Source organism: Bradyrhizobium sp. AZCC 1577 (assembly GCF_036924575.1).
Classification (GTDB): Bacteria; Pseudomonadota; Alphaproteobacteria; order Rhizobiales; family Xanthobacteraceae; genus Bradyrhizobium.
In genome coordinates this window covers 3990224-4099351 of the sequence record NZ_JAZHRQ010000001.1, presented here as the reverse complement: position 1 = coordinate 4099351, position 109128 = coordinate 3990224, and the positions used below count along the sequence as shown (strand labels likewise).

The 109128-nt window shown below is 62.4% G+C and carries 118 protein-coding genes and 1 pseudogene (1 of these 119 running past the window's edge); 29 read left to right on the top strand and 90 right to left on the bottom strand.

Annotated features, from left to right (window positions below; all coding sequences use genetic code 11):
• Positions 1 to 190 precede the first annotated feature (190 nt).
• The 6 genes and pseudogenes from V1278_RS19205 to V1278_RS19180 form a co-directional block, all read right to left on the bottom strand.
• On the bottom strand, positions 191 to 583 hold the full coding sequence (locus tag V1278_RS19205) for an MAPEG family protein (protein WP_334381892.1): 393 nt from the start codon (positions 581 to 583) through the stop codon (positions 191 to 193).
• 92 nt (positions 584 to 675) lie between these two features.
• Positions 676 to 1161 carry an SRPBCC family protein gene (locus V1278_RS19200; protein ID WP_334381891.1) on the bottom strand — a complete coding sequence of 162 codons (486 nt, stop codon included), beginning with the start codon at positions 1159 to 1161 and terminating at the stop codon, positions 676 to 678.
• Positions 1158 to 1475, bottom strand: coding sequence for an ArsR/SmtB family transcription factor (locus V1278_RS19195; protein WP_065746034.1), 318 nt, complete (start codon positions 1473 to 1475; stop codon positions 1158 to 1160). Before V1278_RS19195 ends, V1278_RS19200 begins: the two co-directional genes overlap by 4 nt.
• Before the next feature lie 105 nt (positions 1476 to 1580).
• A pseudogene (locus V1278_RS19190) lies at positions 1581 to 1998 on the bottom strand (VOC family protein).
• A 505-nt stretch (positions 1999 to 2503) separates the two neighbouring features.
• A complete protein-coding gene (locus V1278_RS19185; protein ID WP_334381890.1) occupies positions 2504 to 2848 on the bottom strand; it encodes a hypothetical protein in 345 nt (114 codons plus the stop codon).
• Positions 2849 to 3153: 305 nt separating this feature from the next.
• On the bottom strand, positions 3154 to 4110 hold the full coding sequence (locus tag V1278_RS19180; protein ID WP_334381889.1) for an alpha/beta hydrolase: 957 nt from the start codon (positions 4108 to 4110) through the stop codon (positions 3154 to 3156).
• A 1041-nt stretch (positions 4111 to 5151) separates the two neighbouring features.
• Here V1278_RS19180 and V1278_RS19175 point away from each other — a divergent pair.
• Entirely contained in the window at positions 5152 to 5526 is a 375-nt protein-coding gene (locus V1278_RS19175) for a hypothetical protein (protein ID WP_057843655.1), read from the top strand.
• A 14-nt stretch (positions 5527 to 5540) separates the two neighbouring features.
• On the opposite strand, the gene V1278_RS19170 is transcribed toward V1278_RS19175, so the two are convergent.
• The 3 genes from V1278_RS19170 to V1278_RS19160 form a co-directional block, all read right to left on the bottom strand.
• Positions 5541 to 5999: a hypothetical protein gene (locus tag V1278_RS19170; RefSeq protein WP_334363281.1), complete on the bottom strand. Its 459-nt coding sequence runs from the start codon at positions 5997 to 5999 to the stop codon at positions 5541 to 5543.
• Between the two features lie 135 nt (positions 6000 to 6134).
• On the bottom strand, positions 6135 to 6725 hold the full coding sequence (locus V1278_RS19165; RefSeq protein WP_334381888.1) for a hypothetical protein: 591 nt from the start codon (positions 6723 to 6725) through the stop codon (positions 6135 to 6137).
• A gap of 10 nt (positions 6726 to 6735) precedes the next feature.
• Positions 6736 to 6873 (bottom strand): hypothetical protein, encoded by a 138-nt coding sequence (locus tag V1278_RS19160; protein WP_334381887.1) that lies wholly within the window; start codon positions 6871 to 6873, stop codon positions 6736 to 6738.
• Positions 6874 to 7033: 160 nt separating this feature from the next.
• Between V1278_RS19160 and V1278_RS19155 the strand changes: the two genes are divergently transcribed.
• Positions 7034 to 7417, top strand: a complete 384-nt coding sequence (locus V1278_RS19155) for a VOC family protein (RefSeq protein ID WP_334363285.1) — start codon at positions 7034 to 7036, stop codon at positions 7415 to 7417.
• Positions 7418 to 7609: 192 nt separating this feature from the next.
• Here the strand turns inward: V1278_RS19155 and V1278_RS19150 are convergent, their stop codons facing one another.
• Entirely contained in the window at positions 7610 to 7930 is a 321-nt protein-coding gene (locus V1278_RS19150) for a hypothetical protein (RefSeq protein ID WP_334384213.1), read from the bottom strand.
• 363 nt (positions 7931 to 8293) lie between these two features.
• Between V1278_RS19150 and V1278_RS19145 the strand changes: the two genes are divergently transcribed.
• On the top strand, positions 8294 to 8644 hold the full coding sequence (locus tag V1278_RS19145) for a GrlR family regulatory protein (protein ID WP_334384212.1): 351 nt from the start codon (positions 8294 to 8296) through the stop codon (positions 8642 to 8644).
• Between the two features lie 15 nt (positions 8645 to 8659).
• Here V1278_RS19145 and V1278_RS19140 read toward each other — a convergent pair whose 3' ends face one another.
• From V1278_RS19140 to V1278_RS19090, 11 genes are all read right to left on the bottom strand, one after another.
• Positions 8660 to 11338 (bottom strand): PAS domain S-box protein, encoded by a 2679-nt coding sequence (locus tag V1278_RS19140; RefSeq protein ID WP_334381886.1) that lies wholly within the window; start codon positions 11336 to 11338, stop codon positions 8660 to 8662.
• A gap of 191 nt (positions 11339 to 11529) precedes the next feature.
• Positions 11530 to 12330 (bottom strand): NUDIX hydrolase, encoded by an 801-nt coding sequence (locus tag V1278_RS19135; RefSeq protein WP_334381885.1) that lies wholly within the window; start codon positions 12328 to 12330, stop codon positions 11530 to 11532.
• Between the two features lie 4 nt (positions 12331 to 12334).
• Entirely contained in the window at positions 12335 to 13288 is a 954-nt protein-coding gene (locus tag V1278_RS19130; protein ID WP_334381884.1) for a dihydrodipicolinate synthase family protein, read from the bottom strand.
• Between the two features lie 67 nt (positions 13289 to 13355).
• A complete protein-coding gene (locus V1278_RS19125; RefSeq protein ID WP_334363292.1) occupies positions 13356 to 13808 on the bottom strand; it encodes a GNAT family N-acetyltransferase in 453 nt (150 codons plus the stop codon).
• 21 nt (positions 13809 to 13829) lie between these two features.
• Positions 13830 to 14708 (bottom strand): SDR family oxidoreductase, encoded by an 879-nt coding sequence (locus V1278_RS19120; protein WP_334381883.1) that lies wholly within the window; start codon positions 14706 to 14708, stop codon positions 13830 to 13832.
• Positions 14709 to 14861: 153 nt separating this feature from the next.
• Positions 14862 to 15722 (bottom strand): MaoC/PaaZ C-terminal domain-containing protein, encoded by an 861-nt coding sequence (locus V1278_RS19115; protein ID WP_334363294.1) that lies wholly within the window; start codon positions 15720 to 15722, stop codon positions 14862 to 14864.
• 205 nt (positions 15723 to 15927) lie between these two features.
• Positions 15928 to 16317: a Zn-ribbon domain-containing OB-fold protein gene (locus V1278_RS19110; protein ID WP_334363295.1), complete on the bottom strand. Its 390-nt coding sequence runs from the start codon at positions 16315 to 16317 to the stop codon at positions 15928 to 15930.
• The gene (locus tag V1278_RS19105) at positions 16317 to 17465 is read right to left on the bottom strand and encodes a thiolase domain-containing protein (RefSeq protein ID WP_334381882.1); all 1149 of its coding nucleotides are present in this window, start codon (positions 17463 to 17465) and stop codon (positions 16317 to 16319) included. Before V1278_RS19105 ends, V1278_RS19110 begins: the two co-directional genes overlap by 1 nt.
• Before the next feature lie 323 nt (positions 17466 to 17788).
• The gene (locus V1278_RS19100; protein WP_334381881.1) at positions 17789 to 18115 is read right to left on the bottom strand and encodes a GcrA family cell cycle regulator; all 327 of its coding nucleotides are present in this window, start codon (positions 18113 to 18115) and stop codon (positions 17789 to 17791) included.
• A 90-nt stretch (positions 18116 to 18205) separates the two neighbouring features.
• On the bottom strand, positions 18206 to 19189 hold the full coding sequence (locus V1278_RS19095; protein WP_334381880.1) for a transporter: 984 nt from the start codon (positions 19187 to 19189) through the stop codon (positions 18206 to 18208).
• Between the two features lie 193 nt (positions 19190 to 19382).
• Complete coding sequence (locus V1278_RS19090) at positions 19383 to 22874, bottom strand: indolepyruvate ferredoxin oxidoreductase family protein (RefSeq protein ID WP_334381879.1); 3492 nt, start codon at positions 22872 to 22874, stop codon at positions 19383 to 19385.
• Positions 22875 to 23457: 583 nt separating this feature from the next.
• On the opposite strand from V1278_RS19090, the gene V1278_RS19085 reads away from it, so the two are divergent.
• Together V1278_RS19085 and V1278_RS19080 are read left to right on the top strand one after the other, a co-directional pair.
• Entirely contained in the window at positions 23458 to 23868 is a 411-nt protein-coding gene (locus V1278_RS19085) for a hypothetical protein (RefSeq protein ID WP_334381878.1), read from the top strand.
• Positions 23869 to 24069: 201 nt separating this feature from the next.
• Positions 24070 to 24810: a class I SAM-dependent methyltransferase gene (locus V1278_RS19080; RefSeq protein ID WP_334381877.1), complete on the top strand. Its 741-nt coding sequence runs from the start codon at positions 24070 to 24072 to the stop codon at positions 24808 to 24810.
• Positions 24811 to 24927: 117 nt separating this feature from the next.
• Here V1278_RS19080 and V1278_RS19075 read toward each other — a convergent pair whose 3' ends face one another.
• Together V1278_RS19075 and V1278_RS19070 are read right to left on the bottom strand one after the other, a co-directional pair.
• On the bottom strand, positions 24928 to 25740 hold the full coding sequence (locus tag V1278_RS19075) for an isocitrate lyase/PEP mutase family protein (RefSeq protein ID WP_334363303.1): 813 nt from the start codon (positions 25738 to 25740) through the stop codon (positions 24928 to 24930).
• Positions 25741 to 25806: 66 nt separating this feature from the next.
• Positions 25807 to 26115, bottom strand: a complete 309-nt coding sequence (locus V1278_RS19070; protein ID WP_334363304.1) for an NIPSNAP family protein — start codon at positions 26113 to 26115, stop codon at positions 25807 to 25809.
• A gap of 252 nt (positions 26116 to 26367) precedes the next feature.
• Here V1278_RS19070 and V1278_RS19065 point away from each other — a divergent pair, with 252 nt between their 5' ends.
• The 3 genes from V1278_RS19065 to V1278_RS19055 all read left to right on the top strand — a co-directional run bounded on the left by V1278_RS19065 (position 26368) and on the right by V1278_RS19055 (position 28563).
• A complete protein-coding gene (locus tag V1278_RS19065; protein ID WP_334363305.1) occupies positions 26368 to 27072 on the top strand; it encodes an ArsR/SmtB family transcription factor in 705 nt (234 codons plus the stop codon).
• 130 nt (positions 27073 to 27202) lie between these two features.
• Entirely contained in the window at positions 27203 to 28225 is a 1023-nt protein-coding gene (locus tag V1278_RS19060; protein WP_334381876.1) for an alpha/beta fold hydrolase, read from the top strand.
• An 83-nt stretch (positions 28226 to 28308) separates the two neighbouring features.
• The gene (locus V1278_RS19055; RefSeq protein WP_334363306.1) at positions 28309 to 28563 is read left to right on the top strand and encodes a GCG_CRPN prefix-to-repeats domain-containing protein; all 255 of its coding nucleotides are present in this window, start codon (positions 28309 to 28311) and stop codon (positions 28561 to 28563) included.
• 77 nt (positions 28564 to 28640) lie between these two features.
• Here V1278_RS19055 and V1278_RS19050 read toward each other — a convergent pair whose 3' ends face one another.
• Both V1278_RS19050 and V1278_RS19045 read right to left on the bottom strand, forming a co-directional pair.
• A complete protein-coding gene (locus V1278_RS19050; protein WP_334381875.1) occupies positions 28641 to 28970 on the bottom strand; it encodes a twin-arginine translocation signal domain-containing protein in 330 nt (109 codons plus the stop codon).
• Between the two features lie 225 nt (positions 28971 to 29195).
• A complete protein-coding gene (locus V1278_RS19045; protein WP_334381874.1) occupies positions 29196 to 29510 on the bottom strand; it encodes a hypothetical protein in 315 nt (104 codons plus the stop codon).
• 103 nt (positions 29511 to 29613) lie between these two features.
• Between V1278_RS19045 and V1278_RS19040 the strand changes: the two genes are divergently transcribed.
• Positions 29614 to 30861, top strand: a complete 1248-nt coding sequence (locus V1278_RS19040; protein ID WP_334381873.1) for a glycerophosphodiester phosphodiesterase family protein — start codon at positions 29614 to 29616, stop codon at positions 30859 to 30861.
• Positions 30862 to 31177: 316 nt separating this feature from the next.
• Here V1278_RS19040 and V1278_RS19035 read toward each other — a convergent pair whose 3' ends face one another.
• The 6 genes from V1278_RS19035 to V1278_RS19010 form a co-directional block, all read right to left on the bottom strand.
• Complete coding sequence (locus V1278_RS19035; RefSeq protein ID WP_334363310.1) at positions 31178 to 32167, bottom strand: Bug family tripartite tricarboxylate transporter substrate binding protein; 990 nt, start codon at positions 32165 to 32167, stop codon at positions 31178 to 31180.
• Between the two features lie 210 nt (positions 32168 to 32377).
• Positions 32378 to 32965, bottom strand: a complete 588-nt coding sequence (locus V1278_RS19030; RefSeq protein ID WP_334363311.1) for a GNAT family N-acetyltransferase — start codon at positions 32963 to 32965, stop codon at positions 32378 to 32380.
• 38 nt (positions 32966 to 33003) lie between these two features.
• Positions 33004 to 33723 carry a DUF899 family protein gene (locus tag V1278_RS19025; RefSeq protein WP_334381872.1) on the bottom strand — a complete coding sequence of 240 codons (720 nt, stop codon included), beginning with the start codon at positions 33721 to 33723 and terminating at the stop codon, positions 33004 to 33006.
• A gap of 143 nt (positions 33724 to 33866) precedes the next feature.
• Positions 33867 to 35390: a sensor histidine kinase gene (locus V1278_RS19020; protein WP_334381871.1), complete on the bottom strand. Its 1524-nt coding sequence runs from the start codon at positions 35388 to 35390 to the stop codon at positions 33867 to 33869.
• Positions 35387 to 36106, bottom strand: coding sequence for a response regulator (locus V1278_RS19015; RefSeq protein WP_334381870.1), 720 nt, complete (start codon positions 36104 to 36106; stop codon positions 35387 to 35389). Before V1278_RS19015 ends, V1278_RS19020 begins: the two co-directional genes overlap by 4 nt.
• Before the next feature lie 1516 nt (positions 36107 to 37622).
• Positions 37623 to 38081 carry a DUF3237 family protein gene (locus V1278_RS19010; RefSeq protein ID WP_334363314.1) on the bottom strand — a complete coding sequence of 153 codons (459 nt, stop codon included), beginning with the start codon at positions 38079 to 38081 and terminating at the stop codon, positions 37623 to 37625.
• Positions 38082 to 38411: 330 nt separating this feature from the next.
• Between V1278_RS19010 and V1278_RS37000 the strand changes: the two genes are divergently transcribed.
• Complete coding sequence (locus V1278_RS37000) at positions 38412 to 38750, top strand: winged helix-turn-helix transcriptional regulator (protein WP_442893758.1); 339 nt, start codon at positions 38412 to 38414, stop codon at positions 38748 to 38750.
• Between the two features lie 216 nt (positions 38751 to 38966).
• Here V1278_RS37000 and V1278_RS19005 read toward each other — a convergent pair whose 3' ends face one another.
• From V1278_RS19005 to V1278_RS18985, 5 genes are all read right to left on the bottom strand, one after another.
• Positions 38967 to 40514: an FAD-binding oxidoreductase gene (locus V1278_RS19005; protein WP_334384211.1), complete on the bottom strand. Its 1548-nt coding sequence runs from the start codon at positions 40512 to 40514 to the stop codon at positions 38967 to 38969.
• A 94-nt stretch (positions 40515 to 40608) separates the two neighbouring features.
• Positions 40609 to 41349, bottom strand: coding sequence for a protein-L-isoaspartate(D-aspartate) O-methyltransferase (locus tag V1278_RS19000; protein ID WP_334381869.1), 741 nt, complete (start codon positions 41347 to 41349; stop codon positions 40609 to 40611).
• 162 nt (positions 41350 to 41511) lie between these two features.
• Entirely contained in the window at positions 41512 to 42330 is an 819-nt protein-coding gene (locus V1278_RS18995) for a hypothetical protein (RefSeq protein WP_334381868.1), read from the bottom strand.
• 223 nt (positions 42331 to 42553) lie between these two features.
• Positions 42554 to 43801 (bottom strand): cell division protein FtsZ, encoded by a 1248-nt coding sequence (ftsZ, locus tag V1278_RS18990; protein ID WP_334381867.1) that lies wholly within the window; start codon positions 43799 to 43801, stop codon positions 42554 to 42556.
• Positions 43802 to 43849: 48 nt separating this feature from the next.
• Positions 43850 to 44356 (bottom strand): hypothetical protein, encoded by a 507-nt coding sequence (locus tag V1278_RS18985; protein ID WP_334381866.1) that lies wholly within the window; start codon positions 44354 to 44356, stop codon positions 43850 to 43852.
• Between the two features lie 241 nt (positions 44357 to 44597).
• Between V1278_RS18985 and V1278_RS18980 the strand changes: the two genes are divergently transcribed.
• From V1278_RS18980 to V1278_RS18965, 4 genes are all read left to right on the top strand, one after another.
• Positions 44598 to 44807, top strand: a complete 210-nt coding sequence (locus tag V1278_RS18980; protein ID WP_334363320.1) for a hypothetical protein — start codon at positions 44598 to 44600, stop codon at positions 44805 to 44807.
• Positions 44808 to 44919: 112 nt separating this feature from the next.
• Complete coding sequence (locus V1278_RS18975; protein ID WP_334363321.1) at positions 44920 to 45270, top strand: cupin domain-containing protein; 351 nt, start codon at positions 44920 to 44922, stop codon at positions 45268 to 45270.
• 164 nt (positions 45271 to 45434) lie between these two features.
• Positions 45435 to 45896, top strand: a complete 462-nt coding sequence (locus tag V1278_RS18970; protein WP_334363322.1) for a VOC family protein — start codon at positions 45435 to 45437, stop codon at positions 45894 to 45896.
• Between the two features lie 220 nt (positions 45897 to 46116).
• The gene (locus V1278_RS18965) at positions 46117 to 46704 is read left to right on the top strand and encodes a hypothetical protein (protein WP_334363324.1); all 588 of its coding nucleotides are present in this window, start codon (positions 46117 to 46119) and stop codon (positions 46702 to 46704) included.
• Positions 46705 to 46803: 99 nt separating this feature from the next.
• Here V1278_RS18965 and V1278_RS18960 read toward each other — a convergent pair whose 3' ends face one another.
• Complete coding sequence (locus tag V1278_RS18960) at positions 46804 to 48336, bottom strand: acyl-CoA carboxylase subunit beta (RefSeq protein WP_334381865.1); 1533 nt, start codon at positions 48334 to 48336, stop codon at positions 46804 to 46806.
• A 133-nt stretch (positions 48337 to 48469) separates the two neighbouring features.
• Here V1278_RS18960 and V1278_RS18955 point away from each other — a divergent pair, with 133 nt between their 5' ends.
• A complete protein-coding gene (locus V1278_RS18955; RefSeq protein ID WP_334381864.1) occupies positions 48470 to 48877 on the top strand; it encodes a DUF4260 domain-containing protein in 408 nt (135 codons plus the stop codon).
• A 22-nt stretch (positions 48878 to 48899) separates the two neighbouring features.
• Here V1278_RS18955 and V1278_RS18950 read toward each other — a convergent pair whose 3' ends face one another.
• Positions 48900 to 50270, bottom strand: a complete 1371-nt coding sequence (locus tag V1278_RS18950) for a serine hydrolase (RefSeq protein ID WP_334381863.1) — start codon at positions 50268 to 50270, stop codon at positions 48900 to 48902.
• 204 nt (positions 50271 to 50474) lie between these two features.
• Here V1278_RS18950 and V1278_RS18945 point away from each other — a divergent pair, with 204 nt between their 5' ends.
• Positions 50475 to 50960, top strand: a complete 486-nt coding sequence (locus V1278_RS18945) for a hypothetical protein (RefSeq protein ID WP_334363327.1) — start codon at positions 50475 to 50477, stop codon at positions 50958 to 50960.
• Between the two features lie 7 nt (positions 50961 to 50967).
• On the opposite strand, the gene V1278_RS18940 is transcribed toward V1278_RS18945, so the two are convergent.
• From V1278_RS18940 to V1278_RS18915, 6 genes are all read right to left on the bottom strand, one after another.
• The gene (locus V1278_RS18940; RefSeq protein WP_334381862.1) at positions 50968 to 51786 is read right to left on the bottom strand and encodes a penicillin-binding transpeptidase domain-containing protein; all 819 of its coding nucleotides are present in this window, start codon (positions 51784 to 51786) and stop codon (positions 50968 to 50970) included.
• A 132-nt stretch (positions 51787 to 51918) separates the two neighbouring features.
• On the bottom strand, positions 51919 to 52185 hold the full coding sequence (locus V1278_RS18935; protein ID WP_028349018.1) for an EscU/YscU/HrcU family type III secretion system export apparatus switch protein: 267 nt from the start codon (positions 52183 to 52185) through the stop codon (positions 51919 to 51921).
• Positions 52182 to 53765: a flagellar hook-length control protein FliK gene (fliK, locus tag V1278_RS18930; protein WP_334381861.1), complete on the bottom strand. Its 1584-nt coding sequence runs from the start codon at positions 53763 to 53765 to the stop codon at positions 52182 to 52184. Before fliK ends, V1278_RS18935 begins: the two co-directional genes overlap by 4 nt.
• A 71-nt stretch (positions 53766 to 53836) precedes the next feature.
• Positions 53837 to 54610: an ATP12 family chaperone protein gene (locus V1278_RS18925; protein WP_334381860.1), complete on the bottom strand. Its 774-nt coding sequence runs from the start codon at positions 54608 to 54610 to the stop codon at positions 53837 to 53839.
• A 159-nt stretch (positions 54611 to 54769) separates the two neighbouring features.
• Positions 54770 to 55909 carry an amidohydrolase family protein gene (locus V1278_RS18920; protein ID WP_334381859.1) on the bottom strand — a complete coding sequence of 380 codons (1140 nt, stop codon included), beginning with the start codon at positions 55907 to 55909 and terminating at the stop codon, positions 54770 to 54772.
• Between the two features lie 200 nt (positions 55910 to 56109).
• Positions 56110 to 57312 (bottom strand): RluA family pseudouridine synthase, encoded by a 1203-nt coding sequence (locus V1278_RS18915; RefSeq protein WP_334381858.1) that lies wholly within the window; start codon positions 57310 to 57312, stop codon positions 56110 to 56112.
• A 128-nt stretch (positions 57313 to 57440) separates the two neighbouring features.
• On the opposite strand from V1278_RS18915, the gene V1278_RS18910 reads away from it, so the two are divergent.
• The 5 genes from V1278_RS18910 to V1278_RS18890 all read left to right on the top strand — a co-directional run bounded on the left by V1278_RS18910 (position 57441) and on the right by V1278_RS18890 (position 60342).
• Entirely contained in the window at positions 57441 to 58385 is a 945-nt protein-coding gene (locus V1278_RS18910) for an alpha/beta hydrolase (RefSeq protein WP_334381857.1), read from the top strand.
• A 127-nt stretch (positions 58386 to 58512) separates the two neighbouring features.
• Positions 58513 to 58974 carry a hypothetical protein gene (locus V1278_RS18905; RefSeq protein WP_334381856.1) on the top strand — a complete coding sequence of 154 codons (462 nt, stop codon included), beginning with the start codon at positions 58513 to 58515 and terminating at the stop codon, positions 58972 to 58974.
• Positions 58971 to 59651 carry a winged helix-turn-helix transcriptional regulator gene (locus tag V1278_RS18900; RefSeq protein WP_334381855.1) on the top strand — a complete coding sequence of 227 codons (681 nt, stop codon included), beginning with the start codon at positions 58971 to 58973 and terminating at the stop codon, positions 59649 to 59651. Before V1278_RS18905 ends, V1278_RS18900 begins: the two co-directional genes overlap by 4 nt.
• An 11-nt stretch (positions 59652 to 59662) precedes the next feature.
• The gene (locus V1278_RS18895) at positions 59663 to 60058 is read left to right on the top strand and encodes a TfoX/Sxy family protein (protein WP_334381854.1); all 396 of its coding nucleotides are present in this window, start codon (positions 59663 to 59665) and stop codon (positions 60056 to 60058) included.
• On the top strand, positions 60055 to 60342 hold the full coding sequence (locus tag V1278_RS18890) for a hypothetical protein (RefSeq protein WP_028349025.1): 288 nt from the start codon (positions 60055 to 60057) through the stop codon (positions 60340 to 60342). Before V1278_RS18895 ends, V1278_RS18890 begins: the two co-directional genes overlap by 4 nt.
• A gap of 18 nt (positions 60343 to 60360) precedes the next feature.
• Here V1278_RS18890 and V1278_RS18885 read toward each other — a convergent pair whose 3' ends face one another.
• The 4 genes from V1278_RS18885 to V1278_RS18870 all read right to left on the bottom strand — a co-directional run bounded on the left by V1278_RS18885 (position 60361) and on the right by V1278_RS18870 (position 64262).
• Entirely contained in the window at positions 60361 to 61074 is a 714-nt protein-coding gene (locus V1278_RS18885) for a tetratricopeptide repeat protein (RefSeq protein ID WP_334381853.1), read from the bottom strand.
• A complete protein-coding gene (locus tag V1278_RS18880) occupies positions 61071 to 62408 on the bottom strand; it encodes a replication-associated recombination protein A (RefSeq protein WP_334381852.1) in 1338 nt (445 codons plus the stop codon). The genes V1278_RS18885 and V1278_RS18880 overlap by 4 nt, the downstream gene beginning before the upstream one ends.
• Positions 62405 to 63802 carry a DegQ family serine endoprotease gene (locus V1278_RS18875; protein ID WP_334381851.1) on the bottom strand — a complete coding sequence of 466 codons (1398 nt, stop codon included), beginning with the start codon at positions 63800 to 63802 and terminating at the stop codon, positions 62405 to 62407. Before V1278_RS18875 ends, V1278_RS18880 begins: the two co-directional genes overlap by 4 nt.
• A gap of 82 nt (positions 63803 to 63884) precedes the next feature.
• Positions 63885 to 64262 (bottom strand): winged helix-turn-helix transcriptional regulator, encoded by a 378-nt coding sequence (locus V1278_RS18870; protein ID WP_334363343.1) that lies wholly within the window; start codon positions 64260 to 64262, stop codon positions 63885 to 63887.
• A gap of 128 nt (positions 64263 to 64390) precedes the next feature.
• Between V1278_RS18870 and V1278_RS18865 the strand changes: the two genes are divergently transcribed.
• The 4 genes from V1278_RS18865 (at position 64391) to V1278_RS18850 (ending at position 68629) form a co-directional block, all read left to right on the top strand.
• Positions 64391 to 65461 (top strand): zinc-binding alcohol dehydrogenase family protein, encoded by a 1071-nt coding sequence (locus V1278_RS18865; RefSeq protein ID WP_334381850.1) that lies wholly within the window; start codon positions 64391 to 64393, stop codon positions 65459 to 65461.
• 127 nt (positions 65462 to 65588) lie between these two features.
• Complete coding sequence (locus V1278_RS18860) at positions 65589 to 66566, top strand: Bug family tripartite tricarboxylate transporter substrate binding protein (RefSeq protein ID WP_334363345.1); 978 nt, start codon at positions 65589 to 65591, stop codon at positions 66564 to 66566.
• 7 nt (positions 66567 to 66573) lie between these two features.
• Entirely contained in the window at positions 66574 to 68067 is a 1494-nt protein-coding gene (locus tag V1278_RS18855) for an amidase (RefSeq protein ID WP_334381849.1), read from the top strand.
• Between the two features lie 193 nt (positions 68068 to 68260).
• Entirely contained in the window at positions 68261 to 68629 is a 369-nt protein-coding gene (locus V1278_RS18850; protein ID WP_334363347.1) for a hypothetical protein, read from the top strand.
• Positions 68630 to 68690: 61 nt separating this feature from the next.
• Here the strand turns inward: V1278_RS18850 and V1278_RS18845 are convergent, their stop codons facing one another.
• From V1278_RS18845 to rpsL, 34 genes are all read right to left on the bottom strand, one after another.
• The gene (locus V1278_RS18845; RefSeq protein ID WP_334363348.1) at positions 68691 to 69041 is read right to left on the bottom strand and encodes a DUF1236 domain-containing protein; all 351 of its coding nucleotides are present in this window, start codon (positions 69039 to 69041) and stop codon (positions 68691 to 68693) included.
• Positions 69042 to 69136: 95 nt separating this feature from the next.
• On the bottom strand, positions 69137 to 69433 hold the full coding sequence (locus V1278_RS18840) for a DUF1330 domain-containing protein (protein ID WP_334381848.1): 297 nt from the start codon (positions 69431 to 69433) through the stop codon (positions 69137 to 69139).
• A gap of 28 nt (positions 69434 to 69461) precedes the next feature.
• Entirely contained in the window at positions 69462 to 69911 is a 450-nt protein-coding gene (gene greA, locus V1278_RS18835) for a transcription elongation factor GreA (RefSeq protein ID WP_334363351.1), read from the bottom strand.
• Positions 69912 to 70569: 658 nt separating this feature from the next.
• On the bottom strand, positions 70570 to 70986 hold the full coding sequence (rplQ, locus tag V1278_RS18830) for a 50S ribosomal protein L17 (RefSeq protein ID WP_028349036.1): 417 nt from the start codon (positions 70984 to 70986) through the stop codon (positions 70570 to 70572).
• Between the two features lie 127 nt (positions 70987 to 71113).
• Entirely contained in the window at positions 71114 to 72154 is a 1041-nt protein-coding gene (locus tag V1278_RS18825) for a DNA-directed RNA polymerase subunit alpha (protein WP_176722005.1), read from the bottom strand.
• Between the two features lie 110 nt (positions 72155 to 72264).
• A complete protein-coding gene (rpsK, locus tag V1278_RS18820) occupies positions 72265 to 72654 on the bottom strand; it encodes a 30S ribosomal protein S11 (RefSeq protein ID WP_006021048.1) in 390 nt (129 codons plus the stop codon).
• Between the two features lie 128 nt (positions 72655 to 72782).
• The gene (rpsM, locus tag V1278_RS18815; RefSeq protein WP_028349038.1) at positions 72783 to 73151 is read right to left on the bottom strand and encodes a 30S ribosomal protein S13; all 369 of its coding nucleotides are present in this window, start codon (positions 73149 to 73151) and stop codon (positions 72783 to 72785) included.
• A gap of 184 nt (positions 73152 to 73335) precedes the next feature.
• Positions 73336 to 74190, bottom strand: coding sequence for an adenylate kinase (locus V1278_RS18810; protein ID WP_334363354.1), 855 nt, complete (start codon positions 74188 to 74190; stop codon positions 73336 to 73338).
• 71 nt (positions 74191 to 74261) lie between these two features.
• Positions 74262 to 75593, bottom strand: coding sequence for a preprotein translocase subunit SecY (secY, locus tag V1278_RS18805; RefSeq protein WP_334363355.1), 1332 nt, complete (start codon positions 75591 to 75593; stop codon positions 74262 to 74264).
• Between the two features lie 135 nt (positions 75594 to 75728).
• Positions 75729 to 76214 carry a 50S ribosomal protein L15 gene (rplO, locus tag V1278_RS18800; RefSeq protein WP_028349041.1) on the bottom strand — a complete coding sequence of 162 codons (486 nt, stop codon included), beginning with the start codon at positions 76212 to 76214 and terminating at the stop codon, positions 75729 to 75731.
• Between the two features lie 16 nt (positions 76215 to 76230).
• Complete coding sequence (gene rpmD, locus V1278_RS18795; RefSeq protein WP_028349042.1) at positions 76231 to 76425, bottom strand: 50S ribosomal protein L30; 195 nt, start codon at positions 76423 to 76425, stop codon at positions 76231 to 76233.
• A gap of 37 nt (positions 76426 to 76462) precedes the next feature.
• Complete coding sequence (rpsE, locus tag V1278_RS18790) at positions 76463 to 77038, bottom strand: 30S ribosomal protein S5 (RefSeq protein WP_028349043.1); 576 nt, start codon at positions 77036 to 77038, stop codon at positions 76463 to 76465.
• A 62-nt stretch (positions 77039 to 77100) separates the two neighbouring features.
• Complete coding sequence (gene rplR / locus V1278_RS18785) at positions 77101 to 77460, bottom strand: 50S ribosomal protein L18 (RefSeq protein WP_057843589.1); 360 nt, start codon at positions 77458 to 77460, stop codon at positions 77101 to 77103.
• Between the two features lie 11 nt (positions 77461 to 77471).
• Entirely contained in the window at positions 77472 to 78005 is a 534-nt protein-coding gene (rplF, locus tag V1278_RS18780) for a 50S ribosomal protein L6 (RefSeq protein ID WP_028349045.1), read from the bottom strand.
• 16 nt (positions 78006 to 78021) lie between these two features.
• Positions 78022 to 78420 carry a 30S ribosomal protein S8 gene (rpsH, locus tag V1278_RS18775; RefSeq protein ID WP_028349046.1) on the bottom strand — a complete coding sequence of 133 codons (399 nt, stop codon included), beginning with the start codon at positions 78418 to 78420 and terminating at the stop codon, positions 78022 to 78024.
• A 14-nt stretch (positions 78421 to 78434) separates the two neighbouring features.
• Positions 78435 to 78740 carry a 30S ribosomal protein S14 gene (gene rpsN / locus V1278_RS18770; protein ID WP_028349047.1) on the bottom strand — a complete coding sequence of 102 codons (306 nt, stop codon included), beginning with the start codon at positions 78738 to 78740 and terminating at the stop codon, positions 78435 to 78437.
• Positions 78741 to 78783: 43 nt separating this feature from the next.
• A complete protein-coding gene (gene rplE, locus V1278_RS18765) occupies positions 78784 to 79341 on the bottom strand; it encodes a 50S ribosomal protein L5 (RefSeq protein ID WP_057843585.1) in 558 nt (185 codons plus the stop codon).
• Positions 79334 to 79648: a 50S ribosomal protein L24 gene (gene rplX / locus V1278_RS18760; protein ID WP_334363358.1), complete on the bottom strand. Its 315-nt coding sequence runs from the start codon at positions 79646 to 79648 to the stop codon at positions 79334 to 79336. Before rplX ends, rplE begins: the two co-directional genes overlap by 8 nt.
• The gene (rplN, locus tag V1278_RS18755) at positions 79648 to 80016 is read right to left on the bottom strand and encodes a 50S ribosomal protein L14 (RefSeq protein ID WP_011473865.1); all 369 of its coding nucleotides are present in this window, start codon (positions 80014 to 80016) and stop codon (positions 79648 to 79650) included. Before rplN ends, rplX begins: the two co-directional genes overlap by 1 nt.
• An 84-nt stretch (positions 80017 to 80100) precedes the next feature.
• On the bottom strand, positions 80101 to 80349 hold the full coding sequence (rpsQ, locus tag V1278_RS18750; protein ID WP_028349050.1) for a 30S ribosomal protein S17: 249 nt from the start codon (positions 80347 to 80349) through the stop codon (positions 80101 to 80103).
• Between the two features lie 11 nt (positions 80350 to 80360).
• On the bottom strand, positions 80361 to 80567 hold the full coding sequence (gene rpmC, locus V1278_RS18745; protein ID WP_028349051.1) for a 50S ribosomal protein L29: 207 nt from the start codon (positions 80565 to 80567) through the stop codon (positions 80361 to 80363).
• Between the two features lie 5 nt (positions 80568 to 80572).
• Positions 80573 to 80986: a 50S ribosomal protein L16 gene (gene rplP / locus V1278_RS18740; RefSeq protein WP_057843582.1), complete on the bottom strand. Its 414-nt coding sequence runs from the start codon at positions 80984 to 80986 to the stop codon at positions 80573 to 80575.
• Between the two features lie 30 nt (positions 80987 to 81016).
• Positions 81017 to 81721 (bottom strand): 30S ribosomal protein S3, encoded by a 705-nt coding sequence (rpsC, locus tag V1278_RS18735; protein WP_057843581.1) that lies wholly within the window; start codon positions 81719 to 81721, stop codon positions 81017 to 81019.
• Between the two features lie 19 nt (positions 81722 to 81740).
• Positions 81741 to 82127, bottom strand: coding sequence for a 50S ribosomal protein L22 (gene rplV / locus V1278_RS18730; protein WP_028349054.1), 387 nt, complete (start codon positions 82125 to 82127; stop codon positions 81741 to 81743).
• A gap of 10 nt (positions 82128 to 82137) precedes the next feature.
• Positions 82138 to 82416 (bottom strand): 30S ribosomal protein S19, encoded by a 279-nt coding sequence (gene rpsS, locus V1278_RS18725; protein WP_025588653.1) that lies wholly within the window; start codon positions 82414 to 82416, stop codon positions 82138 to 82140.
• A 12-nt stretch (positions 82417 to 82428) separates the two neighbouring features.
• On the bottom strand, positions 82429 to 83262 hold the full coding sequence (rplB, locus tag V1278_RS18720; protein ID WP_334363359.1) for a 50S ribosomal protein L2: 834 nt from the start codon (positions 83260 to 83262) through the stop codon (positions 82429 to 82431).
• Between the two features lie 12 nt (positions 83263 to 83274).
• Entirely contained in the window at positions 83275 to 83574 is a 300-nt protein-coding gene (locus V1278_RS18715) for a 50S ribosomal protein L23 (RefSeq protein ID WP_028349056.1), read from the bottom strand.
• A complete protein-coding gene (rplD, locus tag V1278_RS18710; RefSeq protein ID WP_213286279.1) occupies positions 83571 to 84191 on the bottom strand; it encodes a 50S ribosomal protein L4 in 621 nt (206 codons plus the stop codon). The genes V1278_RS18715 and rplD overlap by 4 nt, the downstream gene beginning before the upstream one ends.
• 1 nt (position 84192) lies before the next feature.
• Positions 84193 to 84915 (bottom strand): 50S ribosomal protein L3, encoded by a 723-nt coding sequence (rplC, locus tag V1278_RS18705; RefSeq protein ID WP_057843579.1) that lies wholly within the window; start codon positions 84913 to 84915, stop codon positions 84193 to 84195.
• 52 nt (positions 84916 to 84967) lie between these two features.
• The gene (gene rpsJ / locus V1278_RS18700) at positions 84968 to 85276 is read right to left on the bottom strand and encodes a 30S ribosomal protein S10 (RefSeq protein WP_002712302.1); all 309 of its coding nucleotides are present in this window, start codon (positions 85274 to 85276) and stop codon (positions 84968 to 84970) included.
• A 93-nt stretch (positions 85277 to 85369) separates the two neighbouring features.
• Entirely contained in the window at positions 85370 to 86560 is a 1191-nt protein-coding gene (tuf, locus tag V1278_RS18695; protein WP_161855313.1) for an elongation factor Tu, read from the bottom strand.
• 40 nt (positions 86561 to 86600) lie between these two features.
• On the bottom strand, positions 86601 to 88673 hold the full coding sequence (gene fusA / locus V1278_RS18690) for an elongation factor G (RefSeq protein ID WP_334363362.1): 2073 nt from the start codon (positions 88671 to 88673) through the stop codon (positions 86601 to 86603).
• Positions 88674 to 88702: 29 nt separating this feature from the next.
• On the bottom strand, positions 88703 to 89173 hold the full coding sequence (gene rpsG, locus V1278_RS18685) for a 30S ribosomal protein S7 (protein ID WP_028349061.1): 471 nt from the start codon (positions 89171 to 89173) through the stop codon (positions 88703 to 88705).
• A gap of 15 nt (positions 89174 to 89188) precedes the next feature.
• The gene (rpsL, locus tag V1278_RS18680) at positions 89189 to 89560 is read right to left on the bottom strand and encodes a 30S ribosomal protein S12 (RefSeq protein WP_027536823.1); all 372 of its coding nucleotides are present in this window, start codon (positions 89558 to 89560) and stop codon (positions 89189 to 89191) included.
• 680 nt (positions 89561 to 90240) lie between these two features.
• Here rpsL and V1278_RS18675 point away from each other — a divergent pair.
• Positions 90241 to 90480, top strand: a complete 240-nt coding sequence (locus V1278_RS18675) for a hypothetical protein (protein WP_334381847.1) — start codon at positions 90241 to 90243, stop codon at positions 90478 to 90480.
• A gap of 41 nt (positions 90481 to 90521) precedes the next feature.
• On the opposite strand, the gene V1278_RS18670 is transcribed toward V1278_RS18675, so the two are convergent.
• The 8 genes from V1278_RS18670 to rplJ all read right to left on the bottom strand — a co-directional run bounded on the left by V1278_RS18670 (position 90522) and on the right by rplJ (position 106859).
• Positions 90522 to 91313 carry an MOSC domain-containing protein gene (locus tag V1278_RS18670; RefSeq protein WP_334381846.1) on the bottom strand — a complete coding sequence of 264 codons (792 nt, stop codon included), beginning with the start codon at positions 91311 to 91313 and terminating at the stop codon, positions 90522 to 90524.
• Positions 91314 to 91354: 41 nt separating this feature from the next.
• Positions 91355 to 93379 carry an ABC transporter ATP-binding protein gene (locus V1278_RS18665; protein ID WP_334381845.1) on the bottom strand — a complete coding sequence of 675 codons (2025 nt, stop codon included), beginning with the start codon at positions 93377 to 93379 and terminating at the stop codon, positions 91355 to 91357.
• 156 nt (positions 93380 to 93535) lie between these two features.
• Positions 93536 to 95590 (bottom strand): FAD-dependent oxidoreductase, encoded by a 2055-nt coding sequence (locus V1278_RS18660; protein WP_334381844.1) that lies wholly within the window; start codon positions 95588 to 95590, stop codon positions 93536 to 93538.
• A 236-nt stretch (positions 95591 to 95826) separates the two neighbouring features.
• Positions 95827 to 96924 carry a helix-turn-helix transcriptional regulator gene (locus V1278_RS18655; RefSeq protein WP_334381843.1) on the bottom strand — a complete coding sequence of 366 codons (1098 nt, stop codon included), beginning with the start codon at positions 96922 to 96924 and terminating at the stop codon, positions 95827 to 95829.
• A 147-nt stretch (positions 96925 to 97071) separates the two neighbouring features.
• The gene (gene rpoC / locus V1278_RS18650) at positions 97072 to 101271 is read right to left on the bottom strand and encodes a DNA-directed RNA polymerase subunit beta' (RefSeq protein WP_334363369.1); all 4200 of its coding nucleotides are present in this window, start codon (positions 101269 to 101271) and stop codon (positions 97072 to 97074) included.
• Between the two features lie 152 nt (positions 101272 to 101423).
• Positions 101424 to 105542 carry a DNA-directed RNA polymerase subunit beta gene (gene rpoB / locus V1278_RS18645; protein WP_334363371.1) on the bottom strand — a complete coding sequence of 1373 codons (4119 nt, stop codon included), beginning with the start codon at positions 105540 to 105542 and terminating at the stop codon, positions 101424 to 101426.
• Positions 105543 to 105912: 370 nt separating this feature from the next.
• Positions 105913 to 106290 (bottom strand): 50S ribosomal protein L7/L12, encoded by a 378-nt coding sequence (rplL, locus tag V1278_RS18640; RefSeq protein WP_065748157.1) that lies wholly within the window; start codon positions 106288 to 106290, stop codon positions 105913 to 105915.
• A 50-nt stretch (positions 106291 to 106340) separates the two neighbouring features.
• Entirely contained in the window at positions 106341 to 106859 is a 519-nt protein-coding gene (gene rplJ, locus V1278_RS18635; RefSeq protein ID WP_334381842.1) for a 50S ribosomal protein L10, read from the bottom strand.
• A 612-nt stretch (positions 106860 to 107471) separates the two neighbouring features.
• On the opposite strand from rplJ, the gene V1278_RS18630 reads away from it, so the two are divergent.
• The 3 genes in view from V1278_RS18630 to sigJ are tightly spaced (at most 19 nt apart) and all read left to right on the top strand, a layout consistent with a single transcriptional unit that may run on beyond the window.
• A complete protein-coding gene (locus V1278_RS18630) occupies positions 107472 to 107849 on the top strand; it encodes a hypothetical protein (protein WP_334381841.1) in 378 nt (125 codons plus the stop codon).
• Between the two features lie 19 nt (positions 107850 to 107868).
• Positions 107869 to 108387: a hypothetical protein gene (locus V1278_RS18625; RefSeq protein WP_334381840.1), complete on the top strand. Its 519-nt coding sequence runs from the start codon at positions 107869 to 107871 to the stop codon at positions 108385 to 108387.
• Positions 108359 to 109128 carry the 5' portion of an RNA polymerase sigma factor SigJ gene (sigJ, locus tag V1278_RS18620; RefSeq protein ID WP_334363376.1) on the top strand. 118 nt of this gene lie beyond the right edge of the window, so 770 of the gene's 888 nt are visible here — the first part of the coding sequence; it begins with the start codon at positions 108359 to 108361; its stop codon lies beyond the right edge, outside the window. The genes V1278_RS18625 and sigJ overlap by 29 nt, the downstream gene beginning before the upstream one ends.

Sequence of the window (109128 nt, the reverse complement as noted above, 5' to 3'; positions counted from 1 at the left end):
TTCGCTTTTTCAGCTAGGGCGGCGTGTCGTAGGCTCCCACATCATAGCGCGATCGCGAAGGAGTAGTGCCCATCTTCATCGACCGTGGCGCGCCACTCGATACACGCTATCGCCGCCAACTTCGGCCGGGCCTTCGATTGACTTTGTCAAGTTGTCGAGTTGAGTGCACTGTCACCACCACCGACGCCGATCAACCGCTTGTCCCGCGCAGGACGATGCCGACAACGGCGCCGACGAACAGCAAGGCGCATGCGGTCGATTGGATGAAGAACCCGGGCAGACGCTTCTCCACAGCTTTGATGTAGCCAGTGAAGTACAATACACGTCCGCCAATCCAGACGAGTCCGAGCATCGCGGCCGCGATGTCGTTCAGATAAATCGCGCAAAGCCACAGCGGCAACAGGAAGGTCGGCATCCATTCGAGCGTGTTCATGTGCACGCGAAACACGCGCTCGAAGTCGGCATTACCGGTCGTTGCCGGAAGCTTCACGTTGAACTTTCCATGTGCCGCCGCGACGCGCGTGGCCAGGAAGAAATGGAACGCCACAGTGAGCAACGAGACGATCGCAGCGTAGTATGGCATAGCAAATCCTATGCTGAAGCTCCGCCCGGCGACCGCTCGCCGTCGTCGGGCCGATTCACGGTCCCCGCTCCGAGCCGGTTGACATGCGGCCGTCAGGCCTTGCGGGCCAACAGGTCGGCATACCGCCTGAGGTACAGCGGCCAACCCTGATCGCCGGCAACTCCGTCGCGCTCGCTTTCCCAGCCTTCGCCGTGGCGCTCCAGATTCCGGTGCTCGATCTCGACGCGGGTGCGGTCAGCCGTCTCGGCGGTGAAGCGCACTTCCCACTCGCTGGTCCTGTCCGGATCGGTCTCGACCTGCCATTGCGGGCTGATGTCCCAGCTCAGGAGCACCCGGTCGGGCGGCTCGTAGGCCAGCACGCGCGCCCAGCGGCACTCGCTGCCGTCGACGCCACGATCATAGAGGTAGCCGCCGACCCGAGGCTCGAACACCGTCTCGGCAATCGGGACAGCGAGCATGTTGTGCTCGGGCGGTTTGAAACTGCCGAAGTCCTCGGTGAAGACCTTGAATGCGCGCTCGATCGGCGCCTCGACCACGACGGACTGTTTCACGGACGCAACTGATATATGCGCGTTCATTGTGACTCCTCTGGTGGTTGCTCGACGGCGACCTTGTAGGCCGCCAGCGTTTTGCTCCAAAACCGGTCGAGCCAAGCACGCATCTGGCCAAGCCCGTGTGGATCGATGTGGTAGACGTTGCTCGCACCCTTCGGCTCGGAACGAACCAGGCGCGATTCGCGCAGTACCTTGAGGTGCTGGGAAACAGCCGACTGCGAGACCGAAACCTGCCGGGTAATCTCCGCGACTGAGCGTGGGTGCTCTGCGATTAGCTCGAATATCGCGCGGCGGGTCGGGTCGCCAAGGGAGGCTAACTGGGCATTATCAACAGTCATCGCTTATGATTAGTATAAACTGATTATATTGTCAATCGGAGCCGCTCGCAGCGTGCCGGGGCGCGACGCGCTGGAGCAAACCGCCTCTTGGCGCGGCGGCGTCGGCTAAGGACTGGTTTCGCAGCCGTGCATCGACTTGCGCTGGATCAGGTCCCAACGGTTGCCACAGAGATCCTCGAAAACCGCGACGACTCCGTAGGCATCATGCCGTGGCTCCTCAACGAACCGCACGCCGGCTGCGATCATGCGCGCATGATCGCGATCGAAATCATCCGTCTCCAGGAACAAGAAGACTCGCCCTCCGGTCTGGTCACCAATGCGCGCCACTTGAGCCGGACCGTCAGCCCGCGCCAATAGCAGGCCTGAGCCGGGACCGCCCGGTGGGGCGCACGACCACCCAACGCTTGCCGCCGCCGAGCGGCGTGTCCTCACACAGCTCGAAATCCAGGGCGCCGGTGAAGAAGGCGATCGCCTCGTCATAGTCCGCGACCACGAGGCTGACGAGGGAAAGATGCCGATTCATCGCTCATACCAAGCGAGTTCATCGACCGTGGCGCGCCACTTCGAGCCTGACGGGGCACGCCAAGCCCCGCCTGCCCGAACCTCGAAGACAAGCGACATGCCGCGATCAGGAACAGATCCAGATGATCGCAACCGCGATCGGAATACCCAAACCAAGTGCGCCGAAAATCGCCGGGACGAAATCGGACAGCAGGCGTACGCCAGATGATGACATGACGTTGCTCCTTGGAGCCCCGCGAGCCTCTGCTCGCCCCCAAGATGAACGGTCAATCGCGCCCTCGAACTACGGTCGGTGGCGACTCCTTATGGGAGGCAATGTTGGGGCGTTATGGTTAACAAGGGGTTAATTCGGATAAGCGCGCGCGAGTGCTGCACATCTCGTTCGATCGAAGTTCCGAAAAGCGCGTCGTGCCGTCATCATTAGCCTCGCGCGTCCCGGTTCGGCCCGCCCGCCTTCAGGAGTGGCGCCCATTCGACGCCACTCCCTTCAGCGGCGCAGGCGCCGATCAGAACGAGCAGCCATAGGCCGTGAGCGATGCCTTCGTCGCGTCCAGGGTCTGCTTGCAGGTCGCTTCCATGGTCGCTTTCGTCGACGGATTCTTGGCCATGTCGACCCACGCCTTGCGCGTCTGGTCGATCTGCGTCTTGTACATCGCGCGCTGTGCGTCGGGGACCTTGGAGACGACGCAGGCGTCATACTTGGTCAGGAAGTCGTCGCAGGAGGCGATGCCCGTGCTCTGCGCATGAGCGGTAGTGACGCCCGCGAGCAAGGCGACGCCCGCCGCGAGTGATAGCACCTGTCGATGGTTCGCGCGCGAACCTGCCGCGGCCTTGGATGTTGCTTGACGCATGATTTTTATTCCTCTGTAACAACTGAACAATCTGGATCGCCGGCAAACGCCCGCCGTCGCCCAGATCTCCCCGATCGACTCGCAAAGCATCGCGCGCCGACAACCGGTCGGCGGTGCGGACGTTGAGCAATCAAGCGTTGAGCAGTTCGAGGCGAGACCGGGCACCACCGTGCCGGCCACGAATAATTGTTCCGTCAATTTGGCGAGATTATGGGTGACGACACCGTGACGTTGTGATGACCGCTTGTCGGCGATGGACGGGCGCCATCATGTTGCCGTGCGATGCCGTTGCGCCGAAGGCGAGCTCACGCGGCCGAGGTATCGATCGAGCGGCGTATCACCTTCCGTACCTCGGCATTGGATAGAAACAGATCGTGGTTGATGATGCCCCAGCCTGAATCGGACGCATCGATGACGCGCACGCCGAGCTGCTCGATAGTGGCCTTCTCGGCGGCGCCGACCCGCGTCATCCCGCCTGCCAATCGTCCCGACAACGCAAGTGCGCGATCATTCGTCGAGGCGACGACGGTGATCTTGCGGGTGAGCGGTCCGATATTCTGGGTCGCCGAAGAGAACACATCCATATCGATGTCCGGTGAGGCGAACACCACGGCCCCGATCTTGCCGGCAACGCTGTCGCCATATCGCGCATAGAGCTGGCGCAGCCCTTCGAGGGTCAGCATGGTGCCCATGCTGTGCGCGACGATGTGAACGCGGCCGACGCTCGGGGCAGTCGCGAGGGAATGCAGCACGCGCTCGAAGGCATCGCGGGAGTACATCGCACTGTCGCGGTCATAGGCGTAATCGAACAGTCCCGCCTTGGACGGCCAGGAGAACACCATCGTCTGGCCGCGGAATCTGATGCCGTCGGCGAGGTGCGCGGCATCGAGCGCCGCCGTCTCGAACGTCTGCTTGAAACCGTGCACGTAAATCAGCACGTCCGAGCCGCCGCTGGCTTGCCCGAGAAGATCACCGACCTCTCCCGATACTGGCTCGACCGTATCGAGACGCCAATCGCCAAGTCCGGCTGCGGCGAGCGAGAAACGATTCTCGTCGGGCGGCACCAGCTTCGCCCGTGCCACGATCATCTTCGAAGCCCGCTCCGGCCCGAACCACGGTTTCGCACGCCCGCCGCTCACCGGCTTGCGCGTGGTTGCGATGAGCAATGTCGGCTCCACCGAGAGCGACGAAGCGTCGTAACGCGCGCCCGTCGCGCCGAGGCTGGCGCATCCGCCGAGCGCAAGCGCGCTGGCCGAAGACACAATTCCGCGCAGGAACGCGCGGCGCGACCTAAAAGTCTCGTTTTGCTGCAAATGTGGGATGATCACGTAGGACCTTTGGGAACATTGCCCCGTAGCACCGCCCCGCACGTCTCCTGAATTAGGATGGCGAGAAAAGGGCGGGCCGATCGCTGACACGGTTTGTTTTGGATGGTTCCGGTTCCGTCGCAATTCTGTGATCGCGAGCCGGCGCGACGAAACCATTCGGCTCCGCCGCGAAGCGCTCCGGAAACAAAGTGCCGCTAGGGTCCCACAATCAAACCAGGGGTTAGATCATGTTGGTATCGGTCCTGAACCTCATCTACCGCGAATTTCTCAAGCGCGCCCTTCTCGGCATGGCAATACAGGGAGGAAGGCTATGACCGAGGTCGTGGCGGCATTCCTCATCTTCGTCAGCATCGGCATATTCCTGGCCCACGCATTTGACGCCTATCGCCTGCGTTAGATCTGCGCCTGAACCCACTGATGCGATTGCTTGCGAGATCAGGCGACGTTCTCAAGGACGCAAAGGGCGCGCTCCTCCACGGGCCCATCCTTTGCGGCGATAACCACGTCGCGGTCGGGGGAATTTTCCGAATAGTTCCGCCGGCGGCCGAAATTCGTGGCGAGGACATCCTTGCGATTTGCCGCGATCCATTGCGACAGATGGTCTCGTGGATGCCGGATTGAATCCGATCAGGATGCGCGCCGGTCCGCTGCCGACATTCTCGATCGAATGGGCCCACAGCTTTGCGGAATGTAGCCGACGTCGCCCTTCTGCGATGGCTCGGGTCCGGCAGCCTCGCCATGGACAGCGCCAATGCAGCGTCCGCAGCGCGCGTGCAACACGGATGTCAGGGCCCGGCTGCCCCCTCCAGACCGTCGCAGGCTCAGTTGAATGGCTATTAAATCAACGGGTTAGACAGACGCTCGGGGATGATGCTAGAGAACACAGGCGCCCAGCGGGATTTTCGATTCCGAGGGTCGGGAGTTGTGGTTCTCGCAGCGGCGCTGGTTCAGCTTACGGCTATTCGGACATTTCATATGAGAAAGATCATCCTGACGCTGGCGATCCTGTATCCGGCGGCGGCGCTGGCTCAGGGAACGAGTACCCCGGCCGCCCCGGCCAATCCTCCCACCATCGGCGGAAAACCGCTGGTTGTGGTCGGGTCGAAGAATCCGACAGCGGGCAAGAAAGAAAAACCTTTGTCGGTCGCCCAAAAGTTGCAGGCCTGCCAGGACATCGACGATGCGACCAAGGAACGCCTGAATTGCTACGACGCCATTTATGCGCCACAGCCCAAACCAAAGGCGCCGGCGGCGAAGGGCGTCAATGACTGCCGCTTCGTCAAGGAGGAAGACGAACGGTTGACCTGCTATAATGGTTTTGCGGACAAGATTCCGAAGCTACCGCGCTAAATCAGGCGGGGCGCTTACCAGGTGTTCCAGCTCGGGCCACCGAAGAAGCCAAACTGTGACTGCTGCGCGACCCGCACTTGCGGCGGCTGCGCGAATTGCATCGGCGGCGCCTGACGGCTTCTTGCCACCTTGCGCTTGCGCTGGATCGGCGGCTCCGGCTTCTTCGCCTCCGCCGGGACGTATTGGGCAAACGCCTGAGCGGCGGTGTCGGCCGAGGCAGGGGCTGCGGCAGGCGCGGACGGCGCAACCGCTTGGGCGGTCACGGACGGCGGCGGAACAATGATCGGAAGGTTGGTGTCAAAGACCACCCGCTCCGGCAGCTTCTGGTCGGAACGAATGCGCACCACAGTTTTGTCGACCGAAGAAACGGCCTGGCTGGCCACGACCGCCTGTTCTGGGACAAACGCATCGATCGCCAACAACAGCGCGAGCAGCACTCCGCCGACAAACAGGAAATAACGCGCCACGGGCATTGGTCTTGCTCCCCCGCGCGAACGCGCGGTTTAATCGCCCAACGGGCCATATAGCGTTTAGTTCCTGCTCAACTTGCAAGGTTCAAAGGCGCAGGTCACATTTTGGAGATGAAACGTGAGTTCGGCCGCACAGGGTTAAACGCGGTTGGCTGTCACCAGTGAACATTTTGCCTTATTCGCGTTGACGTTGACGAACCCGACCAGCACGCGTGCGTATCGCTTCCGGCTCTTCATGTTCACGGTATCGGGAATGATCCGCCTGCGTGCGGTCAGATGGCTGCCGTCCCGGCGGATGAAATTGCAGGCGATCTCGATATCCCTCACCGCGTAGTCATTGGTATTGCGAAGCGTGAACGTCACCAGCGCTTTCGAGCCGAGCCCGCCCCTTCGCCATGACTGCGAGACGATTTTCAGGCCGTCGAGCGGCGAATTGGCAGGGGCAATCGTCTCTGGCAGCACGATGTCGAAAGGTACCGCCTGGTTGGGATTGGTAGAAACTGCTGACGGACCCGGACTCGGCGAGGTCGCCTGAGTCGCGGCCGGATCATCCGTGCGGGATATGCCTTGCGTGACGCCGGCAACTTCAGACGGCGTCGCTGCTGAATGGCTTTCGGCATCGCTCGCTTGCGGGAGCATCAACCATATGGCGCATCCAACGATAGCGATGGCCGGCAGCACGGCAAGCCGCGCTTCGAATTTTCCGAACGACCACCCGGCGATTCTCATACCCTCGCCCTCACCCGGCAGCGTCGGCAATTGCCGTGCCGCGCAAGAAAAAAGCCATACGGGCGTTTTCCCGTACGGCTTCTATCACGACCGCCGCTGTACGGATCCCGCCGCCGTCAACAATCATCCAGGGCAGCAATGGTTTCATGCCACCTCGACAATATTGCGGCGGCGGTGCAAGGCTTGCAGGATAAGGCTTGCAGGATAGAGTTGTGCATTGGCTGGCGGCTTCATTGCCGTCGCGGCGCAACCGACCTTCAGCGCCGCAACAACAATGCCGCAACAACAATAATGGGAGACCGATCGAGATGCCGACCGTTACCTGGGACCATGTGCATTTGCGCAGCCCCGATCCCGAAGCGACTGCCGCCTGGCTGGAAGACATTCTGGGCGGCGAGATCGTCCGCGCCCCGGGGCGGATCGACGTCAAACTGGGCGGCGCCAACGTGTTCATCGCACCCGTTACCGCCGGCGACGGCGTCAGTGCGCCGCCCGTGACGCCTTATCAGGGGCTCGACCATTTCGGCCTGACGGTGAAAGACATCGACGCGGTCGCCGCCGAGATCAAGGCCAAGGGCGTCGAGTTCACGAAGGAACCGACCACCATACGTCCAGGCGTTCGCATCTGCTTCATCCGTGGGCCGCAGGGCATCTCAATCGAACTGCTCGAACGCGACAAGAAATATGCCTGACGCGCCGGTGAGCATGTCTTTCTGAAATTGTCGTCACCCGGCACCGGGTCTCGCCTTCGGCGCGCCCGGTGACAGGCTCCAGCGGGTGACCCAGTATTCCAGGGGCACCAAACAAAACCGAGAGGCCGCAGCGTACTGGATACTCCGCCTTCGCGGAATATGACAGTCGTGGGTCGGGCCAGTGCTCGCGCGTTACGTCATCGATCCCGGCATGAAGCAGCGAATGCTCAATCCCTGATAGCCGCGGATCGGCCAGACCATGGTTCGCCCTGCCCGGTTCGGCTCGGTGATGACGGCATCTTCAGGTACGTCGTGCCACTCGCCGTCGATGCGAACGCGATAGTGCCCGCCTTTTGATTCCCAATCCACGTCGCTGACGGCGCTGCCGTCTGCGTCGGAACAACACGGTCCCTTTCCGCTCCTTAGACTGTCGAACCACTGCTTCAGCGGTGAGTTGGCATAACGGCCGTCAGGATCGCGGGCTTCGCTGGGAGCCGAGGCCAGCGGCAACATCAGCAACACGCTGCCGATGATCAGCGGCTCTCTGCAGCGGCCCACACGATGGCGGGCCGTAGTTTCACGGGAGTTTTTCTCTGTGCGTCGGCGCGCAACGTGGCCGCCGGAATTGATCCAGTTGATCACCTGTTTCTCTGCTCCTGCACCCACCGGCCGGTGCCGGAGAGCACTATGCATTTCACGGGCCAACTTGATTCGGTTCACCGCCCGTCACCCTCACGTCACGCCGGGACGGTACGCTCCGTGTTTGCTTCCTGTACAGGAATCGGCAGGCAACCTGACGCGTTGACGCTATGGGCCACGCTTTGGCATAAATGATAACCAGCTTCCGTGGGCGCGGACGCCGGCATCTGGGACGCCATGAAGAACGGGCTCTATTCGATCCACGTCACCCTGCTGGATGGGCGCACCGGCAAGGGCAGCGGCGTTATTCTGTTCCGGGACGGCCAGATTCTCGGCGGCGACGCCTATCTGTTTTATACCGGCACCTACACCGTGAAGGGCGACACTTTCAAGGGCGAGGTCCTGGTGCAGCGTCACACCACCCCGCGCGACAACGATAATCCGCTGTTCGGCGGCCCCGCCCCGGTCGGCATCGGCGTATCCGGAACCTTCACCGACACCCGCGGCAGCATGAATGGAACCGCGCTCGTCGGCAAAGCGAGCCAGATCTTCGGCGCCACATTGCACAAATTGGCTGATATCAACTAGCGGCCGGGCGCGCCCCTATTCCGCCGCCTGCTCCAGCGGCGCCGTGCGCGGCAGGATCATTTGAATGCGCGTGCCGCCGCCCGGCTCGGAATCAAGGTCGAGCCGGCCGCCGAGGCGGGTCGTCACGATGCTGTAGACGATGTGCAGGCCGAGCCCGGTGCCGCCCTGATCGCGCCGCGTGGTGAAGAACGGATCGAAGGCGCGGCGGCGGACATCGAGGCTCATGCCGATGCCGTTGTCTGAAAAGATGATCTCGACATTGTCCTTGCCGGACTCCCGCACCTGGATATCGACCGTGCCCGGCTTGCCGTCCGGGAAGGCATGCGCCACCGAATTGAGGAACAGGTTGGTAAGCACCTGTCCGTACGGCCCGGGATAGCTGTTCATCATCAGGTTGGGCTGGCACTCGACATTGAGCGTCAGATTGTGCTTGCGCAGGCCCGGCCGCAACGACATCACCACCTGCTCGGTGAGATCGCCGAGGTCGAAGGTGCGCTGGTCCGAGTAATTGCGATCAGCGGCGACCTGCTTGAACGACTGGATCAGCTCGGCGGCGCGGTTGAGATTGGCGACGAGCTGCGAAGACGCCGAGCGGCTTGTATCGAGAAAATCGTTCAGGCTGGAGCGGCGCAACTCGCCGCGGGCGACCTCCGCTGCAAAGTTCGACGTCTTTCGCTCCAACGCGGACGCCACCGTCAGGCTGATGCCGACGGGATTGTTGACCTCGTGGGCTACGCCGGCCACCAGCCGTCCCAACGCGGCGAGCTTTTCCGCCTCGATCAGCGAATTCTGCGTCTCGCGCAGGTTCCGTAGCGCTCCCTCCGCCGCATCCTTGGCCTTGCGCATCTCGGATTCGACGCGCTTGCGCTCCCCGATGTCGAGCGCAACCGTCACGATGTTCTCGATCTCGCCGGCCGCATCCAGGATCGGCAGCTTGTTGACCAGCCATTGCCGCATATGGCCGGACGCGTCCTTGTATTCTTCCTCGTAGAAGCCGAGTTCCTTGCCAACCGCCAGCACCCGCTTGTCGGGCTCGTCGGTCTTTTGCGCGCCGTAGCGCGACATCAACTCGGCGGTGGTGCGGCCGATCGCATACCCCGGCTCGACCCCGAAAATGCCGGCCATATAGCGGTTCATCAGGACGTAGCGGAGCTGCTTATCCTTGACGTTGATGACCGCAGGCACGGTGTCGATCACCATTTGCAGCAGGCGGCGGCCTTCGGCGATCGCATCCTCGGCCCGCTTCTGGTCGGTGATGTCGCGCACCGTTCCTTCGTAGCGGACGACAATGCCGGCCTCGTTGTGCACGGCGCTCGCGCTGTCGGACAGCCACAGCACCGAGCCGTTGCGCGTGCGAACCTGGTACTCGTATTCGCGCACCATGCCGTCGCGCTGCATGAGCCGCTCGTATTCCGCCCGCGCCTCGGGGTGGACGTAAACGGTATCCGCGATGTCGCCGATGCCGTTGATCAGACCCTGCGGCGTGGCATAGCCCATCATCCGCGCCAGCGCCGGGTTGGCGTTCAGCAGCGCGCCGCCGGGCGTCGTGACGTAAATTCCGTCGACCGAGGACTCGAATAGCTTACGGTAACTTTCCTCCGCAAGCCGCTGTTCGGCGAGCGCACGCACCGCCGCCTCGCGTGCGGTGTCGGCATCGACCAGCGTTTGCCGGAATACTTCGGCCGCGCGGGCGATGTCGCCGATCTCGTTGTCCACGTCAGTCGCCGGGATCGAGGCGTTCTTCTCGCCGCCGGCTACCGCGCGGATCGAGCCTGCGATCGCGGCAAGCGGACGCACGGTGCGCCGAACCACCAGCAGCGACGCAAACAGTCCGATCAGGACGCCGGCAGTGCCGAGAACGATGCTCTGCCATTTCGCCTCCGTCAGGGTCCTCGCAAATTCACGCGAGAGGACGCGCCCCCGCCGCTCGCTGACGTCGCGCAACAATTCGGTGACGCGCTGGATCAGGCGGCCCTCCGCACCGAGCACTTCCCTGTCTATGTCGGATATCTGCCGTTCGCGGATCGATATGTTGACAATCGCCAGCGCATAATCGTCGACGATCGCGCGCAGCTTTGAGTCCGCGATCGTCATCGAGCGCATGCTTTCCGCAGCCTGTTCGGCTGCCGAAGGGTTATGCGCAAGCAACGCCGAAGCGATCCGGCTCTGGGTCTGAGCCAGGGCCATCGCAAGGTTGGGATCGGATGCCTCGGCGATCGCAGTATCGAATTGCTCGCGCAAGGGCGGCAACGCGACGATCATCTCGGCGCGGCGGTTGATCAGCGCGGAAATCCGCTCGATGCCGGTGCGGTAGGTTGCCAGGCGCTCGGTGACGCCGTCAATCATGTCCTGCTGCTCCGGCGCGAGCTCAAGCCGCGTCTTCTTCAGGATCTCGCCGAGCGCGTTGGCGGCTTCGCCAACCTGAAGCGACTGGTTGCCGCGATCGGTGACGAAATCCCGCGCCGCCAGCCGCAATTCGTTCATGCGGCGATCGATATCCTCGGCCAGATCGCCGACGCTCTGCAGCCGCTGCAACTCGGCAAAGGTCGAATCGATGTGGCGGATGGCGATGACGCTGGCGGTCGAGGTGATGATGATCACCGCCAGCACCAGCATGAAACTGCCGAATGTCAGTTGGCCGATCGAAAGCGAGAACGATCGCGGCGGCGAATTCGGCGGCGTTTCAGCGGTCATGTGGGTCGGGGCCGGGCTCCAATCGGGCGCAATATACGATGTATTTCGGGCCGTAGGGAACATGCCGGAATCGGCCGGATTAGCCATCCGGACCCAAAAGAGGCGGGCCAGCCAAGGCGAATGGCTGTTAACCTTTCCCGATGGGGATGGCCGGCAGGACCGCCCGTGGATACCGAGGCGATTTGGGACCGTCAGCCGACCGAGCCGACCTCGAACACCTCGCCGTCATAGCCGGCCTCGGGGGGAATGCGGAGCTGCCGGCCGCCATTGTTCCGGGTCATCACGGGTGTCACGGTGACGACCGATTTGCCTCTGGAGTCGTCGAGCGCAGCCTTCACGCTGGCCTGCTTGCCGAGCTTGATCAGGTTGCGGGTGGTCGGGAACGGCAGCTTGAAGCGCCCGCTCTCACCGCCCTCCAGCGCCTCGCGCGGCGATACCCAGATCGAGTCGATGGATTCCCGGCCGTCATGGGCGCCGACCTGTTCCGGTGGCGCGGCGGCAAGGAAGAACCAGGTGTCGAAGCGCTTCGGCATGCCCTCCGGTGTGATCCAGTGCGCGTAAGGAACGAGTTTGTCGAGCGCCAGCACCATGCCGTTGTCGGACAGCACGTTAAGGAACGTGATCTTGCTGTCGCAGAGGTCGGCGCGATTGATAGCCTCGATCTCGCTGGCGCGTTTGGCATCGACCAACGCCGTCGCCCCCTTCGGCCGCGCCAGCAGGATGCCGCTTTCCTCAAACGTTTCGCGGATCGCGGCGATGCGGAAACTCAGCGTGGCTTCGTCGAGCCCCTCGCCTCCCGAATAGAGTTCGGGCCGCGCGATGATCTCCTTGTCACCCTTGTCGACACTGCCGCCGGGAAACACCAGCGCGCCGGAATTGAAATCGATCTCATAATGGCGAACCATCATGAAGACCTCGATTTCCTTGGCGTCTGCGCTGTCGCGCAGCAGCAGGATCGTGGATGCAGGACGCGGGGCGACGGCTTCGGCCATATGACTAGCCCGCCGCGCTGGACTGCGGTTGCAGATTGGCGCGGCGGTCGACGCGCGCCACCCGCGACAACAGATAATCGACTTCGGCCTTTGCCGTCGCCGTAATCGTCGCGCCGGGCTTGCGCTGCGCGCTGGAAGAGATGATGCCACGCTTCTGCAGCACGTATTTGCGCACCGACAGGCCCGCGCCTGGCTGCTGCTCGTAGCGGATCAGCGGCAGGTGCGCATCGAACAGATCGTGAGCGGCGTCGCGCTTGCCGGCTTTCGACAGCTTCACGACGTCGATCAACAGTTCCGGAAAAGCGTAGCCGGTCATGGCGCCGTCGGCGCCGCGCTCCATTTCGAAGTCGAGGAACAGACCGCCGTTGCCGACCAGGATCGACAGCGGCCGCAGCGAGCCGTCCTTCTGGAAATTACGCAGCGTCGTGATCTTCTCCAGGCCCGGCCAGTCCTCGTGCTTGAGCATCACGCAGGACGGCGAATCCATCACGATTTTGCGGATCACGGCGGACGTGAAGATGACGTTGAGCGTCAGCGGATAGTCCTGCAGCACCCAGGGGATCTCGTCGCCGATCGCTTCCTGCGCCTGCTTGAAATAGCCCGTGATCTGATCATCGGTGCGCAAATGCGGCGGCGGCGCGATCATCACGCCGGCAGCGCCAGCATCCATCGACGCTTTCGCCAGCGAGCGCATCGAGGCAAAACCGGGCGCCGAGACGCCGACGATGATCTGCATGTTTTTGGCGCGCTTGACGAAGCGGATCGCTACCTGCTCGGCCTCAGCAGCATCGAGCTTCGGTGCCTCGCCCAAGATGCCGAGCACGGTGACGCCGTCGCAGCCGACTTCGGCGTAGAAGTCGGTCAGGCGATCGATCGATTTCTCGTCGATGCGGCCGTCGTCGTGGAACGGCGTCGGCGCGATTGCGAACGTGCCTGCGGCCTGGGCGGTGAGCTTCATGATTACCTTCTTTGGCAGGGGCTGGACGGAATATTTCTGATCATGGATAGCACCACCGACCTGCCCCTCAAAGCGCCAGATTAAGCCTCGGAATGAGCCTGCCCGGGATCGAGCCCGATGGAACAAGCCCGTCATCGATCGCCCCCATGCAGCGGTAAAATTCGGCCGCATCGGGGTCGGCTTCGATGATGAGTGCGGTGGCGCCAGCCGCGCGGGCGATGGTTTTGGCCCAATCGAGCAGCTTTCGACCTGTTCCGGTCCGCAGCATGGTCGGCTCGATGAACAGCTTTTCGAGCTGCGCCGTATCGCCACTGCATTTCACTTCGGCAAGCCCTACGAGGCGGCCGTCGAGCTCGGCGACCTGCACCTGGGACGCCAGGATGCTCGTCGGCGTCAGCGTAAGCTCCTTGCGGCAGGCCGCCATGAAGGCGTCGTCATACCCCCAGACCGCCTTTGAGCGCAGGCACAGCTCGGTGAGAGCTGCACCTTCCTCCGGACGCGCGGGCCGCAACGCTAGCATGGCACCTCCATCACACCGAAATCAGAACCGTCGCGCGCCCATCTTGATCTGCTCTTCGGAGAAAAAGATCTCCTTGGCGTGGGTCACGATGTCCTCGGCCTTCCAGCCCGTGAACGGCGGCTTCCAGCCTTCCATTTCCATCATCCGCATCTCCCGCACCCCGCGCGGGCCGGAGACGCCGAGCACCTTGCCGGTCTGGTCGCCCGACAACTCGCTGACCATGTATAGCACGGCCGGCGCGATGCCGTCCGGGCCGAGCGCGGCGCCAGGGTTCTCTCTATAGCGCGGCAGATCTGCGGTCATGCGGGTCAACGCGCCCGGCGCCAGGGTCCAGACCCGGATGTTGTACTTGCGGCCCTCGATCGCCAGCACGTTTGACAGTCCCCAGATACCGCCCTTGGCGGCGCCATAGTTGGTCTGGCCGAAATTGCCGATCAGGCCCGAGGTTGAGGAGGTATTGACGATGACGCCGCCGCCATTCTCGCGCATCCATTTGAACACCGGCTGGGTGCAGCAGAAGGTGCCTTTGAGGTGCACCCTGATCACCTTGTCCCAATTGGCCTCCTTGGCCTTGGCGAAGGTTTCGTCGAGCAGGATGCCGGCATTGTTCACCAGGATATCGGCGCGGCCGAAATTCTTGATGGCGTCGTCGAACACCGATTGCCCGCCGGCCATGGTCGAGATGTCGGCGCCATTAGCGACGGCGCGGCCGCCCTCTTCCTTGATGGCGTTGACGACCTTCTTCGCCATGGAGACGTCGGCGCCGGAGCCGTCGCGGGGACCGCCGAGGTCGTTGACCACGACGGCCGCCCCCTCGCGCGCGAACAGTTTGGCATAGGCCTCACCGAGCCCGCCGCCTGCACCGGTGATGATGGCAACTTTGCCGTCGAGCAATCCCATGGTGTTTCTCCCGCCTTGTTTTCCGTTCTCGTGTCCCGGACGCGATGCAGCGTGAAAGGCTGCGTCGCAGAGCCGGGACCCATCGTGGCTCCGTCATGGGCCCCGGCTCAGCAGCGCATCACTACGTGCTGCGCTGCGTCCGGGGAACGAGATCTAACCCAGCACCGTCTTGCCGCTCTTGATCACCGTGACGCCGCGCGACTTCACCTTGGCTTCGAACGAGACGATGTTGCCGTCCTTCCACATCTCCATCGTTACGGTCTCGCCGGGATAGACCGGCGAGGAAAAGCGGGCAACGTGCTGCTTGAAGGCCGATGGATCGTAATCGGCGTAGGTCTGCAGCACGCCGCGGCAGGTGATGCCGTAGGTGCACATGCCGTGCAGGATCGGCCGCGGAAAGCCAGCCTTCTTCGCAAACTCGGGATCTGAGTGCAGCGGATTGCGGTCGCCGCAGAGCCGGTAGACCAGCGCCTGGTCCGGGCGCGTCGTGATATCGACGATCTTGTCGGGCGCGCGGTTCGGAACCTTGTGCGGCTCGGGCTGGCCTTCGGATGGGCCGCCAAAACCGCCGTCGCCGCGGGCGAAACGCGAAGCGACGAGCGTGGCCAGCTTGTCGCCGTTCTCGTCCTTCAACACGGTCTGGTGCCGGATGACGGCGCCCTTGTCCTTGCCCTTGTCGAAGACGTCGAGCACGGTCGAGTCGGCCGTGATCTTGGCCGCGCTCGGCAGCGGCTTGTGGAAGGTGATGTCGCGCTCGCCGTCGACCACCATGACACGGTTGAGGTTCATTTCGCCGGGGCTTGAGCCCCAGGCCGCCACCGAGGCGAAGGTCGGCACGACCTTCAGGGGACGCGGAGTTAAAGTGCCCTCGTTGACGAAGGCGAGTTCGCTCTCGTCCATCGGATCGGCGCCCATGCCGATGCCATAAGCGTAGAGCATCACCTCGCGATCGGTATAGGCGTATTTCTGGCCGAGATTTTTCAGGGCCATGAGCTGTTCGTAGTTGATCGGCATTTCGTTTCTTCTCCCCGAACCTCTTTTGCCGGCGCCCGTTACAGCGCCCTCTCCCCTTGCGGGAGAGGGCTACACCGGCGTCGAACACAAACTCGCTTGGGAGAGAGGTTGCCTCGGCAAATACATCTCTCTCGTGGAGAGACACCCCTCTTCCGGCAGCTTCGCTGCCATCTTCCCCCGCAAGGGGGGAAGGTACTTTCTAGGGCTAGGCCGCGGTGAAGAACGGCAGTGGAGCGCCGTCGGTTGGCTTCCACACCAGCTTCACCTTCTGGCCGATCTTCAGGCTCGTTAGATCGCAGTCGACGATGTTGGTCTGCAGCGACGGTCCTTCCTTCAGCGTCACATAAGCGATCGCATATGGACCAGTCGGCGACTTCCGCATCAGGCTGTAGGTGTAGACCGTCGCCTCGCCGGAAGCTTCCTCCCACACCGTCTTGTCCGAAAAACAGAACGGGCAGATCGAGCGTGGGAAGTAGTGCGCCTCGCCGCAAGCCGTGCAGCGCTTGATCATGAACTTGCCGGCCTTGGCGGCTTCCCAGAACGGGGCAGTTTCGGGATTGGTCACCGGCGCCGGATATTTCTTTGCTTCAGCCATCACACGCGCTCCAGAATGCAGGTTGAGGCGGCGTGACGCAAGCCGAGAAGACCGCCGGTGCCATGGGCGATCGCGAGGTCGCAATTCTTGACCTGCACCTTCGGGTGCGCTTCGCCGCGCAATTGGCGGACGGCCTCGAGGATTTTCGTCATGCCGCCGCGGTTGACCGGGTGATTGCTGCAGAGGCCGCCGCCGTCGGTGTTGAACGGCAGCTTGCCAACGCCCGAAATGAGATTGCCGTCGGCGACGAACTTGCCGCCCTCGCCTTTCTTGCAGAAGCCGAGGTCTTCGAGCTGCATCAGCACCGTGATGGTGAAGCTGTCGTAGATCGAGGCGTACTTGATATCCTTTGGCGTCACGCCCGCTTCCTCGAAGGCGCGCGGGCCGGACCAGACGCCGGCGGAATACGTAAGATCGAGATCCTTGCCGCCGCGCGGACCCTTCATCGCCTCGCCATGGCCGATCAGCCGCACAAGCGGCTTCTTCAGGCTCTTGGCGATCTCCGGCGTGGTCACGATCATCGCGCCGCCGCCATCGGTGACGACGCAGCAGTCCATGCGGTGCAGCGGGTCCGAAATCAGCGGCGAGTTGATGACGTCCTCGACGGTGACGACTTCCTTCAGCATGGCGTGCGGGTTGTACTGGGCGTGATGAGATGCCGCGACCTTGATCCAGGCGAGCTGCTCACTGGTGGTGCCGTAGTCGTGCATGTGGCGCATGGCACACATGCCATAGGCATTGTGGGTGGTGGCGCCATAGGCCGCCTCGAAATCAGCCTCCGCGCCCGCTGCGCGCGGCGGCATCGGGCCGGTGCGCGGCTTGCCCGCGAGCGTGACCAGCGCGATCGAGCATTTGCCCGCGGCAATCGCTTCAGCCGCATGGCCGAGATGGATCAAATAGGAACAGCCGCCGGTCTCGGTGGAATCGACGTGGCGCACCTTCAATCCGAGGTAATCGACCATCGGCCAGGCGCCGCCGGGAGCGTCACCGGCACAGAAATAGCCATCGATATCGGCTTTGGTGAGCCCGGCATCCTCGATCGCGCCCTTGGCGACCTCGGCGTGCAACTGTGCCGTTGATTTATCGGGTGCGTGCCGGGTGGGATGCTCGTAGATCCCGGCAATGTAGGCTTTGCCTTTGATGGTCAAATCGTTCTCCGTTGGCGTTTCTTCTTTCCGAAAGTTTTTCTGGCCTGTCGCCGCCCCCTTGGCAAGCGCGGAAATATTCCGCCGGGCGAGAGCGTAGCGACTAGACTCAAGTCGGGATGATTATCGGCGAAAATCTTATCAGGCCGGAACGCGCGCCCGCCGTTCGGCTCCACGTTTCACAGCGCCGCGTTCTCGCGGCGCGGCGCCCTCATTGATGAGAGGGCGCAGGGAATGCCGGGTGACGGCAGCGGGCTTGTGGATGGGTTTGGATGCGTGCCGCACGGCGGCGCCCGCTGATTTGCTGACGGGCCAATCAGCAAGCGTCAGCCGGTATTCCTGACCGCATCAACCAGCATCGCGTAAAGCTGGCGCTTCGTGAATTCCTTGGGCTGCGTTGCCGCCGGCTTGCGCGGGGACACGACCTTGTCCGCCGGGCGCGCACAGGCCGACAGCGCCACCTTTCGCTTCGGCACCGATACGATCCTGGGGTTCGCGGTTGGCGGCTTGCGACCGCGCTTCTGGCCCATGCGCTGCAACTTGGCGCTCACGGCATTGCGGCTAAGGCCTAACCGACTTGCGATCTGACCGGCGCTGTGGCCATCGGCCCAGAGCTTTTTGAGCAGTGCTACGTCTTTCGCATCCCAACCCATGGAGATGATTATACATCGACTGCGAGCGACAGGCTAGTCGTTGCTTACGTTGCTTGAACGACATGCGGCGAGATTTGTCCGGCTCTCCGCCTACAGGGCCTTGGTCCGCCTGAGCAGCCACCAGGTTAGTGCTCCCGCGGCGATCACCAGCAGAAGCGCGTACCAGGTGCCGCCGTCGCCGGTCTGGAACGGCATGTCCTTGGTGTTCATGCCGAAGAAGCCGGTGACCAGCGTCGAGGGCAGCATGCACGCAGTCAGGACCGACAGCGTGAAAAGGCGGCGGTTGGTGATCGCCGTCATGCGGCCGGCAATCTCGTCCTGCAGCAGCCGCGCGCGCTCATAGATCGCACTGAACTCGTAGTCGAGCGCGTCGAACTTCTGCGCGAGCTTGCGCATCGCCGACAGCAGGGTTTCGGATTCGACGTCCTCGCGCGTCTCCAGGCGATGAAACAGCGCCCGGATCTGCGAGAGCTGCCGCCGCGTGCGGATCGCCTGCAGGCGCACGCGGCCGAGCCGCAACCGCTCATCGTCGATCTCGTCGTGCAGGACATGATTCTCGACGATGTCGAGTTCGTCACCGAGGCCTGCCGAATAGCGTCCGATCACATCGGCGAACTGGTCGACGATCGCATCGAACAGCGACACCGGGGTGGGAAACTTGCGGCCGCCATCGATCGCACGCCGTGTCAGCTCGATCGCGCGCAGCGGCTTGCGCCGGGCGGTGATCATCAGCTTCGACGATATCGCAAAGTGCACCCGCAGGAGATCGTCGCCCTCCTGCATGAACTCCTGATGCAGGTCGGGCAAAACGCCGGCGATCTCTTCGTCAAATATATCGAGGCGGATATGCTCGTCGGCATCGAGCAGGGTCTCGCGCGCGACATCGGACAGCGCAGCACTCCTGGCGAGCCAGTCGTGGCAACGACGGTTGGACAGATTGAAATGCAGCCACAGCCAGCCGTGCGGATCGGCGAGTTCCGCATCGAGGTTGGCGATATCGAGCTTCGTTGCGGAGCCGTCGCCCGCGAAGCGATAGGCGGAGATGATGCCGATGTCGGCGAGGGCCTGGTCCATCCGCTAACCCGTTGCTGGTGTGAAGCAGGCAATGCGTCAACGCAGTGGCAAGCTGATGGCGACTACACCCCATCGAAGCTCTGGAGACAACCCCGTAGGGTAGGCAAAGCGAAGCGTGCCCACCATTTCGCACCGCGATCGTTGTGCGATGGTGGGCACGACGCTTCGCGTCTTTGCCCACCCTACGGCAGCGTTACTCCGCCGCCAATTGCCTTGGCGCGGGGGGCGGGCTGGCGAGATCGGCGGTGAGTTGGGCGTGGCGGGCTTTGGCGTCGTGCACCGCCTTCTCCTTGATCGGGCCGTAGCCGCGGATGCGGTCGGGCAAGGACAACAGCTCGACCGCGGTGTCGTGGGTGACCGGCGACAACAGGCCAAGCACGGTTTCGACATCCCTCTCGTAAGCCACGATCAGGTCGCGCTCGAGCTTGCGGTCGGCGCTGTAGCCGAAGATGTCGAGCGGCGTGCCGCGCAGGAAGCGCAGCCTTGCCAATGTTCGGAACACCGGCATCATCCATGCGCCGAAGGCGCGCTTCTTCGGCCGTCCCAGCGCATCCTTTCCTCCGCCGAGGATCGGCGGCGCCAGATTGAAATTGAACTTGAACTCGCCTTCGAACTGGTCGCGGAGCTGCTTTTCGAAGCGGCCATCGGTGAACAGCCGCGCGACTTCGTACTCGTCCTTGTAGGCGAGCAGCTTGGCGTAGTTGATCGCGACCGCCCGCGGCAAGGCCTCGCCATAGCCGCCGTCGATTGCCGCATCACGGACTCGCTTCACGAGAGCCCGATAACGCTCGGCGAGCGCGGTATTTTGGTAGTCGGCGAGGTGCGCGCTGCGATGGACGATGATCTCGTCCAGCGTCATCACCTCCAGCGTCTTCGCCACCACTGGCTCGTCCTGGCCCTTCATCATGGCGTCGAGCCGCGCCGGATCGGCCGCGGCGAGACGGCCGAGCTGGAAGGCCTGCGTGTTCATCTTGATCGAAACGCCGTTGACCTCGATCGCCTGCAGTATAGCCTTTGCCGACAGCGGCAGCAGGCCCTTCTGATAGGCATAGCCCAGCATCATGATGTTGGTGGCAATGGAGTCGCCAAGCAGCGCTTCGGCAGGCTTGGTGAAATCGTAGAACCACGAATCCTTGCGCAGCTCGGTCTCCAGCACGTGGTTGACCTTGCGGCTCTGGAAATTGAAATCGCGGTTGAGGATGAAGTCGGCAGTCGGGATCACGTGGGTATTGATGACGCCAACGGTACGGCTAGCTTCACAAAGCGTGATGGTATCCTTGGCAGCGGCGACCACCTCGTCGGCGGCCATCACGAGATCGGCGGTACCGGTGACGATCCGCGAACAGGTGACGTCGGCGGTGTGTTCGGAAAGCCGGACGTGGCTCAGCACCGCGCCGCCCTTCTGCGCCAGGCCGGACATGTCGAGGATCATGCTGGCCTTGCCCTCGATATGGGCGGCCATGCCGAGCAGCGCACCGATGGTCAAGACGCCGGTGCCGCCGACGCCGCCGACCGCGATGTTGTAGGGCCGTTCCAACGACGGGAGTGAGGCCGGCTCCGGCAAATCGTCGATATCACCAAGGCTGGCCGGCGCGCGGCGGCGCGGCTTGCCGCCGTCGATGGTGACGAAGGACGGGCAAAAGCCCTTCAGACAGGAGTAATCCTTGTTGCAGGTCGACTGGTTGATGGTGCGCTTGCGGCCCATCTCGGTTTCCAGCGGCTCGACCGAGATGCAGTTCGACTGCACCGAGCAATCGCCGCAGCCTTCGCACACGGCCGGATTGATCATGACGCGGCGCGCCGGGTCTTCCATCAGGCCGCGCTTGCGGCGGCGACGCTTTTCGGCGGCGCAGGTCTGCACGAACACGATCGCCGAAGTTCCCTTCAGCGTGCGACAGATCTTCATGACATCCTGAAGCTCGTCGCGATGCGCGGTCTTGACGCCGGGTGCTATCTCGGACGCCGGATAGGCGTCGGGATTTTCCGAGACGAGGTAGATGTTGCGGATGCCCTCTGAATGGAGCTGGAAGGTGATCTGCTGCGGCGACAATTCGCCGTCGACATGCTGGCCGCCGGTCATCGCGGTCGCGTCGTTATAAAGGATCTTGTAGGTGATGTTGGCGCCCGAGGCGATCGCCTGGCGGATCGCAAGGCTGCCGGAGTGGAAGTAGGTGCCGTCGCCGAGATTGGCGAACACGTGCTCTTCCTTGGTGAAGGGTGCGACGCCGACCCACGGCACGCCCTCGCCTCCCATATGGGTGTAGGTCTCGGTGTTGCGGTCCATCCACAGCGCCATGAAGTGACAGCCGATGCCGGCGAAGGCCCGGCTGCCTTCCGGCACCTTGGTCGAGGTGTTGTGCGGGCAGCCCGAGCAGAAATACGGCGTGCGGGTGACCGGCGCGACGGCCTGCATCTGGGTCGCCTGTCGGCCATTGAACCAGTCGGCCTTGGCGCGCAGCATCGCGGCGATTTCGGGGTTAAGATTAAGTCGAAGCAGGCGTTCGGTCAGCGAGCTCGCAAGAGACGCAACGCTGAGCTCAGCGGCGAAGGTGAGAAACCGCTTGTCGTGGTCGTCCATCTTGCCGACGATGCGCGGACGGACGTCGTCGCGCCAGTTGAACAGCTCCTGCTTGACCTGGTTCTCGACGATCTCGCGGCGCTCCTCGACGATGAAGATTTCCTCGAGGCCGATGGCGAAATTGCGGACGCCTTCGGGCTCCAGCGGCCAGGGCATGCCGATCTTGTAAAGCCGCAAGCCGATCTTGGCGGCGACCTCCTCGGTGATCCCGAGCTCGCGCAGCGCCTGACGGATGTCCTCGTAGCTCTTGCCGGATGCCATGATGCCATAGCGGGCATTCGGCGAATCCATGGTGATGCGGTTGATCTTGTTGGCGCGCGCAAACGCGATCGCGGCATAGCCCTTGTAGTCCTGCAGGCGCAGGTCCTGCGCATAGCGGTCGTCGGGCCAGCGCAGGTTGAGGCCGCCCGGCGGCATCTCGAAATCGGTCGGGATCGCGAACGGCGTCATCTCGTCGGTGAGGTCGATCTCGGCGGTGGTTTCCACCGTCTCGGTGATCACCTTCATGCCGACCCAGCAGCCGGAGTAGCGCGACATCGCGATACCCAACAGACCCATCTCGATCATTTCATGGATGCTGGAGGGATAGAGGTACGGCATCAGCGCGGAGATGAAGGCGTGGTCGGACTGATGCGGGACGGTAGAGGATTTGGCGCCGTGATCGTCGCCGGCGAGACACAGCACGCCGCCATGTTTAGCCGAGCCGGCCGTGTTGCCGTGGCGGAACACGTCGCCGCAGCGGTCGACGCCGGGGCCTTTGCCGTACCAGATGCCGACCACGCCGTCGTACGTGGCGCCGGGCGAGAGATTGAGCTGCTGCGAGCCCCAGATCGCGGTGGCCGCGAGATCCTCGTTCACGCCGGGCTGGAACTTGATGTTGTACTGTTCGAGATGTTTGCGGGCTGCGAAGAGCTGCTGGTCATAACCGCCCAAGGGGGAGCCGCGGTAACCGGAGATGAAGCCCGCGGTGTTGAGCCCTGCGGCGCGGTCGCGGCGAATTTGCGCCATCGGCAGGCGGACCAGCGCCTGGATGCCGGTCAGGAAGATGTGGCCGGACCCTTGCGTGTACTTCTGATCGAGACTGATCGGACCCTGGTTAATTCCCATTGCAGCCCTCTTTGGCGGTAAGCCTTGATCGTGACGACGCTTTTTTAGCTAAGCATCTGAACTCGTTAGAACCAGTCTATGTCGGTTTTTCCGGGCCGCGCACCACAAATCTCGGCAAGAAAGCCGCGCCCTCAAACTTCGCAATATCGTGCCGGGAAAATCGACGCGGCATTTCGGTTTGTGTCGTCCGGAAGCCTCGGCGCGAAATGGCATGGCGCCCCCGCTGTGCGCACTTTCGCGCCACAACGCTCCAGAAGGTCAATCGGTGCAGGGACGACCATGCCGGCGATTCTCGCGGCACTGCTTTTGTGCACTGCGTTCGTGGCCGGCGAAGGTCATGAAGCCACGCCGGCGAGCGGATGTCGGAGGTCGTGATCAACTCGACCTCGAAGATGAGCGATGCGGATGTCAGGGCAATCGCGGTTTACCTGCCCGGCAACGCCAATTTGCAATCGGCCGATCCCTCGTTCGAGGGAATCACCGGGTTCCAACATTACGGGGTTGCAACATTGGCTCGGAACATCCGCGCACGCCAGCCATTGTCTCCACGCTTACTTGGGAAGCCTAACGGAGGAACCCATTCATGGCACACCAACCCGATCCGAACGATCCTTACCGCGCCGGCCTGAGCGATGAAGAAGTCCGCCGTCAGGCCCGCTTCAACAGTCTCGACAATGAGCTGCAGCCCGATCCCGCGCTGTCCGAAGGTCCGCCGAGTGGCGCCAAGGTTGCGATGTTCGCCGTTGCCATCGCGCTCGTACTCGGCGCGCTGTTCTATGGCCTGAACAACACCACCGTGCAGCAGGCCGGTACCTCGTCGACCAACACCGCGCAGCAGACGCAGCCGGCCAACCCGTCGGCGCCTCCGGGCATGCGTGACGTAACACCGCGCAGCAACACCGATCCTGGCACGACCACCGGCGCCGCGACCAATCGCCCGACGCCGCAATCGCAGGAACCGACCGGCACCGAGGTCGATCGCTCCAAGCAGTAGCGGTTGATCAATCCCAAACGACGTACAGCGGGCAAAATGGCCCGCTGTTTTTTTGCGTTGTCCAGGCTCAGAACCGATTGATCAAAGCCAGAGGATAACGATCGCGCGATGCACACTGGCCAACCCTGGCCTCGCCCCTCGCGGGCGAGGTCTATCGGCTCTTGAAACGTGCCTCGCCCTCGCTCCATTACGGAGACAAACGTGGCGCAGAATATCTACGACAATCCCGATTTCTTCGCCGGCTACAGCCGATTACCTCGCCAGGTGCAGGGGCTGGACGGCGCGCCCGAATGGCCGGCTGTCCGGGCTTTGCTGCCCGCGCTAACCGGCAAGCGCGTGGCCGATCTGGGCTGCGGCTTCGGCTGGGCCTCGCGCTGGATGCGCGCGCAGGGCGCGGTCTCGGTGCTTGGCCTCGATCTGTCGCAGAACATGATCGCACGCGCCAAGGTCGATACCTCGGACCCGGCCATTGAATATCTGCTCGCCGATCTCGAGACATTGGAGCTGCCCGAAGCGGCTTTCGACCTCATCTATAGCGCCCTGACCTTCCACTATGTCGAGGATTTCCGGCGCCTCGCGCGCATGATCCACAAGGCGCTGGTCGGCGGCGGAGATCTGGTCTTCACGATCGAGCATCCGATCTTCATAGCTGCGGCGCATCCGCATTGGATCGCCGATGAAGACGGCCGCAAGACCTGGCCGGTCAACGGCTACTCGGTCGAGGGCGAGCGCCGCGCGGACTGGTTCGCCAAGGGCGTGCTGAAGTATCACCGGACCCTCGGCACGACGCTCAACACGCTGATTGATGCCGGCTTCGAGTTGCGCCGGGTCGAGGAATTCGCCCCGACGCACGAACAGATCGAGCGCTTGCCCGAACTGGCCGAAGAGCTGGAGCGGCCGATGATGCTCCTGGTCTCAGCGCGAAAGACAGAAACGCGTTGAGAGTCGAGCCGCCCGCGCCGCATGACACGGGCGGCTCGCGATTGACCACCGCCTTAAAGATCGATGGCCGCTATCCGGGAGAAGCAGCAGTCATCTGACGCCTTCGGCCATTGGGACCTAGCTGAACATCTTGTTGATCTCGCCGCCGGGATAGCCGTTGGCGAATTCGCCGAAGGTGCCCTTCTCCGCCATCTCCTTTGACGCCTTCATGAAGCCGGCCCAGGCCATCCGCGCCAGCGAAGCGCCGACGCTGATGCGGCGCACGCCGAGATCGGAGGCCGCCTGCAGCGATGGGCCGGCCGCGCCGACCAGGAGATTGACCGGCTTTGGATGCACCGCTTTCACGACCGCCGAAATCTCTTCCGGCGTCGCGATGCCGGGCGCATAGAGGCAATCGGCGCCGGCTTCGGCATAGGCGGTGAGCCGGTCGATCACGAGCTTCAAATCCTTCTGCCCGCGCAGGAACGCCTCGCAGCGGCCGGTGAGCAGCACGCCGCTATTGTCGGCATCGATCGCCTGGCGCGCCGCTTTGATGCGATCGACGGCGAGCGCGCGATCGAACAGCGGCTTTGCGTTGTCGCCGGTAAAATCCTCGATCGACAGGCCGGCCACGCCGGTCTTAACCGCGCGCGCGACATTGGCGCCGACCTTGTCCGGCTCGTGCGCAAAGCCGTCCTCGAAATCGGCGTTGACCGGAATATCGACCGCCGCGCAGATCGCTGTGAGATGGGCGCAGACGTCGTCGACGGTGACGTGGTTGTCGGCCTTGCCCAGCGTCCAGGCAAAGCCGGCGCTGGTGGACGCCAGTGCCTTGAAGCCGAGATGCTGCAACGCCTTCGCGCTGCCGACGTCAAACGGATTGGGGATGATGAAGCATCCGCTCTCGTGCAACTTCCTGAATGCGGCGCGTTTGTCAGCAGATGTCAGCATGGGTCGCTCCCCTCGGTTTGTTGGCGCCGCCTACATAGTAACGCTGCATCTTCTCCGCCAGACGTCTCACGCCACGACCTTGCGCAGAAACGTCCGCTCCTCCGCGAGGATGAACTTGTTCTCCTCGGCGAAATCAAAATTGGCCTTGCCTTCGCTGTCCGCGCGCAGCCGTGCGCGGTAGCTTTCGTAAGACGCAAGGCTGTCGAACGAGATCAGCGCGAATGCGATGTTGTTGGTGCCCTCGTGCGGCATCCAGTAGCCGATCAGGTCGCCGCCGCATTTCGGAATGATGGTGAGCCAGTTTTTGGAGTATTCTTCGAACAAGGCGCGCTTGAACGGGTCGAGTTGATAGCGGATGAAGACGGTGACGGTCATGATGCTCTCCAATGTTTCCCCGTCATTGCGAGCCACCCGGTCGGCGCAAAGCGCCGCCGGATGACAGGCTCCGCGAAGCAATCCATAGCTCCACAAGCGGAGGAATGGATTGCTTCCGCCTTCGCTAAAGCTACGGCGGACAAGTCGTCGCTGCGCTCCCTTGCGCAAACGCTTCGCGTTTGTCGCAGGCAATGACGTTCGAGGCGAGACTACCCGCTTGCCCTACCGCGATGCTTCGGCTATCATCGAACTATGAAAGCAGGTCCTGATATCGCCATGGTCGCCTCCCTGGTCGGCGATCCCGCCCGCGCCAACATGCTGACCGCGCTGATGGACGGCCGCGCGCTGACCGCGAGCGAGCTGGCGCACCAGGCCGGCATCACGCCGCAGACCGCCAGTTCGCATCTTTCCAAGCTCGAGACCGGCGGCCTGATCGAGCCGGAGAAGCAGGGCCGTCATCGCTATTACCGTCTCACCGGCCCCGATGTTGCGGGCGTGCTCGAAGGGCTGGCGGGCCTTGCCGAACGCGCCGGGCACACGCGCGTGCGCACCGGGCCGAAGGAGCCGGCGCTGCGCCGCGCCCGGATCTGCTACGATCATCTGGCCGGCGATCTCGGCGTGCAGATGCTCGACAGCATGCGAAAGCAAAAGCTGGTCCGGCAAACCAAACAGGCGATCGAACTCACCGGCGAGGGCAAGCGCTTCATCGCCGAGGCGCTGCAGATCGACGCAGATATGCTCGCCCATCCGCGGCGGCCCGTGTGCAAGGCCTGTCTCGACTGGAGCGAACGGCGGCACCATCTCGCCGGCACGCTGGGCGCTGCAGTAATGAACCGCTTCACCGAATTGAACTGGGCGGCGCGCGATCCCGCGCCCGGCAGCCGCGTCGTGAACTTCACGCGCACCGGCGAAAAGCGGTTCGCAGCGCTGTTTGGGAGCAGCGAAGCTCATTCGTGATGGCTCTTGCGCGCCTTCTCACCATGAGGGTTAATCAACTCGCGCTCTCGCCAAAACGTGAAATGCAAAGTCTTTACACCGCGCGACATCGGCACCAATACGCTCCTGTCTTGGGAACAGGAGTTCTGGGATGCGAGGGATGTGCGTCGGCGCGTTAGCAGCCGCATTGGCCGCGATGCCGTTGTTGTCTGCGGCCGCGGCGGAAACCGAACGACCGGCCACGCGCGAACCCTACGGCATTGCGCTCGAAGGTTTTGCCTATCCCTACCCGGTCCATCTGCTGCCGCTGGTCAACGACGGCGAGCCGGTGCGGATGGCCTATATGGACATAGCTCCCGCGCAGCCGAATGGACGCAGCGTGGTGCTGCTGCACGGCCGCAATTTTCCATCGAGCTACTGGGCGCCGGTCATCAAGACCTTGAGCGATGCGGGGTACCGCGTGGTGGTGCCGGACCAGATCGGCTTTGGAAAATCATCGAAGCCGCAAGGCGATTTGCATTTCGATACGCTGGCGCGCAACACGATCGCGCTGCTCGATCATCTGCAAATCGCCAAGGCCGACGTCGTCGCGCATTCGCTCGGCAGCATGCTCGGGGTGCGGATCGCACGCGCCTACCCTGACCGGATCGCGCATCTGGTGCTGACCGCTCCGATCGGGCTGGAGGATTATCGGCTCTACGTCCCGCCGACGCCGACCGAAAAGATTTTGGAGAACGAAGATAAACTCACAGCGGACGGCTATCGCAAGCAGCTCGAGACCAATTACGCGCTAAAGCTGCCGCCCGAACAAATCACGCCGTTCATCGATGCGCGTTTCAACATCAAGGGCAGCGCCGAATATTCGCGCTGGCTGCGCGCGTTCGTCAGTTCCGCACAGATGATCTATCGCGAGCCTGTCGTGCACGAGATCCCGCTGATCACGCAGCCGACGCTGTTCGTGATGGGCGCCGACGATCACAACGCGCCGGGAAGAGCCAGCGCACCGGAAGCGCTGCGCGCGAAAATGGGGCAGAACGCCGAGCTGGCCAAAGCGCTCGCCGCCAAGATGGCCCGCGGCAGAGCCGAGGTGATTCCGAACACCGGACACCTAGTCTTTCTGGAAGCGCCGGCGAAATACGGCGAGCTGGTGCTTGGATTTTTGGCCGCCCCATAGCATCAGGGAACATTCATGTTCCATTCAGGTCTCGTAACTAAGTTCCGTTGCGTGCCGCCTTGCGGCCAAGAACGGGAGAAAACATGAAGTACCTTTTCGCAGCAGTTTTGGCCCTGGGCACCATTGCCAGCTTTAGCGCGGCGGAAGCTGCGGGCGGATGCGGCCCCGGCTGGCATCGCGGCCCCTATGGCGGCTGCCAACCCAATCGCCGGGTCGTTGTTCGGCCGGCGGCACCGGTTGTCGTGGTGCGTCCTGCAGCTCCGGCCGTCGTGGTGCGGCCCGGCCGCGTGTGCCCCTACGGCACCGTGTGGCGCTATGGACGCTGCCGCGCTTACTGAGAATTCGCAAGCATGACAAAAGCCCCGCTCGCGCGGGGCTTTTTTTATTACTTCTCCAAACAATCGACGGCGAAGTTTTACCAGTAGCGACGGCGCCAGTAGCGGCGGCGCCAGCGACGGCGGCGATACCAGCCCCAGTGCCGGCGGCGCCAACGGCGGCGGCGCCAGCCCCAGTGCCTTCGGCCCCAACCGCGACGTCGGCCGCGGCCCCATCGTACTTCTTCAGGCGCGAGGCGATCGACCTCCTTGTCTGACGTGACAGCAGGTTGAGCATCCTTGTTGGCGGGCAGTTTCGCGTCATCGGCGAGCGGTGCCGGCATCAGCGGCGCGGCCTCCGCGCTCGCTGCGAGCGCGACACCGCCCGCGGCAAATCCAAAGGCGAGCTTCAGAAAGTGGCGGCGTTCCATCACATCCCTTCCTCCGTTTGCTGTGTGCAAGAAAGAGAGTTTCGATGTGCCGAGATGAACGCGCGGTGAACTGCGTGTTCAGCTTTGCTGCGAACGGAGTCGATCGAGAATTATTTTCGCGCGCTGTTTTTTGCAGCGGAACTTTTTGTCGTCTTCGCGGTATTTCTGCGTCGCGCGCATGTGTGACGACGCGTCTTCTCTACGGCGGACACGTCGTCTCGCGTCTTACGCCACGCGCTCCTCGGCAAGCACCAGCACCTCGCGCGTCCGCGTCACGTCCGGCCAGTCGCGGTTGAAGTCTGCGACCAGGCGTTTCATCTCCGGCCCCTCGATCGCGCGATCGAGCGCAGCCTTGTCCGTGAACTGGTACATCGCCTCGTGCAGCGATGGATCGGTCGCGCTCCAGTAGCGCCACGCCTTCACCGCGCCGAACGATTTCATCGCATCCGGCAGATGCTCACGCGAGTACCAAGCGTCGAAGGCCTGGCGCCTGGTGGGATCGGACACGGTGGCGCGGACGACGAAAAAAGCTGCGGGCATTTCATTCTCCCTGCTTTGGCTCTACGAAACCTCTTCAACACGCAACTGTCACATGCTCCGTGATATCAAGGCTGCGCGCAATGCGTTATCCGAGGTGCCACCCATGCCCGTCCGCCATCGCTCCGCCCTCCTCTCAGCGCTCTGGCTGTTGACCGCAATCCCTCCCGCCGCGGCCGAGGACATCCCGCTGCCGCGCGAGCCACAGATTGGCCCGCGGCCGTTCTATCTCGTCGACAAGATGAAAGACGGGCCGCTGAAGCAACAACTCAGCCAGTGCACCGGGCCGTTCCGCAAGACCGATTTTTCCATCGGCCACCGCGGCGCCGCGCTGGAATTTCCCGAGCATACCAGGGAGTCCTATATTGCCGCCGCCCGGATGGGCGCCGGCATCATCGAATGCGACGTGACGTTTACGAAAGACCGCCAACTCGTGTGCCGCCATTCGCAGTGCGACCTGCACACCACCACCAACATTCTGGCCGTGCCGGAGCTTGCCGCAAAATGCACGCAAGCCTTCAGCCCGGCAGATTCCGCGACGGGCAAGAAAGCCTCCGCAAAGTGCTGCGCGTCAGACATCACGCTCGCCGAATTCCGGCGGCTGCGCGCGAAGATGGACGGCTTCAATCCCGACGCGAAGACGCCTGAGGAATATCAGAACGGCACGCCGCGCTGGCGCACCGACCTCTACGCCAATTCCGGCACGCTGATGACGCATGACGAGAGCATCGCGCTGATCAAAAGTCTCGGCGCCAAGTTCACGCCTGAGCTCAAGGCGCCCGAGGTGGCGATGCCGTTTGACGGCGATTACACGCAGGAGAAATACGCATCGCAGATGCTGGACGCCTACAAGAAGGCCGGCATTCCGCCGAGCGATGTCTTTGCGCAAAGCTTTAATCTCGCCGACGTGCTCTATTGGGTGAAGACCGAACCGGAATTCGCGAAACAGGCGGTCTATCTCGAAGAGCGCTACGAAAAGCAGGGTCTCGATCCCAACAAGCCGGAGACGTGGAAACCGTCGATGGCGGAATTGAAGTCGCAAGGCGTCGCGATCCTCGGCCCACCGATCTGGACCATGCTGACGCTGAACGACAGACGAGAAATCGTCCCGTCCGAATACGCCAAGGCTGCGAAGGCCGCCGGCCTCGACCTGATCGGCTGGTCGCTGGAACGCGACGGCCCGCTCAACAAGGGCGGCGGCTTCTATCACAAGTCGATCAGGAGCGCGATCGACCACGACGGCGATACGCTGACGGTGCTGGATATATTGGCCAAGCAGGTCGGCATCCGCGGCATGTTCTCGGATTGGCCCGCGACGACGACGTTTTATGCGAGCTGCACGGGGATGAAGTGAGAGGCTGTAGGGTAGAGCGGAGCGAAACCCATCGCGTCTAATTGGCCACTGCTTGCAATGCTGTGAGGGACGCACCAGCGGCAGGGTTCCCTCCCCCCTTGCGGGGGAGGGTTAGGGAGAGGGGTGCCGCACGACGTGCTCTCTCGATGTGGGCGTCACAACGGGCGACCGAGATTGAATTGAGGAGGCGGTGCGCACATCGACTCATCTCGCCCGCGGCTTACCCCTCTCCCCAACCCTCCCCCGCAAGGGGGGAGGGAGCCTGACCGATGTGCTCACCTCACACAGGCCCGTAGGCTAACTACCCCTACTTACGCTACGCCGGCTCCAGGCCGAGGGCCTGCGCGGTCTCGATCCAGGTCGGCAATTCGCGCTGATATAGAGCATTGCTTTCCTTGAAGCCGATTGCCGGCTCGAGCACGAACGTCGCGAGAACTTCCTTCACTTTCGGATCGTTGTTGGCGGCCACGCAGAGTTCCGAAAGCCGATCGACGATCGGCTGCGGCGTCGCCTTCGGCAATGCCCAGCCTGTGAAGCCGCTGATGGTGAAGAACTTCGATGTCGCGCCTTGTTCGGGAAGGGTCTTGACGTTCGGGATCGCGGCGACCTTCTTCGAATGCACCGCGAACACCACGCCGTGGTTGCCTTGCAGGACGGGTTGAGCGGCCGTGTAGCTGCCCATCGCGACGTCAAGCGTGCCGTCCATCAGGCCCGTCCACATCGGCGCTTCGCCCCGGTAGTGGATCGGTTCTATTTTGAGGCCGTACTGCTTGTTGAGTTCGTTGATCGTCATGTGCGGGGCGGAGCCCGCGCTATAGGTGCCGAAATTCACCTGGCCCTTCTTGCGCGCGAACGCGACGAAATCGTCCAGCGTTTTGACGCCGGATGCCAGGCTCGCGACCAGCAGCAGCCCGGCGCCCGGAATGATGCTGACGAGCGTCAGGTCTCTGTCCATGTCGTAGCCGGGGTTCTTCATCATCACCCGATTCATCACATAGGTGGTCGAAATCGAGCACAGGATGGTGTGGCCATCGGGCGCGGCGCGTGCAACTTCGGCCGCGCCGATCGAGCCGGAAGCGCCCGCCTTGTTTTCGATGACGACGTTCTGCCCCACCTGCCTGGAGATGAAATCGCCGAAGGCGCGCGCGAGCAGATCCGTCTGCCCGCCCGCCGGGTAGCTGCAGACCATGCGGATATTCCGCGACGGCCACGCGGCTTGCGCGGAGGCGCCACGCGACAGCAAGGGCATCGCGGCAGCGGCGGTACCAGCAGCGATGAAATGACGGCGGCTGAATTTTAAGGGCATCTTTTTTCCTCCTTGATTTTTCAAGGAGGGTATCCCATCGCCCGGCTTCTGCCATAACAGAAAGCCGGGACAGATTAGCGCAGTTAACAAAATCCGGATCTTTCGCCACAACTCGCGGGCGTGTTAGCTCGATGATAGCATCTGCAACTGCAATTTTCCGAGAGCTGGAAAATGTGGTGCGGTGATGCTCGGTTGAGGCAACTTGAGCGTTCAGGATGCCGGCCGCAGCATCGGCGTCACCACTGGCGAAGAGCCGCTTTGGATTCTGCCGGTGATCTTGAAGCCGTGGCGTTCATAGAGCGAAATGTTACGCGGGTTCGAGCTTTCGAGGTAGGCCGCGATGCCCTCCTCGTCGCATCGTCGAAGCGCGTGTTTCATCAGCAACGAGCCAAGCCCCTGCCCGATCCATCTCGGATCGGCGGCGATAAGAGGCAGATACCAATGCGGCTCATGCGGATGATGTTCGGCCATTCCTTTCATGATGGCCCCGATATCCCCTGATATCTCCGGGCGCAGGGACTCCTCCATGATTGCGTTCATTTCTGCTTCGTCCGGCTCGACGCCTGGTGGTAGCCATAGAGCGGCAGCGCGAGCCCCTTCGGTGATGTAGGCTGTGCCATGCTCGAAAGCACCGCCGCCGAAAGCATTGACCATCCGCGGCATTATTCCGAGGTATACGGACGGATCGGGCCAAGCAAAACGCGCCATCGGGTCAGCCGCAAAGCCGAGCACAATGGTGCTGATCGCGCTTGCCCGATTGTTCGCGTCTGCGGATATGACTTCCGGCACCGCCGACATCGTGTCGCTCCCTCGGTCACTCACCGTCCATCCAAGGGTCAATCGTACTTTACCTTGGGGAAAAAGTCCCCACGCCCCTCGGGGGTCATGTCGAGCAGACCCCACAAGGGGTCGACCAGATCCCCGGCGCGATGATGTTGATTGGGCTCGGTTGGTGCGAAGCTCATCTCCGATCCCCAGAAGTGACGGATTGCTCCGCCGCTTTTCTTGAACACGTTGAAGATCGTTTCGTCCCAGTTCTCGCCGTCCGGAACGCGATGCTGTGCACGCACGCCCTTGGGAAACTTCGACGTGTCACCAAAATAATCCGCGTCGTAGCTATTGCCCGCCGTAGACACCAGCGGCAGATGGTCCCAGCCGCGCTCGTGAGCCCACGCGGCAAGACGTGCGATTGGGGATTTCGCAACGATGTAAAGTGCAGCTCGCTGGCCGATGTGCCTTGCCGCGCCGTCGATCCCATCGAGCAGGTGCGTGCAGCCTGGACAGGGCAGCTCCCGCTCGGGCCCATACATGAAGCTGTACAGAATGAGCGTGTCATGCGGACCGAACAGCTCGGACATCTTGACCTTCTCCGGCGCGGCATTCTTGCCGATCCGCTCGAAAACATAGTCTTCCGGTACTTTGCCGCCGAGCGGTAAGGCGCGGCGCTTCGCTGCAACAGCTTCAATGTGGGCACGAAGCGCGATCTCTTCGTCCAGAAGCGCGTTTCTGGCAGCACGATACTCGGCGGTTTCGTTCGGGTAGCGGAGATGCTCCATGGCTTCCCTCCGGATTGAAGGTCTGTGAACCCATAAACTCATCCGTGAGTAGCGAGTTCCCCTATTGCACCCGCTTGCCGCAACACACCCAACGCGCTGCACAAATCTGACCTTCGAAGTCAGTTATCTTGCGTCACCTCTGATCAATGAATGGCCGCCGTTGGCGTGGCCACTGGCGAAGGCTCTGCCTTTTCGAGAGTGCTGGCAACGTCCTTCGCTCCTGCGACCGGGCGGCTGATGGGAGGTGGCGGCCCACCTTCCAGCGCTGGCAGGCTAATGACCGCCTGCAGCCCCTTCTGCTTGTTGGTCAAGACGATATCGCCGCCGTGGTGGCGGACAATGGTCCGGGCAATGGAAAGGCCGAGACCTACGCCTCCTGTTTCGCGGTTCCGCGAATTCTCCATCCGGAAAAACGGCGTAAAAACCTGCTCTTTGGCACTGTCCGGAATACCGGGACCGTCGTCCGAGACGGTGATTTCGACACTATCGGCTTGCCTTTCCACGCTGACGCGCGCCCGCTCGCCATACCGGATGGCATTTTCGACGAGGTTGCGACACGCGCGGCGCAGTGCGTCTGGTCGGCAGCTATAGCTGATCTTCTGCCCTTCAGAAAAGGAGATGTCATAGCCGAGTTCAGCGAGATCATCGCAGAGACTTTCCACCAGAGCCGAGAGGTCCACGGTCCGCGTGCTTTCTGCGGTTGCGTCTTCGCGAGCGAATGCGAGAGTCGCCTCCGTCATCGTCTGGATCTCGGAAATGGTGGAGAGCATTTTCTCGCGAACGTCTCCGTCGGGCACGAATTCTGCTCGCAAGCGGAGCGAGGTCAAAGGTGTACGCAGATCATGACCGATGGCGGCCAGCATTCTGGTGCGGTCGTCGACGAAACGATGCAGGCGCGCTTGCATGCGATTGAATGCCTCCGCGGTGCGCCGGATATCGTCGGGGCCGGTTTCCGGCAGCGGCACGATCTCCTGACCACGACCGAAAGCCTCGGCCGCTACGGCGAGTCGGCGCAATGGTTGCGCGATGCCGCGTGCGGCGAATACGGCAATGATCGACAACGACAACGCGGAGAGGCCGAGCGCCAAGGTGGATTTGGAGGTCCAGAAGCCATCTTGCGCGGGCTTGGCAAATGCAGTGTTCAGCCATGCTCCGTTAGCCAACTGAACGGCCAATCCCATGCCGGTGGCATCATCGAGATAAAGAAATTTCGCTGGTCGGGACAGCGGCCAAGCTTCCGGCCTTAGGTCGACCCATTGCGAGGAGGCGCCACTGCTGCTGGCAGTGTTTCGGGCGAAATCCGGTCTCACCTCGGCGGGCACGCTGTGGCCGGCAAAGGACATGCGCGGCAATGGCTGCGCCAGGCGCTCCCATGCCTCCTCTCGCCACGCGGAGGCATCCTTCAGTCCGTTGGTCGATATCCAATATCTCGCTGAACTGGTGTTGCTGGCATTAAGGATATCGGTCTGCAGCGACGGAGGCGTCGCCTCCAAAACCCGGGCGAGCGAGGCGCTCCGGCTGAATATCTCGCCCTTGGCGGCCTTCCGAATCGCCTGCCCGTGCTCATCCCAGGAAATGAAGAACACGATGGCTTGCGACAGCACCAAAGACAGCAGCGTGAAACAGATGAAACGGGCCGCAAGACTACGCTTCCACAAGCCCATCATGGCTGCTCGACCTCTGCGGCGAGGCTGTATCCACCGCCCCAGTGAGTCTTGATCAAGGCTGGTACTTTCGGATCGGCCTCGATCTTTTTCCGCAAGCGGCTGACCTGATTGTCGATGCTCCGGTCGAATGGATCGGCATCCCGGCCGACCGTCAGGTCGAGGAGCTGATTGCGGCTGAGCACCAGGCCGGGATGGTCGAGAAATGCACACAACAGGCGGAACTCCGCCGTGCTGAGCGGCACAGCAACGCCGTCGTCGCCCGTCAACTCGCGCCGGTTGACGTCAAAGGTCCATCGATCAAAGCGTACAACCTTGGTCGCCAGCCGGCCCTTTTGCGGCGGCAGGCTTTGGACTCGTCGAAGCACTGCTTTGATGCGGGCGAGAAGTTCGCGGGGATTGAATGGCTTGCTCACATAGTCATCGGCACCGACTTCCAGGCCGACGATTCGATCGGTCTCCTCAGCCATCGCAGTCAACAGGATAACGGGAAGGTCCGTGGTGCTGCGCAGATGGCGGCACAGGGACAGTCCGTCCTCGCCCGGCATCATGACGTCAAGTACCACCAGGTCCGGAGCACTTCGTTCGAGCAAGCGGCGGAGTGCAACAGCGCTCTCCGCAAGACTGATGCGGTAGCCATGCTGCATCAGGTATTTGCCGACCAGATCGCGAATATCGCGATGATCATCCACTACGGCGATGTGAGGTGCCGAGTCCATCTAGTTTGCTCCGTCCCGGATCATACTGAAGTCCTGCACCCACCCCATCGAAAAAGTGTAACAGAATGTATCGGCCGCGTATGATCGATCGAAATCAAATGCTTGTGGCTGGCTTCACTGACAGCGCCGCGGCATCGGGATCGCAGGATCCCGATGCCGGCCGATCCGAGCGGGAACCGGCCTCAGGTGCATGATTCCCCCGATCTGGCTGAAACAATCTAGGCACAAGCTGTCGCAGAACGTTGCCCTGGTGAGCCATCTTTGTCGCAATTTGTCGCAAACCCGTATGCCTGTTCAGACTTGATACAACTTAAGAAGCCGCATTGAGAGCAAGGTCATTCAAGACCGGATGACAGGAGCGGCCATCACCGATGGCCGCAACTGTCGCGAACTATCCAATGCAGCATTCCTGAGACAGATCGCGACAATTTCCGGCGGTCGTCGGCAAAGTTCTGCGACATCCGGACCCCATCGTGCGCACGCTCAACCAAGCAGGAGCGTTACATGTACGATGCGATGCACGCCGTTTTCCGAGGGGCCGTACCGGAAATCTCGAAAGGCTCATCGGCGGAGAGCGATGAAGACCACACTACACCGAAGGGACTGCTTCTTCGTAGAGCCGCAGTGCGGATAGGTTGGCTGCTCGTTTTCGTGTTGCGGAATACCTGGGCCTCCACCACCCCACCTGATTTGATGTACTGCGGAGATCGTATGGCTGTTTCGCGCCTCGTGACGGAGGACGACTGTTTGACGTCCGAGCAGAATCCTAAGTTCGTGTGCAGAGTGCCCGACTCTACTTCTTACGGGCCACGTCTCCGTATCAGTCACGAAAGCTCATCCTCTGGTCCGATCGGCCTGACTGCCGTCGCATGCAAACAAGATAACGTCTTGCCCGAGCCGGTTTGAAGTCGCGATGCGCCGCATCGTCGCTTCGCCTGTACGGCGCCGCTGCTGGGCAGACGCAACGGCCCAGAACCTCCGGAAGCTCGCAAAGCTGATCCCGATCCCTGCGCTCCAGCCCGCTTAGACGCAATCAAGCACCGTGAGCCGGTCGCATTGTCCGATCCCAAATTGCCGGGTTCGCGGACTTCTTCAACACAATCAGCGCAAAGCGGACGTTCGGCGTGTATCGGGTGTCGGAGAAAGGCCAGAGGACCAAACCGCTCGCGCGGTAGGGCGCTGCAGCAGGCAGGGCAGCCAACAGGATAGCGCAACAGGGCGTCCTGTCTTGAGATGAGGGGTTCGCAACCTTCACCCAAGACAGGAGCATCCCCATGACCGACGAGGCAATGAGCCCGTTGCGCCGCCGCATCATCGAAGACATGACGATCCGCAAGTTCGCGCCGAAGACCCAATATGACTACGTGCAAAGGGTCAAGAACTTCGCAGCATTTCTTGGGCAATCACCCGATACGGCCTTCTCTTTCACCAGCATCTCGAGGCGCGCGGCTCCCAGGCCTCGGGCGAAACGATCGGCGGTGTTTTCATCGGAGTCACCTCCTGCGCGATGTCGCTTTCACTGCATGAAGCCCTCGGCGAGGACCTTCCCGGTCGCCAGGCTCGCGGTCCCCACACCCCAGATCTGCCGCTCATTGACCCAGCCATATTCTTTGGACGCGGTGGAGAGGCGGACGTTTGCGAAGATGTCGAGCACCGGCTCGCCGGGTCGCGGCGCCGCTTGGCCGTCGCCAGACAACGCGATCCGGTGGCCGTCCTCGGTCTCGATGATCAAGTGCAGGTCGAGTTCCATGCGACCATCAGCGCGGACCCGCACATAGTCGACGCCGTGCGCCCGGCCCGCGAGGCGTCCCTCGTACCGCCCAGCGACCGCAAGGTCGAATTGGGCTCCGTGTAGCGGAATCGCTTCCTGACCGGAAAGGATGGCGTTCAAGCTCACGCCGTAGTCGGTGACTCCCGTGAGATCGAGTTCCATGTCGTAAATCTTCTCGCCCCTCATCGCAGTATTTCCAGTCATCTTGCTTCTCCTGCTGTAAGGCTTCCTTGTGAGAACTTCGAGAGGGCCAAAACTGAGCATCGATTTATTCTTTTTGCTCTGCGACTTTTGTCAATGAGGTACACCGGTGTTCCTCATTGTGCTTTTGCCGACCGCCGTTGAAAATGACCGGGGCGCTTGCTGATTGAATTGCGTCGGCAATCGAATGGATTAAGAAATCCGCCAAGCACCGATGAATTTCAGTGGTTGCGCCGGTCTCACACACCGGGCTGGCAAGCCGGCTGACGTTGCCGTCTTCCGGATCACGACGCGAGGGCATTCAAAAAAGGATAGCCGGGGAGCTGAAGCAAAATGAAAGACAGATTTGACGTGCATCTGCGTGTCACCCCTACGCTTTTCATCGGCAAATGGACGGTCAGGATCCTTTTCTTGTTGGAGGAGCGGCCCTACCACCATGGGGAGCTGCGGCGCCGCTTGGGAGCCATCTCACAGCGGATGCTGACCCATACGCTTCGCAACCTTGAAACGACCCGGCTTATCTCCAGAGAGGTCACGCGATCAAGATCCCCAAGAGTCAAGTACTCGCTGACCAAGTTGGGCAGAAGCTTCATGGTTCCGCTAAACAGTGTCTGCCGTTGGATTGATCGCAATCGCACGGGCTTAAGCGCGACAATCGATCTTTCAAAGTAGCCGCGCGCGCCCGTCTATACCGATGCCCACATTAGACGCCGGATGTCCGCAAGGGGGTCATAACGCGACCTCACCAAATCGGCGCTATTGGCGCAAAGCGGACGTTCGCCGAAAACACGAGGTGCGATCAGTGCCAACAATGGACTCGCGCACCGCAGCAAATGGCAATTGTTCGACACAGCCTTGCCACCAACTCCCGTTGGCGCGCGAATTTCCTTACGGATCGATGAGCACTCCAGGGTTGAGCATGCCTTGCGGATCGAGCTCTCTTTTTGCGGCCCGAAGCGCGGCCGCGAAAAGCTCCGGGCGCTGACGATCGTACCAGGGACGATGATCACGGCCAACGGCGTGATGATGCGTGATCGTCCCGCCCGCCTCGATCAGCGCATCGCTGGCCGCATTCTTGATTGCCTGCCACTGTTCCAGAAGCGCACCATGGCGGCCAAGTGCATGGAAAGAAAAATATGGCGCGGGCCCGTCAGGATAGACATGGGTGAAGCGGCATGTGACCTCGCCCTTTACGCCAGTCGTCTCGAGAATCGCACGCTCCGTTGCCGCCTTCACTTTGTCGTGGAAGCTTTCGAACCGATCCCAGGTGATAGCGGTCTCGAAGGTGTCGTTGATGATGCCGGCCGGGGTCAGAAACTCGCGCGCATAGGGCATACGAATGAATGCGTTGCGCCAGATTCCTGCCGCGCCTTCGAGATGTGCATCGCCGGCCTTTGCCGCCTCCGGTATCCCGCCATGGTCGGCGCAGCATTCGAGCGCGCGTGCCATCCAGGCATCCGGCGAATGGTCGCCCGATTCAAAACCGAGCACCATAATCGCGACGCTGCCGTCGGCAGCCCCGGTGTTGAATGCCTCTTGCGCGTCAAGGATGCGGCAGTTCGACGGATAGAGACCGGCCTGTGCGATCGCGCGCAGCGCGCGCGCCGCACCGAAGAACGAGTCGAAACGAACCGATGCGCCAGAACGGAATTTCGGGCGTGGCTGCAATCGCATCCAGGCGCGCGAAATCACCCCGAGCGTTCCTTCGGAACCTATGAACATGCGGTCGGGGCTCGGCCCAGCACCCGATCCCGGCAAGCGACGTGTTTCCATTATGCCGCGCGGCGTCACGACGCGCAGGCTTTCGACAAAGTCGTCAATATGCGTGTAGAGACTGGCGAAATGACCGCCCGACCGCGTCGCGATCCAGCCGCCAAGGGTTGAATACTCGAAACTCTGCGGAAAATGACGCAACGTGACGCCATACGGCTTGAGCTGGTTCTCCAGAGATGGACCAAAGGCACCACCCTCGATCAATGCGGCGCGCGATATCTGATCCACCTCGACGACCTTGCCGAGATTGCGCAAGTCCAGCGTGACGGCCGCCTTGTAGCTGATACCGTCAACGCGCGGCTCGACACCGCCGCAGACGCTCGACCCGCCTCCGAACGGCGTAAGCGAGGCACTGACACCACCGGCCCAGTCCATGACAGCGGCAATCTCTGCTTCGTTTCTTGGATAGGCGACCACGTCGGGCGCGCAATCGTAATTGCCGAGCATGGCTCGCACGTAGTCCGGATAGGATTTGCCGTAGGCGTGCGCGACGCGGTCGTATCGGTCGCTCGTGCAAAGAGCGGCAAGTGAGGCCGGTGGCACCACACGCGGCGCGCGCAATGCCAGGTCCTCGAGGCGCGGGACAACTTTTGTCTCAAACGCATCGCGTGCAAATTTTTCGCGGTAACGGCCGAGCACAAAGGCCTGCTCCTCAGCAGTCATGCCTTCGTCTTCGCGGCCCCAACCGTAATGTTTTAGCCTTGCACCGCTCACGACCGCCTCCCTGCTTTTTCCATCTGAGCCGCCGCACCGGCTCTTAATCTTTTGAACGCGTAAAGGGCACAAAGCGCACCAGGGCAACGGCCCGCGTCGTCGTCTTGTCGGGAGCCACTTTCTCGACGACCGTAAGTTGCTGACTGGCATAGCCGGATCCCACCGGCATCACGAGCCGGCCACCCACTTTAAGCTGCTCGATCAGCGGCGGCGGCACTTCGCCAAGTGCCGCGGTGACGACGATGCCATCAAATGGACCGCATTCGGGCCAGCCAGCATAGCCGTCGCCATGCCTGACGCTCACATTGTCATAGGCGAGCTCTTTGAGTGTTTTCGCGGCGGCCTCGGCCAATGACGGGACGATCTCGATGGTGCAGACCTTGCGCGCCAGATGCGCAAGGACGGCGGCCTGATAGCCCGACCCCGTACCGACTTCGAGCACGACATGATTGGACGCGACCCCGGCCAACTCTGTCATCAAGGCCACGATGAACGGCTGCGATATGGTCTGGCCGTGGCCGATCGAAGCCGGCCTGTCCGCGTATGCGATGGCGCAGGACCGCTCAGGGATGAACAGATGGCGTTTCGTTCGCCCCATGGCCTCGAGAACTCTCTCGGAGAGGCCCTGTTGTCCCAAAACACCGGCGTGGGAACGACGAGCGTAGGCTCTGATAGATTCAACCATGGCCGCGCGTTCGCGGTCGCATTGCACTTCCTGTGCCGCCGCCTCCTGTGCGACGACAACCATGGACAGAACGAGCAGCAGCAAGATCTTCATGATCATGCGGCCATCCAAAATCGAAGGCTCCGTCCGCTATCTAGGATCGAAGCCCCGTGGAACAAGTTGTCTTGTCCTTGGGCAGAGTGAACATACTCTGCCCGAGTTCCAACTGTCGTTTGTCACCTCGCCGGCACGAGGACAAGCCTTCGGCCAGCGCGGCGAAAACTACTGTTGTCCGGACTGCAACTGCACCGGCGCTCGCGCTTGCACTCTGGTTTGCGTCGGCGGAGGCGTCGACACGGGCTTACGCGAAGAGCCGGCAATTGGCGGTGGCGGATTGGCTGATGTCGTCGCTGGTGCTTTGGGCCGCGGCTGTTGCGCGGAGGCGTTCGCGATCACCTGCGCCATTTGCTCCTGGTTTGCCTTGAGCTGCTGGGCGGTGCTGGCATTTTCGCGGACCAATTCTTCCTGGCCAGCCTTGAGCTGCTCGATCTCCTGCTGCACGTTGGCGAGATCACGCGCCATCGTTTGAAGCAACTGTGTCACCTCGGGAGAGACCGGGGCGGCCGCTGCGTCTTGCGGTGCGGTCTGAGCCGGAGGTGGCAATTGCGAAACTGAAGCATCCGCCGCAGCTACCTGAACGGTAGGCTCGCTCTGCTGGGCGGCGAGCCTCGGTGTTTCCGATGGCAACGACGAAGCCGGAGCCAGTTGCGGTACCCACGGGGCGATCATCAGCCTCGCCGCCTCGCCATAAGATTGCGAAGCGAAAGCAGCGATACAGATGCCCGCGGTCAACAGCAGGCCGACCAGGCCGCGCAGCGCCGGCCTGCCCCGCGACGACTGAGGAAGCCTGTTAACGGGCTTTTTCTCCAGCCTGGCAATCTGTTCATTGACAAGCGCGAGCTGTTCATCCGCGCGGGCAATCTTTTCATAAGCATGCGCGAGCCGTTCATCGGCGCGCGCCACCAGTTCGATGTCTTGCGTGGACAGTCCCGGATTAACATCGCGTGGATCGGTTTGCCTGTTATTTACCGCGGTATCCATGAGCGCCTCCTGCCCGGTTTGCGATCACCTGAATGGACGGTCGTCGGATTTTAGACACTTCCCACCGCCGTTTTGACCAAAGCAAGGCTGGAGGATGGAAAGTATAGGACCGATTTTGGGCATTAGACCTTCAGGCACCGCCCGGGTGCCTGGACGATGGACCTGTTGAAGTCGCATCGCGGCGGTCTACCACCTTGAGGCGATATGGCTCTCTTATGACGGCTCAGTTGGCCTTGCTGCCCAGGAAAGCCGGGATATCCAGAACCTTTTCCTCGATCGGAGTGCGTGCGGGAGAGGCGCGACCGTAGGGATCGAGGCGCTGCGATGCCGCATGCCGCGCCTGTTCGGCGATCGGCGGCCGTGCTTCGAGGTGGCGCGGCGGCGGGATCAGCGACGGCGGGCTGGCGAATTGCGGCGGCGATACGCCACGCTCGGCGATGCGACGCCGGTCGTTGCTCAGCCTGCCAGCGAGGTCCGTGAGCAGGCCTTCCGCGGCTTTCGTCTGGCCGGTCGCGTCGAGATTGTCGATGCCGGTGGCCACGACCGAAACGCGGACGATGCCTTCCAGGGTGGCATCGAAGGTCGCGCCGACGATGATGTTGGCGTCCGGATCGGCCTCGTCGCGAATGCGCGTGGCGGCTTCGTCCACCTCGAACAGCGTCAGATCCCTGCCGCCGGTGATGGAAACGATCAGGCCGCTGGCGCGCTTGATCGAGGGATTCTCGATCAACGGGTTGGAAATCGCGGCTACCGCAGCGTTGAGCACGCGCTTGTCGCCGGAAGCCTCGCCCCTGCCCATCATCGCCTTGCCCTTCTCGCGCATGACCGAGAGGACGTCGGCGAAATCGAGATTGATCAGGCCTTCCTTGACGATGAGGTCGCTGATGCAGGCCACGCCCGAATAAAGCACCTGGTCGGCCATCGCGAAGGCATCGGCAAAGGAGGTCTTCTCGTTGGCCACCCGGAACAGGTTCTGGTTCGGGATGATCAGAAGGGTATCCACCGCCTTCAAGAGTTCCGCGATGCCAGCTTCGGCATAGCGCATGCGGCGCTGGCCCTCGAACTGGAACGGCTTGGTGACGACGCCGATGGTGAGAATGCCGAGCTCACGCGCGGTCCTGGCGATGACCGACGCGGCTCCGGTGCCGGTACCGCCGCCCATGCCGGCGGTGATGAACACCATGTGCGCGCCGGTCAGATGATCGCGGATCTCGTCGATGGCCTCTTCCGCCGCCGCGCGTCCGATATCGGGCTGGGCACCGGCGCCAAGGCCTCCGGTTACCTGCGTACCCATCTGGATGACGCGCCTGGCCTTCGAACTGGTAAGCGCTTGGGCGTCGGTATTGGCGACGATGAATTCGACGCCTTCAAGCCCGGCGTCGATCATGTTGTTGACGGCATTGCCGCCGGCACCGCCCACCCCGAACACGATAATGCGCGCCCTCAGCTCGCGAATATCGGTGCCACCCATTTTTGCCCCACGGTTGCTCCGCCAAACCGCGGAATAGGAAGAGATTTGTTACCCACGACCAGCCTTGCGGTCTGCTTCCACCAAGCTCGCAGCCAGATGCCCCAGCCGGCGCGCAGAATGTCCGTGATTCTCGTTCGGACTGCTAGTTCGGAGAGCGGTCCGAAGCGCTGCCACCTCCCCCTCAAGCCGCGCCGTCGCCTCCCTGGCGGCTTTGGTCTCGGCAGTCGCCTGCAACAGCTCAGCGATCAGGTGATCGGCGCGCTGGCGTTCGTACTCGAAATCTGCGCGATGATCGGCTGCCCTGGCCTCCAACTGCGCGACCTCGGCCTGCAGCGTTGCGACGAGTGCCCTCAACTGAGCGGCCTCGCCCGCCCGGTGACCACCCGGTGGATGTGGCGTATGCCTGATTTCAGCGAGATCAACGCTCACCAGGGCCTTCCCATCCTCGGAAAGCGAGCGCGGCAATCGGAGCCGCCTGGCAAGCGAACGGGCGGCCGCTGCCGAGATGTTCAGGCGGGCGCCCAGGGCTGCATAGGTCAGAATCTCAACGGACATCGGCTGTTCTCCTCGAACGAACCGCACTGGAATCGTCTGATGATGACCGGATAGTCCCCTTAAGTTAGAGGCCTCATGGTTAACAAACGGTTAAAGGACGGCCAGGTGCCGACTTGAGCGTGCCGCGGCCGCCACCTTGCTCGGCCGGGTGGTGAATCCCACCGGGATTGGGTTGATGCAAGCTGTGCGAGATCAACGGGTTGCGGTATATTCCGGCCATCGCGGCTGAGGCGCGATAGCGATGGATGACGAACAGCTTGCTGACCTGCACCGATTCCTGGCCGACTACCACCGAAGACTCGCCAAGGAGGCGGTCCTCGACGTCGTGCAACAATATCACTCCGACCTTGCGCAACGGCTCGCCGACGAGGCCTCGCTGATCCCAAGACGAACGGCGATCGCGCAACGGCTGCGTGAGGGTGAGCAGCGCATAAGGGACGACAAGGAGTGAACAACGGCAGTTCCGTAGGACCTCCCCTGACGGTTTCGCGAACGGCAGAGCAAGGCTATCATTTGCGCGGCATCACCATGCGATGGGGGCGGATGATCCGAAGGAGGCCGTCATGAACCAGCCGCAGCCCATCAAGGACGCCAGTCACCTTTACGAAGTCGAGCGTCGCGCCGAGCACGCCGCGCGCCCCGGCTTCCGCATCATGGAGTTGCAGCTCTCTGCAACCCAGAAAGTGCCGTGGCACACCCACACCAATGTCTCCGATACGTTTTACGTTCTGGAAGGCCAGATGAGGCTGTTCCTGCAGGATCCGAAAGAGGAAGTGAACTTGAGCCCCGGCGAAGTCTATGTCGTCAGGCCCACGCGACCGCATCTGGTGACCAACGGGAGTACGAAGTCGCTCACCTTCCTGGTTCTGCAGGGGGTCGGCGAATACGATTTTGTTCCGCGCCTGCCGGGTTAGGTTCGTAGCGGAACTTGGCAGCGGATACACATTGACGCGACCACCAGTGCGCGGACCGCAGCCGCCACACTTTGCTCAAAGACCGGATCGAACATCCCGGTAAAACAATAAGCGGGCTGGGCCGTTCTGTATGGATCAAATCCATCAAACCAGAGGAGACAGCCATGGCAACACAGGTGAAGCCGGTTCCCAAGGGATTTCACACCGTCACGCCTTATCTCGTCGTCGATGGGGCGGAGAAGGTCATTCGCTTCATGAAAGATGCCTTCGGAGCCGAACCGGTATTCGAGCCGATGATGCGGCCCGACGGCAAGATCATGCATGCGGAGTTCAAGATCGGAGATTCCATCGTGATGATTTCCGACTCCTCGGAGCGTGCACAAGCAACATCCACCATGCTGTATCTGTACGTACCCAACGTCGATGCAGTTTATCAGAAGGCGCTTAAGGCCGGCGCGACATCGTTGATGGAGCCGGCGGATCAATTTTATGGCGACCGCAGCGGCAGCGTGAAGGACGCGGCCGGCAATAGCTGGCACATCGGCACCCACATCGAGGACGTATCGCCGACTGAACTCAAGAAGCGCGCGACGGAGTTCATGAAGCAGCAGCACAAGGCGGCGTAGGCGAAGCTCGTGAGCTTCGTTGGCGGATTAGCGCTCGCGTAACTCGCGAATGTGCTGGCCCGCAGTCGCGGCGCGTTAGGCGAAAGCGGCTCCGGCCCCGCGGGCAGCACTATTGGCCGGGCAGTTGAGTCTAGGAGGAGAGGCAAGAAGCACTGCGGCAGGCGGCAGCGCCTCTAATTCGGCTGGATCGCTGCGCCGGCATGCTAGACAATAGAGCCCTATGTCCAGGTGGCTCAAAAACCTTCTGTTCGGGATTTGGGGTCTTCTGCTCGTCCCGCTGATCGCGCCTGCCCTCAAAAAATGGTTGGAGGAAAACATCTTCTCCGACCCTGAGGGTATGGCCACGGCGGCCTTTCGTGACGCGACGGCCACGCCCGTTTTCAGTAACTTCCTGGCACTGGGCCAACAGCCTTGGTTCAAACTTGCGCTGGTCTTCCTGACCGGGATTATCGTTGGCGTCTCACTCGAATGGCTGAACCGGAGGTCGGACGGGAAGAAAGCCTCCGAGCTGCGAAGCCTCGGCTGGAAGTTTCGCAGTCTTTCAGAGAGTATCAAGACGCGGACCGCGTCCTCGAGATGGCCGGACAGTGTGCCCGATCTCAAGCCTGCACTGCAGTCTGTACTAAGCTCAGCCAGGAAATTCGAGCTGTGGGTCCCGAACGAGCACGTGTACCAGTTGCCGGATGCGTCATTCCTTTGCGAATACCTCAGATGCGTCGGCAGGCTTTTGGAGGATGGCGATTTTAGCGAAGCCAGAAGGGAAGCGCTCTCCTGGAAGCCATTTCTCGACAACGGGGCGCTGTCCTGAGTTTTCGAACTGATTCAATCAGCCCGGATGCCAGGCCAACAACAATCAATCACGATGGGACGCGCTGGCGGTGCTGGACTTCTCGTGACCGCTGACCTCTCACAACGGCAAATTGTCGTGCTTCTTTGCCGGCATCTCGACCTTCTTGTCCTTCAGCATCGCCAGCGCCCTTGCGATCCGCTTCCTGGTCGAATGCGGCATGATGACGTCGTCGATGTAGCCGCGTTCGGCGGCGATGAAGGGGGACAGGAAGCGGTCCTCGTATTCCTTGGTGCGCTTGGCGATCGCCTCGGGATCGTTCATGTCGGCGCGGAAGATGATTTCGACGGCGCCCTTGGCGCCCATCACGGCGATCTGCGCGGTCGGCCAGGCGTAGTTCATGTCGGCGCCGATTTCCTTGGACGCCATCACGTCGAACGCGCCGCCATAGGCTTTGCGGGTGATGACGGTGACGAGCGGCACCGTGCATTGCGAGTACGCAAACAGCAGTTTTGCGCCGTGCTTGATCAGGCCGCCATACTCTTGAGCGGTGCCCGGCAGGAAGCCGGGTACGTCGACGAACGTCACGATCGGGATATTGAAGGCGTCGCAGAAGCGGACGAAGCGCGCCGCTTTCCGCGAGGCGTCAGAGTCGAGCACGCCCGCCAGCACCATCGGCTGGTTGGCGACGAAGCCGACGGTGCGGCCGGCGATGCGGCCGAAGCCGGTGACGATGTTTTTGGCGAACGCTTCCGAGATTTCGAAAAAATCGCCCTCGTCCACGACCTTGAGGATCAACTCCTTCATGTCGTAGGGCTTGTTCGGATTGTCGGGGATCAGCGTATCCAGCGACATGTCCATGCGGCCGATGTCGTCAAAGCTCGGCCACTCCGGCACGCCGTCGGTGTTGTTGGACGGCAGGAAGTCGATCAGCCGGCGCATCTGCAACAGCGTCTCGACGTCGTTCTCGAACGCGCCGTCGGCGATCGAGGAGCGCGTCGCGTGCACCGAGGCGCCGCCGAGTTCTTCCGCCGTCACCACCTCGTTGGTGACGGTCTTCACCACGTCAGGGCCGGTGACGAACATATAGCTGGTGTTCTTCACCATGAAGATGAAGTCGGTCATCGCCGGCGAATAGACGTCGCCGCCGGCGCAGGGGCCCATGATCACGGAGATCTGCGGGATCACCCCTGACGCGATCACGTTGCGGCGGAACACGTAGGAGTAGCCCGCGAGCGCCGCCACGCCTTCCTGGATGCGCGCGCCGCCGGCGTCATAGAGGCCGATGATCGGCGCCCTCGCCTTCATCGCCATGTCCTGGAGCTTGGTGATCTTCAGCGCGTGGGTTTCCGACAGCGAGCCGCCGAACACGGTAAAATCCTTGGCGAACACAAAGGTCTTGCGGCCGTTGACGGTGCCCCAGCCGGTGACGACGCCGTCGCCCGGCACTTTCGTCTTTTCCATGCCGAATTCGGTCGAGCGGTGCTCGACGAACATGTCGAATTCCTCGAACGAGCCCTTGTCGAGCAAAAGCTCGATGCGCTCGCGGGCGGTCAATTTTCCGCGAGCGTGCTGCGCCTCGATGCGCTTTTCGCCGCCGCCGAGCTTGGCGCCGGCGCGCCGTTCTTCGAGGGTGTCCAGGATATCCTTCATGCTGCTTCGGCCCGCCTTTTGAGTAACGATTTGAAGGCCTTCTAGCACGGCCTTTTCGGAAGCGGAAACACCCCGGCCTCTGGTACCGCCGGCCCACGGCCCCTATATGCGCATCCTGACTATGGGGACCGGAATGACCGATACCGCAAGCGCCGACACCTCGGGCGCCGTTACAGGGGGTGTGCGAACGGTGCTGCGGCTGGAGGGATTAGCGCTCTTTATCGGTATGACGCTGCTTTACTATATCTGGGACGGATCGTGGTGGGTTTACGCCCTGCTGTTCTTCGTGCCGGACCTCAGCTTTGCCGCCTATCTGGGAGGACCGCGAACCGGGGCCTTCATCTACAACGCCGCGCACAGCTACCTCGCGCCGATGGCGATCATGACCACCGGATTTGCCACCGCCGCACCGCTCACGCTCTCGATTGCCATGATCTGGCTGGCCCATATCGGCTTCGACCGCGCGCTCGGCTACGGGCTGAAATACACTACCGGTTTTAGCTTCACCCATCTGGGGCGGATCGGGAAGTCTCCGAATTGACCTTGGCTGCATTTGGATCACGCTAAGGCAGCCGCCTGCCCGGCAGGTCCTTGCCGTTCTGATGCAGTGTCAACGACGGCGCCGCGCCGCCTTCGGGCCGCGCGAAGGCGATCTGGGCATCGACCACGCGATAGAAAAATTCCGTCTCGCTCTCGGCGTAAACCTCGAACTCGGGCTGCGCCGTCGCCTGGATGAACAGCCGCGCGCCTTCCGTACGCACCGTCAGGATGAAGTTCGGTGACACCTCGTAACGTCCGGCATAGGTTGCAAGCACGGCCGGATCGACCGGCACCTCACGGCGAATTTTTGCAAGCGGATATGCCGTATTGATGAGATGCGTGCCGAGCGCGATATTCGGGTTATAATTAGCCGCATTGGAGAGCACGATGCAGTTGCGCCGGGTCTTGGTCGAATAACCGATGAAGGCTGCATAGCCGCCGGTGCCGCCACTTTTCAAAATCAATTCATCGTCGAAGCGCGACGAAACGAACCAACCCAGCGCCACGTCACTCTCCTCCATCATTGGACGACGCTTGGAAAGCGTCATCTTCAGCGCAGCGGCAACCGGCCCATCGGGATTCATGCACATCCGCACGAACTTCATCAGATCGTTCGCCGTCGAACGGAACGCGCCGGCACCGGCGAGCACTGAAAAATCCCAGTTCGCGACGGGTGTCAGCGCGGCGCTGTGGCCACGCGCCAGCCGTTGCTGCATCGAGCTCGACTGCGTGATGCGCGTATCTTCCATGCCGAGCGGCGCGCAAATCCGCGAGATCACCAACTCCTCGTAGCTCTTGCCGGCGCGCCGTTCGAGGATGTGGCCGAGCAGGCCGAAACCGAGATTGGCGTATTCGTAGTGGCTGCCGGGCTTGTGTGCGAGCTTGTGGTTCGAGAGAAAGTCGTAGAGCCGCTCGAAGGTGTAGTCGATATAGGGATTGCTCCAATCCTTCGGCGCGAAATTCGACGGCATCCGCGGCAGGCCCGACGTATAGGTCGCAAGGTCCATCAGTGTGATCGGCGCCCCCTCGAAATCGGGCATCCTGACGCTGGCAGGCAGATATTTCGCCGCAGGGTCATCAGGTGAGAGCTCGCCGCGCACCACCATGTCGGCAAACACCAGCGCCGTGAACACCTTGGTGATCGAGCCGATCTCGAACACCGTGTCGCCATCGAGCGGCCGATTGTCGGGGGAGCCGGATTGACCATACGCCGTGATGCTGTGCCGGTCCCCGTCGAGGAAAGCGGCAACGAGGCCCATCGTCTCACGCCCGACATCCACCCTCTCCTTGAGGATGGCGGCAACATCCTGCCCCGGTGTCATCTGGGCCCAACCCCAATCCGGCCAAAGCGAAAACGCCAAGCCTCCTAACAGCACCGAGCGACGATGCGGCATGCACGATCCCCCTGGTAGCCATGGCACGCTAGTACAACTTGCTCCCGCGCACCAGTCGATCGGGCGCGGCCGCCAATGCATTGTCCGGATATCGGAGAGGCATCGCTGCAATCTCGGGCACGGAACCTCGCCGCACGCTGTGCCGGTGGAGGAACCGTGAACCCTTTGGGGGCGTTGATTGCCAAACCGAAGGAGGCCATCAAGATGTCTGGATACAATTTTGCGCGAACGGCGTTAGTGGCCACATCGTTATGCCTGACCGGCAGTGCGCTGGCCGCACCCGCCTCGCCCTTCGCCGCCATGGCGGGTACGTGGTCGGGCGGCGGCGTGCTCAGCACCAGTGACGGACAAAGCGAGCAATTGCGCTGCCGCGCGTCGTACGATGTCCTAGGAAGCGGCGATCAGCTTCAACTCAACCTGAGGTGCGCGAGCCAGAGTTACAATTTCGATCTCGCAAGCGAAGTCGAATACCGTGGCGGCGCGATTTCGGGCTCATGGAGCGAAGCGAGCCGCAACGCTTCCGGGACGCTTACCGGGCGCGCCGCCGGCGATCGTGTCGAGGCTGCCGCACGAGGCGACAATTTTTCGGCCCATCTGTCGCTGACGACCCGTGGCGGCAAGCAGACAGTGTCGATCCAGCCGCAGGGCACCAACGTCACGGCGGTCTCGCTGGCGCTGAACCGGCGTTAGCTGCGGGTTAAATCGCGACGATATCGGCGAGGCATTGCTGCACGACCGTCATGCGCGCGGCGATGTGGCTTTGCTCCTTGCAGTCCATGTTCATGGCGAACACCGTCTGCTGGCTGCCCTTCTCGGCCCAGCCGACCATCCAGCCCAAGGATGGCTTGCCCGCTTCCGCACCCAGCAGGCCGCTCTTGGCGCGGATGGTGGCGTCGCCGACCTTCGTCACGGGGAGGATATCGCGCGTCAATTCCTGGCTGCGCTTGGAGACCGGCAGCACGCCGCGCCGCAGCCGGTCGACGAAATCGATCTGCTGCACCGGGTCGATGCGCAGATTGCCGGTCAGCCAGAACTGGTCGATGCCGCCGCCGATGTCGCGGTTGCCATAGTCGAACAGGTCGACATATTTCTGCATGCGCTCCTGCCCGATGCGGCGCGCGACCTCCTGATACACCGGCACCACGGAAGCCGCGATCGCCGAACGCAGCGTATGATCCTTATTCCAGGGCTCGATGCTGCGCGTCACGCCATCCCACTTGAAGACGTCCTTGTCGGGGTCCTCGACAACGCCAGTCTCGAGCGCGATGACCGAGTTTGGAATCTTGAAGGTCGAGGCCGGTAGCCTGCCCTCGCCCGAGCGCACCTTGTCGCTGGCGATGATGAGGTAGTCCTCCACCTTGTAGCCAACGAAGGTGCCGGTCGTGCCGAGATCGAAAAACCGCTTGGAAAGATCGTCGCGAAACTCGCTGCGCTGGTAGGAGACATTGGCAAGGGTGCGCGCGGGCAAAACAGTGGTCGCGGCAAGGAGGCCGAGCGCATGACGACGATTGATCACGAGGATATCCGAGCTGGTTGAGGAATGCCGACGATGCGGATGGCATCGTGGAAAAACTATGACAGGCGGGCCTTTAGTTGCCCTGTGTTCCCGGCGCAAGCCGACATCCGCTCGCGCGAAAAAAAACCGCAGTCACCGTATTCGCCCCGACAGCCGCAGCACGAAGATCAGCACTTCGGCAACTGCCTTGTAGAGCTCCGGCGGAATCTCGTCGCCGATCTCGACATGGGACAGAGCGCCCGCCAGCACCTCGTTCTCTTCGATCGGGATATCGTGTTCCCGGGCCAGCTCGATGATCTTCGCACCGATGACGCCCTTGCCCTTCGCCACGACCCGCGGCGCGCCGGTCTTGTCATAGTGCAGCGCGACTGCAAGCTTGCTCCTGGTCTCGACGCTCATAGCGCGCGATCCAGAAAATGACCGGCACGGGCGGCGGGCGCGGCCTGCGGCGGCGCGCCGTCGCGGATCACGATATCGCCGGGCTGCAATTCGGCCCGGCTGAGCGCCTCGCTCAATTGCGATGTCCCGGCGCGCAGTTGCTCTGCGGTTGCGGGCCGCTCCGCCCAGATCCGCACTGAAGTCTTGTCGCCGGTCAGCGATATCAGCGCGTGAACCGGACCGGCCGGCTCGACATCGAGGGAAAATCGCGCACGCCACACCCGCTTGACCGCCTCGACGGCCTCGCTGCCGCCATCGCGGGAAATCTCGAACTGCGCCATCGCGGTGCCCTGCGGCGTTACGAAGGGAATTTCGAAATTCCAGCGTGGCGCCGTGATGTCGGCTTTTGGCCCCGCATCGATGCGATCAGGCAAGGAGGCGACCTGCAGCAGCGTCTGTCGCGCGATAGCGGCATCGGTATCATCGAGCAGATGATGCGCGGTCGCCTCGAGCGGCGCCTGCGGCGCGATGGTGGGAGAGGCGATCGGCTGTGCGGCCGGCAGTCCGCCCCGGATGGGTGGCGGCGGCGTGTTGGTGTGGAAGGTGACGTCACCGCCCCGGACGTCTTTCGGCGTGGCTGTGGCACTCCTGATTGGAACGCCGAGTTCCTGCAGCGCTTCCTGCAGCAGCTTCAGCGTAGCGCCGGCATCAGGCGGGGCGGCCAGCGGGCTTCGGGCGGCATGGACCGGCAGCGCGAGATTTTCGGCTGCAAGCAATCGCGCCTGCGGCAGCAGGATTTCCGGCACATCGAGGTTGGGCGACAAGGACGGCGCAAGGCTCGCGGCCTGTGGCGGCGCAGCTTGTTGCGCCCCGACCGGTGTCGCCGGCGAGGCGGTCGTCGAATTGAGGCCGAGCGCCGACTGCAGTGTCTGACGCAGCACGATCAGCGCGGCCTTGAGATCGGGTACGCCACTTGGGGGGACTGAGCCCGACGCCAGCGACGCTTCGAGGAATATTCCGGACTTCTGGAATGCCGTCTTGATATCGGCGCCATCAAGGTTCTTATCGAGACTGGTCTGTTGCGCCAGCACCTGCGCGATCGCCGCTTGCAATTTCGGCGGCAGATTGCTGGACGAAATCGCCGCGCCCAGATTGGCGAACAACGGCGCCAGGCTGTCCTGCTCGGTCGCCGCGGCTTGGGCGGCGGCGGAGACGGCAGCGCGCTCCAGCGGCGTCAGCACGTTCTTCGCCGACACGATGGCCGGCCGATTGACGGCGGCATCGGCCAGCGCATCGGGCGACAAAGTGACGGCGTCGGCGGATGCCCCGGCGGCATCACTGCCCTGCCCGACCACGGCCAGGCGGATGCCGTCCTTGGTCTGCGACACCGCCAGCTGCAGGTTCTGGCCTTGCTGCAGCGGAATTTCCGTGGCCACGTCGATCGAGAGGCTGGCGATCGCAATCCTCACGAGATCGGCGGACAGCACTTTCAGCACCTGAGCGTTGACCACGCTGCCGGGCTGCAGCACCAGTTCGGGCGCCACGCCGCCAGCTTCTTGGGCTGATAGCACCGGGAGAACGGGATTGATGGAAATCGCCATAGTGAGAGGTCTCGGCCAAGCCCGAAGCCTACCCCGGCGCCGTAAACCTCTCCTTAACCGGCAGCAGGCGCTCAGGCCTTCAGGGCGTCCAGAATGGTCACCGCGGCCCGGAAATCGACCAGCCGGGCGGCCCGGCGAGCCGCCACCTCCTCGTCGACGCCCCATTTCTCGGCGTTCCAGTCCTCATCGACATGGGCGGCCGCCCAAACCTGGTCGGAATCGAGGAGCCCGCGCAGCAACGCCAGCGCCAGTAGCGCGGAACCTGTCAACGTCGTCACCACATGCAGCGCCGCCACGGCCCAGGGGTCGGCCGGAAACACACTACGGGCGGCCTTGATCGCCTGCTCCGGCTGGGTCACATGCACGATCCCCTCGGACAGGATGAAATGAGCCCCGAGCTCGTTCGCGGCCCATGACAGCACCGGGTCCCAATGCGCCGCTTCCCGGGCGACCAGCGCCTCGGGATGGCCGGCACGATAGAACAGCAAGTCGGAGCCGAGGTATTTTGCGACATCGTCGGCCACGGCATCGACGCGATCGGCGACCTCGGCGACAGAATTGGCGAAGCGCGTCAGCGGCATGGTTAGGGGATCGATGGTCTCGCCCTGCGCATTCCATTCGGCGGCGATGTGCTCGGCAATGCTGCTAGCCGGCGCTATAACCTGGCGGCCGGAAGGCGTGCGGATCGGCTTGCCATCCAGCGTCACGGCAAACCCGCCATCGGCCGGCGCGACGCCAGCCTCCTTGTAGATGCGCTTGCGCTGGGGCGCGCGCGTGGCGCGGCGCACTGCTTCCGTCGGATCGAGCGGAGACTGTCCGGCAACTTCATCGAATAGTTCACGCATGCGGTGTCCAAAGGTCGGGTGATTATCCAAGCCTGACAATACGATGCCGGTGGATGCAAATAAAGGCGATGAGGAAGTTAGGCCAGCAAGCTGCGATGCTGGTTCTGCCAGCTGAAGTCGGGTTCCGCTCGCCGGAATCGCCCGGTTCGCCTAGTCAGCTCACTTCCGATAGATCACCTTTCCCGCCCGGATCGTGTAGGCGACCTTGGCGAGATTGGTGACGTCGGCGAGTGGATCGCCGTCAAGCACCACGAGATCGGCGTCGAAATCCTTCTCGACCCGCCCCTTCTTCGCCGCCTTGAAATATTGCGCGGGATTGATCGTCAGCGACGCCAGGATCTGGCGCGCGGACAGCGCGCGATGCATCAGCTCGTATTCGAGCGTGGTGTCGTAATAGGTGGTGAAGCCGACATCGGTGCCGAACAGGACGGGACCGCCATTGTCGGAGAACGCCTTGACTTGAGCGACGGTCGTCGCGATGAGGCGCGCAGCGATATCGGGCGCAACGGGAAGCTTTGCAAACAGCGAGAGCGTCGGAACCAGGGCAATGCGCTGCTGCTTGAATCGCGCGAGCTGCTCGGGCGAATAGACCGCCTCGCCGGGCACCGTGTGCGCCATGATGTCGACGCCGGCAGCGATGACGGCGTCGACGCCTGCCATGTTTTGCGGATGGGCGAACGCTGGCTTGCCCGCCGCATGCGCCACGTCGACTGCCGCTTTGGCAATCGCTGGGTCCATGTTCACGACCGGCTTTCCGGTGCCCTTGAAGGAGCCGGTGAACAGTTTCACACCGTCAAGACCAAAGCCCATATAGGTGCGCGTCAATTGCGCGGCTTCTTCCGGCGTGGAAGCTTCCGGCAGCTTGATTTCGGCGGGCAGATAGGCCGGATGGCCGTCTTTGGGAAAGATGCTGCCTGCCGTATAAATATCCGGGCCCGGTATCTCGCCGGAATTGACCCGGCGGCGCAGCGCCAGCGTATCTCTTCCGTCTGAGCCGATATCCCAGACCGTCGTAAAGCCCCAGCGCGTCAGCATCGCCTGCATGTGCTCGGCCAGCGGTGCGGCAGGAGCTGAGCCGGCGTTCTTCCACACCTCTTCCGTGAAATGGACGTGGTTGTTCCAGAAACCGGCAACCACAGTCTTGCCGGTGCAATCGATGACGCGCGCATCGGAGGGAATTTGCACCTCCCTGCGGGTTCCGACCGCGGCGATGGCGCCATTGGCGATGAGAATGACGGCGTCGGCAAGCGGCGCAGCGTCGGGCGAAGCGTAGACACCGCCGCCGACGAGAGCGAGCATCTGCGCACGGGCAGAACCAGGTGCGCCGTACGCTCCTATCACAGCGAAAAAGCAAAACGCGAGCCGGACCAGATTTCCGTTCATGCGCGATCCCCCTGCACCTGACGGCCTGACGTTAGGACCGTCCGGATCGCACAATATCAAATCAGCGTGTTCTTGCGTTTGACAGCTATTGCGCCGGCCAGTGCTGTGCGTGCCCGCTACTCCTCCGGTGCGTTCTCGATCGGATCGAACCGGTCGTGCTCCAGCCCGAGCAGATTCCAGGATTGCAGCATGTGCGGCGGCAGCGGCGCGCTGACATCGATCACGCCGCCGCGCGGATGTGGGATAACGAGCCGCCGCGCCAGCAGATGCAGGCGGTTCTGCAGGCCGCCCGGCAGGTCCCAATTCTCCTTATTGAAATATTTGGGGTCGCCGACGATGGCGTGATCGATATGCGCCATGTGGGCGCGCAACTGGTGGGTTCGCCCGGTGACCGGCTTCAGCGACACCCAGGCGAGCTTCTGCGCCGAGGTCTCGACCACGGCGTAATACGTCACCGCGTGGCTTGCGCCCTCGTCGCCATGTTTTGCGACCCGCATGATGCTGTCCTCCTCGCTCTCCTCCTTGGCGAGATAGGTCGAGATGCGGCCCTGCTTCGGCTTCGGCACGCCCGCCACCAGCGCCCAGTAAATCTTGCGCGCGGAGCGGTGGCGGAACGAGCCGGTCAGTGCGGTGGCGGCAAAGCGCGTCTTGGCGACCAGAAGACAGCCCGACGTTTCCCTGTCGAGCCGATGCACCAGCCGCGGCTTCTGCCCCTTGGCATCGCGCATCACTTCCAGCATGGAGTCGACGTTGCGCGTGATGCCGGAGCCGCCTTGCACCGCCAGCCCCGCCGGCTTGTTCAACACCACGACGTCGGCGTCTTCGTAAAGCGTCATCTCCTTCAGGGCTTGCAGCGTCTTGGTCGCGGCTTCAGAGAGCGGACCCGTTCCCTTCGGCACATCGAGTCGCAGCGGCGGAATGCGAACGCTCTGGCCTTCTTCCAGCCGGTCCTTGCTGTCGGCGCGCTTGCCGTTGACGCGCAACTCGCCCTTCCGGACGATGCGCTGGATGTGGGAGAACGACAGACCGGGAAAGCGCGCCTCGAGGAAGCGGTCGACGCGCATGTTGTTTTCGTCCGCCGTGACGACGACAGTCTGAACCTTGGTCGGCAGCGGTGCTTCGGCCTTGGTCTTTTCGGGCTCTGCCACCACGAAAGCCGGCTTCTCCCGGCGCGGCTCGGCAAACCGCGCAGGCTTGCCACCGGGGCGGTTGCCCTTCGGCCGGTCGCCAGGCTTCTTGCTGCGGAACGGCGTGGCTCCCTTGGGACGGTCGCCTGGTGTGCGCGACTTGGCTAGCGGTTTTCGGTCGCGGCGGCTCATCTGGTTTCGCTCCAAGGGGTAGATCGTTGCCTAGCGCAAATGCAGCGAATCGTCACGGTGAATTCGGTGCCAATCCCGCGCCGGATCGGCCAAACTAGGCCAATTTCGACGATGCGTGGGAAGCCCGGATGGCCCTATCAAGATTGGCTTTGGCCGTTGTGGCCGCAATGTTCGCGAACGCGGCCGAAGCGCAGCGGAGCCCGATGCCGGAGCATATCGCGCAGGCACTGTTGGAACTCGGCCGCGTCATCGATCCGCCCAGAACCTTCGCGCTGTATGCGCCACAACAGGAAAAAGAGCCATATCAAGGCGTCAAGGTCGAGCGGGACGTCAAATACGGTCCGGCCGATCGCAATCTGCTCGATATCTTCATGCCGGACACGGCTCCATCTCCGCGGCCGGTGCTGATCTATGTACATGCCGGCGCGTATGTAGGCGGCAACAAGCGCACGACGCCGACCAGCCCATTCTATGACAACATCATGCTATGGGCGGTAAGGAACGGCTTTGTCGGAGTGAACGTCGCCTATCGCCTCGCACCGCAAGCACCCTGGCCGGCGGGCGCCGAGGATCTGGCCACCGCGGTGCAGTGGATTGCAGACAAGATCAGCGAGCGCGGCGGCAATGGCGCGCGTATCTTTCTGATGGGGCACTCCGCGGGCGCGGTTCACGTCGCGACCTATGTCTCGCATCCCGAACTTCACAGGATCAAAGGCGGCGGCCTCGCGGGGGCGATCATGATCTCGGGCATTTATGACCTGACCGCGATGCCGCTCGCCGATACCCAGCGGGCCTATTTTGGTGACGATGCCGCGCGCTATGCCGAACGATCCCCATCGAGAGGTCTGGCAACGACCGACATTCCGCTGATGATGGTTGCCGCCGAACTGGATCCGGAAGGGTTCGTGGTGCAGCTCGATATCGGGAAGCGAGCCACCTGCAAACGAGCCAGCGGATGCGCACGCGCTATCCTGTTGCCGCAGCACAGCCACATGTCGGAGGTGTATTCGATCAACACTGCCGACACCCGCCTGACCGATCAGATCCTGGATTTCGTGAAGACAGGGAAATAGCGACAAAGCTCAGGGCGCATTACGGCTCGCGTCCGGAACACCGCACGGCGAAGCTGCCGCCCACGAATAGTTGACTCCAGATTTTATAGCATGTACTATAAAAAATGTAGTAGGCTTGGGGTTTCCGATGCCAGCAGCATCTTACGTTGCCCGTCCAACCGGCGCCCGCGGCTTTTGGCTTGGCTTTGCCGCCTACCTGCTTCCCTCGTTTCCGATCGCCTATGTCTGGCACCTCGTCCTGTTCGAGCAGAAGTACCACGCGCTCCAGATCTATCGCGACGAGCCGGTAATCGCGTTCGGACTGGGTTCGATGATCATCCAGGGCGCGATCTTCTCGTGGTTGTTCCCGCGCGTATTTGCACAACGTAGCGGCTCGTTTCTGAAGGACGGGCTCTTGTACGGACTTGGCGCTGGCCTGCTGTCATGGTCGTTCACCACGCTGGCGGTCGCAGCCAAGCATGTGATGGTTTCCGTGCCGGACTATGTGCTGCTCGAAACCGCGTTCACGATCCTGCAATTCGCAGTCGTCGGGCCGTTGATCGCCCTCGCCTACTGTCATGATGCGGAGGAACCAAGCTCGACGGCATGAGCAATCTTCACTATCCGCAATTCTGCGCACTCGCCCGCGCGGCGGAGATCATCGGCGAGCGTTGGACTCTCCTGATCATCCGCGAGCTTCTGCTTGGGCCGAAGCGATTTGGCGATCTCCTGGATCATCTTGACGGCATGAGCCCCACCTTGCTGACAACGCGCCTCACCGCCCTGATCGAGTGCAACGTCGTACGGCGAACCGCCTTGCCGCCGCCGGCCAATGCGCAGGTATACGAATTGACCGAGATCGGCCGGGAAGTTCAGCCCGCGATCCGGGAATTGATCCGCTGGGGCGGCCGCTTCCTGTTCCCGCCGGTGCCGGGCGACACGTTCGAGCCGGATTGGGTGCTGTTGGGCCTCGACGCCATTGCAAAGCGTTCACCCGTGCCGGAAATCAGGATCGGCCTTACGGTCACCCATGGCAAGAAATCGGCCGGCTTCACCGTCGCGGGCGGCGGCTTCGGGACGGCTATTGAGAGGGGCATCACCGATTGCAAGGGGACGCTGGAAGCTCCGTTCGACGCGGTGCTCCAGATTGTCGAGACGAGCGTGTCCCTTCAGGACGCGATCGATGCGAAGCGCGCCAGCGTGAGCGGCTCGATGGCCCTCGTCCGCAAGCTTCCCCTTCTGTTCGACCTTGCGGAACGCCGGCGCTTAACGCCCGCTGCAAACTGACGGAGGGGCCGGTGGCCTGGACGAAATCACCGCAGTCGCTGATCGACCTGTTCGACCAGTCGGTTCCGCCAGGCGCAAATATCTCGCGCCGCAAGATGTTCGGCTACCCGGCGGCCTTCGCCAACGGAAATCTGTTTATCGGGCTGCACCAGAACGATTTCGTCATGCGGCTCTCGGAGAAAGATCGCGCCCGGTTCACCGCCGAATTTGGCGAACGGACCTTCGAGCCCATGAAGGGCCGGCCGATGCGCGAATATGTGCGATTGCCCGAGGAGCTACTGGCCGACGCGGAGAAGCGCACGTTCTGGATCGATCTTTCGCTGCACTATGCCGAGGCAATCGCGCCGAAGGCGACGCCTCCAAAGAAAAAGCAATTGCCCCGATCGATGAAAAGGAGCCGAGCATGAAGAAGTTCGTTCTGCTGCATTACGGATTTGAAAAGCCCACTCCGGAAATCATGGCCGCCTGGGGCAAATGGTTCGAGGCTACCAAGCCGCATACCGTGGACATGGGCGGCTTCGGCAATGGTCGCGAAATCTCGAAGGGCGGAACGAAGGACCTTCCGCTCGGACCCGACTCCATCACAGGCTTCACAATCGTCAACGCGGCGACGCTCGACGACGCCGAGAAGATGGCGCAAGGTAACCCCTTCATTTCGAGCATTCGAGTCTACGAAGTAAGGTCGGGCTGACGCGGAAGATCACCGGCGCTATTTGCACTGCGCGGCGTTTCTCACCGCGGTCAGGTCGGCCCCGGAATTGTTGGACGGACGCTTCTTGGCGGCTTCCTCCACCGCTGCGCAGGCCGCTGCGTCGCCGTTCTGGAAGCGGGCGATGGCGAGATTGGTCCAGGCGTCGCCGAAATCCGGCGCATCCTTGACCGCCTGCTCCAGCACGGGCTGCGCGTCGCGCGGGCGCTTCGCGATCAGCAACATGCGGCCATAGTCGGCCCTGAGCGCCTTCACCGGATTGGGCTGTTTGAGCGCGATCCTGAACAGTTCATCGGCGGCATCGGGATCATTGAAGCGAAATTGCGCGACCACCGCGAGGCCGTGATAGACGGCGCTCTGCTCCGGTGAAATGAGAAACGCCTGGTTAAACCGCAGCGCGGCCTCACGTATCTTGCCGGTATTTACAGCCCTCCAACCACGCAGGGTTATTTCGTCAAAGGCTTTTTCGCGAGAGCCTGTCGCGCCGATGATGGCGCTTACGAATTTCTCGTCGGCGGTCTTCTCCTCCGAACTCTTGACTGCAAATCCGAAGAACGGCTGCTCGTTGGTCGGCGCTGTATAGCTTCGCTTCGTCACCTGCACGCCCGGCGCCACCTCGGCGCTGTCAGCCGCGGCAGCAAGCGGCGACGCCAGCATCACCACACATGCGACGGCCCGAATAGCCTGCCCCAGATAATTCTCGAAACTGTTCATTCGCGCTGGCCCCGTTCCTTACGCAGCTTGGCCCAGTAATCCAGCCGCTTGCGAATCTCGCGCTCGAAGCCGCGATCAGGCGGATCGTAAAACGTCTGCCGCCCCAGTGCTTCCGGAAAGTAGTCCTGTCCGGAGAAGGCGTCCGGCGCGTCGTGATCGTATTCGTAGCCGGAGCCATAGCCTTCCGACTTCATCAGTTTTGTCGGCGAATTGAGAATATGTTTTGGCGGCAGCAGCGAGCCGCCCTCTTTCGCCGTGCGCGTCGCCGCGCCGAAGGCCTTGTAGGCGGCATTCGATTTCGGCGCAGTGGCGAGATAGATCACGGCCTGCGCGATCGCGAGCTCGCCCTCGGGAGACCCAAGAAAATCGAAGGCGTCCTTGGCAGCATTGCAGATCACCAGCGCCTGCGGATCGGCAAGGCCGATATCCTCCACCGCCATGCGCACGACGCGCCGCGCCAGAAATAGCGGGTCCTCGCCGGCGTCCAGCATGCGCGCGAGGTAGTACAGCGCGGCGTCGGGGTCCGAGCCGCGCACGGATTTATGCAGCGCCGAAATCAGGTTGTAGTGGCCATCGGCCGATTTGTCGTAGATCGGCGCCCGGCGCTGCAGGATCTCCTGCAACTGGGCGGCGTTAAAGACTTCCTCCTTGCGCGCGGCGCGCCAGACCTCTTCGACCAATGTCAGCGCGGCGCGGCCGTCGCCGTCGGCCATCCGCACCAGCACGGCGCGCGCCTCGGCATCGAGCGGCAATTTTCGTCCCTCGACCCTCTCGGCATGCGCAAAGAGCTTTTCGATCGCGACAGCATCGAGCGAATGAAACACCAGCACGCGCGCGCGCGACAAAAGCGCGGCGTTGAGCTCGAATGACGGATTTTCCGTGGTGGCGCCAACCAGCACCACGGTGCCGTCTTCCATCACAGGCAGAAACGAATCCTGCTGCGCGCGGTTGAAACGATGCACCTCGTCGACGAACAACAGCGTGCCCTTGCCCATTTCGCGACGGGCGCGCGCCGCGTCGAATACTTTCTTCAAATCGGCGACGCCGGAAAATACCGCCGAAATCTGCTCGAAATGCAGTTCGGTGGCGTCCGCCAACAGCCGCGCCACCGTGGTCTTGCCGGTGCCCGGCGGTCCCCAGAACACCAGCGAGCCCAGCGTGCGCGTCTCCAGCATCCGCGTCAGCGCGCCGTCGGGACCGAGGATGTGGTCCTGCCCGACGACATCGGCGAGCGAGCGCGGGCGCAACCGGTCGGGAAGCGGACGCGGCGCATCCTCCTCCATCCCTGCCGCAGCAAAGAGATTGGTTGCCTCGCGGGGTTTCTTCGGGCTCATCCGCCGAGCGTCACGTTGATCTGCTGGCCGCCGCGCACCACGACGATGCGCCAGAGCCTGGAGGAGGTTTTCGAAGCCTTGTCGAGGTCGCTGGTCTTGCTGATTTTCTGATTGTTGACCGCAAGGATGATGTCGCCCTTCTGGAAGCCGACGCTGGCCGCGGTGCCGTCGTCGGCGAGGTCGATCACCACGACGCCCTCGGCCTGAGAATCCAGGTGCAATTCGTCGGCAATCGCCGGCGAAATATTGGCGACCTTGGCGCCCTGGAACGGCGAACGTCCGGTGAGCACGATTTCATCGCGGTTGGTGTCGGGGGCGGTTTCCAGCGGCACCGTGACCTTGACGGTCTTTCCGCCACGCTGCACGTCGATCTGCGCGGCGCCGCCGAGTTGCCTTGTGGCGAAGCGGTAGTCGAACGCGTTGGGTTCGTCGATTGGCTGCCCTTCGATAGCGACGATCAGGTCAGACGGCTTCAGACCGGCGCGTGCGGCCGGACTGTTTGGTGTGACATTGGCGACCAGGGCGCCGTTCGGCAGTTTCAGCCCCAACGTCTCGGCGATTTCAGGCGTCACCGCCTGCAGCTTCGCACCCAACCACGGCCGCTTGACGGCCTTGCCGCCGCTCTTGGCAGAGGCCACGACCACGCGCACCATGTTTGTGGGGATCGCAAAGCCGATGCCCTGCGAGCCGCCGGAGCGCGAGAAGATGGCGGTGTTGATGCCGACCAGCTTGCCGGTCATATCGACCAGCGCGCCGCCGGAATTGCCGGGATTGATCGCCGCATCGGTCTGGATGAAGAACTGGTAATCGGTGATGCCGACCTTGGTGCGGGCCAGCGCCGAGACGATGCCGTGGGTCACGGTCTGGCCGACGCCGAACGGGTTGCCGATCGCGAGCACGACGTCGCCGACCAGCAATTCATCGGAATTGGCAAAGTCCAGCGTCGCAAATTTCTCTCGTCCGTCTTTCACGCGCAGCACGGCCAGATCCGTGCGGCTGTCCTTGAGCACGATCTCGGCCTCGAACTCGCGCTTGTCGGCGAGCGAAATCTTGACCTGATCGGCGCCCTCGATAACGTGGTTGTTGGTGACCACGAGCCCCGAGGCATCGACCATCACGCCCGATCCCAGCGAGCGCTGCATCTGCTCGGGCTGCATGCCCGGGACGCCGAAGAAGCGGCGGAAGATCGGATCATCCAGCAGCGGATTGCGATTCTGTACGGTCTTGGCGGCATAGACGTTCACCACTGCCGGCTGCGCACGCTGCACGATCGGCGCGTACGACAGCCGCAACTCGGCGCCCGAGGTTGGCACGCGCCGATCCTGCGCCAGCGCCGGCGTTGCAACGACTGCGGAAACCAGCAGCAAGGCGAAAGAGCGGATCGTCAACGTCATGCAAGAATCCCAAAATTGGTGGCCTCAGATATAGATGCGAGGCGGCAACGAGAGAAGATAAGGCGGTCTACAATGCTGCCGGTCAGGCCGCGCGATCGGGCACTTTCGCGGCGTCGGAGGCCGGCGCACAGGATAGCCTTTCCTGATGGCCCTCGCCCCATGCCCTGAGCGTCTCGATCACCGGCCGCAGGCTCTCGCCGATCTCAGACAGCGTGTATTCGACCCGCGGCGGCACCTCGGCATAGACCTTGCGGATCACGAGCTTGTCGTCCTCGAGCGCGCGAAGCTGCTTGGTCAGCATGCGCTGGGTAATCCCCGGCATCCGCCGCCGCAACTCCCCAAAACGCTGGGTGCCGGCCTGCAGGTGAAACAGGATCACGCCCTTCCACTTGCCATCGATCAGATCGAGCGTCGCTTCAACCGCGCAGCCCGGCCGACGGGCAAAATTCCGCCGTTTCATGAGTTTTTCCTGGAGTTTCCCCAATAGTATCCAAACAGGGACTAGTTCCCCCAATTTACAGTACTTGCCAAGCGGATGCTAGAGCGACAGTTAGGCAATCAATCTGTCAACACGGAGGAGGCACGGACATGAAGGCCGTCGGATACAAAAAATCGCTCCCCATCGAAGATGCAAATGCGCTGATTGATTTTGAGGCCGCCAAGCCGGAACCGACGGGCCGCGACATCCGCGTCGCCGTCAAGGCGATCTCAGCCAATCCGGTCGATTACAAGGTCCGCAAGCGCGCCGCCCCGCCCGAGGGCGAAACGAAAATCCTGGGCTACGACGCTGCCGGCATCGTCGATGCCGTCGGCCCGGACGTCACGCTGTTCAAGGCAGGTGACGAAGTGTTTTACGCGGGCTCAATCCTGCGCCAGGGCACCAACGCGGAATTTCACCTGGTCGACGAGCGGATCGTCGGCAAGAAGCCGAAATCGCTGTCGTTCGCGCAGGCCGCGGCGCTGCCGCTGACTTCGATCACGGCCTGGGAATTGCTGTTCGACCGGCTCGGCGCCGTGCCGCATGGCGCGGGATTTCCACTGACGTCAAATCCTCGCGCGCAAATGCTCCGCGACCTGTACCACGTGCGTGACGACAGCACCCTGCTGATTACCGGCGGCGCCGGCGGCGTCGGCTCGATCCTGATCCAGCTCGCACGCCGGCTCACTGGTCTGACAGTGGTCGCTACCGCCACGCGGCCGGAATCGCAAAAATGGTGCCTTGAGCTCGGCGCGCATGCGGTGATCGATCATTCCCAGCCGATGAAGGAGCAGATCGAGAAACTGAAAGTGCCGCCGGTCGCGCTGGTTGCGAGCCTCACCTTCACCGACCAGTACTACAAGGCGATCGCGGATTTCATCGCGCCGCAAGGCAAGTTCGGCCTGATCGACGATCCCCCGGAATTCACCGTCTCCGCCTTCAAGGGCAAGGCGGTCTCGATCCACTGGGAATCAATGTTCACGCGCTCGTCATTCCAGACGCCTGACATGATCGCCCAGCACCACCTCCTGAACGACGTCTCCGACCTCCTGGACAAGGGCGTGCTGCGCACCACACTCGACCAGACCTTTGGAACGATAAACGCCGCCAATCTGAAACGGGCCCATGCGCTTTTGGAAAGCGGCAAGTCGCGCGGCAAGATCGTCCTGGAGGGGTGGTAGCGGCCCAACAACGGGGTTGATCCGGAGGTCGATTCAAGGGAGCCTGTTCCATCGATCCGGGATGGCTGTCGCCGAAAACCCCGGCGCGAATTGCCGGGGAACACGGAAGACAGGAGACCTGTTCGACATGATACGAATGTTTCTGGCGGCCACGCTGGCGTCGTCCTGCGTGGTGGGTTGCGCGTCGATCGCAACGGCACAAGGCAGTTACCCCGAAAAATCGCTGCAGTTGATTGTGCCCTATCCGGCGGGCGGAGCTGGCGACGTCGTCGGGCGCATCATTGCCGGCGAGCTCGAGACGCGTCTGGGCAAGCCCGTGATCGTGCTCAATCGCCCCGGCGGCGGCACGACGATCGCCGCCAAGGAGGTCGCCAACGCGGCAGCGGACGGTTACACCCTGCTCACCAGTTCGAATTCGACCTTCACGTTGCAGCACGCCGTGAAGGAGAACGTGCCGTACGACAGCGCGAGGGATTTCGAGCCGATCGCCCAGACCGGTACCCTGACCATGGTGCTGGTCACCCATCGCGACAGCCCGATCAAGGACGTTGCGGCGCTTGTCGCGGCGGCGAAGGCCAATCCCGACAAGCTGTCGCTGGCGTCCTTCGGCGTGGCCACCATTTCGCATTTCGCCGGCGAGCTGTTCAAGTCGAGTGCCGGCATCAAGATGGTGCACCTGCCCTACAAGGGCAGCGCGCCGGCGATGAACGACCTGATAGGCAAGCACATCGAGTACCACGTGGACACCGTGATCGCGATCAGGCCGCAGCTCGAAGCCGGCACGGTTCGCCCGCTGGCAGTGTTCTCCGCCAAGCGCTCGCCGTTCCTTCCCGACGTTCCGACGCTCGCCGAGCTCGGTTATCCCAATATCGACCTCGTCTCCTGGGGAACCGTGGTCGCGCCCAAGGGAATCCCTCCGGCCATACGCGACCGCCTGGCCTCGGTGCTGGAAGAGGCAATCGCAAGTCCTTCGGTGATCGAGCGCTTTACGAAGGTCGGGTACGAAGCCGGCTTCAAGCGCTATCCGGACTGGCCGGGTTTCATCGCCAAGGAAACGGCCGAGATGAAGGAACTGGCCCGCAAGGGCGGGATCAAGGAAGAGTAATCCTGATATGACCGAGCCGTGCGATCTGCCCGCGGTAACGGCCCGGGCGCTGATCGGCGAGCGCAAGCTTTCGCCGGTCGAACTCATGGACAGTTGCATCCGCCGCATCGAAGAAATCGATCCGGCCGTCAATGCGATCATCGCGCGCTCGTTCGATACGGCGCGCGCGGCAGCGCGGGAAAGCGAAGCTGCCGTGATGCGCGGCGATGCGCTCGGGCCGCTGCACGGGCTCCCGCTCGGGGTCAAGGATCTGATCGACGCCAAGGGACTGCCGACGAGCTTTGGCAGCGTGCTGTTCGCGGACAATGTCGCGGCCGAGGATGAGGCGATCGTCGCGATGCTCAAGCGCGCCGGCGCCATTGTCGTCGGCAAGACCAACGTCCCCGAATGGGGCGCAGGCGGCAACACCCGCAATGCGCTTCATGGCGCCACCGGCAATCCCTTCGATCCCGAGCGCTCCGCCGCCGGCTCGTCCGGCGGATCGGCGGTAGCGCTTGCAACCGGCATGGTACCGCTGGCGACCGGTTCGGACACCGGCGGCTCGGTCAGGAACCCCGCCGCCTTTTGCGGTGTCGTCGGATTCCGCCCCTCCCCCGGGTTGATCGCCAGCAACAGCCGCAACATGGCCTGGCTGCAGATCTCGCAACTCGGGCCGATGGCGAGAAACGTATCGGACGCGTGCCTGATGCTTTCCTGCATGCTGGATCGCGACGCGCGCGATCCGTTGTCGGCCATCCTTCACGCCGGCGGAACGCCCGTGCGCGAGACCTATCGCGATCCGCCACGGACCGATCTCGCCAGCTTGCGCATCGCGGCAACCTGCGATTTCGGGTTTGCGCCGACGGAACGCGTCATCGTCGAGACGTTCAAAACGAAGCTCGCGACATTCGGATCGGCATTCCGCCGCGTCGCATGGACCCATCCGGATTGCAGCCATGCCGACGAGGTGTTCCGGATCTTGCGCGCCGTCGCATTTTTAGGGCGGCACCGAGAGCTTGCCGAAAAATATCCGGACAAAGTGGGTCCCAATGTCAGCGACAACGTGGCCGAGGGGCTCGGCTATTCTGCCCTCGACGTGGCACGCGCGCTTTCGCTGCAGACGGCGCTTTATCGGAGCTGGCAGACATTTTTCGGCGAGCACGATTTTATCATCGCGCCGACAGTCACGATCAGCCCGCGGCCCTGGTCCGAGCTTTACCCGGCCGCCATCGACGGCACACCGACGAAAAGCTATTTCCACTGGCTGGCGCTGGCCTATGCCGTGACCAATGCCGGACACCCGGCGGTGGCGATACCGGCCGGACGCGACGGCGCCGGATTGCCGTTCGGCATCCAGATCATCGGTCCGCGAGGCGGCGACGTCGCGACGCTTTCAGTGGCCCGCGAGATCGAGGCGCTGCTTGAGGCCAATCCGGAGACGGCCCGTCCCGTACCCGACCTCGCCTGGCTGCGCCGACAGCCTCCGATTTCGAGCCGGCCAGGTTTTCTGGATTTCGATTGATCCGGCTCCGTTTCGAAGCCGTCGCCTGAACATTCGTTCATCAAAGTTAAATCTGACTCCAGAGCGGTCTGAAAGCCGGCACTTGGGCAACGAACTTCACTCGAATGTGTTTAGCGAGTGTCTGTTTTGCGAAAGAGCGAACTTCGCTCGAATGTAAAGTATTGGACGTCTGAATTACGGAAAGGAGTAGTCCATGAGAAAAGCACCTTTGGCTTTAGCCGCAGCGGCGGTCTTGGGCTTGACCGCGGTAACGGCCCCCTCGCCGGCGGAGGCCCACTGGCGCGGAGGAGGATTTTTCCCGGCCGTGGCTGGCGGATTGATCGCGGGCGCGGTGATCGGCGGACTGGCTTCGAACGCCTACGCCTATGGTCCCGGATATTACGGCGGGTACCCGGCCTATTACGGCGGTTATGCGCCGGCCTACTATGGTGGCTATTACGACGAGCCTTACTATCCCGTCGTTCGCTATCGTCGCGTGGTTCGCCCGGCGTTCGCCTACTATGGCGGTCCGCGATTCTATGGCCCGCGGTTTTACCACCGCCGTTACTGGCATCACTGGTGATCTGGAAATGAAAAGGGCCGCCAGACATGGCGGCCCTTTTGCATGGAGCGACGAGAACACCTCAGTCGATCTCATGCACCACCGTGCGCGTGGCGGGGTCGACCAGCATCACGCGATTGTTCGAGTAGACATAGCGATACTTCGTCACTGACGGGCCCCAATCCGAAGGCACTGCCTCGAGTTCGACCTCGGTCGGCACCTTGGCGCCCACCACGATCCTTTCTCGTGTTTCCACCGGCCGGATCTTGTGCTCGGTCACGTAGCTCTTGATCTTCGTGCGATACTCCGGCTCGATCCGAATTGTTGCGCCCGCAGTTCCGGTCGTCGTGTCGGGAGTGATGACCGTGGTTTGAGCGTTGGCCATGGTCGCAATCAGCGACCCTGCCGCCGCCAAAATAAGCAGCTTCTTCATCGGGTCCTCCTCAAGCCGCGTCAGCGCGGCATCAGGAAAAACGGTTTCCGAGCGTCCTTGTTCCGCCGGAACGACCGCCTTCACATCGTTGCTGCCTACACCGGCGCGACGCCTTCGACGAAAACCAGACGGCGACCCAGCGCGGTCTGCCGCACTCTCAATGCCTTGGCATATTCCGGCGAGCCGTACCATTCGCGCAAACGCTCCATCGTCGGAAATTCGACGACGATGATGGTTTTCGGTGGCGGGCCGCCTTCGATCAAAGTTGCGGCGCCGCCACGCACGAGATAGCGGCCGCCATACTGTGCAATCGCCTTGGCCGCCATGCTGCGATAGCTCTCGAAGTCAGTAGCATCGCGCATCTCGACTTCGGAAATAGCGTAGGCTGACATCATCCACCTCGCGCATGGTGTTTGCGCATCACCGGATTTCGACGATCTCCGCTTCGCCTCCGGCGATGACGACGACGTCGCCGACACCCTTGCCGAACAGCGCGCGCGCCAGCGGCGAGCCATGCGAGATCGTGCCGTGTGCGGGCTCGGCCTCGTCTTCGCCGACGATCCGGAACGTCTGTTGCCGGTCGTCCTCGCGCACGATGGTGACGGTGTGGCCGAAGCGCACGACGGAATTGTCTGATGGCTCGGGGGCCACCCTTGCCGTGGCGCGGCGAGCATTCCAATAGCGGAAGTCACGGCGGGCGCTGGCCAGCGCCGCGCGATCGCCGGCGGATTGCGCCGCAGCCTGGGCCGCGGCCAACGCCTGCTCGATCCGGCGGAGACCTTCAGCCGTCACGTCGTTCGGAAGTTCGGAGATTGGCCGGTCAGGCAGATCTTCGACGTCCTCGGTGTCCTTGACGAACGCCCTACTCATAGATGTCAAACGTTTGGCGGCCCGAGACGGTTCCTATGAAAGCCGTGCCGGGAAGAGAGCAGTTCCTTAGCTCTTGGCTCCAGTCAAGACCGCGACATCTCGCTTACCGTCAAAGAGCCCCTCGAGTTCCTGGGCGAACCTATCGACAGCGGCATACTCGGTCGTGAACCGAATAGTAGCCAAATTCTGGAGATCAGCATCAGGCGTTGTCCAGACCTCCGAGGAAAGATCGACGTGCACGAGCAGCGTTCCACGGCTGTCGTATGGCTTAACAGCAATCCTGAGATGGCATTGCTCCAAACTTGCTGGATTCTCCTTGCTCCAGAAGCCACCTTCGATGAGCGCTGGAGTGGTCGCCGTCAGCGGAAAAGATCTGAGGGCGGCAACGAAAGTTCGTATCACGTCGTCTGGATTAAACCACGCTGCCCCCCCGAGCCGAGAATTCACCTGATTTCACTGTCGCGATGATCTTGCCAGTCCCATCATCATCGGCCTCATAAGCGATCCGCAATTCCGATGCATTCATTCAGCGAACTCCAATAACGCCTCTGCGATAGTTGCACCGCATTGCATCGGTTCGGAAAAGCGTACACGCTTGGACGGCAAATAAAAAAGCGGCGCTTTTGGCGCCGCTTTTGAAAACTGCGATTTGGAGGAGTTACGCCGCTTCGGCGGACTTCTCCTCCACCGGACCAGAATCCTGGCCCTTGGCGTCGACGTCGCGGTCGACGAATTCGATCACGGCCATCGGGGCGTTGTCGCCGTAGCGGAAGCCGGCCTTGATGATGCGGGTATAGCCGCCTTGGCGGTCCTTGTAGCGAGGCGCCAGCGTGTCGAACAGCTTCTTGACCTGGTCGACGTCGCGCATTTCGGAGATCGCCTGGCGGCGCATGGCCAGCCCGCCCTTCTTGCCGAGGGTAACGAGCTTCTCGACGATCGGGCGCAGTTCCTTGGCCTTCGGCAGCGTGGTGACGATCTGCTCGTGCTTGATCAGCGCGGCGCACATGTTGGCGAACATCGCGCGGCGATGCTCGGCGGTGCGGTTGAGCTTACGATGAACCTTGCCGTGACGCATTGGTGTATTCCTTGATTTGTCTTCGTCGCGACGGTTCGTCGGACTTGTTGCTCAGGTGGGCTGCCTGCGTTCGCCCAGTGTGGCGAGTAGCGAATTTTCTATTCGCTATTCGCCACTCCCTATTCGCTCAGTAGTGATCCTCGAAGCGCTTGGCGAGCTCGTCGATGTTCTCCGGCGGCCAGCCCGGCACTTCCATGCCGAGATGCAGACCCATCTGGGCCAGCACTTCCTTGATCTCGTTCAGCGACTTGCGGCCGAAGTTCGGGGTGCGGAGCATTTCCGCTTCCGATTTCTGCACGAGGTCGCCGATATAGACGATGTTGTCGTTCTTCAGGCAGTTTGCCGAACGCACCGACAGCTCGAGCTCGTCGACCTTCTTGAGGAACGCCGGGTTGAAGGCGAGATCGGGGATGATCTCCTGCGCGACTTCCTTGCGCGGCTCTTCGAAGTTCACGAACACGTTGAGCTGATCCTGCAGGATGCGCGCGGCATAGGCCACCGCGTCCTCCGGCGAGATCGCGCCGTTGGTCTCGATCGTCATGGTCAGCTTGTCGTAGTCGAGGATCTGGCCCTCGCGGGTGTTCTCGACCTTGTAGGAGACCTTGCGCACGGGCGAGAACAGGCTGTCGACCGGGATCAGGCCGATCGGCGCATCCTCGGGCCGGTTGCGCTCGGCAGCGACGTAGCCCTTGCCGGCGGCGACCGTGAACTCCATGCGGATCTCAGCGCCCTCGTCCAGCGTGCAGATCTGCAGCTCGGGATTGAGCACCACGATGTCGCCGACTGTCTGGATGTCACCGGCGGTGACGACGCCCGGACCCGACTTCTTCACGACCATGCGCTTGGGGCCTTCGCCCTGCATCTTGATCGAGATGTCCTTGATGTTGAGCACGATGTCGGTGACGTCCTCGCGAACGCCCGCGATCGAGGAGAACTCGTGCAGCACGCCGTCGATGTGCACCGACTGCACGGCGGCGCCCTGCAGCGACGACAACAGGATGCGGCGCAGCGCGTTACCGAGTGTCTGGCCGAAACCGCGCTCGAGCGGCTCGGCGACGACGGTCGCAAACCGGGTCGCATCGCCGCCCGGCGTTACCTGCAGCTTGTTCGGTCGAATAAGTTCTTGCCAATTTTTCTGGATCGTCACTTTATCACCCCTTCGGGTCAATAGACCGGCCAGTCGATCTGCCTGCAGATCACTGGCGTTGGAGATCGCGGATCAGTCCGCGGAAAATTCCAAAAGCAATCGCGAGCGGCACAACCGCCCGCGACCAGATATCAAACGCGCCGGCGCTTGCGCGGACGGCAACCATTGTGCGGGATCGTCGTCACGTCGCGGATAGACGTGACGGTGAAGCCCGCGGCCTGCAGCGCGCGAAGCGCCGATTCGCGGCCCGAACCGGGGCCGGCAACTTCCACTTCCAGCGTGCGCATGCCGTGTTCCTGCGCCTTCTTGGAAACGTCTTCGGCCGCGACCTGCGCGGCATAGGGGGTCGACTTGCGCGATCCCTTGAAACCCATCGTGCCGGCCGAGGACCAGGCAATGGTATTGCCTTGCGCGTCGGTGATGGTGATGGTCGTGTTGTTGAAGGACGAATTCACGTGCGCGATGCCGGAGGCGATGTTCTTGCGTTCGCGACGGCGGACGCGGGTGGCTTCCTTGCCCATTACCTTAAAACCTTCCTGTGATCTCAAACGCCGCCGTACTGCCAGCGGCTACACCTAAAAACGCGAGTGGCGATTGGCGAGTAGCGAATAGATTTCTATTCGCCATTCCCTATTCGCAATTCGCCGAATTACTTCTTCTTGCCGGCGATCGACTTGGCCGGGCCCTTGCGCGTGCGCGCGTTGGTGTGGGTGCGCTGACCGCGCACCGGAAGACCGCGGCGATGACGCAGGCCGCGATAGCAGCCGAGATCCATCAGGCGCTTGATGTTGATGCCGGTCTCGCGGCGAAGGTCGCCTTCGACGAGATAGTCGCGGTCGATGACTTCGCGGATCTGCAGGACTTCCTGGTCGCTCAACTGGCTGACGCGACGATCAGCCGGGATCTTGACCTTCTCCATGATCTCGGACGCGTTCTTCTGGCCGATGCCATGGATGTACTGGAGCGCGATCAGAACGCGCTTGTTGGTCGGGATATTCACGCCGGCAATACGGGCCACGGACTTCTCTCCTGTCGCCGATCCCTCATGGATCGGGCTATGTTCTTGCTAACTCGGGCAGGTGTCCGCAAACGCGAACACGACGCCCTCCCCTCATCTCTTTCGGGGCCCGGCATCGTCATAAAACTATCCGACTTGGATGCGGGGCTTATTAAAGGATTCAACTCGGTTTCGTCAACCGCCTCTATCGCTTAGCTCGCTTTTTCGTGACCTTTTTGGCAGCCTTGCGGACGGTCTTTTGGGCCCCCGCGCCCCCTCGCCCTCTGGCCGCCGAAACGGCCTTCCGAGCAGTCTTCTTGTTGCCAGCCGCTTTGGCTCCCCTGGAGGCCGATTTGGCGGCCTTACGCGCCGTTTTGACGGCCTTCTTGGCGGTTTTGGCGGCCTTTTTGGCCGCTGGCCTGGCGGTCTTCCGTGCCTTGGCCTTCCGGGCCGGCGCCACCTTGGGTTCCAGCGCGCCGACAGCGGAGAGGATCCGGTTAACCTCCCGGGTTACCTGCTCGATGGTCATCATCCCGTCGACGGTCGCGAGCTTCCGCCGCTCGGAATAGTAGTGAATCAGCGGCTCGGTCTGCGACCGGTAGGCAGCGAGCCGTTTGGTCAGCACTTCCGGCGTGTCGTCAACACGCACCTCCTCGCCGCGCGCCAGCATCTCGGCGACGCGGGTTTCGACGCGCTGTAGCAGCGCGCTCTCATTGACGCGCAGTTCGACCACCGCGTCGAGCTTGAGATGCTTTTTCTTTAAGAGCTCATCCAGCGCCTCGGCCTGCGGTACGGTACGCGGGAACCCATCGAGGACGAAGCCTTTGGCCGCGTCCGGCTGATCGATTCTGTCAGAAATGATTCCGACTACGACGTCATCAGGCACAAGCTGGCCGTTTGCCATGAGGTCCTTGGCCTTCAACCCGACCGGCGTCTCGGCGGCCACAGCCGCGCGCAGCATCTCGCCGGTCGAGAGCTGCACAATCCCATAGCGCTGCACCAGCCGCTGTGCCTGGGTACCCTTCCCCGACCCCGGCGGTCCCAAAAGGATCAATCTCATGACTGCTCGCCCCCCGGCTTGGTGAGCGAAACACCGCACACCTTGTATTGAATTTCAGAGCGCTCCGCTGGTCAGCGGCGGCGGCCCCTCAGCTTGGATTTCCGGATCAGCCCCTCATACTGATGGGCCAACAGATAACCCTGCACCTGCGCCACCGTATCCATGGTCACGCTGACGACGATCAGAAGCGAGGTGCCGCCGAAATAGAACGGCACCGAGGCGTAGGAAATCAGGATTTCGGGAATCAGACACACGATCGCCAGATAGATCGCACCAAGCACCGTGATCCGCGACAGCACATAGTCGATATATTCCGCGGTGCGCTCGCCCGGGCGGATGCCGGGAATGAAACCGCCGTGCTTCTTTAGATTGTCTGCCGTCTCGGTCGGATTGAACACGATCGCGGTGTAGAAGAAGGCGAAGAACACGATCAGCGCCAGATAGAGGAACAGGAACAGCGGACGGCCGTGGCTGAGCTGGGTGTTGAGCCACTGGAACCATTCCGGCCCCTTGCCGGCGTTGAAGTTCGCAACCGTCGCCGGCAGCAGCAACAGCGACGAGGCGAAGATCGGCGGAATGACGCCCGAGGTGTTGAGCTTGAGCGGCAGATGCGAGGACTGCCCCTCGAACATCTTGTTGCCCACCTGGCGCTTCGGATACTGGATCAGAAGCCTGCGCTGCGCGCGCTCCATGAACACGATGAAGGCGATCACGGCGACCGCCATCACGATCACGATCAGGATCAAGCCGGTCGAGAGCGCTCCCTGGCGTCCCAGTTCGAGCATGTTGGCGAGCGCCGAGGGCAACTCGGCAACGATGCCGGCCAGAATGATCAGCGAAATGCCGTTACCGATGCCGCGCGAGGTAATTTGCTCGCCGAGCCACATCAGAAACATGGTGCCGCCGGTCAGCGTGATCGTGGTGGAAATCAGGAAGAACATCCCAGGCTCGCTGACCACGTTGCCGGCGCCCTGAAGTCCGATCGCGATGCCGTAGGCCTGAAACGTGGCGAGGATCACCGTGAGGTAGCGGGTATACTGGTTCAGGGTCTTGCGGCCCGCCTCGCCTTCCTTCTTCAAGGCTTCGAGCTTGGGCGATACCGTCGTCAGAAGCTGAATGATGATCGATGCCGAGATGTACGGCATGATGTTCAGCGCGAAGATCGCCATGCGGTTGATGCCGCCGCCGGCGAACATGTTGAACATGCCGAGAATGCCGCCGGCCTGCGACTTGAACACCTGCTCCCAGGCCGCGGGATCGATGCCGGGCAGCGGGATATAGGTACCGAGCCGATAAACAAGCAGCGCACCCAGCGTAAACCAGATGCGCTTCTTCAGTTCGTCGGCTTTGGCCAAAGCGCCGAAATTGAGGTTTGCCGCAAGTTGTTCTGCTGCTGAGACCATGTTCAGGCTTTCTCCCGCCGCCTCCCAGGCCGACGCCCCTTCCCGGGCAATCGGTAGACGCCGGACATTATTTGGTGCGCGGCTTCGATAAGTCCACCGGTCTATGCCCGCGATCAGGCGGGCATGACGCAGATGTTACGCCGCCTCGCCTTCCTTCTTGGCCGGGGCCAGGATCTTCACCGTGCCGCCGGCCTTCTCGACCGCCGCAACCGCGGACTTCGAGGCGCCGTGCACCTCGATCGCGAGCTTGGCCTTGAGTTCGCCGCGGCCGAGCAGCCGCAGGCCGTCCTTGGCACGGCGAATCACGCCGGCCTTCACCAGCGACTCGACGGTCACGGTTTCCTTGGTGTCGACCAGCTTGGCGTCGATCGCCTCTTGCAGCCGGTCGAGATTGATCTCGGCAAAGTCGAGCCGGAAGATGTTGTTGAAGCCGCGCTTCGGCAGGCGGCGATGCAGCGGCATCTGGCCGCCCTCGAAGCCCTTGATGCGCACGCCCGAACGCGCGGTCTGGCCCTTGCCGCCGCGGCCCGAAGTCTTGCCCTTGCCGGAACCGATGCCACGGCCGACGCGCATGCGCTTCTTGCGCGAGCCGGCGTTGTCGGCGATATCGCTGAGCTTCATCGCCCTGTCTCCTTACTTACTTCTCGCCGACGATGCGGACGAGATGTTGAACCTTGCTGATCATGCCGCGAACTTCAGGGGTGTCCTGCAGCTCGGCAACCCGGCCGATCTTGTTGAGCTTGAGGCCGATCAGCGTCGAACGCTGCGAGTGGTGGCGGCGGATCGCGCTGCCGGTCTGCTCGACCTTGATCGTCTTTGCGGCCTTGGCCATCGTCTTAACTCCAAAGAGCGCTTGAAATTCGCGCCGGTTATTCAGCCACCACTTCGGCGTCGCCGCCGACGCGGCGCGATTGCAGCGTGGACACCTTGATGTTGCGGCGCGCCGCAACCGAACGCGGCGAATCCTGATGCTTCAGCGCGTCGAAGGTCGCGCGAACCATGTTGTAGGGATTCGACGAGCCGATCGACTTCGCCACCACGTCCTGGATGCCGAGCGTCTCGAACACCGCGCGCATCGGGCCGCCGGCGATGATGCCGGTACCGGCCGGAGCGGCGCGCAGGTAGACGCGGCCGGCGCCGTGACGGCCGGCGATGTCGTGATGCAGCGTGCGGCCTTCGCGCAGCGCCACGCGCGTCAGATTGCGCTTGGCCGACTCGGTCGCCTTGCGGATCGCCTCGGGCACTTCGCGCGCCTTGCCGTGGCCGAAACCGACCCGGCCCTTCTGGTCGCCGATTACGACCAGCGCCGCAAAGCCGAAGCGCTTGCCGCCCTTGACGACCTTCGCCACGCGATTGATGTGGACGAGCTTGTCGACGAACTCGCTGTCGCGCTCCTCGCGATCCCTGCTCCGTTCGCGTCCGCCGCGTTCGCGTTCACCTGCCATGGTGTTTTCCAATCTTTAGGGGAAGAAAGCCCCTGTCCTCGTAATTATCCAAAACCGTTTCGTTAGAAGCTCAGTCCGCTCTCGCGGGCGGCGTCCGCGAGCGCTTTGACGCGCCCGTGGTAGAGATAGCTGCCGCGATCGAACACCACTTCCTTGACGCCGTTCTTCACGGCGCGTTCCGCCAGCAGCTTGCCGACGGCTTTGGCCGCATCGATGTTGGCGCCGGTGTTGCCGGCCTCGCGCATGGCCTTTTCCAGCGACGAGGCGGAAGCCAGCGTCTCGCCCTTCAGGTCGTCGATGACCTGGGCGTAGATGTGCTTCGACGAACGGAACACCGACAGACGCGGGCGTCCATTGGCGGACCGGCGCAGCGAGTTGCGCACTCGCTGCTTGCGCCGGGCATTCGTGACCTTGAGTGACATGACCGGCTCCGTTACTTCTTCTTGCCTTCCTTGCGGAAGATGAATTCATTGGCGTACTTCACGCCCTTGCCCTTGTAAGGCTCCGGCGGACGGTAGGCGCGGATCTCGGCGGCGACCTGCCCGACGCGCTGGGAATCGGTGCCCGAAATCGTGATCTCGGTCGGCTTCGGCACCGCGATGGTGATGCCTTCCGGGATCGCATAGACCACGTCGTGGCTGTAGCCGAGCGCGAGTTGCAGGTTCTTGCCCTGCATCGCGGCGCGATAGCCGACGCCGGTGATCTCGAGCTTCTTCTCAAAGCCCTTGGTGACGCCCTCGACCAGGTTCGCCACCTGCGCGCGCGCGGTGCCATACATGGCCTGCGCGCGATTGGTCTTGAACTTCGGCGCGACCTTGACCTCGCCCTTCTCGAACTTCACCTCGACGTCGTCATGCACGACGAACTGAAGCTGGCCCTTCGGCCCCTTCACCTTGACGGTCTGTCCCTCGACGGTCGCCGTCACACCGGACGGGATCGCCACAGGCCGTTTGCCAACACGTGACATGGCTAAAAATCCTTCCTCAGAACACCGTGAAGAGAACTTCGCCGCCCACATTCGCGTCTCGCGCGGCGTGGTCGGCCATGATTCCCTTCGGCGTCGACAACACCGAAATGCCGAGACCGTTGTTCACGCGCGGCAGGTTCTTCACCGAGGCGTAAACCCGGCGGCCCGGCTTCGAGACCCGCTCGATCTCGCGAATGACGGGCTCGCCGTCGAAATACTTCAACTCGATCTCGAGTTCGCTGCGGCCCGAAGCATGCTCCACGCTGGCATAGCCGCGGATATAGCCCTCGGCCTTCAGCACTTCGAGCACGCTGGCGCGCATCTTCGAGCCCGGGGTCGAGACCTTGGACTTCGAACGCATCTGCGCGTTGCGGATGCGGGTGATGAGATCGGAGATCGGATCGTGCGTTGACATCGTGACGACCCTCCTTACCAGCTCGACTTCACGAGCCCGGGAACCAGGCCCTTGGAGCCGAGTTCACGCAGCGCGATGCGGGAAAGCTTGTTCTTGCGGTAGTTCGAGCGCGGACGGCCGGTCAGTTCGCAGCGGTTGCGAATCCGCGTGGTCGACGAGTTGCGCGGCATCTGGGCGAGCTTCAGCGTCGCCGCAAACCGCTCTTCCATCGGCTTGGTCTTGTCGGCGATGATCGCCTTCAGCTTCGCACGCTGCGGGGCGGCGTTCTTGGCCATCCGCTTGCGCCGGTTGTTCTTCTCGATCGAACTCTTCTTTGCCATGCTTGGCTCCTGGGTTTCCGCGTTTGAGAGGCTTAGCTGCGTCTCACTGCCGGAACGGGAAATTGAATGCGGTCAACAAGGCGCGCGCCTCGTCGTCGGTCTTCGCCGTGGTGCAGACCGTGATGTCCATGCCGCGGGCTTCCGAAACCTTGTCGAAATCGATTTCGGGGAAAATGATGTGCTCCTTGAGGCCGAGCGAGTAGTTGCCGCGGCCATCGAAGCTCTTCGGATTGAGGCCACGGAAGTCGCGCACGCGCGGCAACGCCACGTTCACCAGGCGATCGATGAACTCGTACATCCGCGCTTTGCGCAGCGTGACCTTGCAGCCGATCGGCTGGTTCTCGCGCAGCTTGAAGGTCGCGATCGCGATCCGCGAATAGGTCACGATCGCCTTCTGGCCGGCGATCTGCGTCAGTTCGCCAGCCGCGGTTTCGGCCTTTTTGCGGTCGTTGACGGCGTCGCCGACGCCCATGTTGAGCACGACCTTGTCCAGCCGCGGCACCTGCATGACGTTGGCATAGCCGAACTGTTCGGTCAGCTTGCCGCGAATGCTCTTGTCATACTCCGCGCGCAGGCGCGGCACGTAAGCCGTATCAGCCATCGATCTCTGCTCCCGAGCTCTTGGCAACGCGTACCTTCTTGCCATCGGCCTGAATCTTGAATCCTATGCGGGTCGGCTTTCCGTCCTTGCCGACATAGGCGATGTTGGACAGGTGGATCGGCGACTCCTTGGAGATGATGCCGCCTTCCTGGTTCTGGGTCTGCTTCTGGTGACGCTTCACCATGTTGACGCCGCGCACCAACGCCTTGTTCTCGGCGGGGCGGACCTCGAATACTTCGCCGGTGCGACCCTTGTCGCGACCGGTCAGCACCATGACCTTGTCACCTTTCCGGATCTTGGCAGCCATCACAGCACCTCCGGCGCAAGCGAAATGATTTTCATGTGGTTCTTGGCGCGAAGCTCGCGCGGCACCGGCCCGAAGATACGGGTGCCGACCGGCTCCGACTGGTTGTTGATCAAGACGGCGGCGTTGCGGTCGAACCGGATAACCGAACCGTCGGCGCGGCGGATGTCCTTGCGGACGCGCACCACGACGGCCTTCATCACGTCGCCCTTCTTCACCTTGCCGCGCGGAATCGCTTCCTTGATCGACACGACGATAACGTCGCCCACGGTGGCATAGCGGCGCTTGGAGCCCCCCAGCACCTTGATGCACATGACACGGCGTGCGCCTGAATTGTCGGCCACGTCGAGGTTGGTCTGCATCTGAATCATTGATGCACCTCGTCCTCTTTCTGATGCGCTCGAATTAGCGCCTAAAATTTTCCCGATTACTCATCCGGCCAGGCCGAACGAATCTCAGGCGGTTTTCTTCTGTTCGCCCCGGACCACGGTCCAGCGCTTCAACTTCGAGATCGGCTTGCTCTCCTCGATCCACACCATGTCGCCCGGCTTGAACTCGCCGTTCTCGTCATGCGCGTGGTAGTTCTTGGAGCGGCGGATCGTCTTCTTGTAGATCGGATGGGTGAAGCGGCGATCGACGCGCACCACCACCGTCTTGGCTTGCTTGTCGCTGACGACCACGCCCTGAAGGGTACGTTTCGGCATAATACGGCCTCTTACTTCTTCTTCGCGCGAACCTGCGCGGCGATGGTCTTGATGCGGGCGATATCGCGGCGGGCTTCGCGCAGCCGCGAGGTGTTTTCCAACTGCCCGGTAGCGCGCTGGAAACGCAGGTTGAAGCGTTCCTTCTTCAGATTGAGGACGGCATCCTCCCTCTGGTCGTCGCTCATCGCGCGGATGTCTTCAACTTTCATCGGGGCCATGAGTGTTACTCCGCAATGCGCGCGACGAAGCGCGTCTTGATCGGCAGCTTGGCGGCGGCGAGCGTGAGCGCTTCCTTCGCGGTCTGCACGTTGACGCCGTCGATCTCGAAAATCACCCGGCCGGGCTTGACCCGCGCCACCCACAATTCCGGCGTGCCCTTGCCGGAACCCATGCGGACTTCGGCGGGCTTCTTCGACACCGGCACGTCCGGGAACACGCGGATCCAGACGCGGCCGGCGCGCTTCATGTGGCGGGTCAGCGCGCGGCGCGCGGCTTCGATCTGGCGGGCAGTGACGCGCTCGGGCGCCATCGCCTTCAGGCCGAACTGGCCGAACGACAACGTCGCACCCGAAGTCGCAACGCCGTGGATACGGCCCTTATGCGCCTTCCGGAACTTCGTTTTCTTTGGTTGCATCATGGCTTTGAGCCCTCAAACCTTCCTAATGTCTCACGCTGCGGCGGTGTCGCGGCGCGGACGCGCGGTATCGCCTTCGGCCATCTTCTTGTCCTGGGCCATCGGATCGTGCTCGAGGATCTCGCCCTTGAAGATCCAGACCTTGACGCCGCAGGTGCCGAACGTGGTGAACGCCGTCGCCACGCCGTAATCGACGTCGGCGCGCAGCGTATGCAGCGGCACGCGGCCCTCGCGATACCACTCCATGCGCGCGATTTCGGCGCCGCCGAGACGGCCCGAGCAGTTGATGCGGATGCCTTCGGCGCCAAGGCGCATCGCCGATTGCACCGCCCGCTTCATGGCGCGGCGGAAAGCGACGCGGCGCTCGAGCTGCTGCGCAATCGATTCGGCAACCAGGGTGGCATCGAGTTCGGGCTTGCGGATTTCGACGATGTTGATGACGACGTCGGAAGCCGTGATGTCGGCAACCCGCTTGCGCAGCTTGTCGATGTCGGCGCCCTTCTTGCCGATCACGACGCCCGGACGCGCCGAGTGGATCGTCACGCGGCACTTCTTGTGCGGACGCTCGATCACGATGCGGGCGACAGCCGCCTGCTTGAGCTCCTTGTGCAGGATCTCGCGGATCTTGACGTCTTCATGCAAGAGCTTGCCGTACTCGTTCTTGCCGGCGAACCAACGCGAATCCCACGTGCGGTTGATGCCGAGACGCAGTCCGATTGGATTGATCTTTTGACCCATCGTTTTCTCCTGCGCCGCTTTAAGCGCTTGCCTCGGCCTCGACCTGACGAACCACGATGGTCAGGTGCGAGAACGGTTTATAGATACGGCCCGAACGGCCACGGCCGCGGGGCGAAAAACGCTTCATGACGATGCCGTTTCCGACATGGGCCTCGGCGACGACGAGATCGTCGACCTCGAGGTCATGGTTGTTCTCGGCGTTCGCGATCGCCGATTCCAGGCACTTCTTGACGTCGACCGCGATCCGCTTGCGCGAGAACTGCAGGTCGGCGAGCGCAGCAGACGCCTTCCGGCCGCGGATCAACTGCGCGACAAGATTGAGCTTCTGCGGGCTGACGCGCAGCATCCGGGCGACTGCCTTGGCCTCGTTGTCCGCGAGGCTACGTTCGCGCTTTGGTTTGCTCATCGTCTATTCCTCAAGCCTTCTTGGCTTTCTTGTCGCCAGAGTGGCCATGGAAGGTACGGGTCGGCGAGAACTCGCCGAACTTGTGACCCACCATTTCCTCGTTGACCGAGACCGGCACGTGCTTCTGGCCGTTGTAGACGCCGAACACCAGGCCGACGAACTGCGGCAGGATGGTCGAGCGGCGACTCCAGATCTTGATGACGTCGTGACGGCCGGACGCGCGCGCAGCATCTGCCTTCTTGAGCAGAGAGGCTTCGACGAACGGGCCTTTCCAGACTGAACGAACCATGTCCGGCGTTCCTTACTTCTTCCGCTTGTGGCGGCTTAGGAGGATGAATCGATTGGTCGACTTATTCGAACGGGTCTTCTTGCCCTTGGTCGGCTTGCCCCACGGGGTAACCGGGTGGCGGCCGCCCGAGGTGCGGCCTTCGCCGCCGCCGTGCGGATGGTCGATCGGGTTCATGACGACGCCGCGGTTATGCGGACGCCAGCCCAGCCAGCGGGTGCGGCCGGCCTTGCCGATCGAAATGTTCATGTGATCGGGGTTCGACACCGCACCGATGGTGCCGCGGCAGCGGCCGTGCACCAGGCGCTGTTCGCCCGAGTTCAGGCGCAGAATGACGTATTCCTGGTCGCGGCCGACGATCTGGGCGTAGGTGCCGGCGGAACGGGCGATCTGGCCGCCCTTCCCGATCTTCATCTCGATGTTGTGGACGATGGTGCCGACCGGCATGTTGCCGAGCGGCATGACGTTGCCGGGCTTCACGTCGACATAGTTGCCGGCAACCACCGTGTCGCCCACGGCCAGCCGCTGCGGCGCCAGGATGTAGGCCTGCTCGCCGTCCTGATACTTGATCAGCGCGATGAACGCGGTGCGGTTCGGATCATATTCCAGCCGCTCGACGATGGCGGGCACGTCGACCTTGTTCCGCTTGAAGTCCACCAGGCGGTAGGCCTTCTTGTGGCCGCCGCCGCGGAAGCGCACGGTGATGCGGCCGGTGTTGTTGCGGCCGCCATTGCCGAGCTTGCCCTCGGTCAGCGCCTTCACCGGCTTGCCCTTGTAGAGCGCCGAACGGTCGACCATCACCAGTTGGCGCTGGCCCGGCGTCGTCGGATTGTATGTTTTCAATGCCATCGCTGTGTCGCCTTATAGTCCGGTGGTGACGTCGATGCGGTGGCCCTCTTCGAGGGTCACGACAGCCCGCTTGACGTCCGACTGCGAACCGAAATTGCCGCGGAACACCTTGGTCTTGCCCTTGCGGACCAGGGTGTTCACGCTCTTCACCTTGACGTCGAACAGCTTCTCGACGGCTTCCTTGATTTGCGGCTTGGTCGCCTTGCTGGCGACCTTGAACACGACCTTGTTGTGCTCGGACGCTACCGTCGCCTTTTCGGTGACGACGGGGGCTACGATCACGTCGTAATGGCGCGGATCGATATTCTTCATTTGAAGCGCGCCTCCAGCGCATCGACTGCCGCCTTCGTCAGCACGAGCTTCTGACGGCGCAGAATGTCGTAGACGTTGATGCCCTGGATCGGCAGCACGTCGATGTTCGGAATGTTGCGGGCCGCGGTCGCGAAACCGTTGTTGAGCTCGGCGCCGTCGATGATCAGCGCGTTGGTGAGCCCAAGGCCGTTGAAATGGCCGACCAGCGCCTTGGTCTTGGCTTCCTTGACCTGCGCGCTGTCGATCACGATCAGGCCGCCATCCTTGGCCTTCGCCGAGAGCGCATGCTTGAGCGCCAGCGCCCGCACCTTCTTCGGCAGGTCGGTCGCGTGGGAGCGAACCACCGGACCGAACGCACGGCCACCGCCGCGGAACTGCGGCACGCGGGCCGAGCCGTGACGGGCGCCGCCGGTGCCCTTCTGCTTGTACATCTTCTTGCCGGTGCGCCAGATTTCGGCGCGCCCCTTCGCCTTGTGCGTGCCGGCCTGGCGCTTGTTGAGCTGCCATTGCACGCAACGCTGGATGATGTCGGCGCGCGGCTCGAGACCGAAGATCGCGTCCGAGAGCTGGACCGATCCGGCTTCCTTACCTTCAAGCGTCGTGACTTTCAGTTCCATCTCACGCGCCCTCCTGCTCGGCCGGCGCAGCAGCAGCCTGCTCACCGCCAGCAACCCTAAACTTGCCGGGCTTCGGAGCTTCCTTCGGCAACGGCTTCTTCACGGCGTCGCGCACCGAGATCCAGCCGCCCTTGGAGCCGGGAACGGCACCCTCGACCAGGATCAGACCGCGCTCGACGTCGGTCTGCACCACACGCAAATTAAGCGTGGTGATGCGGTCGACACCCATGTGACCGGGCATCTTCTTGTTCTTGAAGGTTTTGCCGGGATCCTGACGTCCGCCGGTCGAACCGATCGAACGGTGCGAAACCGACACACCGTGGGTGGCGCGCAGGCCGCCGAAATTCCAGCGCTTCATGCCGCCGGCAAAGCCCTTACCAACCGAGGTGCCGGTGACGTCGACGAACTGACCGACCACGAAATGGTCCGCCTGGATCTCGGCGCCAACCGGAATCAGCGCATCTTCCGAGACGCGAAATTCGGCGACTTTCCGCTTGGGCTCGACCTTGGCCGCGGCAAACTGGCCGCGCTCCGCCTTCGGCAGATACACGGTCTTGCGGGTACCCGCACCGAGCTGCAGCGCGACGTAACCGTTCTTTTCGGTCGTGCGGTGGCCCAGCACCTGGCAATTGCCCAGCTTCAGCACGGTCACAGGGATGTGTTCGCCGGCCTCCGTAAAGACCCGCGTCATCCCGACCTTTTGTGCGATCACTCCGGAGCGCATCGGCGTGCTTCCTGTTCTTTCTGTCCGCTAAAGTCGGACGAGCTAAAAAATCTCAGAGCTTGATCTCGACGTCGACACCGGCGGCCAGATCGAGCTTCATCAAAGCGTCGACGGTCTGCGGGGTCGGGTCGACAATGTCGAGAAGGCGCTTGTGGGTGCGCATCTCGAATTGCTCGCGGCTCTTCTTGTCGACGTGTGGCGAACGGTTGACGGTGAACTTCTCGATGCGGGTGGGCAGCGGAATGGGTCCGCGAACCTGGGCACCGGTACGTTTCGCCGTGTTCACGATCTCGCGGGTCGACGTATCGAGGATTCGATGGTCGAACGCCTTGAGACGGATGCGAATATTTTGGCCGTTCATTGCCGTTTGTCTTTCTTTGTCGCGTAGGGCGAGTGGTGAGCGGCGAATAGCGAATGGAACTGGTCCACTCGCTACTCGCCATTCCCTATTCGCTTATTCGATGATGGCGGCGACGACGCCGGCGCCGACGGTGCGGCCGCCTTCGCGGATCGCGAAGCGCAGCTTTTCTTCCATCGCGATCGGCACGATCAGGTGCACTTCCATCGCGATGTTGTCGCCCGGCATCACCATCTCGGTGCCTTCGGGCAGGTGCACGACGCCGGTCACGTCGGTGGTGCGGAAGTAGAACTGGGGCCGGTAGTTGGTGAAGAACGGGGTGTGACGACCGCCCTCTTCCTTGGTCAGGATGTAGGCCTCAGCCTTGAACTTGGTGTGCGGCTTGACCGAACCCGGCTTCGCCAGCACCTGGCCACGCTCGACTTCCTCGCGCTTGGTGCCGCGGAGCAGCGCGCCGATGTTGTCGCCGGCCTGGCCCTGATCGAGCAGCTTGCGGAACATTTCGACGCCCGTGACGATGGTCTTCTGGGTGTCGCGCAGGCCTACGATTTCGATTTCCTCGCCGACCTTGATGATGCCGCGCTCGACACGGCCGGTGACGACGGTGCCGCGGCCCGAGATCGAGAACACGTCTTCCACCGGCATCAGGAACGGCTGGTCGACCGGACGCTCCGGCTGCGGAATGTATTCGTCGACATTGCGCATCAGCTCGAGGATGGCGTCGTGGCCGAGCTTCTTGTCCTTGTCTTCGAGGGCGGCGAGCGCCGAGCCCTTGATGATCGGGATCTTGTCGCCCGGGAATTCATACTTCGAGAGCAGTTCGCGAACTTCGAGCTCGACGAGCTCGAGCAGCTCCGGATCGTCGACCATGTCGCACTTGTTCAGGAACACGACGAGCGCGGGGACGCCGACCTGACGGGCGAGCAGAATGTGCTCGCGGGTCTGCGGCATCGGGCCGTCGGCCGCCGACACGACCAGAATCGCACCGTCCATCTGGGCGGCGCCGGTGATCATGTTCTTCACATAGTCGGCGTGGCCGGGGCAGTCGACGTGGGCATAGTGGCGGTTCTTCGTCTCATACTCGACGTGAGCGGTCGAGATGGTGATGCCGCGCGCCTTCTCTTCCGGCGCCTTGTCGATCTGGTCGTACGCCGTGAACGTCGCACCGCCGGTTTCAGCCAGCACCTTGGTGATCGCTGCGGTCAGCGATGTCTTGCCATGGTCGACGTGACCGATGGTTCCGATGTTGCAGTGCGGTTTAGTACGTTCAAACTTTGCTTTGGCCATTTGACTCTCCGTTCAGTCGTTAGCTTGCAACCAACGACAATCAGGCAAACTTCTTCTGGACTTCTGCCGACACGTTCGCCGGCGCTTCAGCGTAGTGATCGAATTGCATCGTGAAGGTCGCACGCCCCTGGCTCATCGAGCGCAGGTTATTCACGTACCCGAACATGTTCATGAGCGGCACCATCGCGTTGATGACGTTGGCGTTGCCCCGCATGTCCTGGCCCTGGATCTGGCCGCGCCGGGAATTCAGGTCGCCGATGACCGAACCGGTATAGTCTTCCGGGGTCACCACTTCGACCTTCATGATCGGCTCGAGCAGAACAGACTTGCCCTTCTGCAGCGCTTCGCGGAATGCCGCGCGCGATGCGATTTCGAAGGCCAGCGCCGACGAGTCGACGTCGTGGTACTTGCCGTCGACGAGTTGAACCTTGACGTCGACCACCGGGAAGCCGGCGACCACGCCCGAGCCCATCACGCTGTTGAGGCCCTTTTCGACGCCGGGGATGTATTCCTTCGGCACAGCGCCGCCGACGATCTTGGACTCGAACTCGTAGCCCTTGCCGGGCTCGTTCGGCTCCACGATGATCGACACTTCGGCGAACTGACCGGTACCGCCGGTCTGCTTCTTGTGCGTGTACTTGACTTCAGCGCGCTTGGTGACGCGCTCGCGGAACGCCACCTGCGGCGCGCCGATGTTGGCATCGACCTTGTAGGTGCGCTTGAGGATGTCGACCTTGATGTCGAGATGGAGTTCGCCCATGCCCTTCAAAATGGTCTGGCCGGACTCCTGGTCGGTCGACACGCGGAACGACGGATCTTCGGCAGCGAGCTTCGCCAACGCGACGCCGAGCTTTTCCTGGTCGGCCTTCGACTTCGGCTCGATCGCGATTTCGATCACCGGCTCCGGGAATTCCATCTTTTCCAGAATCACCGGCTTGTCGGGATCGCACAGCGTGTCACCGGTGCGCGCTTCCTTCAGGCCAGCCAGCGCGACGATGTCGCCGGCATAGGCTTCCTTGATGTCTTCGCGGTTGTTCGCATGCATCAACAGCATACGGCCGATACGCTCTTTCTTCTCGCGGGTCGAATTGATGACCCCGGTGCCCGACTGCAGGATGCCCGAATAGATGCGGCAGAAGGTGATGGTGCCGACGAACGGGTCGTCCATGATCTTGAACGCGAGCAGAGCCAGCGGCTCCTTGTCGTCGGCCTTGCGCACCACTTCGTTGCCGTCATCGTCGGTACCCTTGATCGCAGGCACGTCGATCGGCGACGGCAGGTAGTCGACGACGGCGTCGAGCAGCGGCTGCACGCCCTTGTTCTTGAACGCCGAGCCGCACAGCACCGGATAGAACGCGCCGGTCAGCACCGCCTTGCGGATCAGGCGCTTCAGCGTCGCCTCGTCCGGCTCCTTGCCGTCGAGGTAAGCGGCCATGGCGTCGTCGTCGAGCTCGACGGCGGCTTCCACCATCTTCTCGCGGTATTCCTTGGCCTGGTCGACGAGGTCGGCCGGGATGTCGACATAGTCGAACTTCGCGCCGAGCGATTCATCGTTCCAGATGATGCCCTGCATCTTCACGAGATCAACGAGACCCTTGAAGTTATTCTCGGCGCCGATCGGGAGCTGGATCGCGATCGGCTTGGCGCCGAGGCGGTCGACGATGTCGGCCAGACACTTGAAGAAGTCGGCGCCGGTCTTGTCCATCTTGTTGGCGAAGACGATGCGCGGAACCTTGTACTTGTCGCCCTGGCGCCACACGGTTTCGGTCTGCGGTTCGACGCCCTGGTTGGAATCGAGCACGCATACCGCGCCGTCGAGCACGCGCAGCGAACGCTCGACTTCAATGGTGAAGTCGACGTGGCCGGGGGTGTCGATGATGTTCAGCCGCTTGCCGTTCCAGAACGCGGTGGTCGCAGCCGAGGTGATCGTGATGCCACGCTCCTGCTCCTGCTCCATCCAGTCCATCGTCGCGGCACCTTCGTGCACTTCGCCGATCTTGTGGCTCTTGCCGGTGTAATAGAGGATGCGCTCGGTGGTCGTGGTCTTGCCGGCGTCGATATGCGCCATGATACCGAAGTTACGGTAGTCCTCGATGGCATGTTGGCGGGGCATGGGCTGTTCCTTAAATCCGTTCTTCGCCGTTACCAGCGATAATGCGAGAAGGCGCGGTTGGCTTCCGCCATCCGGTGCACGTCTTCACGCTTCTTGACGGCGTTTCCCCGGTTGTTCGACGCGTCGAGCAACTCGGCCGAGAGCCGCTCCGTCATCGTCTTTTCGTTGCGCTCGCGTGCGGCCGTGATCAGCCAGCGAATGCCCAGCGCCTGGCGGCGGACCGAACGCACTTCGACCGGCACCTGGTAGGTGGCGCCACCGACGCGGCGCGACCGTACTTCGATGGTCGGCATGACGTTTTCCAGCGCCTGCTCGAACACCGTGAGCGGCCCCTGCTTGGTCTTGGCCTCGATCATGGCGAGCGCGCCATACACGATGTTTTCGGCGGCGGACTTCTTGCCGTCGTACATGATCGAGTTCATGAACTTCGTAATGATGATGTTCCCGAACTTCGGATCCGGGTTGACTTCACGCTTTTCGGCAGAATGGCGACGAGACATCGTGTCAGTTCCCGCTTATTTCGGACGCTTCGCGCCGTACTTCGAACGACGCTGCTTACGGTTCTTGACGCCCTGGGTATCGAGGACGCCGCGGAGGATGTGGTAGCGCACGCCGGGCAAGTCCTTGACGCGGCCGCCGCGGATCATGACCACCGAGTGCTCCTGAAGGTTATGGCCTTCACCCGGGATGTAACCGATCACTTCGAAGCCGTTGGTCAGGCGCACCTTGGCGACCTTACGAAGCGCCGAGTTCGGCTTCTTCGGGGTCGTGGTGTAGACGCGCGTGCAAACGCCGCGCTTCTGCGGCGACTGCTGCAGCGCCGGCACCTTCTTGCGCGACTTCTGTACCGTACGCGGATTTGCGATCAGTTGGTTGATCGTCGGCATGTCAGCCTTCACCCTTTAGTTCACGCGAAAACCTGGAATGGCTTTCGTAAATTCTTCTCGGAACTAGCCGTTCCGTTCGGCCCGCCTCACGCGAAAAAAATCCGCGCAAAGCGAAATCGCGCCAACCACCCATCGCTGGGCGGAAAGCGCTTCGACGCCACAGAGGATCGCGAATTAAGGCCGATCAGCGTTCGCTGTCCGGCCCGCTACCGAGATCATGCACCCGAGTTCACTCTCAAGAGGACGTGCTCAAGAGAACTAAAATCGTCCTGGCATTGCCTAGCTATATGATCGACAGCGTTTGAGCGGCATTCGTCGAGGTTGGTGCCCGTCCAGTACCTTTAGGAATTTCCCATAAGGATTTGAAAGGGTGATCCGTTCCGACGCTGGCGTAGCTCACCGCCTGTCGTTAAGTGGGCGTCTTCTATAAGCGGCGGATAGCTAAGTCAAGCAAAACGAGAACGCTGGAAACGCCTATGGCGTCTGCGGATTCGGCGTTTGCCGCGAAATCGGAAAAGCCGAAATGGCGATGCCCTGCCCTCTTCGGAGCGGATCGAGTCGCATATTTTACCCGGGTAAATACAGCCCGAAACATGATTCCCTGGTTCCAGTTTTCCCCGGCCCGGGCCTCTCTTTGCCATTCCGAGCGCAAAACGTGCGCAACAAGGCCGGAATTCTTCGTGAAGCACACCGATATTGCGATCATCGGCGGCGGCTTCGCCGATTCGACCGCGGCCGCCATGCTCGGGCGCGTGGGGCATCAGATCTGTCCATTCGACTTCCGCGTTCGGAAAAATCAGCAGCGACGAGCAGTTCGGCCGCTTCTACCAGACCGGAGTCGCCGATTCGGTGCTGCGCTCGGCCACCACGGCGAGAACTGGATCACGCGATTCGGCTACCGAGCCGCCAATACGGTATGATGTGTGACGCGCTAATCGGCGCGGTCCGCGCCGAAGGCGGGCTAATCCTGAAGAACGATATCGTCACCCGGGCGAACCAGACCCGCCACCATCACAGCGGCGTAGACGCCGGCTCTCCCGTCGTGATTCTTTGCTACATACCGCAAAATCTCGGGATTCTCTTCGAGCGACTCCGGATCAATGCTGATCATGCGACAACGGATATCGCGTTCCAGAATGTGGACCGTCAGTTTCGGACCGATCCGCAGTCGCCGGCCGACGAATGCGTCTTCGGCAAAGCTTTCACCGGAATTGAGATCGACATAGAGGTTTTCGCGAAAGCGACGCTTGTCGAGCGTCAAGCCCACCTCGCGGCCAATTCCGTCGATCGTCTGGGTTGCAAGCAACGAAAGCGGGCGACAGTCCGTTAGGGCGCGGTCCGAGCGTATGATGGTCAGGTCGGAAGCGTTGAGCTGATCACCTCCGATCAGACCCAACAGCGCCGGATCGGACGCCGACAGAGTTTTTCCGTTCGGCGCTTCGATCTCAAGCGCCAGATCTTCGCTAGATGGAAACAGCGGTGTCAGGCCAGGACCGCGGGTTTCTGCATCGGTCAGGTTGCCCGGTACAAGCGTCAGCTCGGGACGGCGAAACCTCGGGCGAAATCGTAGCATTTCCTTCCTGCTTCGTGCGGTGAGGAATGGAAAGGCCTTGGGCGCGCCCCCATGATGGACAGCGTAGAGCCGGTCGCCGAGCACGCCGGCAAAGCTGACATAAGCCTCGGGTAGGGATTCTCCCGGCATGCTCTTTACCGGGTAACGCCAAACGCTTTCAAGTCGCCCAACAACCTTCATTACAATTCTCGTCTGACATTTCCTGATCGCGGCAGTCTGGACTACTCATCGTCATCATCATCATCGTCGTCTTCGTTGTCGACGTCGGCCTGGGCGGCGGCGTTATACGGCGTGTGGCCCTGGTCGTCCCAGAGCTTGCGATAGACGCCGTTGGCCGCGAGCAACTGCGCATGCGAGCCGCGCTCAATTGCCTTGCCGCCTGAAATCACGATGATCTCGTCCATCTCGACCACCGACGTCAGTCGGTGGGTCGACCAGATCATGGTGCGTCCTTCCGCCACCTTCATCAGCGTACGGTTGATCGCGGCTTCCGTGGTTTGGTCGAGTGCCGAGGTCGCTTCATCGAGCAGCAGCAGCGAGGGATTGCGGATGATGGCGCGCGCGATCGCGATGCGCTGGCGCTGGCCGCCGGACAGCGTGTCGCCGCGCTCGCCGACCGGCGTGTCGTATTTCTGCGGCAGGCTCATGATGTAGCGGTGAATCTCGGCCTTGCGCGCGGCTTCCTCGACCTCCTTGTCGGTGGCGCCTTCCTTGCCAAGCCGGATGTTCTCGCGGATCGACATGTTGAACAGCATGTTGTCCTGGAACACGACGGCCATGCCTCCGCGCAGCGACTCGCGGGTCACGCGGCGGATATCGACGCCGTCGATCGCCACCCGCCCCTCGTCCGGCGTGTAAAGACGCAGGATCAGGTTGAGCAGCGTACTCTTGCCCGAGCCGCTCGGCCCCACGATCGCGATGCGCTTGCCGACATCGAGCTCGAGGCTGAAATTGTCGAGCACCGGCGTCTCGCTGCCTTCGTAGGCAAAGGTGACGCGCTCGAAGGTGATGTCGTTGGTGATCGGCGGCAAATCCGGCGCGCCCGGCCGGTCGGCGCCGCGGGTCGGCTCATCCAGCAGTTCCTGGATGTGCCGCACGGCCGCCGCCGACTGGATCGACACCGGGATGAAATGCATCAAATGGGCGATGTTGTAGGACACCTCCCAGAACGCGCTCTCGAAGGTGACGAAGGTGCCGATGGTGATCTGGCCCTTGGTGGCGAGATAGGCGCCGATCGCCAGCACCACGAGATGCAGCAGCAGCACCGAAATGGTGACGGTGCGCTCCACCATGGTTGACAGGAACACGGCGGACGCCGTCTTGATGCGCACATCCTGGTTGCGCATGGTGAACCAGCCGAGCGTGCGCCGCTGCAGGCTGAACGCCTTGATCACGGCCTGCGCAGCCACGTTTTCCTGCACCGTGCCGAGCAGTGCCGCTTCATTAAGCTTCTGCTCGTAATTCGCCTGCACCGCCTTCGGCGTCAGGATTCGCGGCCCGATCAGCGTGATCGGGAATACCAGGAGGGCGACCGCCGCGAGCTGCCAGTTCAAAAACAGCATCAGGATGATGCCGGCGACCAGTTCCAGGAACGGCAAAGCGGCGCTGTTGGCGAACGTCTTGACCGAGCCCTCAAAGGCCGCGAGGTCGATCGAGAAGCGCGAGAGGATTTCGCCGCGCTTGGTGCGGGCAAAATACGACGCCGGCAGGTTCTGGACGTGCTCGAACAGCCGCGTCCGCACATCGGCAATGACGCACGCTGCCAGCCGCGCATCCCAGCGCTCGTACCAGACCGCGATGATCGAGGTGATGATACCGGCGACCGCGAGCACGCCGAGAATCTTGTAGAGCGCCTGAAAATCCTCTTCGCCCAGCGCATCGTCGATCAGGAATTTCAGGCTCAACGGCATGATGACGTTGAACAGTGTCTCGACGAGAACGCCGAAGGTCACGAAGACGAGCAGCTTCCTGTAATTGCCCAGATACGGCTTGACGAAGCCGTAGAAGGTCGCCAGCGCGCCGGCGGCTTCCTTGGCGGTGAAAACGACGAGGTCCTCGTCATCATCATCGTCGTCGAGCTCGATCTCGTCCTCTTCGTCGTCCTTGTCAGCATCGGGGGGGATGCCGGCCGCCTTACCACCGGCAACGGGTGCAGCAGCAGCCCCGGCCGCGAGCTTCTTCGCAAGCTCAGGATCGCCCGCCGGCGCGGGATTCTGATCATCCGAGGACGGAGGCTTGGGCGCCATGAAACCAACCGATGCTGCACGGCCGGCATGACCGCAAATCGAACGCGGCAGCGGCGGGCGCTACCGCAAGGATTCTATGCGATCGGGATCAATTCGGCAAACATTGGCGTGACCGACCCTGCTTCAGCGGTCACGCTCAATACAACCAGTCAGTGCTCAATCGTCCGATTCGACCTTGTCAAAAAACGAATAGCGCAGGCTGTCGGCGTCGGCATACCACTGCCCCGGCCCCTTGTTGGCAGCCAGCGTCGCTGCCCATACCGCATCGGTGCAGTCGCGCCGGTGCATCGAGAGGTCGAATCCGTTGCCGAAGAATAATTCAGACCATTCCCACCAGGTGCCGAGCTTCTTCACGCCGCGCAACAGGTCGTAACGGTCGATCAGTGCAGGGGCCATGTCCGACGTCACCGACCCGAACACCAGGCCGGTCTTCACGACGCGGTTCAGTTCGCGCACCGCCCGCGGGACCTGCCTTTCGGCGACATGACACAGACTGGTCTCGAACACGAAATCGAACTCGTCGTCCTTGAACGGCATGTCGACGATCGAGCCGAGCTTGTTGAACTTCTTCAGCGCCGTCGGCGTCTTGGCGTGGATCGCCCGGTTGTTCTCGATACCCCAGGCATCGATGCCGCGCTCGCGCAGCGCGCCCACCAACTCCCCGCTGGCGGAGCCGGCGACCAGGAGCTTGTAACCCTTGGTCCTGCTCCAGACGATCTTGATGAGTTCCGTCAGATAGGCCGGATCGGTAAACTGGCTCCAGACTTCGCTGTAGGGGCCCAGCCCGCGGTAATTCTCGAAATAGCTGCGATCGATCTTGTCGGGCGATACCTCGCCCTGTTGCGCACGCGCGCGGCGCAACCGCATCATCTCGGTCAAAATGATGTCGGTGGCGGCGTCGGAGGAATCGAGCAGCCCGTTCAGCGTCGAATCGAAAAGATAATCGCCGACCACCACGATTCCCGGATGCTGCTTCGGCTCGGGGCGATGGTTGGTCATGACGTCGCGCACCGGCAGGCCGCCGGGCAGCGCATTCACCGACGACAGCCAGCGGTGAATCTTGCCTTCCAGGAAATGATCGCGGGCGTTGCCGAACGAAGCCGGCAGCGACTTGATGGCGGCATCGATCAGTTCCTGATCGCTGAGATTGGCAAATGCCAGTGCGTCCGAGCCCGCGATCAGCCAGTTGAGCACGCCGTGCCTGCCGACGTCGTGGCGGGCGCCCTCGTTGTAGACGCAGCAGCCGCCGAACGCTTCCGACATGAACCAGGCGCCCGGGATCTTCTCGCCCCAGAACGGTTCGTCGAACAGGATCGAGACCCGCAAGTAATGCGCCGGACGGTCGAAATAGGCGACGTGCTTGACCATCGACTTGCGCAATTCCTCGCCGTCCCAGCCCATGGTGGCGAGCCAGGAATGCGGCAGACACATCAAGACCAGATCGAAATCCCGTGTCTCGGGGCCCTTCCCGTTCATCATGTTGAGCTGATAGCGGCCGGCAGCGGTTTTTCCGACCTTCAGCACGCGGTGATTGAGCTGGATGTCAGCGTCGACTTCCGAGCGCAGGCATTCGATCAACTGCTCATTGCCGTTCTGGATCGAGTACAGGCCGATGTAGCCGTCGATATCCATCACGAAGTTCTTCAGCGCATTCAGGCCGTTGGTGTTGTGGGCCTCGGTTGCGATATCCGAGCGCGCCATTACCTTGAAGAAGCGTTTGGCCGTGGGATCGTCGACTTCCTTGTCGAGCACTTCCTCGCAGGTCATGTAGGCCCAGGGATGCTCGTTATCGTGGGCGCCGACGCCCTCGTAATATTCGATCGGCGACACCAAATCGGCGCAGCGCTTGCGGAACGCCTCGATCGCAGCCGCGGTCTTCTCGCCATACTTGCGGCGCATGCCCGGCACGTCGTTGAGCAGCACGCCGTCGAGGTGCACCTGCTCGGCGTCCATCGGAATCGTCTGCAATCCGAAATGCTGGATCAGTTCCCGTAAGGGATCTGGGCCGGTCATCGAATAATCGTAGATTTCGGCGACGCCTGCTTCATACATGGCCGGCGCGGAATCGAATTTGCGCGAGACGATCTTGCCCCCGACCCGGTCGGACGCCTCGTAAATCGTGACGCGGCAGAGATCGCCAAGCTTTTTCTTCAAGTACCAGGCGCTCATCAAGCCGCCTGGGCCGCCCCCAACGATTGCAAGATCCAACATGTAAGTTCCGTGGCCCCTCCGCCGCCCCCTCCCCAAAGGAGGCGCCGGTCTAAACTAAATTACCAAAAGCCCTTTTCACCCTGAAGGGAAGATGAACAAAGCAGGTCCTCGCACCGCAACAAAGAAAGAAAGCAGCAAAAAGGCCGCCTTGCGCCGGCCTTTTGTCTTCGCACCGTATTCTTGCGGGGTCTCATTCTGCCGGCCGTTTCGCCTCCGGAGCTGCACGGCGCGGTTGTCTAACTCCCACGAAACGCCTTGCCGGCGAGCAGGCTGACAAGTTCCTGCTGGCGTGACAGACCGGTCTTCGATAACACGGCCTTGAGCTGGCTGCGCACCGTCTCCCGATTGACGCCCGTCGCATCCGCAAGCGCATCGATGGTGACAGCCTGGCCAATGCCCCGCGCCACGCGCGCCTCCGCCGGCGTCAGGTCGAACAAGCCTTGCAGGACTTCCGCCGTCGGCACCACGGCGCGATCGACCGGCGTCACCACCAATAGCGCGGTGGCCTGGGTGAAGATATCGCGCGCATCGCCGCGCACGGGGATCACATGTAGCACCATCGGCACTCGGTCCGCCGTCGCAGCGATCGGTATCGATTTGACGGTACGACCATCAGCAAGAGACCGCGGACCGAGCGCTTCCGCAAGCAGCGCGTCCGCCGCGACATCCGTCATCGTGACGCGCTCGATACGATCCTGAAACAGCGAAGGGACCAGCGCTTCGAACAGACCGTTTGCGGCGAACACCTGGCCGCGCCCGCGCAACACCGCGCCCGGCAGGCCAAGCACCTGCAACGCGTCAGCCTGCGCACGGGCGCGTTCGAAGCCGACGCGGTTTGCCGCAAGCGAAGCCCGGGCCAGATGCGGTCGCAGCCCATCCAGCAAGGCGACGACTTCGCGCGGCACCGGGCCATGATCCTGATGCCGCGGCATCACGATCGCGATTGAATCGCCGCTCGGCATCGGAATGATCGTCCCGGCGCGGTAGCCAAGGCCGTGTTTGCGGTAAAAGTTGCAATAGACGTCGTTGGTCGCAATCTCCTCCTCCGAGAGGAGATCATAGTCAGTGACGAAGCCTGCATGATTGAGGGCAATGGCGCGCGGCAGATTTGGATCGCGTTCGCTCCATCCCTCTCCCATGAACACCGGCATGAGCTGGTCATATTCGACAGAATTGACCGCGCTCGTGTAGCCATCGCGCACGCCGAACAGAAAGCCGCCGTTGCCGCCGATCGCTGCGCTGAGTTCGCCGAGCACAGCCGGCCAAAGCGACGGAATAAGCCCCGCCTCGTAAATGCGGTCGATCAGGGGTTCAGAATGAGCCGAGTCGCTCATGGGGAATTGCAAACATTACCGTTATGGCAGGAGGCCATTTCCTGACTTGATAGCAGCGGTCACCCATCCGGGTGAAGCAATATCGTCGCTCGTAAAAAGAAAAAGCCGGCTTCGCAGCCGGCTTTCCTGTTGATTGGCGTGGAACCCTTACTCCGCCGGCGGCAGCGCCAGCGGTTCGGCTTCCGGAGCGGTCGGCACGATGGCCGCCTGCTTCTCGCGTTCGTCCAGGATCAGCTTGTCGCGCTTGACGGCGACTTCGCGGATCTTGGCCATCGAGGCGCCGGTGCCCGCCGGGATCAGCCGGCCGACAATGACGTTTTCCTTGAGGCCTTCCAGCGGGTCCACCTTGCCGTTGACGGCGGCTTCGGTGAGCACGCGGGTGGTCTCCTGGAACGAGGCCGCCGAGAAGAACGAGCGGGTCTGCAGGCTCGCCTTGGTGATGCCGAGCAGAACCGGCGTTCCCGTGGCGGGCTTCTTGCCCTCTTCCTTGGCCTTCAGGTTGAGCGCGTCGAACTCGATCTTGTCGACCTGCTCGCCCGAGATCATGTCGGTGTCGCCCTGGTCGGTGACTTCGACCTTCTGCAGCATCTGACGGACAATCACCTCGATGTGCTTGTCGTTGATGAGCACGCCCTGCAGCCGGTAGACCTCCTGGATTTCGTTGACCAGATAGGCAGCGAGTTCCTCGATGCCCTTGATCGCCAGGATGTCGTGCGGCGCCGGATTGCCTTCGACGATGAAATCGCCCTTTTCGACGATGTCGCCGTCCTGCAGATGGATGTGCTTGCCCTTCGGGATCAGGTACTCGCGCGGCTCCTCGGTCTTGTCCATCGGCTCGATCGAGATGCGGCGCTTGTTCTTGTAGTCGCGGCCGAAACGGATCGTGCCGGCGATTTCCGCGATGATCGCCGCGTCCTTCGGCTTGCGGGCCTCGAACAGTTCGGCCACCCGCGGCAGACCGCCGGTGATGTCGCGGGTCTTGGCGCTTTCGGTCGAGATACGCGCCAGGATGTCGCCGGCCTTGACCTTCGCGCCGGTATCTACCGACAGGATGGCGTCGACCGACAGCATGTAGCGGGCATCGCCGCCGCGCGGCAGCTTGAGCACCTTGCCGTCCTTGCCCTTGACCACGATGGCCGGACGCAGGTCGGCACCACCGCGCGACGCACGCCAATCGATGACGACGCGCTTGGCGATACCGGTGGATTCGTCGAGCGTTTCCGAGATCGACTGGCCCTCGACGAGGTCCTCGAACCCGATGGTGCCCTCGACTTCGGTGAGAACCGGACGGGTGTAGGGATCCCACTCCGCGATGCGCTGGCCGCGCTTGACCATGTCGCCTTCGTCGACGTGCATGCGCGCGCCGTACTGAATGCGGTGGGTCGCACGCTCGGTTCCGTCGGCATCGACGATCGCAACGACCATGTTGCGAACCATCGCGATCAAGTGACCTTCGCTGTTTCGGGCGATGGACTTGTTCTTGATGGTGACCTTGCCCTCGAAGTTCGATTCGACGAACGACTGCTCGTTGATCTGCGCCGCGCCGCCGATGTGGAACGTGCGCATCGTGAGCTGCGTGCCGGGTTCACCGATCGACTGGGCGGCGATGACGCCGACCGCCTCGCCGTGGTTGACCGGCGTGCCGCGGGCCAGATCGCGGCCGTAGCACTTGCCGCAGATGCCGTTGACGAGTTCGCAGGTCAGCGCCGAGCGAATCTTCACTTCCTGGATGCCGGCCTGCTGGATGGCGTCGACATGCGTCTCCTCCATCAGCGTGCCGCGCTTGACCACGACCTTGTTGGTCGCGGGATCGCGCAGATCCTCGCCCGCGGTGCGGCCGAGAATACGCGAGGCCAGCGAAGCAACGACCGTGCCGGCATCCACGATGGCGCGCATCTTGATGCCGAGCTTGGTGCCGCAATCGTCCTGCGTGATGATGCAGTCCTGCGCGACGTCGACCAGGCGGCGGGTCAGGTAACCGGAGTTCGCGGTCTTCAACGCGGTGTCCGCGAGACCCTTGCGGGCGCCGTGGGTCGAGTTGAAGTATTCGAGCACCGACAGACCTTCCTTGAAGTTGGAAATGATCGGCGTCTCGATGATCTCACCCGACGGCTTCGCCATCAGGCCGCGCATGCCGGCGAGCTGACGCATCTGGGCCGGCGAACCGCGCGCGCCCGAATGCGCCATCATGTAGATCGAGTTGATGTCGGCGTCGGCGCCCTTCGGCGTCTTCTTGGTCGAGGAGATTTCCTTCATCATCTCCTTGGCGATTTCTTCGGTCGCCTTCGACCAGGCGTCGACCACCTTGTTGTACTTCTCGCCATGGGTGATCAGGCCGTCGTTGTACTGCTGCTCGAAATCCTTCGCCAGCGTACGGGTGGTGTCGACGATCTTCCACTTGCTGTGCGGCACGACCATGTCGTCCTTGCCGAAGGAGATGCCGGCCTTGAACGCATTGTAGAAGCCGAGCGCCATGATGCGGTCGCAGAAGATCACGGTCTCCTTCTGACCGCAGTGGCGGTAGACCTGGTCGATCACGCCGGAGATTTCGCGCTTGGTCATCAGCTTGTTGATGATCTCGTACGAAATCCGCGGGTTCTTCGGCAGCACGTTGCCGAGCATGACGCGGCCCGCAGTGGTCTCGATCCAGCGCTTGGTCGCCTTGCCGCTCTCGTCGGTGCCCTCCCACCGGTACTTGATCTTGGTGTGGAGGTGGATGACCTTCGAATGCAGGGCGTGCTCGAGCTCGGCCATGTCGCCGAAGATCTTGCCCTCGCCGGGCAGGCCTTCACGCATGATCGAGAGATAATAGAGGCCGAGCACGATGTCCTGCGACGGCACGATGATCGGCTGACCGTTCGCCGGATGCAGGATGTTGTTGGTCGACATCATCAGGACGCGCGCTTCCAACTGCGCTTCCAGCGACAGCGGAACGTGCACGGCCATCTGGTCGCCGTCGAAGTCGGCGTTGAACGCCGCGCAAACCAGCGGATGGAGCTGGATCGCCTTGCCTTCGATCAACACCGGCTCGAATGCCTGGATGCCGAGGCGGTGCAGCGTCGGCGCGCGGTTGAGCAGCACCGGATGCTCGCGGATCACCTCGTCGAGGATATCCCAGACCTCGGGACGCTCCTTTTCGACCAGCTTCTTCGCCTGCTTCACGGTGGTGGACAGACCCTTGGCGTCGAGCCGCGAGTAGATGAACGGCTTGAACAGTTCGAGCGCCATCTTCTTCGGCAGGCCGCACTGATGCAGCCGCAACTCGGGACCGACCACGATCACCGAACGGCCCGAATAGTCGACGCGCTTGCCGAGCAGGTTCTGCCGGAAACGGCCCTGCTTGCCCTTGAGCATGTCGGCCAGCGACTTCAGCGGGCGCTTGTTGGCGCCGGTGATGACGCGGCCGCGGCGGCCGTTGTCGAACAGCGCGTCGACAGCCTCCTGCAGCATGCGCTTTTCATTGCGGATGATGATGTCGGGCGCGCGCAGCTCCATCAGCCGCTTCAAGCGGTTGTTGCGGTTGATGACGCGGCGGTAGAGGTCGTTGAGATCCGAGGTCGCGAAGCGGCCGCCGTCGAGCGGCACCAGCGGACGCAGGTCCGGCGGAATCACCGGCACCACGGTCAGGATCATCCACTCCGGCTTGTTGCCGGAATAGCGGAACGCTTCGACGATCTTCAGGCGCTTGGCGAGCTTCTTGTGCTTGATGTCGGATTCAGTCTCCTGCATCTCCGCGCGCAGGGACTGCTCGAGCTTTTCGAGCTCAAGACCCTTCAACAGCTCGCGAATCGCTTCCGCCCCGATCATGGCGGTGAACGAATCCTGGCCGTATTCGTCCTGCGCCTTCAGGTACTCGTCTTCCGACAAGAGCTGACGGTCCTTGAGCGCGGTCAGCCCCGGCTCCAGCACGACGTAGTATTCGAAGTACAGGATCCGCTCGAGATCCTTCAGCGTCATGTCGAGCAGAAGGCCGATGCGCGACGGCAGCGACTTCAGGAACCAGATGTGGGCAACAGGTGCCGCCAGTTCGATATGACCCATGCGCTCGCGCCGGACGCGCGACAGCGTCACTTCGACCGAGCACTTTTCGCAGATGATGCCCTTGTACTTCATGCGCTTGTATTTGCCGCACAAGCACTCGTAATCCTTGATCGGCCCGAAGATGCGGGCGCAGAACAGGCCGTCGCGCTCCGGCTTGAAGGTCCGGTAGTTGATGGTCTCCGGCTTTTTGATCTCGCCGTAGGACCAGGACAGAATCTTCTCCGGGGACGCAATCGAGATCCGGATCTGGTCGAAGACCTGGGCCGGAGTCGTCGGATTGAAGAGATTCATAATTTCTTGGTTCATCGTCTTCTCCTCGCGTGCCGGTCGTCACCGGCAGCAAATTCGAAACTTTTATTTGGTGCGCGCCCCACTCAACGTCCGAGAGGAGCGCGAATGCCCGGCCCTTTTGCGCGAAGCTTGCCTCGCGCTTTGGGCCGGACATGGAATCTCAAGCGTTACTCAGCCGCCTCGGACGTCGGCGCCGGTCCCATCTTGGAATTGTGCAGGTCGACGTTGAGGCCGAGCGAGCGCATTTCCTTGACCAGCACGTTGAACGATTCCGGAATACCCGCCTCGAACGTGTCGTCGCCACGCACGATCGCCTCGTACACCTTGGTACGGCCGGCAACGTCGTCCGACTTCACGGTCAGCATTTCCTGCAGCGTGTAGGCCGCGCCGTAGGCTTCCAGCGCCCACACCTCCATTTCGCCGAAACGCTGGCCGCCGAACTGCGCCTTGCCGCCCAGCGGCTGCTGGGTGACGAGCGAGTACGGACCGATCGAACGCGCGTGGATCTTGTCGTCGACCAGATGGTGCAGCTTGAGCATGTAGATGTAGCCCACCGTCACCTTGCGATCGAAGGCGTCGCCGGTGCGGCCGTCATAGACGGTCGACTGGCCGGAGGCGTCGAAGCCCGCGAGCTTCAGCATCTCCTCGATGTCGGCTTCCTTGGCGCCGTCGAACACCGGCGTCGCGATCGGCACGCCGTGGCTCAGATTGCGGCCCAGCTCCATCAGCTCGTTGTCGTTCAGCGTCTTGATGGTTTCATCGTCGCCATAGATCTTCTTCAAGGTCTCGCGCAGCGGCTTGAGATCCTGCTTCTGATAATAGCCGTCGATGGTCTGGCCGATGCGCTTGCCGAGGCCGGCGCAGGCCCAACCGAGATGCGTCTCCAGAATCTGGCCGACGTTCATGCGCGAGGGCACGCCGAGCGGATTGAGCACGATATCCGCGTGCGTACCGTCCTCGAGGAACGGCATGTCCTCGATCGGAACGATCTTGGACACCACACCCTTGTTGCCGTGGCGGCCGGCCATCTTGTCGCCGGGCTGGATCTTGCGCTTCACCGCGACAAAGACCTTGACCATCTTCATCACGCCGGGCGGCAACTCGTCGCCACGCTGCAGCTTTTCGACCTTGTCGAGGAAGCGCTGTTCAAGGCCCTTCTTCGATTCGTCGTACTGCTTCCGCATCGCCTCGATTTCGGCCATCAGCTTGTCGTTCGGTGACGCGAACATCCACCACTGCGACTTCGGATACTCCTCGAGCACGGCGCGCGTGATCTTGGTGTCCTTCTTGAAGCCCTTCGGCCCCGCGATGCCCTGGCGGTTTTCCAGCAGCTCGGCGAGGCGACCGTAGACGTTACGGTCAAGGATCGCCTGCTCGTCGTCACGGTCCTTGGCCAGACGCTCGATCTCTTCCCGCTCGATCGCCAGCGCGCGCTCGTCCTTGTCGACGCCGTGGCGGTTGAACACGCGCACTTCCACGATCGTGCCCTGCACGCCCGGAGGCACGCGCAGCGAGGTGTCGCGGACGTCGGAAGCCTTTTCGCCGAAGATGGCGCGCAAAAGCTTTTCTTCCGGCGTCATCGGGCTTTCGCCCTTCGGCGTGATCTTGCCGACCAGGATGTCGCCGGCGCGGACTTCGGCGCCGATATAGACGATGCCGGCTTCATCGAGGTTTTTCAGCGCTTCTTCCGAAACGTTCGGAATGTCGCGGGTGATTTCCTCAGGTCCGAGCTTGGTGTCGCGGGCCATCACCTCAAACTCCTCGATGTGGATCGAGGTGAAGACGTCGTCCTTCACGATCCGCTCGGAGAGCAGGATCGAGTCTTCGAAGTTGTAGCCATTCCACGGCATGAACGCGACCAGCACGTTGCGGCCGAGCGCGAGCTCGCCGAGATCGGTCGAGGGACCGTCGGCGATGATGTCGCCCTTCTTGACGATGTCGCCGACCTTCACCAGCGGACGCTGGTTGATGCAGGTCGACTGGTTGGAGCGCTGGTACTTCATCAGCCGGTAGATATCGACGCCCGACTTGGTCGGATCGAGATCTTCGGTGGCGCGTATCACGACGCGGGTGGCGTCGATCTGGTCGATCACGCCGGAACGGCGGGCGGCGATCGCGGCACCGGAGTCACGGGCCACCACGCCTTCCATGCCGGTACCGACGAACGGCGCCTCGGCGCGAACCAGCGGCACCGCCTGGCGCTGCATGTTCGAGCCCATCAGCGCGCGGTTGGCGTCGTCGTTCTCGAGGAACGGGATCAGCGCCGCGGCAACAGAGACGAGCTGCTTCGGCGACACGTCCATATAGTCGACCTTGTCCGGCGTGATCGGCAGCACTTCGCCGGCGTGACGGCAGACGATCAGGTCTTCGGTGAAGCGGCCCTTGGCATCGAGCGGCACGTTGGCCTGCGCCACGCGATAACGGCCCTCCTCCATCGCCGAGAGGTACACGACCTCGTCGGTGACGCGACCGTCCTTCACCTTGCGGTATGGCGTTTCGACGAAGCCGTACTTGTTGACGCGCGCGAACGTCGCCAGCGAGTTGATCAGGCCGATGTTCGGACCTTCCGGCGTCTCGATCGGGCAGATGCGGCCGTAGTGCGTCGGATGCACGTCGCGCACCTCGAAGCCGGCGCGCTCGCGGGTCAGACCGCCCGGTCCAAGCGCCGAGAGGCGGCGCTTGTGGGTGATCTCCGACAGCGGGTTGGTCTGGTCCATGAACTGCGAGAGCTGGGACGAGCCGAAGAACTCGCGCACTGCGGCAGCCGCCGGCTTGGCGTTGATCAGGTCCTGCGGCATCACGGTGTCGATATCGACGCTGGACATGCGCTCCTTGATCGCGCGCTCCATGCGCAGGAGACCGATGCGATACTGGTTCTCCATCAGCTCGCCGACCGAACGCACACGGCGGTTACCGAGATGGTCGATGTCGTCGATCTCGCCCTTGCCGTCGCGCAGGTCGACCAGCGTCTTGATGACCGCCAGGATGTCTTCCTTGCGCAGCGTGCGGTGGGTGTCGGGCGCATCGAGTTCGAGGCGCATGTTCATCTTGACGCGGCCGACCGCGGAGAGGTCATAACGCTCGGCGTCGAAGAACAGCGACTGGAACATGGTCTGGGCCGAATCGATCGTCGGCGGCTCGCCCGGACGCATCACGCGGTAGATGTCGAACAGCGCGTCTTCACGCGTCATGTTCTTGTCGGCATGCAGCGTGTTGCGGATGTAGGCACCGACATTGACGTGGTCGATGTCGAGCAGCGGCAGTTCCTTGTAGCCCTGCTCGTTCAATGCCTTCAGCGACTTCTCGGTGAGCTCCTCGCCGGCCTCGGCGTAGATTTCACCGGTCTTCGGGTTGACGAGATCCTCGGCGAGATAGTTGCCGATCAGCTCTTCATCCGACAGGCGCAGGGCTTTCAGGCCCTTTTCCTGCAACTGGCGCGCCGCGCGCACGGTCAGCTTCTTGCCGGCCTCGAGCACCACCTTGCCGGTGTCGGCGTCGATCAGGTCGTTGATGGTCGAGTAGCCGCGGAAACGGGCGGCGTCGAACGGCACGCGCCAGCCGTCCTTGGCGCGCTTGAAATTGATCTTCTTGTAGAAGGTGGACAGAATCGTCTCGCCGTCGAGACCGAGCGCGTACATCAGCGAGGTCACGGGGATCTTGCGGCGGCGGTCAATGCGCGCGAACACGATGTCCTTGGCGTCGAACTCGATGTCGAGCCAGGAACCGCGATACGGAATCACGCGCGCGGCAAACAACAGCTTGCCGGACGAATGAGTCTTGCCCTTGTCGTGGTCGAAGAACACGCCGGGCGAACGGTGCATCTGCGAGACGATGACGCGCTCAGTGCCGTTGACGACGAAGGTGCCGTTCATGGTCATGAGCGGGATGTCGCCCATGTAGACGTCCTGCTCCTTGATGTCCTTGACCGACTTGGCGCCGGTTTCCTCGTCGATATCGAACACGATCAGGCGCAGTGTCACCTTCAGCGGCGCAGCATAGGTCATGCCGCGCTGGCGGCACTCGTCGACGTCGTATTTCGGCGGCTCGAATTCGTAGCGGACGAATTCCAGCATCGAGGTGCCGGAGAAATCCGAGATCGGGAACACTGAGCGGAACACCGCCTGCAGGCCCTCGTCCAGCCGGCCGCCCGGAGGTTCATCGACCATCAGGAACTGGTCGTAAGACGCCTTCTGAACCTCGATCAGGTTCGGCATCTCGGCGACTTCCTTGATGTGTCCGAAGAACTTGCGGACCCGTTTGCGACCGGTGAATGTCTGCTGCGCCATCGTGGCCTCTCATTTTCGTCGCCTTAGTAGGCGAACCTTCCGAAGCGCGACTGCCATCGCCCCCGGGTTGAATTGTCGAATCGCTCAAAAGGAACAAAGCCCACTTTCAGGAATTAAATCCTGAATCCGCACTTTAGACCTTCAAAACGCAAAACGACGCGCGGGCGCATGACTGCACCCGCCCGTCATAACTGGTGGTTTCACGGACTGAAAAAGCCCGAAATCTGACTGTCTCCCAACGGGTTACGCCGGGAACCCTGCCGTCCCCGCCGCCTACCGTCTTTTCCTGCTGCCGCCACGATATGGGGCGGAATAGTGGAGATTCGAGGGGCTAACCCCAAGAATCCCCACACTTTTCTGTGTAGTACGCTTACTTCAGCTCAACCTTGGCGCCAGCCTTTTCGAGCTGGGCCTTGAGTTTGTCGGCCTCTTCCTTGTTCACGCCTTCCTTGACCGGCTTGGGCGCGCCTTCGACGAGGTCCTTGGCTTCCTTGAGGCCCAGGCCGGTAATGGCGCGGACTTCCTTGATGACTTCGATCTTCTTTTCGCCAGCGGAAGCGAGAACGACGGTGAAGTCGGTCTTTTCTTCAGCCGGAGCAGCAGCGGCGCCGCCACCCGCGGGACCGGCAACCGCCACGGCGGCAGCGGCGGAAACGCCCCACTTTTCTTCGAGGAGCTTCGCGAGCTCGGCAGCTTCGAGCACCGTGAGGCTCGAGAGGTCGTCGACGATTTTCTGTAGGTCAGCCATTGATCAGTTCCTTAAAGGTTTGGTTCGAACCAGATTTGATTTGCGAAGGGTCAGGCCGCTTCACTCTTTGAGGCATAGGCATGGACGACGCGCGCGAGCTTGGCCGCGGGCGCAGTGGAGAGCTGAGCGATCTTGGTCGCCGGCGCCACCAGGAGGCCGACGAGCTTGCCGCGCAATTCGTCCAGCGACGGCAAGGAGGCAAGTGCCTTCACGCCGTTCACATCCAGGACGGTTTTACCCATCGAGCCGCCGAGAATGACGAACTGCTCGTTCGTCTTTGCGAACTCCATGGCAACCTTCGGCGCCGCTACCGGATCGTTTGAAGTCGCGATCACGGTCGGCCCTTTCAAAAGGGAGCCAATAGCAACGACGTCCGTGCCTTCAAGAGCAATTTTGGCGAGACGGTTCTTCGAGACCTTCACCGACGCGCCCGCCTGCTTCATCTGCGTACGCAGCTTCTGCATCTGGGCCACGGTGAGGCCGGAATAATGGGCGACGACTGCAACGCTCGTGGTCTTGAAGACCTCGTTCAGCGCCTCAACCGCGTCCTTTTTTGCCGCTCTTTCCACAGCAAGCTCTCTCCGGTTGGCGGCCTTCGCTTACGAGCGAGACCGCCGGGTTGCACCCATCGTCTCGCCCAAAACCTGACCTCTAGACACCAGTCTCAAGGACACGCCGGGCAGACGACATTTGAAAAGCCTGCCCTCCCGAACCAGATGGCGCGGGGTGTCGAGGTTCGAACCAAATCAGCGATGGCGCCGCGCAAGGCGACGCTAAAGCGAAATCCGGTCTTCACCCGTCTATGCAGGCCATAAGATTAAGCCGTTGAGGAACTTGCGTTTCTTCGCGGGCGCCTGCAGTCTCGGACAGGATCGGGGCCATCCGGCAAGCCGAAGGACCCCTGCCGCATTCCACGAAACGATGAGTTTTCGTTCCTTTCGAGCAATCCATGCGGATGTCCTGAAAGGAATGATCTCCTACCGTAACGGGTTTTCGGAATGCGCGCACAGACGTGCCAGCAGCTACGGCCAGCACGCCTGGAAGCCATTGTTTAACGAGTCTTGCCCGGCTTGCCAAGAGCAAAATTCACACCAGTTCACGGACCGGCCGGACAACAATTTTTCTTTGATGGTTCCGTCACACCGGCGACGTTTGCCTCGTCTTGGCCGCAGGAGGTTCTCATGCGGCGTCAGTTGGCAGCCATTCTTGCAATACCCACGGTTCTAAACGGGCTGGTCATGCTCGTGGCCGGACCGCTCTGGTACGAAACCGTCCCCGGGGTGCCGGACACCGGCCCGTTCAATCCACATTTTGTTCAGGACATCGGTGCGGCGTTCCTCGTGGCCGGCCTGGCACTGGCCGCGCGGGCATGGCGCCCCCGCTATTGGCCGGCGGCCGTGGCAGGCGCCGGCTTCCTCGCCGCGCACGGTCTGATCCACCTGGTGCTGATCGTTAGCGGGCACGCCCACAACGCCGCGTTCGATCTTCTTGCCGTGGTCCTGCCCTCCGCACTCGCCCTCTATTCCGCCTTTCCCAACCAAGGAGAACAATATTCGTAGTTGGATCGCCCGCCGCAGTTTGCGCGCATTCGCCAAACGCTACGGTTACGACGTCAGCTATCTCGAAATGATGCTGATCGAATCGCCTGGCGCCTTTTTCAAGTTCGCGCCCATCATGAAGGCGGCCGCGCACCGCGAGGCGGTCCCGACCGATGCGAGTTTCGCTGCCAAAATCGTCGGCGCGCTGGCGGAGGATTGCGGCCCCTGCACACAACTGGTCGTCGACATGGCGCTGGAAGCGGGCATGGCCAAGGACCAGATTGAGGCGGTTCTTCGCCGCGATCCGCGCGCAATGAATGATGCGACCATGCTCGGGTTCCGGTTTGCCGACGCCGTGGTGCGCCGCTCCGCCAACGACGACGAGTTTCGCGACGCCGTCCGCGCCCAATGGGGCTCGAAAGGCGTGATAGACCTGACCATGGCGCTGCAGCTCGGCCGCATGTTCCCGATGGTGAAAGCCGGGCTCGGCTATGCCAAGGAGTGCCGCCGCGTCTCGGTGAATGGGCACGATGTCGATGTCGTCAAACAGGCTGCATGACGGCGACCCGCTGGCGCCCCATCGCGGGCGTCTGCTCGGGCTCGCCTATCGCATGCTCGGCAGCCGCAGCGACGCCGAAGACGTCGTGCAGGACGCCTATCTCCGCTTTGCCGGCGCCCAGGATGTCCGCAACGCGGAAGCGTTTCTCGTCACCATCGTGACACGGCTTTGTCTCGATCGCCTGAAGAGCGCGAAGGCGCAGCGGGAGATCTATATCGGGCCTTGGCTTCCGGAGCCGGTGTGCGACGCGGAAAGCCTGTCGGCCGAAGCCGCCACCGAACTGGCCGACGACCTATCGTTCGCCTTGTTGCTGGCGTTGGACCGGCTTTCTCCGATGGAGCGCGCGGCCTTCCTGCTGCACGATGTGTTCGACACGCCGTTTTCCGAAATCGCCGCGATGCTCGACCATAGCGAGGCCGCCTGTCGTCAACTTGCCTCGCGCGCCCGCCGAGCGGTGCGCGACAACCGCCCGCTACCCGCGGCCGCGCCGGACAATCACGCGCGCCTGTTGCGTGCTTTTAGCGAAGCGGTTGCCAGCGGCGACGTCAGCCGGCTGGCCGAATTGCTGCGCGAGGACGCGGTTGCGATCACCGATGGCGGCGGCCGCAAATTCGCGGCACGCAATCCGATTGTTGGGAAAGACAAGGTCGCCCGCTTCTTCGTCGGCATTGCCGGCAAAACCGCCGGCCAGGACGTCCGTATCGAGCCGGCTGTCATCAACGGCGCCATTGGCGCGCTACT

What these genes read in the sequence shown, in the direction of transcription:
- rplV (WP_028349054.1), bottom strand. Translation starts at nt 82,127, where the DNA reads ATGAGCAAACCAAAGCGCGAACGTAGCCTCGCGGACAACGAGGCCAAG.
- V1278_RS18875 (WP_334381851.1), bottom strand. Translation starts at nt 63,802, where the DNA reads ATGACGTTGACGATCCGCTCTTTCGCCTTGCTGCTGGTTTCCGCAGTC.
- V1278_RS18910 (WP_334381857.1), top strand. Translation starts at nt 57,441, where the DNA reads ATGGCCCTATCAAGATTGGCTTTGGCCGTTGTGGCCGCAATGTTCGCG.
- rpsE (WP_028349043.1), bottom strand. Translation starts at nt 77,038, where the DNA reads ATGGCAGGTGAACGCGAACGCGGCGGACGCGAACGGAGCAGGGATCGC.
- V1278_RS18965 (WP_334363324.1), top strand. Translation starts at nt 46,117, where the DNA reads ATGTCCAGGTGGCTCAAAAACCTTCTGTTCGGGATTTGGGGTCTTCTG.
- V1278_RS18885 (WP_334381853.1), bottom strand. Translation starts at nt 61,074, where the DNA reads ATGAACAGTTTCGAGAATTATCTGGGGCAGGCTATTCGGGCCGTCGCA.
- V1278_RS18900 (WP_334381855.1), top strand. Translation starts at nt 58,971, where the DNA reads ATGAGCAATCTTCACTATCCGCAATTCTGCGCACTCGCCCGCGCGGCG.
- V1278_RS18915 (WP_334381858.1), bottom strand. Translation starts at nt 57,312, where the DNA reads ATGAGCCGCCGCGACCGAAAACCGCTAGCCAAGTCGCGCACACCAGGC.
- V1278_RS18860 (WP_334363345.1), top strand. Translation starts at nt 65,589, where the DNA reads ATGATACGAATGTTTCTGGCGGCCACGCTGGCGTCGTCCTGCGTGGTG.
- V1278_RS18890 (WP_028349025.1), top strand. Translation starts at nt 60,055, where the DNA reads ATGAAGAAGTTCGTTCTGCTGCATTACGGATTTGAAAAGCCCACTCCG.
- V1278_RS19040 (WP_334381873.1), top strand. Translation starts at nt 29,614, where the DNA reads ATGCCCGTCCGCCATCGCTCCGCCCTCCTCTCAGCGCTCTGGCTGTTG.
- V1278_RS18925 (WP_334381860.1), bottom strand. Translation starts at nt 54,610, where the DNA reads ATGCGTGAACTATTCGATGAAGTTGCCGGACAGTCTCCGCTCGATCCG.
- V1278_RS19155 (WP_334363285.1), top strand. Translation starts at nt 7,034, where the DNA reads ATGCCGACCGTTACCTGGGACCATGTGCATTTGCGCAGCCCCGATCCC.
- V1278_RS19150 (WP_334384213.1), bottom strand. Translation starts at nt 7,930, where the DNA reads ATGTTGCCGCTGGCCTCGGCTCCCAGCGAAGCCCGCGATCCTGACGGC.
- ftsZ (WP_334381867.1), bottom strand. Translation starts at nt 43,801, where the DNA reads ATGGGTGGCACCGATATTCGCGAGCTGAGGGCGCGCATTATCGTGTTC.
- V1278_RS19130 (WP_334381884.1), bottom strand. Translation starts at nt 13,288, where the DNA reads ATGAAGCTCACCGCCCAGGCCGCAGGCACGTTCGCAATCGCGCCGACG.
- V1278_RS19100 (WP_334381881.1), bottom strand. Translation starts at nt 18,115, where the DNA reads ATGGGTTGGGATGCGAAAGACGTAGCACTGCTCAAAAAGCTCTGGGCC.
- V1278_RS18870 (WP_334363343.1), bottom strand. Translation starts at nt 64,262, where the DNA reads ATGAAACGGCGGAATTTTGCCCGTCGGCCGGGCTGCGCGGTTGAAGCG.
- V1278_RS19200 (WP_334381891.1), bottom strand. Translation starts at nt 1,161, where the DNA reads ATGAACGCGCATATATCAGTTGCGTCCGTGAAACAGTCCGTCGTGGTC.
- rpoC (WP_334363369.1), bottom strand. Translation starts at nt 101,271, where the DNA reads ATGAACCAAGAAATTATGAATCTCTTCAATCCGACGACTCCGGCCCAG.
- V1278_RS19035 (WP_334363310.1), bottom strand. Translation starts at nt 32,167, where the DNA reads ATGCCCTTAAAATTCAGCCGCCGTCATTTCATCGCTGCTGGTACCGCC.
- V1278_RS18880 (WP_334381852.1), bottom strand. Translation starts at nt 62,408, where the DNA reads ATGAGCCCGAAGAAACCCCGCGAGGCAACCAATCTCTTTGCTGCGGCA.
- V1278_RS19125 (WP_334363292.1), bottom strand. Translation starts at nt 13,808, where the DNA reads ATGCTAGCGTTGCGGCCCGCGCGTCCGGAGGAAGGTGCAGCTCTCACC.
- V1278_RS19165 (WP_334381888.1), bottom strand. Translation starts at nt 6,725, where the DNA reads ATGAGAATCGCCGGGTGGTCGTTCGGAAAATTCGAAGCGCGGCTTGCC.
- V1278_RS19010 (WP_334363314.1), bottom strand. Translation starts at nt 38,081, where the DNA reads ATGACTGGAAATACTGCGATGAGGGGCGAGAAGATTTACGACATGGAA.
- rpmC (WP_028349051.1), bottom strand. Translation starts at nt 80,567, where the DNA reads ATGGCCCCGATGAAAGTTGAAGACATCCGCGCGATGAGCGACGACCAG.
- V1278_RS19020 (WP_334381871.1), bottom strand. Translation starts at nt 35,390, where the DNA reads ATGATGGGCTTGTGGAAGCGTAGTCTTGCGGCCCGTTTCATCTGTTTC.
- V1278_RS18970 (WP_334363322.1), top strand. Translation starts at nt 45,435, where the DNA reads ATGGCAACACAGGTGAAGCCGGTTCCCAAGGGATTTCACACCGTCACG.
- V1278_RS19075 (WP_334363303.1), bottom strand. Translation starts at nt 25,740, where the DNA reads ATGCTGACATCTGCTGACAAACGCGCCGCATTCAGGAAGTTGCACGAG.
- V1278_RS19060 (WP_334381876.1), top strand. Translation starts at nt 27,203, where the DNA reads ATGCGAGGGATGTGCGTCGGCGCGTTAGCAGCCGCATTGGCCGCGATG.
- V1278_RS18845 (WP_334363348.1), bottom strand. Translation starts at nt 69,041, where the DNA reads ATGAAGAAGCTGCTTATTTTGGCGGCGGCAGGGTCGCTGATTGCGACC.
- V1278_RS19090 (WP_334381879.1), bottom strand. Translation starts at nt 22,874, where the DNA reads ATGGGAATTAACCAGGGTCCGATCAGTCTCGATCAGAAGTACACGCAA.
- V1278_RS19140 (WP_334381886.1), bottom strand. Translation starts at nt 11,338, where the DNA reads ATGACCGCTGAAACGCCGCCGAATTCGCCGCCGCGATCGTTCTCGCTT.
- V1278_RS19145 (WP_334384212.1), top strand. Translation starts at nt 8,294, where the DNA reads ATGAAGAACGGGCTCTATTCGATCCACGTCACCCTGCTGGATGGGCGC.
- rpsJ (WP_002712302.1), bottom strand. Translation starts at nt 85,276, where the DNA reads ATGAACGGCCAAAATATTCGCATCCGTCTCAAGGCGTTCGACCATCGA.
- V1278_RS18715 (WP_028349056.1), bottom strand. Translation starts at nt 83,574, where the DNA reads ATGAAGAATATCGATCCGCGCCATTACGACGTGATCGTAGCCCCCGTC.
- V1278_RS19170 (WP_334363281.1), bottom strand. Translation starts at nt 5,999, where the DNA reads ATGCCCGTGGCGCGTTATTTCCTGTTTGTCGGCGGAGTGCTGCTCGCG.
- V1278_RS18955 (WP_334381864.1), top strand. Translation starts at nt 48,470, where the DNA reads ATGACCGATACCGCAAGCGCCGACACCTCGGGCGCCGTTACAGGGGGT.
- rpsK (WP_006021048.1), bottom strand. Translation starts at nt 72,654, where the DNA reads ATGGGCAAGGAAGCCACCCGCGTCCGCCGTCGCGAACGCAAGAACATC.
- V1278_RS18810 (WP_334363354.1), bottom strand. Translation starts at nt 74,190, where the DNA reads ATGAGATTGATCCTTTTGGGACCGCCGGGGTCGGGGAAGGGTACCCAG.
- V1278_RS19045 (WP_334381874.1), bottom strand. Translation starts at nt 29,510, where the DNA reads ATGCCCGCAGCTTTTTTCGTCGTCCGCGCCACCGTGTCCGATCCCACC.
- secY (WP_334363355.1), bottom strand. Translation starts at nt 75,593, where the DNA reads ATGGTCTCAGCAGCAGAACAACTTGCGGCAAACCTCAATTTCGGCGCT.
- V1278_RS18975 (WP_334363321.1), top strand. Translation starts at nt 44,920, where the DNA reads ATGAACCAGCCGCAGCCCATCAAGGACGCCAGTCACCTTTACGAAGTC.
- V1278_RS19065 (WP_334363305.1), top strand. Translation starts at nt 26,368, where the DNA reads ATGAAAGCAGGTCCTGATATCGCCATGGTCGCCTCCCTGGTCGGCGAT.
- rpsS (WP_025588653.1), bottom strand. Translation starts at nt 82,416, where the DNA reads ATGGTTCGTTCAGTCTGGAAAGGCCCGTTCGTCGAAGCCTCTCTGCTC.
- rpsQ (WP_028349050.1), bottom strand. Translation starts at nt 80,349, where the DNA reads ATGCCGAAACGTACCCTTCAGGGCGTGGTCGTCAGCGACAAGCAAGCC.
- V1278_RS18960 (WP_334381865.1), bottom strand. Translation starts at nt 48,336, where the DNA reads ATGAAGGATATCCTGGACACCCTCGAAGAACGGCGCGCCGGCGCCAAG.
- V1278_RS18630 (WP_334381841.1), top strand. Translation starts at nt 107,472, where the DNA reads ATGCGGCGTCAGTTGGCAGCCATTCTTGCAATACCCACGGTTCTAAAC.
- V1278_RS19160 (WP_334381887.1), bottom strand. Translation starts at nt 6,873, where the DNA reads ATGAAACCATTGCTGCCCTGGATGATTGTTGACGGCGGCGGGATCCGT.
- tuf (WP_161855313.1), bottom strand. Translation starts at nt 86,560, where the DNA reads ATGGCCAAAGCAAAGTTTGAACGTACTAAACCGCACTGCAACATCGGA.
- V1278_RS19005 (WP_334384211.1), bottom strand. Translation starts at nt 40,514, where the DNA reads ATGACTGCTGAGGAGCAGGCCTTTGTGCTCGGCCGTTACCGCGAAAAA.
- V1278_RS18665 (WP_334381845.1), bottom strand. Translation starts at nt 93,379, where the DNA reads ATGGCGCCCAAGCCTCCGTCCTCGGATGATCAGAATCCCGCGCCGGCG.
- V1278_RS18850 (WP_334363347.1), top strand. Translation starts at nt 68,261, where the DNA reads ATGAGAAAAGCACCTTTGGCTTTAGCCGCAGCGGCGGTCTTGGGCTTG.
- greA (WP_334363351.1), bottom strand. Translation starts at nt 69,911, where the DNA reads ATGAGTAGGGCGTTCGTCAAGGACACCGAGGACGTCGAAGATCTGCCT.
- rpsG (WP_028349061.1), bottom strand. Translation starts at nt 89,173, where the DNA reads ATGTCTCGTCGCCATTCTGCCGAAAAGCGTGAAGTCAACCCGGATCCG.
- rplX (WP_334363358.1), bottom strand. Translation starts at nt 79,648, where the DNA reads ATGGCTGCCAAGATCCGGAAAGGTGACAAGGTCATGGTGCTGACCGGT.
- V1278_RS18855 (WP_334381849.1), top strand. Translation starts at nt 66,574, where the DNA reads ATGACCGAGCCGTGCGATCTGCCCGCGGTAACGGCCCGGGCGCTGATC.
- V1278_RS18985 (WP_334381866.1), bottom strand. Translation starts at nt 44,356, where the DNA reads ATGTCCGTTGAGATTCTGACCTATGCAGCCCTGGGCGCCCGCCTGAAC.
- V1278_RS18670 (WP_334381846.1), bottom strand. Translation starts at nt 91,313, where the DNA reads ATGAAGGTTGTTGGGCGACTTGAAAGCGTTTGGCGTTACCCGGTAAAG.
- rplE (WP_057843585.1), bottom strand. Translation starts at nt 79,341, where the DNA reads ATGGCTGATACGGCTTACGTGCCGCGCCTGCGCGCGGAGTATGACAAG.
- V1278_RS18840 (WP_334381848.1), bottom strand. Translation starts at nt 69,433, where the DNA reads ATGTCAGCCTACGCTATTTCCGAAGTCGAGATGCGCGATGCTACTGAC.
- rplL (WP_065748157.1), bottom strand. Translation starts at nt 106,290, where the DNA reads ATGGCTGACCTACAGAAAATCGTCGACGACCTCTCGAGCCTCACGGTG.
- V1278_RS18995 (WP_334381868.1), bottom strand. Translation starts at nt 42,330, where the DNA reads ATGGATACCGCGGTAAATAACAGGCAAACCGATCCACGCGATGTTAAT.
- V1278_RS19050 (WP_334381875.1), bottom strand. Translation starts at nt 28,970, where the DNA reads ATGGAACGCCGCCACTTTCTGAAGCTCGCCTTTGGATTTGCCGCGGGC.
- V1278_RS19015 (WP_334381870.1), bottom strand. Translation starts at nt 36,106, where the DNA reads ATGGACTCGGCACCTCACATCGCCGTAGTGGATGATCATCGCGATATT.
- V1278_RS18920 (WP_334381859.1), bottom strand. Translation starts at nt 55,909, where the DNA reads ATGCTCGCTCTCGTCGGCGGCGGTGTCTACGCTTCGCCCGACGCTGCG.
- V1278_RS18660 (WP_334381844.1), bottom strand. Translation starts at nt 95,590, where the DNA reads ATGTTGGATCTTGCAATCGTTGGGGGCGGCCCAGGCGGCTTGATGAGC.
- fusA (WP_334363362.1), bottom strand. Translation starts at nt 88,673, where the DNA reads ATGCCCCGCCAACATGCCATCGAGGACTACCGTAACTTCGGTATCATG.
- V1278_RS18865 (WP_334381850.1), top strand. Translation starts at nt 64,391, where the DNA reads ATGAAGGCCGTCGGATACAAAAAATCGCTCCCCATCGAAGATGCAAAT.
- V1278_RS18935 (WP_028349018.1), bottom strand. Translation starts at nt 52,185, where the DNA reads ATGAGCGTCGAGACCAGGAGCAAGCTTGCAGTCGCGCTGCACTATGAC.
- V1278_RS19000 (WP_334381869.1), bottom strand. Translation starts at nt 41,349, where the DNA reads ATGATCATGAAGATCTTGCTGCTGCTCGTTCTGTCCATGGTTGTCGTC.
- rplD (WP_213286279.1), bottom strand. Translation starts at nt 84,191, where the DNA reads ATGGAACTGAAAGTCACGACGCTTGAAGGTAAGGAAGCCGGATCGGTC.
- V1278_RS18980 (WP_334363320.1), top strand. Translation starts at nt 44,598, where the DNA reads ATGGATGACGAACAGCTTGCTGACCTGCACCGATTCCTGGCCGACTAC.
- V1278_RS37000 (WP_442893758.1), top strand. Translation starts at nt 38,412, where the DNA reads ATGAAAGACAGATTTGACGTGCATCTGCGTGTCACCCCTACGCTTTTC.
- V1278_RS19030 (WP_334363311.1), bottom strand. Translation starts at nt 32,965, where the DNA reads ATGTCGGCGGTGCCGGAAGTCATATCCGCAGACGCGAACAATCGGGCA.
- rplB (WP_334363359.1), bottom strand. Translation starts at nt 83,262, where the DNA reads ATGGCATTGAAAACATACAATCCGACGACGCCGGGCCAGCGCCAACTG.
- V1278_RS19070 (WP_334363304.1), bottom strand. Translation starts at nt 26,115, where the DNA reads ATGACCGTCACCGTCTTCATCCGCTATCAACTCGACCCGTTCAAGCGC.
- rplC (WP_057843579.1), bottom strand. Translation starts at nt 84,915, where the DNA reads ATGCGCTCCGGAGTGATCGCACAAAAGGTCGGGATGACGCGGGTCTTT.
- rpoB (WP_334363371.1), bottom strand. Translation starts at nt 105,542, where the DNA reads ATGGCGCAGCAGACATTCACCGGTCGCAAACGGGTCCGCAAGTTCTTC.
- rpmD (WP_028349042.1), bottom strand. Translation starts at nt 76,425, where the DNA reads ATGGCCAAGGCCGCAAAGACGATCAAGGTCGAGCAGACCGGCAGCGCG.
- rplO (WP_028349041.1), bottom strand. Translation starts at nt 76,214, where the DNA reads ATGAAGCTCAGCGATATCGCCGACAACGCCGGCTCGCGCAAGAAGCGC.
- rplR (WP_057843589.1), bottom strand. Translation starts at nt 77,460, where the DNA reads ATGTCACTCAAGGTCACGAATGCCCGGCGCAAGCAGCGAGTGCGCAAC.
- V1278_RS19135 (WP_334381885.1), bottom strand. Translation starts at nt 12,330, where the DNA reads ATGGCCGAAGCCGTCGCCCCGCGTCCTGCATCCACGATCCTGCTGCTG.
- V1278_RS19120 (WP_334381883.1), bottom strand. Translation starts at nt 14,708, where the DNA reads ATGGGATTGCTCGACGGCAAAGTTGCCATCATCACCGGTGCAGGCGGC.
- V1278_RS19025 (WP_334381872.1), bottom strand. Translation starts at nt 33,723, where the DNA reads ATGGAGCATCTCCGCTACCCGAACGAAACCGCCGAGTATCGTGCTGCC.
- fliK (WP_334381861.1), bottom strand. Translation starts at nt 53,765, where the DNA reads ATGGCGATTTCCATCAATCCCGTTCTCCCGGTGCTATCAGCCCAAGAA.
- V1278_RS19085 (WP_334381878.1), top strand. Translation starts at nt 23,458, where the DNA reads ATGGCACACCAACCCGATCCGAACGATCCTTACCGCGCCGGCCTGAGC.
- V1278_RS19185 (WP_334381890.1), bottom strand. Translation starts at nt 2,848, where the DNA reads ATGCGTCAAGCAACATCCAAGGCCGCGGCAGGTTCGCGCGCGAACCAT.
- V1278_RS18945 (WP_334363327.1), top strand. Translation starts at nt 50,475, where the DNA reads ATGTCTGGATACAATTTTGCGCGAACGGCGTTAGTGGCCACATCGTTA.
- rpsH (WP_028349046.1), bottom strand. Translation starts at nt 78,420, where the DNA reads ATGTCAACGCACGATCCGATCTCCGATCTCATCACCCGCATCCGCAAC.
- V1278_RS19175 (WP_057843655.1), top strand. Translation starts at nt 5,152, where the DNA reads ATGAGAAAGATCATCCTGACGCTGGCGATCCTGTATCCGGCGGCGGCG.
- rpsL (WP_027536823.1), bottom strand. Translation starts at nt 89,560, where the DNA reads ATGCCGACGATCAACCAACTGATCGCAAATCCGCGTACGGTACAGAAG.
- V1278_RS19110 (WP_334363295.1), bottom strand. Translation starts at nt 16,317, where the DNA reads ATGGCTGAAGCAAAGAAATATCCGGCGCCGGTGACCAATCCCGAAACT.
- V1278_RS19095 (WP_334381880.1), bottom strand. Translation starts at nt 19,189, where the DNA reads ATGGACCAGGCCCTCGCCGACATCGGCATCATCTCCGCCTATCGCTTC.
- rpsN (WP_028349047.1), bottom strand. Translation starts at nt 78,740, where the DNA reads ATGGCAAAGAAGAGTTCGATCGAGAAGAACAACCGGCGCAAGCGGATG.
- V1278_RS19055 (WP_334363306.1), top strand. Translation starts at nt 28,309, where the DNA reads ATGAAGTACCTTTTCGCAGCAGTTTTGGCCCTGGGCACCATTGCCAGC.
- V1278_RS18655 (WP_334381843.1), bottom strand. Translation starts at nt 96,924, where the DNA reads ATGAGCGACTCGGCTCATTCTGAACCCCTGATCGACCGCATTTACGAG.
- V1278_RS19115 (WP_334363294.1), bottom strand. Translation starts at nt 15,722, where the DNA reads ATGCCGATCAACTACGAACAGCTCATGGCCCTGAAAAATCTCGGCCAG.
- rplN (WP_011473865.1), bottom strand. Translation starts at nt 80,016, where the DNA reads ATGATTCAGATGCAGACCAACCTCGACGTGGCCGACAATTCAGGCGCA.
- rplF (WP_028349045.1), bottom strand. Translation starts at nt 78,005, where the DNA reads ATGTCACGTGTTGGCAAACGGCCTGTGGCGATCCCGTCCGGTGTGACG.
- V1278_RS18905 (WP_334381856.1), top strand. Translation starts at nt 58,513, where the DNA reads ATGCCAGCAGCATCTTACGTTGCCCGTCCAACCGGCGCCCGCGGCTTT.
- V1278_RS18950 (WP_334381863.1), bottom strand. Translation starts at nt 50,270, where the DNA reads ATGCCGCATCGTCGCTCGGTGCTGTTAGGAGGCTTGGCGTTTTCGCTT.
- rplP (WP_057843582.1), bottom strand. Translation starts at nt 80,986, where the DNA reads ATGATGCAACCAAAGAAAACGAAGTTCCGGAAGGCGCATAAGGGCCGT.
- V1278_RS19205 (WP_334381892.1), bottom strand. Translation starts at nt 583, where the DNA reads ATGCCATACTACGCTGCGATCGTCTCGTTGCTCACTGTGGCGTTCCAT.
- rplQ (WP_028349036.1), bottom strand. Translation starts at nt 70,986, where the DNA reads ATGCGTCACGGCAAGGTTCATCGTAAGCTCAACCGCACCGCCGAGCAT.
- V1278_RS19195 (WP_065746034.1), bottom strand. Translation starts at nt 1,475, where the DNA reads ATGACTGTTGATAATGCCCAGTTAGCCTCCCTTGGCGACCCGACCCGC.
- rpsC (WP_057843581.1), bottom strand. Translation starts at nt 81,721, where the DNA reads ATGGGTCAAAAGATCAATCCAATCGGACTGCGTCTCGGCATCAACCGC.